The organism is Rhizorhabdus sp. GW822-FHT03C02, from assembly GCF_058801765.1.
In genome coordinates this window covers 115,343-202,060 of record NZ_JBXANN010000009.1, presented here as the reverse complement: position 1 = coordinate 202,060, position 86,718 = coordinate 115,343, and the positions used below count along the sequence as shown (strand labels likewise).

Genomic DNA, 86,718 nt, shown 5'->3' with positions numbered 1-86,718 from the left:
CCGTTGAGCTGGTCGACCATCGTGTTGATCGTGTTCTTCAGCTCGAGGATCTCGCCCTTCACGTCGACCGTGATCTTCTTGGAAAGATCGCCACGCGCCACCGCGGTGGTGACGTCGGCGATGTTGCGGACCTGGCTGGTGAGGTTGGTCGCCATCGCGTTGACGTTGTCGGTCAGATCCTTCCACGTGCCGGCGACGCCCTGGACATTGGCCTGACCGCCGAGCTTGCCCTCGGTGCCGACCTCGCGCGCGACGCGGGTCACTTCGGAGGCGAACGAGCCGAGCTGGGCGACCATCGTGTTGACGACATTGCCGATCCGCAGGAATTCGCCGCGCAGGGGCCGGCCGTCGATCTCGACGGTCATGCTCTGCGACAGGTCGCCCTTGGCGACCGCGCCGATCACGCGCGCGACCTCGGTGGTCGGCTGGACCATGTCCTCGATCAGGTCGTTGACCGCGCGGATCGCGGTTTCCCAGCCGCCGGTCGCCGACGGCACCCGCCCGCGCTGGTTGATCTTGCCTTCCTTGCCGACCACCGTCGACAGCCGCTCGAACTCGCCGGTCAGCTCCTGGTTGAGCCCGACCACCTCGTTGAACAGGCTGGCGATCTCGGCGTCGAAGCCGGGCAGATCCTCGGGCAGGCGCACGCTGAAATCGCCGCGGCGCAGGCTGCGGAGCGCGGAGACGAGTTGACGGCGGTCGATGAAGTCGCGGGACGCGTCGGCATTCACGGTCGGATCTCCAGAATCCTTCCGCCTTTGGTAAAGGCGGCCCCCCGCCCTTGTGCGCTACAGAGCACACAAGCAGCCGGGCGGCAAGATGGTGAAATCGGCGCACACCGGTCGTTACGGCACATGATATTTGCGCACCGCTGCCACCGCGCGAAACCAACGGTCACGGCACGGGTTGAGGCCCTCAGAAAAACGAGAGGGTGCGACGATGAAGCGGCGATATATGGGTGCGGCCATGGTGGCGATCGGCGTGATCGCGGCGCCGGCACAGGCGATCACCCGCGCCGAGATCGCGACGATGATCAAGGGTATCGACGATCATTTCGTCTGCCCCGAGGCGCTCGCCACCGATGCCGAACGCCAGGCCAGCGTCTCCGCCTTCTCGCACCAGCTCGCGGCGCGGCACATCGCCTATGCCCAGGCGAAGACGATCATGGGCTTCATGCTGACCCGCCATGGCTGCCGCACCGTGGTGACCGATCCCGATCCGGTCGTCGCCGAGGCGCCGGCGCAGACCGAGGCGAAACCGGTGACGATCGCCGCCGCCGATCCGCAATAGGCCTTAAATCCTCCCCATCGCAGATGGGGAGGGGGACCGGCGAAGCCGGTGGAGGGGTGGTGCAGGACCTCGCCAATGCCGCTGGCCTCACGGTCGGAAAACCCCTCCACCGCTACGCGGTCCCCCTCCCCATCGCAGATGGGGAGGATAAAGAGCTACCGATCCGCGGTCAGCGTCGCGTGGACCCCGGCGCGGCCGGTATCGAATTCGAGCGACGACTTCAGCGTCGCCGCCATCGCGCCGATCAGCCGCGAACCCAGGCCGGTGCCGCGGACCTCGCCGCCCGGCGGCATGCCGACCCCGTCATCCTCGACCCTCAGCGCGAAGCGGTCCTCACCCTCGGCGCGCAGCACCACCCGCACCTCGCCGCCGCAATCGCCGCCATAGGCATATTTGCAGGCGTTGGTGACGAGTTCGGTGACGATGATCCCGACCGCGACCGCCTTGTCGGTCGACAGGTTGACCGGCTCGGCGATCAGCCGGATGTCGCGCGGGGCGTCGGGGGTCGACCAGGTCGCGCGCACTTCGGCGAGCAGCGAGTCGAGATATTCGGCCATCTCGACATGCTCGACGCTGGCCGAGGTGTAGAGCCTTTTGTGGACCTGGGCGATCGCGCCGATCCGGCGCTGGGTGTCGGCGAGCGCGGCGCGCGCCGCCTCATTCTCGATCGCGCGCGACTGCAGGCTGACGAAGGCCGAAACCAGCTGGAGGCTGTTGGCGACGCGGTGATTGACCTCCTGCAGCAGCATCTGCAGCCGTTCGTTGCTCTCGCGCAGGTCGGCCTCGACCCGTTCCTTGTCGCGCCGCAGCCGGCCGGTGGCGAGCGCCTGCGCGATCGACTGGCCGAGCAGGTGGAAATAATCCTCGTTCACGGTCTTCACGACATAGTCGATCGCGCCGGCCTTGAGCGCCGCGACCGCCAGCCGGCTCTCGTCCGATCCGGTGACGTAGATGACCGGCGGCGGCACCGGCAGCGCGTGGAGCGCCGCCATCGTCTCGAGCCCGTCCTGGCCCGGCATGAAATGGTCGACCGCGACCAGATCGAACGGCTCGGCGGCGGCCAGCGCGATACCCTCGGCGCCGTTTGCGGCAAGCGCGACGCGGTAGCCCTGACGCTCGAGCGCACGGCGCGTCAGTCGCCGCAGGCCCTCGTCATCGTCGATATAGAGGATCGATGGGACCGGTTCGGTCATCAATGCTCGGCGACGTCCGGAACCTGGATCACCGACAGGAACAGGCCGAGCTGGCGGATCGCGTCGGCGAAGCTCTCATAATTCACCGGCTTGGTGATGTAGACGTTGCAGCCCAGATCGTAGCAGCGCTGGATCTCGACCTTGTCGTCGGTGGTGGTCAGCACGACGACCGGGGCGCGCTTGAGCGGGCCGTCGCCCTTGATCTTCGCCAGGATGTCGGTGCCGCTCATGTCGGGCAGGTTGAGGTCGAGCAGGATCAGCGCCGGCCCGTTCTTCGCCGGGCCGGTCGGGTCCTCATAGAGGAAATGCAGCGCCGAGGTGCCGTCGAGGAAATGGTGGATCGGGTTCGAGATGCCCGCCCGGCGGATATTCTTCTCGATCAGCCGGGCATGACCCTCGTCATCCTCGATCATCACGATATTGACGGCCTGTGTGGCGTTCATGCGTCGCTTCCCTCGTCCTTGGTCTTCTCGCCGGCGAAATGCACCGGCAGGTTGACCCGAAATGTGGCACCCTTGTCCAGTTCGGACTCGACACCGATCGTCCCGCCCAGCCGATAGGCCAAAGCGCGGACATGCGCGAGCCCGATCCCCTCGCCCGGCTGGTCCTGCATCCCCGAGCGGCGGAACAGGTCGAACACCCGTTCATGATCGCGCGGTTCGATGCCCCGGCCATTGTCCTTGACCGCGACGATCGCCCGGCCATGGGCGATGCTGCCCGAAATGTCGATCTCGCCCGGGCGGCCGGGTTTGAGATATTTGATCGCATTCTCGACGAGGTTCGACAGGATCTGGTCGATCGCCAGCCGGTCGCTGGTGAGCACCGGCATCGACGGCGCGATCCGCACCACCACCCCGAGCTCGTCGATGCGGTGCTGGAGATTGTCGACCACCCCGCGCGCGACCACCCCCATGTCGAGCCGCTCGGGGGTGATGGTGCGCCGGCCCTCGCGCGACAGCCGCAGGATCGCGTTGATCAGCCGGTCCATCTTCTGGGTCGAGGTGCGGATGAAGCCGATCGATTCGGGCAGATCCTCCTTGACCGCCAGCCGCGCCTCGGCGGTGACGAGGTCGGGCGCCTGCTCGTCGGCCTTCTCGATCAGCGCGGCGAGCGGCTTGATCGAGGCGTCGAGTTCGGCGGTGAAGCCCATCACGTTGACCAGCGGCGAGCGCAGGTCGTGCGAGACGATATAGGCGAAGCGCTGGATCTCGTCATTGGCGCGCTGGAGATCGGTGGTGCGTTCGACCACGGCGAGTTCGAGATTGTCGTTGAGCAGCTGGAGCTGATCGCCCGACGCCTTCAATTCCTGGGTGTAGCGGCGGATCACCCAGACCGATCCGAAGCCGACAAAGGCGACCAATACGCCGCTGATCGCGAGCACGACGAAGAAGATGCGGATGCTCTCGCGCTGGGCCGCGGTGCGGATGTCGAGCAGCCGCACCTCCTCGGCGAGCATGCGGTTGGCGAGCGTCTGGACCTGGCTGGCGGTCGCCTGGCGCTCGCGCTCGGTATCGGCCGACTGGATCGTGCCCGCGAGCAGCGAGGCGGCGAACATCGAATCCACCTTTTTCGCCAGCACGCGCAGCCGTGCGACGTTGCGCTGCTGGAGCGGATTGTCGACGGTCAGCCGGCCGACCTCGTCGATCGCGCGGAAGAAGCGCGCCGAGGCATCGGCATAGGTGGCGCCGCTGTCGCCGGCGATCCGCAGCACCTCGCCGCGCCGCGCGCTGCGCATCTCCTCGAGCGTCAGCCGGATCGCCATCACCTGGCGTTCGACCTGGTGGGTATGATCGACCCATTGCGCCTGGTCCTGCCCGCGCAGCAGCACCGTCGCCGCGAACAGCCCGGCGGCGAGCACCGCCGCGAACCCCAGGGTGATGAGCAGCAGCACCGTCCGCCCGAACTGCCGCTCGCCCCGACGTTCCCGTATCGCTTCATTCGCCATGCGGCGGGGATAGTGGGGCGTGCCGCCGCTGCCAAGTGCACTCGTGGACATCTCCGCCGGCCATATGCGATTCCTATGCGAACGCCCGGCCCCGCGTCTCGAATAGCTATGCCGCGGCCCGTAGATCGTCCGCCGAGGAGGATCGGTCATGTATCAGGATGCGGACGGATTTCGGCGTGCGGACCCGCCGACGCGGCAGGTCCGGGCCAGGCGGCCGATCGTCGCCGATCTGCTGATCCGCCTCACCGGCCTCGCGGCGGTCGCGCTGGCGGCGGCGATCGCCTTCTGGCTCCGGCGCGCGGTGCCGGGCGAAGCCGATCTCGGCCGGTCGCTCGCGGCAGCGATCGCCTTCCTGAGCGCGAGCCTGGGCAGCGGGCTGCTGGTGATGGGCCGCCATCTGCGCGACCCGGTGATGCTGTCGGACCGGTGGCGGCCGCGGGGGTGACGAGCACCGAAACCCGCCGTCGCCGCGGCGGAGGCCGGGGCCGCGCAAGGTGAAAATGTCTCGTGATCCGCAGGCGCCAGCGAAACCGTAGCGTTCCTGCCTTGGGCGGCCCCGGCCTCCGCCGGGGCGACGGGCTATTTCGGCAGAAACCAGGCATCGAAGCGCCAAAACATATGGAAAACATATACGGCCGCCGTCCCGCGCGGCTCGCAAACAAATGCCATCGTCGCCCAATGACGTCGGCCGGGCGCCATGCGCTCCGGCGGTAAGCAGGAGCGTGACGCGGCATGGACATGGGCACGAAGATCGACGGGGCGGCCGATCATGGCCCGCGCGAATCCTTCGGGGCGCTCGCGCTCGGATCGATCGGGGTGGTGTTCGGCGACATCGGCACCTCGCCGCTCTATTCGCTCAAGGAAAGCTTCGTCGGCCATCATCCGCTGACGGTCGATCCGCCGCATATCTTCGGCGTGCTCAGCCTCGTCTTCTGGACGATGATGCTGATCGTCACCCTCAAATATGTGCTGATCGTGCTGCGCGCCGACAATCGCGGCGAAGGCGGCAGCCTGGCGCTGCTGGCGCTGATCTCGCGCCGGACCGAGGGATCGCGCTGGGGGCCGCTGCTGGTGATCATGGGGGTGATCGCGACCGCGCTCTTCTATGGCGATGCGATCATCACCCCCGCCATTTCGGTGCTGTCGGCGGTCGAGGGGCTGAGCGTCGTCAATGACGGTTTCGCCGCCTGGGTGCTGCCGATCGCGGTCGCGATCCTGATCGGGCTGTTCGCGATCCAGTCGCACGGCACCAGCCGGGTCGGGATCGTCTTCGGGCCGGTGATGCTGCTCTATTTCGCGGTGATCGCCGCGATCGGCGCGCTGGCGCTCGCCCGCAATCCGGCGATCCTCGCCGCGCTCAACCCGTGGTGGGCGGTCAATTTCTTCCTGCTCGATCCGCGCACCGCCTTCCTCGCGCTGGGATCGGTGGTGCTCGCGGTGACCGGGGCCGAGGCGCTCTATGCCGATATGGGCCATTTCGGGCGGCGGCCGATCTCGGCGTCCTGGCTCTATCTGGTGTTCCCCTGCCTGATGCTCAACTATCTGGGCCAGGGCGCGCTGCTGCTCGGCGATCCCGCCGCCGCCCAGAACCCATTCTTTCTGATGGTGTCCGAGGGGTGGCGGCTGCCGCTGGTGATCCTGGCGACGCTGGCGACGATCATCGCCAGCCAGGCGGTGATCACCGGCGCCTTTTCGGTCACCCGCCAGGCGGTCCAGCTCGGCTTCCTGCCACGGGTGCGGATCAGCCATACCAGCGCGACCGCGGCGGGGCAGATCTACGTGCCCATCGTCAACTGGGCGCTGCTAATACTGGTGGTGCTGCTGACGCTGGGCTTCCGCAGTTCGAGCAACCTTGCCGCCGCCTATGGCATCGCGGTGACCGGCACGATGTTCATCACCGCCTGCATGGTCGGCGTGCTCGCCTTCTCGGTGTGGCGCTGGAACCCCTGGCTCGCCGGGGCCGCGACCGCTATGTTCCTGGCGGTCGACGGCGCCTATTTCGCGTCGAACATGACCAAGATCCCCGATGGCGGCTGGTTCCCGCTGGTGGTCGCAGGCGTCGCCTTCACCCTGCTCACCACCTGGGCGACCGGCCGCCGGCTGATGCGCGCGCGGCTGCAGGAGGGGACGATGCCGGTCGCGCTGTTCATCGCCTCGACCGCGAAGCTGCAGCGGGTGAGCGGCACCGCGGCGTTCATGTCGGCCTCGGCCGAGGGCGTGCCGCCCGCCCTGCTCCACAATGTGAAGCACAACCGCATCCTCCACGACCGCAACGTCCTGCTGACGATCGCGGTCGCCGACGTGCCGGCGATCGATAACGAGCGCCGCGCCGAGGTCGAGCCGCTCGGGCCCGGCTTCTTCCGGCTGACGCTCCATTATGGCTTCATGGAGGAGATCGACGTCCCGCGCGACCTCGCCGCGGTGACGATGTGCGGCGAGCCGTTCCGCCCCGCCGACACCAGCTTCTTCCTCGGCCGTCAGACGCTGATCGCGACCGCGCGCCCGGGCATGGCGATCTGGCGCGAGAAGCTGTTCGCCTGGATGCTTCGCAATTCGGAATCGGCGATGGAATTCTTCAGGCTGCCGACCAACCGCGTCGTCGAACTCGGCAGCCAGGTCGAGATTTGAGGTCTTTGAGCCGACGGCTTTGATGGCGGCCGGCCTTACCCGATTCCGTCATTCCGGCGGAGGCCGGAATCTCATGAGAATCTGGCGCGCCCTTGCCTCCTGAGATCCCGGCCTCCGCCGGGATGACGGCGACAGCCGAAAAATTCACCGCCCGCCGGGCTTGGGCAGTTCGTCGCGGGTGATGCCGCCGTCGCCATTGACGTCGAGCATCTTGAAGCGCTTCTCGGCGGCCTGCGAGAATTCGAGCTTGCTGACCCCACGGTCCATGTTGGTGTCGGCATAGACGACCGGCTCGGGCAGCGGCAGATAGCCGAACCGCCCTGCCCCCAGCCGGTCGGGATAGGGCGCCGGGGTGACGTTGCCGTCATTGTCGACCTTGACCTTCGACGGCGCGCCATAGGTGTTGGGCGCCTTGACCTCGGGGGCGATCACCTCCTCGTAGCGCTCGATCTCGATCGGGCCGATATCCCCGTCCTTGTCGCTGTCGAGAAAGACGAAGAAGCGGAAGGCGTCGGCCTTGAACTCTTCGAGCGTCAGGCTGCCATTGCCGTCGGCATCGGCCTGCCGGTACCAATGTTCGGCCCCCGACAGATCGTCCTTCGAATGGAAGGGCTCGCCCATCGGGCTGATGAAGTCCTTGCCGCCGGGCAGCGGCTTGGTGTCGACCGGCGTGCGGCCGGTGACGGTGATCTCCTCGGGCGCCGGAGCGGCCGGCGGGGCGGCCGGCTGCGCGGCCAACGGGCTGTGCGCCGGCGTCGTCGATTTCACCCCGGGCAGCGAGATTTGCGGCAGGCCGCCGTTCGCCGTCGTCGGCGCGCGCTGCCCGAGCGCCTGCGCGTCGGCGGCGCCGGTGCCGGCCAGGCCGAGGAGAAGCGCGGCCATTGCCGACGAACGAAGCTGCATCGATGATCCCTTCTGTGTCACCCGACCGATGACGGATGAGCATGAGCGCCGGCTGAACGAAACGAACATGCCCCGCCGCATCGGTCGGGGACGGCCCCGCGTCAAGCCCCGCGCGACGTCCCTGCGACGAGCAGTTCGGCGATCTGCACCGCGTTGAGCGCGGCGCCCTTCAACAGCTGGTCGCCCGAGACGAACAGCGCGATCGAGCGGCCGCTGGGATCGCCGATGTCGCGGCGGATGCGGCCGACCAGCACGTCGTCGGCGCCGCTCGCCTCCGACGGCATCGGAAAATGGTTGGCGGCGCGGTCGTCGACCAGCGTCACCCCCGGCGCGTCGGCGAGCAGGGCGCGCGCTTCCTCGACCGCGACGACCTCGTCGAACTCGACGGTCAGCGCGATCGAATGCGCGCGCAGCACCGGCACCCGCACGCAGGTCATGCCGATCGCCAGATCGGGGGTGCCGAGGATGCGGCGGGTCTCGGCGATCGCCTTCAATTCCTCGCCATTATAGCCGGTCTCGGGATCGACATCGGCATTATGGCTGAACAGGTTGAACGCATAAGGGTGCGGCAGCACCTTGGGTTCGAAGGTGCGGCCCTCGAGCGCGGCGGCGGTCGCCTGGCGCAGTTCCTCCATCGCCGCGGCGCCCGCGCCCGATGCCGACTGGTAGGTCGCGGCCTGGACCCGGCGGATCGGGTGCGCGCGGTGGAGCGGCGCCAGCGCCATCGTCATGATCGCGGCGACGCAATTGGGGTTGGCGACGATGCCGCGATGGCCGGCCAGCGTGTCGCCATTGACCTCGGGCACGACCAGCGGCACGTCGGCGTCCATCCGGAAAGCCGAGCTGTTGTCGACGACCACCGCGCCGGCATCGATCGCGGCCTGGGCGAAGCGGCGCGAGATGGTGGCGCCGGCCGAGAACAGGGCGATGTCGACCCCGGCGAAGCTCGCCTCGGTCAGTTCCTCGACGACCAGATCGCGCCCGTCGAACGCCAGCGTCTGGCCCGCCGAGCGCGCCGACGCGAGCAGCCGGACCTCGCCGACCGCGAAGCCGCGCTTTTCGAGGCAGCGGAGCAGTTCGACCCCGACCGCGCCGGTGGCGCCGACGATCGCGACGGTCGATCCGGTGGCGGCCTGGCCTTGCGCAGATCGTTCGAGTTCGCTGAGCATCAAATATTTCCTTCCTGATGGTTCGGGAAGGCGGGGATGCCTGATCGGTCGGCCCCGTCCGTTCCCGGCGGGGCTCCCTGGTTATGCCGCGGCGATCACCACGCGCACCAGGAAACGCCCGCGCCCGCGGTCGTTTTGGTAATGCGCTTGATAATGATCGTTGCCGACATGAGCGGGCCGATATCAGCGGCGTGCGGACGGGGCAAGGATAGAGATGGTTGAGGCCGACGTAGCGCGGCTTGGCACCTCCCTCCTCACGGACCTTTAGGCATCAGGCTGGCCTTCTTGAACCAGTCGAAGGCGGAAGGCCGCGCACTCCTGCGCCCGTTTCGTGAACTCTCCAGGAAACTTCATCACGGCGGCTTCTATGGTGTAATCAAGAAGACCTAGCTTGTTAAGCTTAGTGAAACCGCTCTGAACATCCCCACTTATAACAAGTCGAGAAATCGCTTCGACAGTACCGTAACGGCTTCGCATTCCGATAAACGCCGTGGGATGGTAAGCCTTCTGAGCGGAAACCTTTATCGTTTCGTCAATAAATGCTTCGAGTTCGGCATTTGCCATATCGCCTCCCATGATTTCCACCATGCATAAGGGAAATCTGGTTTGAATGCGATATATCCGACGGCAAAACTCACGCGAGACTCGTCGATAAGCTCGCGGGCTTTGTGGCCGCGTGATTCCGCCCCGGAACCCTTGCGCCCGCCACCGGTTGGAGCGCGATCAGATAAAGGAGAGGATGTCATGGCCTATACCGAGCAGAGCCCGCCACCCGCCCCATCAAGCACTGGCGCCGATCGCGGCAATACGACGATCATCGAACGCGGATCGAGCAGCGGCACGATCCTGATCGCGGTGGTGCTGCTGATCGCGGTGCTGATCGGCGGCTTCTACCTGTTCTCGCGCCAGTCGTCGCAGAACGCCAAGGACAGTGCAGTCGCGGGAGCGGCCAAGAGTGTCGGCTCGGCCGCCGACAAGGTCGGCGACGCCGCGACCGGCGACACGTCGAAATGATGTGAAGCGCTGATCCTCCCCATCTGCGATGGGGAGGATCAGGAGCCTCAGGCGTCCTGCAGCTTGTCCTGGGTCTTCGTCAGGAAGTCGCTCGCGGCGTGGCGCTCGTGGAGCTGTTCGAACGGCTCGCCGCTGGTGCGGTTGACCATGCGGCCGCGCTGGACGCCGGGCCGGGCGGCGACCGCTTCGGTCCAGCGCTGGAGATGGGCGTAGCTCTGGACGTCGAGAAATTCGCCTGCGGTGCCATAGGTCTTGCCCTGCACGAGCTGGCCATACCAGGGCCAGATCGCGATGTCGGCGATCGAATAGGCGTCGCCCGCGACATATTCATTCTCGGCGAGACGCCGGTCGAGCACGTCGAGCTGGCGCTTGACCTCCATCGCATAGCGATCGATCGCATATTCGATCTTGGTCGGGGCATAGGCATAGAAATGGCCGAAGCCGCCGCCGAGGAACGGCGCGCTGCCCATCTGCCAGAACAGCCAGGACAGGGTCTCGGCCCGCGCCGACGGATCGGTCGGCAGGAAGGCGCCGAACTTCTCGGCGAGGTGGACGAGGATCGCGCCCGATTCGAACACCCGGATCGGCGCCGGACCGCTGCGGTCGAGCAGCGCCGGGATCTTCGAATTGGGGTTCACCCCGACGAAACCGCTGCCGAACTGGTCGCCTTCGCCGATCCGGATCAGCCAGGCGTCATATTCGGCGCCCGTGTGGCCGGCCTCGAGCAGCTCCTCGAACAGGATAGTGACCTTCACCCCGTTGGGGGTGCCCAGCGAATAAAGCTGGAACGGATGATCGCCGACCGGTAGTTCCTTGTCGTGGGTCGCGCCCGAGATCGGCCGGTTGATATTGGCGAAGGTGCCGCCATTGGCCTTGTCCCAAGTCCAGACCTTGGGCGGAACATAATCGGTGGTGTCGGTCATCGGAACGCTCCGGCAGGCAGGTCCCCGGACGGGGACGGGATGGAAGACAGGCGAGATGCCCGCGCCGCGCATTTCGCGAGCGGCCCGACGCTTTTCAAGATGTCGGCCGGACAAGTTTCGCGGGCTTGCCCGCCGCTTGAGATTTACTCATGAGAGCAGTCCCACCCTGTCGAACATGTCCGGATCGAGCCGCCTCACCATGATCACGCTCTTCACCCCCTCGGGGGTCCGCCTGCGCGAGCATTCGACCCGGCCGGGGCCGCTCAACTGGCTGCTGCTGCCCGGCGGCCCCGGTATCGGATCGGAAAGCCTCGCCGGCCTTGCCGATATCTTGGCGGTGCCGGGCACGATCTGGCTGGTCGACCTGCCCGGCGACGGATCGAACCGGGCGCCGCCGGGCGCGGACGAGGATATGTACGCGGCCTGGCCGCAGGTGCTGATCGAGGCCGCGCAGGCGGTGCCCGATGCGGTGTTCGTCGGCCACTCGACCGGCGGCATGTATCTGCTGGCGACCCCGGCGCTCGAAGCCGATGTCCGCGGCATCGCGCTGCTCGACACCGCCCCCGATGCGGACTGGCATCCGCGTTTCGTCGCGATGAGCCAAGCGCATCCGCTGCCCGAGGTCGAGGCGGCGATGGCGGTCTACGAGGCCGACCGGCGCGACGCCAACATCGCCGCGGTCGCGGTGGCCTCGGCCGAATGGAACTTCACCCCCGCCGGGCTGGAGGCCGGGCGCGCGCTGCTCGCGGCGATGCCGTACAACAGCGCGGCGGTCGACTGGTCCGACGCCCATTTCGACCATGTCTATCGGGCAGCGTGGTGGCCGACGGCGATGCCGGTGCTGCGGCTGGCCGGCGCCGACGACCGTATCGTCTGGCAGGGCGGCTGGGACGACGCCCGCTTCGCCACCCCGAACCGGATCGACGCGATCATCCCGGCGGCGGGGCATTTCCCGTGGATCGAGAATCCCCAGGCGGTCGCGGCGGCCTTTACGGCGCTCGCGGACGCGATCGGTTAGAGCTTGTCTGGAATGCGCCTATCGGCGCATGCCGCCTCTAAAATGCGCTCTTCCGCGCATTTTCAGAAAAGCCGGTTACAACTTGTGACATGATATGATCGCTCGCGCGGCGTTCGGCCCTTGCGCGCATGCGCGACCGACATATGCTAAAGCGATGTTCAGTCACGCCGTCCGCTATCTGTCGCCGCTTGCCATCGCCGCGACGCGCCTGCCGGGGCTGGCCGGTCCTGCCCTGATGCTGCCCGCCATGGTCCTCGGCACCGCGAGCGCCCAGGCGCAGGCGGTCGATCCGCCCTATCGCTACACCGTCCGGCCCGGCGACACGCTGATCACGCTGGCGCGGGTCTATATGAACGCTCCGTCGGACTATCTGACGGTGCAGAAGCTCAACCAGGTCCGCGATCCGCGTTCGCTGCCGACCGGCAGCACCCTGCTGATCCCGATCGCCCTGCTCAAGGCCGAACCGATCACCGGCGAGATCGCCTCGTTCCGCGGCGCGGTGACGGTGGACGACAAGCCGGCCGCGGTCGGCATGAAGGTCGGCCAGGGCCAGCGGGTCGGCACCGGCGCCAATGCTTTCGTCACCCTGCGCCTGCCCGACGCCAGCACGATCTCGCTGCCGTCGCAGAGCCGCATCCTCGTCGACAAGCTGCGCCGCATCCTGCTGTCGGGCGGCCTCGACCGCAATTTCCGGCTCGAGGCGGGCCGTTCGCGCTCGAGCGTCACGCCGATGAAGGATCCGGCGAGCACCTTCCGGGTGACCACCCCGCTGTCGGTGTCGGCGGTGCGCGGCACCGATTTCCGGGTCGCGCTCGATCCGGCCGGCGACAAGGCGATGACCGAGGTCGTCGGCGGCACCGTCGCGGTCGCCCCCGACATGGTGAAACCCGAGACGTCGGTCCCGAAGGCGTTCGGCATCATCGGCAGCGCGGAAGGGATCGGCAAGCCGATCGCGCTGCTGACGCCGCCGCAGCTCGAGAAGATCGAAAAGACCGCGACCGGGGCGGCGATCAGCATGAAGCCGGTCGACGGCGCCAAGAGCTATCGCACCCAGCTCGCCAGCGACGTCAACTTCACCGACATTTTCGACGAGACCGTCACCGACACCCCGGCGACCAGCTTCACCTTGCCCGACGGCGCGAAATTCTTCGTCCGCCTGACCGCAATCGCGACCTCGGGGCTCGAAGGCCTGCCCGCGACCTATGCCCCGGGCGCCCCGCCGATCCCGGCGAGCACGCCGTCGACGCTGACCCCGCCGGCGCCGCCATCGGTGTCCTCGGCGGCGGGGTGACCCGGGAGCGGTGAAGGCGCGATGACCAAAGCCGGTTCATGGCTGGCGGCGCCGCTGCTGGCCATCGTCGCAAGCGCGCAGGCCGCCGCCGCGGACTGCCCGCCCTTCCCGCCGCCCGCCGCCGACCTGCCCGGCGGTGCCTTCGCATCGACGATGATGGGGCGCCTCCGGCAACATGCCCCGCCGCGCCGGCATCAGCCGATCCCCGACGGGCCGCGCGATACGGTGGTGATCTCGCTCGAACGCGGGCAATGCTTTGGCACCTGCCCCGCCTATAAGGTCGAGCTGCGCGGCAATGGCGATGTCCGCTTTCATGGCGGCGCCCATGTCACCGTCCCCGGCGATCACCGGCGCAAGATCGGCCCCGATGCGATAGCCTGTCTTCTGGACGATTTCCGGTCGGCCGATTTCTGGTCGCTCGATCCCGAATATGCCGCCCCGGTCACCGATCTGCCCGTTTATCGGGTGACCCTGTCGATCGGCGGCCAGACCCGGTCGATCATCGACTATGCCGGGCAGATGGTCGGGATGCCGGCGGCGATCACCGCGCTCGAAGCGGCGATCGACCACACCGCCGGCAGCGATCTGTGGGTCCGTGGCAATGCGGAGACGATCGCCGCGCTGGACGCCGAGCATTTCAACTTCAGTGGCAAGGAGGCCGGCGCGGTGCTGGCCGGAGCGATCGAACGGGCGCCCGAGCAACTCGCGCTGGCACTGATCGCCCGGCATGTCCCGCTCGACGGGCCACCCGCCGACGGCGGCCCCGATGAGGGCATCGCGGCCGGCCTGTCGCCGACCGAGCTTGCCGCCGGGCTGGGCCATATGGCGACGCTGCGGGCGCTGATCGATGCCGGAACCTTCGCGCGGGGCGGCACCGCCCTCGTCTCCGCCGCGCTGCGCGCCTCGGTCGGTTCGCAGCAAGCCGCCATGGTCGCCGAAATCCTCAAATATCATCCCGACGTGAACGCCCGGGATCGCGGCGGCAACACCGCGCTGCTGCTGATCATCACCGGTGCCCATCCGCATTATGGCGAAAAGGATGCCCCCGACGAGGATCTCGCGATCATCGACCTGCTGATCAAGGCGGGCGCCGATCCCGATATCGCCGATCGTCGAGGACAGACCGTCCTGCACCAGGTGAACGATCCCGCCATGGCGCGCGCCTTCATCGCGCATGGCGCGAAGCTCAAGGTGCGCGACGCCGACGGCAATACGCCGTTGCTCGCGACCTTCAGCGAGGATGTCGCGATCGCCCTGCTGGAAGCCGGCGCCGATCCGACGGCGCGCAACAACGGTGGGCATGATTTCGCCGCTTTCGCCCGGACGAAGCGCTGGCCCAGGGCGCTGGCGGCAGCGAAGGCGCGCCGTCAATAGATCGGATCGGTGCCGTCGCCGAGATGGAGCTGTCCCGCCCGGACCGTGAACCAGCGTGCCCGCCCGCCGCGTCGATCGACGACATGCCATTGCGGCTGCCCGTCGGTGGTCGAAAAGGACAGCAGGCGCGCATCGGGATCGACCTGGAATTCGAGTTCGGGAAGATGGCCGAACAGCCGGCACCGGGCGATGCGCCCCTCGCGCAGGCGATCGAAACCGGCCTCCCAAAGCGCCTCCTCGGACCAGCTCCCGCACAGGATCGCCTGCGCGTCCTCGATCCGCCAGCTCCCGCCGACGCCGACCGAGACTTCGCCTTCGGGATGCCCGGGCGACCCGTCGCGCTTCGCCCGCGGGGCGAGCGATCCGATTTCGATGAAGAGCGCCGATCCGTGACCGCGCCAAATATGGGACACGGCCATGCCGACAAGGCTGGCCGCGAGCGCCTCGAAGGCGGCCGATCCCATCGGCGTCATGCGTCGGACGTGATCAGGCAGACCAGATTTCGCACCGCGATCTCGAGTTCCTCCTCGTTGCACCAATATTTTCCGATCTCGCCATAGGTCGCATAGGGCGAAATGTTGAAGCCGTCCTCGATATCATTGTACCACATCACCCACCGGCCGAGAAGCCGCCGCCCTCGTCGCCCCAGGGTGTCAGCGTCCATTTTTCGGGCGGGATCGCGGCCCTTTTCCACAGACGCCGCTCGCTCTCGCGCATCGACGGCTGTGCCGTTTCGATCATGGCGAGTATCCCGTCCAGGGTTTCGGGCTTCCACATCATCGGGTCGGTTCCTCAGCCGAACATGTCCCGGCTTCATGCGACGATAAGCCCGGGCGGCAAAGGGACATTTCGGCGATGCCAGGCGCCGCGGACGACCGAGAATGGCAGGCCGATACCCCTATCCTACCCCGCTGCCGGTTTCGGCGGATCGGGCATGATCATCGGATCGCGTTTCCGCTCATGTTCCGGAATGTCCTGGCGGGGGACGAGGTTGGTCACCCACATCGGATGACCCTGCGCGGTCAGGACGATGTCGACGACGCGCAAGGGGTCGTCGCCGGTTTCGACCCAGCCGGCGCCGAGGCAGCGGTCGCAGATCTCGCGCACGCAGCGGAAGCTGACCAGATCGATCTCGCGGTTCCACTGGCCATGGCCGCTGCAGACCGGACAGCGCGCGTCGAGGCTGCCGTTGCGGGCGAGCAGCGGCACCAGGTCGAAGGCGTGCGGGCTGTCGGGCCCCGCGCAGGTGACGATATTGCTGGCGTGGCCCATGCTGTCTCCTCGAACGCCCAACGTGCGGACGCCATAACGGGTCCCGGCCGGTCGACGATGGCATAATAGGATCGCGGCGCGATCATAGCCCTCGACATGATTGACCCACCGGGTTCGACGTCCCATCTCCGTGCCGACGGCATGACGGAGACGGGACGATGGTGAGCGGACGCGAATTGCGATCGACGGTCGGCGAGGACGGAACGCTGCGGCTCACCCTCGAACAGGTCGCGCTCGAACCGCCCGCCGCCGACGAGATCATCGTCCGGGTCGAGGCAGCGCCGATCAACCCGAGCGACCTCGGCCTGCTGCTCGGCCCCGCCGATATCGGCTCGCTACAGGCAGGCGGCACCGCCGAGCGGCCGGCGCTCAGCTTCGCCGTGCCTGCGCAGCGGCTCGCCGGGGTGCGGGCGCGGATCGGCCAGTCGCTCGCGGTCGGCAATGAGGGCGCGGGCACGGTGATCGCCGCCGGCGCCGACGCCAGGGCGCTCGAAGGCAAGCGGGTCGGGATGATCGGCGGCGCGATGTTCGCCGATTATCGCAAGGCCCGCGCCCGCGAGGTCGTCGAACTGCCCGAGGGCGCGAGCGCCGCCGACGGCGCGTCGATGTTCGTCAATCCGCTGACCGCGCTCGGCTTCGTCGAGACGATGCGCCGCGAAGGCCACAAGGCGATCGTCCACACCGCCGCCGCGTCGAACCTCGGCCAGATGCTCCAGAAGCTCTGCCTCGCCGATGGCGTCGCGCTGGTGAACATCGTCCGATCGCCCGAACAGGCAGCGCTGCTGCGCGGGATCGGCGCGACCCATGTCCTCGACAGCAGCGAGGCCGATTTCCACGAGCGGCTGACCGACGCGATCGCCGAGACCGGCGCGACCATCGCCTTCGATGCGATCGGCGGCGGGACGATCGGCGGCGACATCCTCGCGGCGATGGAGCGCGCCGCGAGCCGCAGCATGGCGGCCTATAGCCGCTACGGATCGGACAGCTTCAAGCAGCTCTACATCTACGGTGCGCTCGACACCGCGCCGACCGTCCTCGATCGCAACGCGCTGGGGTTCCAGTGGAGCGCCTCGGGCTGGCTGGTCATGCCGTTCCTGCAGAAGGCCGGGCTGGAGGTCGGCCTGCGGCTGCGCCAGCGCGTGCTCGACGAGCTGACGACGACCTTCGCCTCGCGCTATACCCGCACGATCGGCCTCGCCGAGGCGCTCGATCCGGATGTGCTTCGCGCCTATCAGCGCAAGGCGACGGGGGAGAAATATCTGATCGACCCGACGCGGGGGTGATGTTCCGAAAGCCCATCGATCGGGTTTGACACCGGGGGCCTCTCAATTCCGTCATGCTGAACTTGTTTCAGCATCCACCGTGCCACAAGGGGCCGTTCCCGAGCGGAAGAGTGGATGCTGAAACAAGTTCAGCATGACGCAGAAAAGGTTGCGGCCTCGTTTTCCGTGCCCTCCCCGTCACGGCCCCTCGACGAACGGGTCGCTGCCCACCGGCAGCGGATCGTCGGCCGGGGCCGCGGCGAAGGCCGAGGCGGCGTGGTCGCCGAGCGCGGCGCGGACCATCGCCTGCCAGATGTCGGGATCGCCGGCGGCGGCCATCGCCGCGTCGGGTTCGCGCAACGTGCGCAGCACCGCGACCGCATCCCCCTGATAATCGGGCCAGGCGGCGTCGATCGCGGCCGAGGCCGAGCGGCTGTCGCCATGGGCGTTGGCGCTCAGCCGCTGCCCGGCGAGCACCCGCGCGATCCGTTCGACGGCGTTGCTATGAGAAATCGTCATGGCCGCTATCCTCCTCGCCTTTTCGCCCCGTCTTCTTCGCCCGCGTCTTCGCGTTACGCACTGATACTGGCTTGCGCCGCAGGCGCATCGCCTCAACGCCGTGGAGGCCCGGAAAGTTGCGGGATCGCAACAAATATGAGGGCGCGAGACGGCTCGGCTTAGTGTAAACAATTGTTAATTTGCACTTCGTCACACTCGGACTGGGGGCAGCTATGGTTAAAGCGTGGCGGGCAAGTTCAACGATATCGGGGGGAAAACGGGCTATGGGCGCGACCCAGCACGAAAGGGAGGACGGCGCGACGTCGTGCCGTCGGGTCTTCAATTGAACGCCCCCACCAGCTATCCCGTCAGTCCTATGCGTATAGCCGTACTCGACGATGACCCCGAAACCCTGAACTTCGTCGCCACGACGCTCCGCGATGCGGGGCACCATGTCTACGACTTCTCCACCGCGCGGGCGCTGTCCACGCGGCTGCGGCAGGACACGTTCGACCTGCTGGTGCTCGACTGGAACATGCCCGACAAGAGCGGGGTCGAAGTGCTGACGTGGATGAAGACCAATATGGAGCTTCCCGTCCCCTCGCTGATGCTCACCAACCGCAACAGCGACGAGGATATCGTCACCGGGCTCGATGCCGGCGCCGACGATTATGTGATCAAGCCGGCGACCGCGTCGGTGCTGCTGGCCCGGATCAACGCGATCCGCCGCCGCACCGCGCCGCGCGAACCCGGCGGCGGCAGCGAGACCTATGGTCCGTTCACCCTGCATCCCGCGCGCCAGATGGTGTCGGTCGAGGATGAGGAGATCACCCTGACCGCCAAGGAGTTCGAGCTGGCGGCGACGCTGTTCCGCAACCTCCACCGCCCGCTGTCGCGCAGCTATCTGCTCGAGGTGGTGTGGGGCCGCAATCCAGACCTGCCGACCCGCACCCTCGACGCGCATATCTCGCGGGTCCGCGCCAAGATCGGGCTGCGTCCCGAGCGCGGGTTCCGGCTGGTGCCGGTGTACAGCTATGGCTACCGGCTCGAAGTGCTCGAGCCGCTCGAGGGCGGCGCCGCCTGACCCCCAGGGTCGCCGTCTCATTGGCCGGCTCCGTGCGAGCCAGCAGCCTTCTTGGCCGGCTCCACAGGAGCCTTAAGGGCAGATGATGGAGCGGCTGGCGCGCAGGGCGACGGGAGGCGAAACGGGCGCGAACGGCCGCGGCCTGGTGCCGGTCGCGCCGGGCCGGCTCTATGCCGAATGGCTCGCGGTCGCGCTGGTCGCGACGCTGATGGTCACCCTATTCGTGACCGGAAGCTTCACCGCGCGGATCGACAATATCTTCTACGACCAGGTGCTGCGCGCCAATGCCCGGCCGACCCCCGACGACATCCTGATCGTCGCGATCGACGAGCGCAGCCTGCAGGCGATCGGCCGCTGGCCCTGGCCGCGCCGGGTCCATGCCCAGGCGATCGCGCACATGGCCGCCGCGCGCCCGCGCGCGATCGGTTACGACGTGCTGTTCACCGAGCATAACGCCGACGATACGGCGCTGGCCGCGGCGATCGCGCGCACCCCGACCTATCTGCCGCTGTCGATCGACGTCCCCGGCACGGATGGCGCGCCGTTCGACGCGGTGCTGCCGACCCCCGAGCTGGCGCGGGCGGCGGCGGGCATCGGCCATGTCAATATCGGCTTCGACGGCGACCGGGTGATCCGCCAGATCAGCCTCGAGGAGGGCGGCGGCGGCCGGCGCTGGATGCAGCTCGCCGCGCTGATGGGGGGCACGCGCTTCGGCACCGACATCTATGCCGACGATCCCGGGCTGTGGCAGGCGCGGCCGGTCCTGGTCCCCTATGGCGGCGCGGCGGGCCATATCCGCACCATGTCGTTCGTCGACATCTATGACGGGCGGGTGCCGCCCGAGCTGCTGCGCGGCCGCTATATCTTCGTCGGCGCCACCGCGACCGGCCTGGGCGACAGCTATCCGACCCCGACCTCGGGCCCGACCGGCCAGATGGCGGGGGTCGAGATCCAGGCGCATCTGCTCGACGGGTTGCTGCGCGGGATCCGGATCGCGCCGGCGACCGCGACCGCGCAGCTCGGGGTCGCGCTCACCGGGTTGTGGCTGCTGCTGGTGTCCTTCCTGTGGCTGAGCCCGCGCGCCACCGGCTATCTGGCGATCGCGCTGGTCGTGGTGGTGCTGCTGCTGACCGCGCTGCTGATGCGGTTCGGCCATGTCTGGCTGCCGCCGACCCCGGCGCTGCTCGGCATCGCCTTCGTCTATCCTTTGTGGGGCTGGCGCCGGCTCCAGGCGATCAGCGTCTATATGGTCGACGAGCTGAGCGCGCTCGGCCGCGAGCGCGACGATTTCCCCCAGGCGGTGCTGCCCTATGCCGCGCCGAGCGAGGTGACGCTGCAGGCGTCGCTGCTCCACCAGTCGATCGACCGGCTGCGCGATCTGCGGCGTTTCCTGTCGGATTCGATCGGCAAGCTGCCCGACGCGCTGTTCGTCACCGACACGATGGGGCGGATCCTGCTCGCCAATGCCCAGGCGAAGCGGCTCGCCGACCGGCTGGCGGTCGAGGCCGGCTTCGATGCCGATCTGCGTCCGCTGCTGGCGCTGCTCAAACGCCGCAACGGCACCGCCCTGCCCTCGCCCTTCGACGGCGAAGAGGGCGATGGCGCAAGCGAGATCGGCGAGACCGGCCGCGCCGAGGTGACGACCGCCGATGGCGACATGTTCGACCTGCGCTATGTCGCGCAGCGCGACGCCAGCGACCGTCATGTCGGCTGGCTGCTGCGGATCGTCGACATCACCCGGCTGCGCCGCGCCGAGCGCCAGCGCGAGGAAGCGCTGCAGTTCCTCAGCCACGACATGCGCGCGCCGCAATCGGCGATCCTGACGATGCTGCAGACCAGCAAGGACGTGCCGCGCGCGCTCGCCGCGCGGATCGAGGCGCAGGCGCGCCGTACCCTCGACCTCGCCGAGGATTTCGTCCAGCTCGCCCGCGCCGAGGCCAAGCCGGTCGAGATGGAGGAGGTCGACCTGTGCGACGTGCTGATCGATGCCGCCGACATCTTCTGGGCGCAGGCCAGGGAGCGCAATGTCCGCATCGTCACCCAGGAATGCGACGAGCCCGAACTGGTCCGCGGCAGCCGCGCGCTGCTGACCCGCGCGGTGATGAACCTGATCAGCAACGCGATCAAATATAGCGACGCCGGCGGCGAGGTCCGCTGCGGGCTGACGATCGACGGCGACCGGGTGCGGATCGAGATCGCCGACCGCGGCGTCGGCATGACCGCCGAGCAGCGCGCCGGTCTGTTCGACCGCTTCCGCAGCGGCCCGCGCGAAGGGATCGGCCTGGGCCTAGCGCTGGTCGACACGGTGGTGCGCCGCCATGGCGGGACGGTCGAGTGCGACAGCGAACAGGGCGTGGGGACGCGCTTCGCGATCGTACTGCCGCGGATTCCCGCCGGCGACTGATCCGCCCGCCTGTCGGATCGCGCCCTCCTCATCCGTCCTGTGACGACAGCAAAGGAGATATGCGATGCGCAAGCTGAGGGTCGGGACCTTCCTGTCGGTCGACGGGGTCATGCAGGCGCCGGGCGCGCCCGACGAGGATCGCAGCGGCGGTTTCGATCGCGGCGGCTGGGTGGTCCCCTATTTCGACGCGGCCGTCGACCGGGCGGTGGGCGAGCAGTTCGCGCGGCCCTATGCGCTGCTGCTCGGCCGCCGCACCTATGACATCTTCGCCGCGCATTGGCCGCGCGCCGAGGATGGCCCCGACGCGGCGCTGGCGCGGCAGTTCAACGCGACGACCAAATATGTCGCGACCCGATCGACGGCGCCGCTCGCCTGGCAGGGATCGATCGCGCTGCGCGATCCGGTCGCCGATGTCGCCCGGCTGAAGCAGGAGGATGGTCCCGACCTGCTGATCCAGGGCAGCGGCGTGCTGGTCCGCAGCCTGCTCGCCGCCGGGCTGGTCGACGAACTCACCCTGTTGACCTTCCCGGTGCTGCTGGGGCCGGGCAAGCGGCTGTTCGACGGTGAGGCGATGCCCTCGGCGCTGACGCTGGTCGGTTCGACGACCTCGCCGTCGGGGGTGGTGAGCGCCACCTACAGGCGCGGCGGCGCGGTCGAGACGGGATCCTTCGCGCTGTAATTGGCGCTGCAACGGGCCGCCATTTCGCCCATTCGCCCTTTCGCGAAGCTCTTGTCGCGCCCGCGAGCCGTGCCCGGCAGGACGATACGGGACAAGAGGCAAGCGAGTCGGGGCTTCGACGACGGCCATGGCGGCCGGCTTCGGCAGCGCCGCGCCGACAGCGAACCTCCCCTTCCCATCGAGCGGGGCGCACCGATCGACATCGGGGCGATGCCGGCCCGAAGGGCGCCCCGGGCGACCGCGACCTCGCCCGGGGTGTCCGCCATCGGCGGAGGGCAGGCAACGGGGTACGGACGAAGGAGGGTTTCGAATGACATGGCGTTTCGCGACGATGCTGCCGATCCTGGCGGCGCTCGGCGGATGCGGTGGCGGGGGAAGCGGCGTCGAGACCGGCGCGTCGACGCCGCCGCCGCCCAGCTACACCGCATTGGCCAATGCGACCGCCTCGACGCCGCTCGCAACCGGCGCGGCACGCTATGAATCGGTCCGGCTGAACAATGCCGCGACCCCGACCATCACCGGACAAGCCGCCAGCATCGAGATCAGCTATGACGCAGCGAGCCGGGTCTATCAGGTGCGCGGCGCACCGGCGAGCGGATCGACCGCGACGATCACCCAGAGTTTCGGGCCGGCCGACGTCTCGGCCAGCGTACCGGGAACCTATGAGCGGATCACCACAGCCAATGGCCGGACCGAGGTCGCGCGGCTGGTGACGGGTCCGGCGACCGGCTTCACCTATGCCAGCTATGGCGCATGGACGACGGGGGCGACCGAGGCTTCGGGCGACCAGCGTTTCGATACGCTCTATTTCAGCTATGGCATCCGCACCCAGGCGGCGGACATGCCGAAGACCGGATCGGCGAGCTACGCCCTGCAGCTCAGCGGCGACGGCGGCGGCGCGGCGGTGAGCGGCACCGGCAGCATCACCGCGAATTTCGCCGCCGGCACGATCGGGGCCACGCTGGCACCGACCTATATCTACGGCCCCAACCGCATCAGCAACTTCGCCAATCTGAGCGGCACCGGCACGATCGATTCGGCCAACAGCGCGTTCGCCGCCACGGTGGCGGGCGATGGCTATAGCGGCAGCCTCGGCGGCATCTTCTACGGCCCGCAGGCCGCCGAAGTCGGCGGCTCCTTCGTCCTGACCGCACCCAATGGCAGCGTGGCGGCGGTCGGCGCGCTGCTCGGCCGCAGGAACTGAGGCCAGGGACCGGCAAAGCGCTGCAATGCGGTTCGCCTGTCGCCTCGCCGCGCCGATCATGGCGCTGTTCGCCGGCGCGGTCGGCGCCGCCGAACCGCCGCCGCAGGCGCTGTCGTCGTCCGACCTGCTGCGGCTCGGCGAACAGGCGCGAAGCGGCGGCCGGGCGCAGGACGCCGAGGCGATCTATCGCGCGCTCATCGCCGATCCCGACCCCGACATGCGCGCCGAGGCGCGTTTCCGGCTCGGCATGATGCTGGCCGCCGCGCAGCGTTATCGCGAGGCGGCCACGCTGTTCCGCGCGCTGCTCGACGAGAAGCCGGACGCGAACCGGGTGCGTCTCGAACTCGCGCGGGTGCTGGCGCTGATGGGCGAGGAGGATCTTGCGCGCCGGCAGCTGCGGCAGGCCCAGGCCGCCGGACTGCCGGCCGACGTCGCGATCGTCGTCGGCCGCTTCTCCGATGCGTTGCGGTCGCAGCGCCGGTTCGGCGGCTCCGCCGAGATCGCGCTGGTGCCCGACAGCAACATCAACCGCGCCACCCGCGCCGCGACCCTCGATACCGTGATCGCGCCGCTGGTCCTCGACAGGGACGCGCGCGCCCGGACCGGCATCGGCCTGAAGCTCGGCGGCGAAGCCTATGGCCGGGTGCCGCTCGGCCTCGGTACGGCGCTGCTCGTGCGCGGCTATGGCAGCGGCCTGTTCTACGGACGGGATGGCTATGACGATCTGGCGGGATCGGTGCTGGTCGGGCCCGAATTCCGGCACGGCGGCGATCGCATCCGCCCCGCGGCGGGGCTCGGCCGGCGCTGGTATGGCGGCCGTCTCTATGCCCGCACCCGATCGGCGACCGTCAACTGGCTGCACCCGACCGGCCGCCGCAGCCAGATCGTCGCCGACCTTTCGGCCACCGGTGCCGGCTATGCGCGCAACCGCCTCCAGGACGGTTCGAACTACGACCTGTCGGTCGCGGTCGAACAGGGGTTCAGGCCGCGCACCGGCGGCAGCGTCACCCTGTCGGCGAGCCGCCAGACCGCGCGCGATCGGGGCTATGCGACGACATCGGCCGGTGCCGCGCTGCTGCTGTGGCAGGATCTGGGCCGGGCGACGCTCTACGCGTCGGCCGCCTACCGGCACCTCGGATCGGACGCGCGGCTGCTGCTCTACCCGCGGGCGCGCACCGACGATTATGTGCGGGTGGGCGGCGGCATCGCCTGGCGACGGCTGTCGCTGCTCGGCCTCGCGCCGGTCGTGCGCGTCGCCTATGAGCGCAACCGCTCGACGGTGGGGATCTACGACTATCGGCGGGTGGCGATGGATGTCGGGGTCGTGAGCGCGTTTTAGCCTGTTCTCCGGCCTCGCCTTTCCAGAGCTGGAGTCGTTCAGCGCCTGGCGGCAACCCAGCCCTGGTGCGATACTGGATACCAAACCCCCAATGTCGAACGCTCGAGAAACACGGTGTACAAGACCTGCTTGCGCAACATCGGTGGGTCCATTTCAGACGTACCGGTGAGGCAGATCGTCATCGGCGTCGTCGCCCGCCCCTTATCGAGATGAAGCGGCGTCGCTTTCCAGCAGGCGAGTTGATAACCCACCAATCCTTCGGGATGCCAATTGAAAGCATCGCTGATTACGCGAACCGTTCCAACAACATCCGATCGTTCGATCAACTCGGCCGGCGACAATCTCAAAATCACATTCGCTGCTGCCGACATGGGAAAGGCGGCGGCGATCATGATCGCGATATCCGAACACCTCCGCATTTCCCGAACGAACGACGATGAAGATCTCGCAACGCCCGCCTCGCCTGCGCCACATCGTGCCGCCCGACAGTTCATTCCCAGGAAAAAACCGTGCGCAGATTGCAGTTCAGCGGGGTTTGCCCTTCTTCGAATAGCGCTACCCGATCAATCGCTTTCAATTGAGACACGGTAAACGGTTTTGGCGACGTGAAGTATGCGGCAGCGTGTGCACCGTTCCAGAGCGCTATGCGGTAGCGACCATCGGCCTGTTTTTGCGCGAACCGTGCGGGACCGCTGGCCGAATAGGCTTTGACGACGCGGCCTTTCGGACGACTGGCCCAGCCGATCCCATAGACGTCAAGCGTGCCGAAAGAGCCCTCCCAGCGAAAGCTGCCGCCATGGATTCCACCGTCCGATGTCGTCACTTCTTCTCCCGGCAACAAGTCGATGATCGGAGAATAGCCGCAGAACCTCGCAGGCCCGGTGAGATCGCTGGCTTCGGCGGGCGCGAGCGACGACAGGGCAATCCCCAACAATCCCGCGATCATCACCCTCATGCTGATCCTCCATCATTCGGATGGGAAAGGGGCACTATTTTCGGCCGTGATCCCACTTAATCGCGGGGATCATGACGGCGTTCACGAACAGCCATGTCTCGACCAAAAAATCGATGTCGTGCAATCGACCGTCGCGTAGCCAAATCCACAGAACAGCGAACAGCCACAGCAAGGTTGTCAGAAGCAACGAAAACAATGCGGCATAGCGCCAGTTCGCCAGGACAGGCATCTCTTCCGCGTCGTTTCTGAGCTTGTCCCTGCGCATGCAACGAATTTTGCCACCGACCCCGAATGTCCGCAACGGGTGGCAAGCGGACATCAGGTAGCGCGATATCGACACCACTTCACCGCATCGCCCGGCAGGCCGCTCCAATTCAAGAAGACCTCGATGGTTTCCCGATCGTCGACTGTGTCTTCCATTGCGATGAGCGTGAAGTTTCCCGTAGGGATGTTGTCGTATAGCTGAAGCGCTAAAGGCACCCCGTTCGCGATGAAAATCGCCGCGGAGAACGCGTCGAGGTCATCTCGATCCTTCTGGAAGTTCAGCCGCGTTCGAAGATGTTCCGCCACCGCAACCGGGTCGATCGTCGCGACCTCGCGGCACAGTCCTTTTGGCCAAGCTGAGAGCGGAACCTGCACGTCCATCGCCTACGAGGATCGCGCCGTGCCCGCAACGGGTCGGTTTCCGACGATCTATCCGACCAACGAAACGGCTGACCAAGGCGGTCAGCGGATCTGGGCGCGCCCTTGATGCAAGAACGCTCGCATCTCGTGGAAGGCATCAGGCGCATCCTCCCAAAAGCCTGAAGCTTTAGTTGAAAACCGCTCTTGCATATCGGCCAGAACCGGCGCGGCGTCCGGTTCGGCCAAACGCGGAAGCCAGCGGTCCAACGGCAACCCGGCCCGCGCTGCGCCACACAATATACTCTCGGCATCCCCGCCGATCCAGCCTTCATCCGCCTCCGCCAGATCGCTCGAGAGCGCCTGTTCGAACCATGCGTCGATGAAGGCTTCGATCACCAGTCGTTCAGCTGCCGGCCATAAGCGCCACTCCGCGAGCGAGAGCTTGCCCAGCACGATTTCAGGATCGTTGGCGTTCCCAGGATCGGATACCGACACATCCAGAATACGTGGCAGCAGATATCGAAAGTCCTGCCTGTCGCCGACCGTCAGGAATGCTCCGGACACATAGCGCCAGAGTGCCTGTCCGGTGATTTGCCGCAATGGCGTGGTGAGCAGGACATCTGCGCCGCGGGTCTTGATGCAGCATGGACATCCTTCGATCGCCGAAGGCGGCCGCATCTCGAACGCGCGATAGACCGCTTCCAGCGCTTCGATCGTACGGCCCGTGGGATGATCTGAGAAAACGTCGTTCACTGAAGCAGATTGACCAAAAACCGTCGCACGCTCAATCGACCACCGCAGCTGAACCGGTCGGAAATTCGACCCCTGCAAATTCGGGATAGGCTTCGCGCAACATCGCGATCTGCTCGATGCTGTCGATGCGGACGAGATACCATTGACCGCCCTCCTTCATGGCGAGCGTCGTGTTCTTGCTCAGATATTTTCCCATCCCCGGCAATTCGACCACGGTCCGGGTCGGGATCAGCATGTAGTTTCGGCTCTTGTCGGGGGTGGTGCCGATCACGCCGGCTTTCACATCCATGCCGAACGACAGGAATTTCACGTCTTTGGCCGCCCTGGCCATTTGCGCCCCGAGGGAGGACCTGAGGTCGCCTTCGGGTACGCCCACCTTCCTGGCGATGGCGCTGACCAGATGCGGCGGGATGAAATCGAAACTGTCGCCGACACGGCCCTCTTTCATCATCGTATCGAACGCGGCGACCCTGGCTTCGATGTCGGCCCTTTCGACCTGCGAGATTTCCTGCGCGGCCAGATGAGCCGGAGCCATGGTCGCTACAGCGAGCAGGATCGATACAGCCAGGCGGAGCTTCAGCATGATGTTTTTCCCGATCGAGGTTTCGGTGGATTATGGTGCCAATTGGCTCAAATACCTAGACGCGCCTCGGAAGGCCGTCGATTGCACCAGCATTTTACGGATCCAGTATTTGGCACCGCAATTACCGGCCGCGCAGCGCACCCGGGTACTACGTTTCATTACGTCCAGGTCGATTTTGCAAAGGCTATCGCCGCGTTCGGGAAAACCTCACCACTCGGCACGTGCCAGCAAAACCGGATGGACAACGCGCGTCCATATGATCTCGACAAAGCAGATCCCCAAACAGGCGTTTGCGCCGATTTTCAGGATTTCGTTCGACTGGACGATGCCGACCCAACTCAGCCCATATGCAAACAACCACATAGCCATGCCGAAATTCGCAAAACGCCACAGCGTGTGAATCTTGTTTGAAGGTTGCTGCACACCATCAGGATAGGGCCTCTCGCATTGGTAGCAATTGGTCGATCGCCCCGCGAATTGACGATCATCGCCTCCGGAGATTTGCCCGCTCGGCCCCGAATATTGGCGCTGGCGTGCCGCGGACAGATGATCGTGGGAATGCAGCCACGATCTCAAAATCACGCTCGACAAGCTGATACCGGTGGCCGAACTTCCGACCGAAATCGAACGGGGTACACGCATGATGAATCGACGATGGGCAATGCTGGGGACCGCATTGGCGGCGCTGTTGACGATGCCCGTTCATGCTGCCGATCCCCTGACCGACGTCGCCCGCTATCGCGCCGGCCATGAGAAGGCGATCGTCGGACAGCTCGACGCGCTGGCGCGGGTCGAGAGCGTCGCCGCCAATCCGCAGGCGCTGGTCGCGCAGGCCGACATGCTCGCCGGCTTGCTCGAGGCGCGCGGCTTCACCACCCGCAAGCTGAGCGCCGACGGGTCGCCGCCGATCGTGCTCGGCGAGCTGCGCGCGCCGGGCGCGAAGCGGACGGTGATCTTCTACGCCCATTATGACGGCCAGCCGGTGACGCCGAGCCAATGGGCGACCCCGCCCTTCGCCCCCATGATGCGCGGCGGTACGCTGCAGGCGAAGGCGCCGCCGGTCGACTGGCAGGCGGCGGCGGCGCTCGATCCCGAATGGCGGCTCTATGGGCGCGCGGTCAGCGACGACAAGGCGTCGATCGCCGCCTTCCTCGCCGCCTATGACGCGCTCAAGGCGACCGGGCACAAGCCGAAGATCAACATCAAGGTCGTCTGGGAGGGCGAGGAGGAGCGCGGATCGCCGCATCTCGAAGCGATCCTCGCCGCGAACAAGGCGCTGTTCGCGAGCGACCTATGGCTGATCGGCGACGGGCCGGTCCACCAGTCGCGCAAGCCCACCCTCTATTTCGGCGCGCGCGGGACGATGGGGCTCGAGCTCAGCGTCTACGGCCCGCTGCGGGCGCTCCATGACGGCCATTATGGCAATTGGGTGCCCAATCCGGCGATGATGGCGGCCGAGCTGGTGACCTCGCTGCGCGCGCCCGACGGCAGCATCCGCATCCCCGGCTTCGCCGACGATGTCCGCCCGCTGAACCCGACCGAACAGGCGGCGATCGCCGCCCTGCCGCCGGTCGAGGCGGGCCTGGCGCAGGAGTTCGGGATCGGCGCGCCCGAGACGAAGGACGGGCTGACCGCGGCGACGATGCGGCCGTCGATCAACATCCGCGGGATCGCCGCGGGACAGGTTGGCGAGGCGGCCGCCAATGCGATCCCGGTCGAGGCGAAGGTGTCGATCGATTTCCGGCTGGTCCCCGGCCAGACCCCCGAGCGGGTCCGCGCCAAGGTCGAGGCCTATCTCGCCGCGCAGGGCTGGACGCTGGTCGATGCCGTCCCCGATCTCGCCACCCGGCTGGCGCATCCGCGGATCGTGCGGGCGGAGTGGGAGGGCGGCTATCGGGCGCTGCGTACCGACATGACCACCCCGGTCGCGCGCGCGGTGGTCAAGGCCGCCGGCGACGGCATCGCGGTGCTGCCGATGATGGGCGGCAGCGTGCCGATCACCCTGTTCGACGAGATCTTCCATGTGCCGGTGATCGGGCTGCCGATCGCCAACCACGACAACAGCCAGCATGCCGCCAACGAGAATCTGCGGCTGCAGAATCTGTGGGATGGGGTGGCGCTCTATGCGGCGATGATGACGCGGCTGGAGTGGTGACAGGGACGGGAGGCGCCCCTTCTTTTATTCGTCATGCTGAACTTGTTTCAGCATCCACCGTGCGACAAGGGAACGTGCCCGAGTATCGGAGTGGATGCTGAAACAAGTTCAGCATGACGGCTATGTAAAGTTAGCGAAATTCCCGCCTCTTCTTCTCCGCTCGTGTCGAGCGTAGTCGAGACACGTCGCGCTGGCGGCACGTGTCTCGACTACGCTCGACACGAACGGGTTAAAAGTTTCGGCCGTTGGTATAAGGCCTCCGGAATTAAGCGCCCCCCTACCCCCGCATCGCGGCGGTCAGCGCGCTGACGCTGTCGGCGAGTTCGGCCTGGCGGAAGGGTTTCGCGAGGCGCGGCAGGTCGGGGGCGACCTCGGCCATTTCGGCATAGCCCGAGACCAGCAGGATCGGCAGGTCGGGGCGACGGCGGCGGACGATGCGGGCGAGTTCGGCGCCGCTCATCCCCGGCATCAGATGGTCGGTGATCAGGATATCGATCGCCTCGCCGCGGACGATCCGTTCGAGCCCGGCTTCGGCGGACGCCGCCTCGACCACCGCATAGCCGAGTTCGATCAGCATGTCGGCGGTGACCGCGCGGACGATCTCCTCGTCGTCGACGAGCAGCGCGACGCCGAGCTTGCTGATCTGCGGCATCGCCCGGTCGGGGCCGGCCTCGGCGCGCGCCGAACTGCCGCTGGGGGTCAGCCACAGGTCGATCCGGGTGCCGGCGCCCGGCGCGCTGTCGATCGCGAGACCGCCGCCGAGCTGTGCGGCGAGGCCATGGACCATCGACAGGCCGAGGCCGGTGCCCTTGCCGACCCCCTTGGTCGAATAGAAGGGCTCGATCGCGCGGGCGCGGGTCTCCTCGTCCATGCCGGTGCCGGTGTCGCGCACCGACAGGCGGACATAGTCGCCCGGCGGCAGGTTCGACACATGGTCCGGCCCGATCGCCTCGGCCGCCACCGACAGGGTCAGGGTGCCGCCGTCGGGCATCGCGTCGCGGGCGTTGACCGCCATGTTGAGGATCGCCATTTCGAGCTGGCCGGGATCGGCACGCGCCGCGGGCACCGCCGCGTCGGCCTCGACTTCGACCCGGATCGTCGGGCCCAGCGTCCGGCGGATCAGCTCGACCATGCCATGAACGAGCTGCGGCAGATCGACCGGGCTCGATTTGAGCGGCTGGCGGCGGGCGAAGGCGAGCAGCCGCTGGACCAGCGTCCGCGCGCGGTCCGCGGCCTGCAAGCCGCCCTCGATCAGCCGGCGCTCGCGCTCGCCGCCGATCGCGCGGCGCTGGAGCAGGTCGAGCGTGCCGATGATCGGGGTGAGCAGATTGTTGAAGTCGTGCGCGACCCCGCCGGTGAGCTGCCCCATCGCCTCGAGCTTCTGCGACTGGCGCAGCGCCTCCTCGACCCGGCGCCGTTCGGTGGTCTCGATCGCCTCTGCGACCAGCGCGCCGATCGTCCCGTCGGCGTTGCGGATCGGCCGCATCGCGAAATCGAACCAGCGCCAGCCGCCGACCGGCAGGTCGACCATGATCTCGTGGCGCACCACCTCGCCGCCCGCGACCAGCAGCACCGTCTCGCGGACCTTGTCGACCATGCCGGGGGTCGCGGCGAACCAGGGGGTCTCCCAGAACAGCCGGCCGACCACCGCCTCGATCGGCCGGCCGATCGCCTCGAGCGAGGTCGCATTGGCGTCGGTCAGCACCCCCGCCTTGGTGAGCAGCACGAGAAAGCCGAAGCTGGTCTCGAACATGCTGCGCAGCCGGGCGCGGCTCTCGGTCAGTTCCTTGGTCTGTTCGGCGACGCGGTGCGCGAGGGTGCGGCGTTCGGCCTCGACATGGAGCCGGTCGCTGATGTCGACGGCATGGTGGAAGGCGGCGAACACCCGGCCGGTCTCGTCGCGCAGCGGGGTGTAGCTGATTTCCCAATAGGGGTGCCCCAGCACCGGATTGCCGAAATCCTCGACCACGGTGAACGCCTCGCCGGCGAGCGCCCGCGCCATCTGCGCGCGCATCACCGGCCCCTGTTCGGGCACGAACAGATCGGGGAAGACATCGCCGATCTTGGTATAATAGCCGTTTACCCGGAAGAATTCGTCATTATGCGCCTGGTTGAAGGCGATCAGGCGAAATTCGGCGTCGAACACGCAGATCGCCCCGCTGGTCGACTGGACGATATTCTCCCAAAGGCCGATCGCCGGTTCTGACAATGCGGGCTCCCCTGACGCATCCGCGGTGGATCGGATGGTTCGATCTGCCTAGCCTATCGGCGGCGGCCCCCGCCAGCACGGATTTGTCCCGACGGCGGCGATGCCCGATCATACGAAGATATGAGCCGCTTCATACCCATGGACAGGCGCTTCCCGCCCCCCGTTGGATAGCCGGGCGGCCGCAAATCGGCGATCGATAGGGGGCGAGCAGGGCCGGACCGCATCGATCGCCCCGGCCGATGATCGCGCACCGATTCGAAAGGGCTGCCATGAGCATGACAGAGAGCGACCACCCGGTCCGATCGGGCGACCCCGCCCGGCGGGACATCCTCATCGGCCTGTCGGCGACCGCCCTGGCGATCGCCGGCGGTCCCGCCGTCGGCCAGACGATATCACCGACCACCCGCACAGGAGAAACCCGCATGGGCACGATCAACACCAAGGACGGCACCGAGATCTTCTACAAGGACTGGGGCCCCAAGACCGCCCAGCCGATCGTCTTCCACCATGGCTGGCCGCTGTCGGCCGACGACTGGGACAACCAGATGCTGTTCTTCCTGGCGAACGGCTACCGCGTGATCGCGCACGACCGGCGCGGCCATGGCCGGTCGACCCAGACCGACACCGGCAACGAGATGGACAGCTATGCCGCCGACGTCGCCGCGCTGGCCGCCGCGCTCGACCTGCGAAACGCGGTCCATATCGGCCATTCGACCGGCGGCGGCGAGGTCGCCCGCTATGTCGCGCGCCACGGCAAGGGCCGCGTCGCCAAGGCGGTGCTGGTCAGTGCGGTGCCGCCGGTGATGGTCAAGTCGGCGAGCAACCCGGGCGGGCTGCCGATCGAGGTGTTCGACGGCTTCCGCACCGCGCTGGCCGCCAACCGGGCGCAATTCTACCTCGATGTCGCCAGCGGCCCCTTTTACGGCTTCAACCGGCCGGGCGCGAAGATCAGCCAGGGGGTGATCGAGAATTGGTGGCGGCAGGGAATGATGGGCGGCGCCAAGGCCCATTATGACTGCATCAAGGCCTTTTCGGAAACCGACTTCACCGAGGATCTCAAGGCGATCGACGTGCCGGTGCTGGTGCTGCACGGCGACGACGACCAGATCGTCCCGATCGCGGATTCGGCGCTGCTGTCGTCGAAGCTGCTCAAGAAGGGCCAATTGAAGGTCTACAAGGGGCTGCCCCACGGCATGCTGACGATGAACGCCGACACGCTCAATCCCGATCTGCTGGCGTTCGTCAAAGCCTGATCGGCGATCGCAGGAGCAGGCCATCCGGTCGCACCGGACGGCCTGCTCCCTCGATTTAGCCTGCTCCCTCGATTTAGAAAGTGACGCCGACGCCCGCGCTCGCGGTCTGGCCGCTGTCGCTGCCGGTGAAGGCACCGGCGCGATTGTCGGTGTGCCACTGGATCAGGTTGAACTGCAGGCGGATGTTGCTGTCGAGGAACCAGTTGACGCCCGCGGTCGCCGCCCGGCCCTGGCCGAGGGTCGGCAGGCCCGAATAATCGACATTCTCATAGCGGGCGAGAAGCTCGATCGCGCCGGGGCCGCCATCGAACACCGGCCGCAGCACCTTCGGCTGAGCGAAGGTGCCGAGGCGCGGGTTGTAGGGAGGCAGGTCGCCGGTGAGGAACCAGCCGCCCGACACGCTCCACGCCTTGCTTTCGAAATCGGGGCGTCCCGCGTCCAGCCGGGCCTCGCGCCGGCCCGCCTCGCCCATCACCCAGAACGGCCCGGTATAGCCGCCGAGTTCGACGCCATAGCCGGTCGTGCCGGTGCCGCCGGTCAGGGTGCCGGTCGATACGCGCAGGCTGCTGTTGAAGCGGCCGCCGATGACGGTGTTGCGGGTGAGCGTGCCGGGGCCCTTGGCCAGCTTCTCGTCGAAGCCCCACAGGCCGAGATGGACGAGCGAGCGTTCGGTCTTGAACGGGTTCCAGTGGACCCGGCCCAGCACCGTCCGGCTGTCGGACACCGCCTGGCTGGCATCGACCGCATCGCCGCTGAGCGTGATCGAGGCATGGCCGCTGTTCCAGAACAGCCGCGACATCAGCGCGATGCCGTAGAAGCCGCGCTGCGGGATGATCGACGTCGCGACGACGTTGCGCTCGAGGAACGGCGGCGCATCGGATCCGCCCGATCCTTCGAAGCTGCGGTCGTTGAACATGTTGCCGAAGCGCAGATCGTAGGAGACCCCGGAATTCTTGATGTCGTTGCGCCAGCCGACGAACATCGTCCCGACATCGGAGGTGTTGTCGGCGAAGTCGTTTTCGAACTGATAGAAGAAATGCGGGCCGACGGCGCCTTCGATGCCGATGCGCAGCGCCCGCGCGCCGGTCGTCGTGACGTTGCGCGCGTCATAGTCGGACCCGAAGGTGGTGCTGACATGGTTGATGATGCGGCCGCGCATCTTGAACAGATATTTGCCGTCGTCCGAACGGAAGATCGGCAATCCGCCGCGCCATTCGGTCTTGACCCCCGCCGGGTTGCGGGCGGCGGCGCGGGCCTGCTCGACCGTCTGTTCGGTGAGTTCGGCCGGTGCGAGCTGCGGTGCGAAGGATGCCGCGACACTATCGTCGTTCGCGGTCGACAGCAGACGTCCCACCGGTGCCGCCTGCGCCTGCCATGCGGGCGCCGGCACCGCTTCGCGGGCCACAGGTGCGGGCCGGCCGCTTTCGATGGTGTCGATCCGGGCGCGCAGCGCGGCGATCTCGCCGGCCTGCGCGCGGATGAGCGCGATCAGTTCGGCCTGGTCGGGCGATGCGCTCTGGGCGAGCGTCGGCGTGGCGAAGACAAGCGCGGACAGCCCCGCGCCTGCGAGAAATATGGATTTCATAAATTGGCCCCCAATCATTCCGGCCATCCGCGCCATTAAGATAGCGCTAACATATTGCTATGTTCGTTCGGAGATCATGCATCCCGACGGACGTCTGGAATATATCGATGAATTAATGTGTGAAGCGCCGGAATATTTTCTCGACGGGCGCCTATCTATTGGGGATGTGGTTAAAGAATGTTTAATCGGTTACGGTATCGATTTACGCATCGAACCGCCGCTCCGCGACATGTGCGGGGTGACGGAGAAGGCAGCGGAGGGCCTCCGCACCCCATGCCCATGGTGGATGCCGATACGCGCGATCGCGATCTGACGCCCTCGATAGGGGGGTGACCGGTAGCGAAGCGCGATCGGCGGTCGCCGGGACGGCACACGCCGCCCCGCTCAGGCGAGAAATAGTTACTTGGCCGAACCGTTTCGTGATGCCCGTCACAGGCGGCGACCGCCACGCCATGCTCCGTTCGGCAGGTAGCGTCGCGTGACTTGCCCCTCATCAGCGGAGACATTTCATGGCCAAGTCCTCATCTGCCAAAAGCTCTTCCGAAGCGCCCCCTGCCCGCGCATCGCGCACGCTCGATGCGCTGCCCGACACGATCGACTTTCGCGACGCCGTCTTCGTGCCGACGCTGATCCGCGTCCCGCCGCAATCGGATATCGCCCGATATCGCGGTTACGGGATTCCCGTGCTCGATCAGGGAAGCGAGGGCGCCTGCACCGGTTTCGGCCTCGCGACCGTCGCCAATTATCTGATCCGCGCGCGCGGCGAAAATCCGACCGCCAACGAGGTCAGCGCGTGGATGCTCTACACGATGGCCAAGCGTTACGACGAGTGGCCCGGCGAGGATTATGACGGCTCCAGCGCGCGCGGCGCGATGAAGGGCTGGTTCAAGCACGGCCTGTGCGCACTGTCGCTGTGGAAGCAGCTCAACCCCGACCCGACGCGCGAGGAAGAATGGGCCGCCGACGCGATCGCACGACCGCTCGGCGCCTATTTCCGCGTCAATCACAAGGATCTGGTCGCCATGCATTCGGCGATCAACGAGGTCGGCATCCTCTATGCGACCGCCAGCGTCCACCAGGGATGGCAGGACGTCCGCAAGGGCGACACCGACATCGTCTACAAGAACGGGATCATCGGCGGCCATGCTTTCGCGATCGTCGGCTATGACCATCATGGCTTCTGGATACAGAATAGCTGGGGACCGAATTGGGGATCGGGCGGACTGGCGCGGATTTCCTATCCCGACTGGCTCGCCAACGGTACCGACGTCTGGGTCGCGGCACTCGGCGCGCCGGTCGACCTGGGGGTCGGCGGCGGTACCGCGTCGATGCGGGCCGGCGCGCCGCGCAGCTACGAAGCCCAGATATTCGCCGACCTGCGTCCGCATATCATCACATCGAAAAATGACGGCATCCTCGACGACAAGGGCACCTATGGGCTGACCCCGGAGGCGCTGAAGACGCTGATCACCACCAGGATGCCCGCGACGATGGCGTCATGGCCGAAAAAGCGCGTCCTGCTCTATGCGCATGGCGGGCTGGTCGGCGAGGCCGGCGCGGTCCAGACGGTGGCGCGCAATGTCGGTCCGCTGATCGCGGGGCAGGTCTATCCGCTGTCGTTCATCTGGCGGTCCGACGCCTGGAGCACGATCCGCAACATCCTGCGCGACGCCGTCGGCCGCCGCAGCGAGGAAGGGCTGATCGACAGGACCAAGGATTTCATGTGGGATCGGCTCGACGATACGCTCGAGGTCGTCGCGCGGCCGCTCGGCGGCAAGGCGTTGTGGAGCGAGATGAAGGAGAATGCCGAGCGCGCCTCGAGCCAGGCCAAGGGTTCGGCCCGGCTGGCCGCCGACCATCTGATCGCGCTCCACAAGGCCGGGACGATCGACGAGATCCACCTGGTCGGCCATAGCGCCGGATCGATCTTCCATGCCGGCATCGCAAAACGGCTTGCCGACGCGAACGTCCCCATACGCAGCCTGAGCCTGTGGGCGCCGGCCTGCACCATGGCCTTGTTCGAGAGCGTCTACCGCCCGCTGATCGACGGCGGAAAGATCGAACAGTTCGACCTCTACACGATGGACGACGCAACCGAGCGCGACGATAATTGCGCCGACATCTACCATAAATCGCTGCTCTACCTCGTCAGCCATGCGCTCGAGGACAAGGCGCGCATCCCGCTGATCCGCGACGGCGGTACGCCGATCCTCGGGCTGCAGCGCGACGCCAGGGCAATCGACAAGGCGTTCTGGAAGGAGGGCGACCGGCACTGGTATCTGGCCCCCGGCCGGGTGAGCGACGCCCGCGCCCATGGCGCGTTCGACGACGACCAGAAGACCCTGCTCAATACGCTCGCCCGAATCCGGGGCACGCCTTCGACCGACGCGATCACGCTGGCCGGCAAGCCCCCCGCCCGATCGCGCAATGCCCGCATCATCGCCCGGCAGAAGTTCAACCAGGCGCTCAAACGCTGAAGGCCTTCGGTGCGGGATGGCGTCGGCCATCCCGCACCCCCTTCACCTTCCCCGCAGCAGGCTGTCCTTGAGCGTCAGTTGCAGCAGCACCGAGCGCGGCGGACTGGCGGTGCCGAGCACATCGCCGGTCACCACCGTATTGGTGCCGGTGCCGCGTGCGGTCGATCCAACCACCGATCCGGCGACGACGATCAGCTTGTTGGTGAGGTTGCGGCCGATCAGCGCGACCTCCCACGGCTTGTCGCGACCGCCGTTGAGCGCGATCGTGCCGTTGAACTGCCAATAGGCGCTCTGGCGGTTGAGCGGATTGGCCTCGGTCTGGGTGATGTACGCGCTGCTGTAATTGGTGTCGAAGGCGATCGATCCGCCGAGCGCGTCGCGGAATTCATGGTCATAGGCGAAGCCCGCGGTCAGCGCGAGTTTGGGCGCGCGGAACAGCCGCTGCCCGGTCTGGTCCTGGTTCTGATAGGGGTTGGCGGCGGTGCCGAAGGTCGACGCCGCCAGCGCCGGATTGGTCGGATTGAGATTGCACCCCGCCGCCACCGACTGGCCTGCATAGCAGCCGCCGATGAAGTTGGTGTAGCGCGAGTGGTTATAGGCGATCGCCGTGTTGAGCGAGAGCCCGCGCAAACCGTCGGGCCGGAAGCTCAGGCTCGCCTCGACGCCCTTGATCCGCGCACCGCCGGCATTCTGGGTCAGCTGGGTGAACGAGGCATTGTCGTAGCGCGAGAGCTGCAGCCCGCTATATTTATAGTTGTAGGCGACCACGTCGTAGAGCAGCTGGCGCCCGGCAAGATAGCCCTTGATGCCGACCTCCCCGCCCTGGGCGGTCATCTGGTTATAGGACAGGTCGACCCGCCGTGGGGTCTGGTTCGCGGTCGACCGCAGGGTGGTCGGCACGGTGTTGAAGCCGCCCGAGGTAAAGCCCTCGCGATAGGCGCCATAGACGGTGAGGTCGGTGGTCGGCCGGTATGTCAGCGTCACTTCGGGCGAGAAGTCGTGATATTTCTTCTTCGGCGACAGCACGTCGATCGGGCTGCCGAACGAGGTGCCGGTCAGCGACTTGCGCTCCCACGAATAGCGCCCGCCCGCCGCCAGCTCGAGCGCGTCGACGATCTTGTAGCGCGCCTGGCCGAACGCCGATGTGGCGCGGGTGTGGACGTCATAATAGGTCGACCCGACCAGGAAGGGCGCGCCGAAATCGACCCCGAACGCCTGGCGGATACGGAAATGCGCATCCTGATAGAAGCCGCCGGCGAGGAAGTTGAGCGGCCCGTCGAAATCAGTGGCGAGCCGCAGTTCTTCGCTGACTCCCTTGGCGACGAGGTCGTTCGACGCGGCGAAATAGGGAACGTTCGAGAAGGTGAAGGGATCGACCGACTTTTCGGCGAGCCGGTAATAGCCGGTCACTGACGACAGCGTCAGCGTGTCGCCAATATCCTGGTCGGCCGACAGCGAGGTCAGGAACTGGGTCGACTTCACATAGGGCACCCCGTCCTCGAGGGTCGGGTCGAGCGCGGTGACCCGCGACGGGATGATCACGCTGTAGAAATTGCGGTTGAGCTTGCAATCGGTCGCGCCGAACCGGCTGGTGCCGCCCGGGCAGAACACGATCTGCGATCCACCGGTCGGACCGACCCCGTCGCGGGTGCGGCGGCCATAGTTGATCTTGGCCTTCAGCCGGGTGGCGCCGCCGGCGGGATCGTAGGTCAGGGTGCCGCGCACGAACACGTCCTCGGCGTTGAGGCTGTCGGCGGCCGGCCCCGGGGTGACGTTGGCGATCGGCACCGCGACGTTGCGGAACCAGCCATCCTCCTTCGAATAATAGCCGACGATGCGCGCGCCGATCTCGTCGGTGAGCGGCCCCGAGACGCTCGCCTCGGCGAAACGCTGCTTGGCATAGGCTTCATAGCCGGTGCGCAGCTTCGCCTCGAAATCCTTGCCCGGATCCTGCGAGACCAGCGAGATGATGCCGCCGGGGCTGTTCTTGCCGTAGAACAAGGCCTGTGGCCCCTTGAGCACCTCGACCCGGCCGAGATCGATCTGGCCGAGCCGGATCGCATTGCCATAGCTGATCGGCACGCCGTCGAGATTGAGGGTGACCGCGGTCTCGGTCGACGGGTTGGAGATGCCGGCGCCGATCCCGCGCAGGTTGATCGATCCGCCGACCTGGTTCTGCGACTCCGAAATGACGAGCTGCGGCACCTGGGTGCTGATCGCGGTCAGGGTGATCGTCGAATAACGCTGAAGCTGCGCCTGCGACAGCGCCGACACCGCGACCGGCACGTCGAGCAGCCGCTCGTCGCGCTTGCGCGCGGTGACGATGATCTCGCCGGCGGCGTCGGCCTGGTCGGCGGATCCGGCCTGCGGGGCGGTGGCCTGGGGTGCGGCGGCCTGGGCCAGCAGCGGCGCGGGCAACAACGCCATCGTCGAAAGCAACAGGGCGCGGCGGCCCCCACGGCGTGCGATCATATCGGTCCTCTCCTGCATCGTTCTTCGTTCATGCCGGGCGTCTGATGCGACCCGTACGGTTCGAAAAGCCTAGGGATGTCGCGAATCGCTCGCAACATGGTGCGCGAGATATCGCCACGGCGGGCTTTCCGGACTGCCAGTATAGATAAGGATGCGGCCGGGGTCGATGGGATGATCTTCCCTGCGTCGTGCCAGCGAAGGCTGGCATCCATGTCTCTTTCCATGGGCAGTGGCACCGACTGACGCACCAGACATAGGCCCCAGCCTTCGCTGGGGCGACGGCGCTGGGACGAAAATCCCTATGCGAAACATATGCGGATGCCGCGCCCCGCGTCTCGCATCCCAATGCGCCCGGCCCCTAATGGCAGGTTTCCCCCGACGATCCCCAAAGGACCGCCGCATGACAAGGACATGCCATGGAAGACCTGATCTTCGTCGCCGCGATGTGCGGCCTGCTGGCCGTGACGCTGGGCTATCTGCGCCTGTGCGAACACGCGTGAGGGCCCGGATATGACCCTCGACCTCTGGCTCGCCGCGATCACCGCGGGCGGGCTTCTCCTCTATCTCGTGGCCGCGCTCGTCCGGCCCGAGCGTTTCTGATCGGACCGACGCCATGACCATGCAGGGCTGGGCCCTCATCATAGCCTTCGTCGCCATATTGATCGCGCTGACCAAGCCGATCGGGCTGTGGCTGTTCGCGCTCTACGAAGGGCGCCGCACCCCGCTCCACGCCGTGCTCGGACCGGTCGAGGCGGGCTTCTACAGGCTCGCCGGGATCGATCCCAACGCCGAACAGAGCTGGCGCCGCTACGCCGCGCATATGCTGATCTTCAACGCGGTGCTGATGCTCTTCACCTATGCGGTGCTGCGGCTGCAGGCGCTGCTGCCGCTCAATCCGCTGGGGTTCGCCGGCAATAGCGGCCATCTCGCGTTCGACACCGCGGTCAGCTTCACCACCAACACCAACTGGCAGAGCTATGCCGGCGAATCGACGATGTCGAACCTGTCGCAGATGCTCGGGCTGACGATCCACAATTTCCTGTCGGCGGCGACCGGCATCGCCCTCGCCTTCGCGCTGTTCCGCGGTTTCGCGCGGCGTCAGGCGAACAGCATCGGCAATTTCTGGGCCGATGCGACCCGGATCACCCTCTATCTGCTGCTGCCGCTGTGCCTGGTCTATGCGATCGCGCTGATCGCCGGCGGGGTGCCGCAGACGCTGGCCGGATCGGTCGACATATCGACGCTCGAAGGCGCCAGGCAGACGCTGGCGCTCGGGCCGGTCGCCTCGCAGGAGGCGATCAAGATGCTCGGCACCAATGGCGGCGGCTTCTTCAACGCCAATTCGGCGCATCCGTTCGAAAATCCCAATAGCTGGACCAACCTGCTCCAGATGCTGTCGATCTTCGCGATCGGCTTCGGGATGACCTGGTGCTTCGGCAAGGCGGTCGGCAACACGCGGCAAGGCTGGGCGATCCTCTCGGCGATGCTCGTGCTGTTCCTGGCGGGCGTCACCGTCACCTATTGGCAGGAGTCCGCCGGCAATCCGGTGCTCCACAGCCTCGGCGTCGCCGGCGGCAATATGGAAGGCAAGGAGGTCCGCTTCGGCATCGCCGCCTCCGCGCTGTTCTCGGTGGTGACCACCGCGGCGTCGTGCGGCGCGGTCAACGCGATGCACGACAGCTTCACCGCCCTGGGCGGCATGATCCCGCTGTTCAACATCCAGCTCGGCGAGGTCGTCGTCGGCGGCGTCGGCGCAGGGATCTACGGCTTCCTGCTGTTCGCGATCCTGGCGGTGTTCGTCGCCGGGCTGATGGTCGGGCGCACCCCCGAATATGTCGGCAAGAAGATCGAAGCCCGCGAGGTCAAGCTGGCGGTGCTGGCGATCGCGGTGCTGCCGCTGATCATCCTGGGCTTTTCGGCGATCAGTTCGGTGCTGCCCGCCGGGCTGGCCGGGCCGCTCAACAAGGGGCCGCACGGCTTCACCGAGATCCTCTACGCCTTCACCAGCGCGGTCGGGAACAACGGATCGGCCTTTGCCGGGCTCACCGCGAACACGCCCTATTACAACGTGATGCTCGGCATCGCGATGTGGATCGGCCGCTTCTTCATCATCGTGCCGATGCTGGCGATCGCCGGTAGCCTCGCGGCGAAGAAATATACCCCCGAGACCGCCGGTTCCTTCCCGACCACCGGCGGGCTGTGGGTCGGGCTGCTGGTCGGCATCGTCCTGATCGTCGGCGGGCTGACCTTCCTGCCGGGCCTCGCGCTCGGGCCGATCGCCGATCATCTGGCGATGGTGAAGGGGGTGACGTTCTGATGGGCCACCATCCCGCCACCACCCCATATCGTCATCCCGGCGGAGGCCGGGATCTCAGGAGGCCAACGCGCGCCCTTGCCGCACGAGATCCCGGCCTCCGCCGGGATGACGAGGAGGGCGTCATCGCCTTCCGCCATCCAATTTCCACCGGAGCGCCGAAATGAGCCGCACCCCTTCCTTGTTCACCGCCGACCTGCTGCTGCCAGCCGTCGGCGACGCCTTTCGCAAGCTCGATCCGCGGCAGCTGATCCGCAACCCGGTGATGTTCACCACCGCGGTGGTGGCGTTGCTGCTGACCGTGCTGCTGGTCGTCGGCCATGACGGCCTGACCACCGGCTTCAAGCTCCAGCTGGTGATCTGGCTCTGGCTGACGGTGCTGTTCGGCACCTTTGCCGAAGCCATCGCCGAGGGCCGCGGCAAGGCGCAGGCGGCGTCGCTGCGCGCGACCAAGGCCGATCTGATCGCGACCCGCGACAGCGGCGAGAAGGTCGCCGCCAACAGCTTGCGCGCCGGCGACATCGTCGTCGTCCAGACCGGCGAGCTGATCCCGGCCGACGGCGAGGTGATCGAGGGCGTCGCCAGCGTCAACGAAGCGGCGATCACCGGCGAGAGCGCGCCGGTGATCCGCGAGGCCGGCGGCGACCGGTCGGCGGTGACCGCGGGCACCCGCGTCCTCTCCGATCATATCCGCGTCCGCGTCACCGCCGAGCCCGGCCAGGGCTTTCTCGACCGGATGATCGCGCTGGTCGAAGGCGCCGAGCGCCAGAAGACCCCGAACGAGATTGCGCTGACGATCCTGCTGGTCGGCCTCACGATCATCTTCCTGATCGCGGTCGGCACCATCCCCGGCTTCGCCAGCTACGCCGGCGGCTCCATCCCGGTGGCGATCCTCGCCGCGCTGCTGATCACCCTGATCCCGACGACGATCGCGGCCCTGCTGTCGGCGATCGGCATCGCCGGCATGGACCGGCTGGTGCGCTTCAACGTGCTCGCCAAGTCGGGCCGCGCGGTCGAGGCGGCGGGCGACATCGACGTGCTGCTGCTCGACAAGACCGGGACGATCACCGTCGGCGACCGCCAGGCGACCGAGTTCAAGCCGGTCGGCGGGGTCACTATCGCCGAGCTCGCCGAGGCGGCGTCGCTCGCGAGCCTCGCCGACGAGACCCCCGAAGGCCGATCGATCGTCGTCCTCGCCCGCGAGAAATTCGCGGTGAAGACCAGCAGCCTGCCGCAGGATGCCCAGATCATCGGCTTCACCGCGCAGACCCGGATCTCGGGCGTCACCGCGCAAGGATCGACGATCATCAAGGGCGCGGTCGATTCGGTGTTCCGCGCCAATCCGGGATCGGGCGAGGGCCCGGCCGCGGCCGAGCTGCGCCGCGCGACCGACGAGATCGCCCGCGCCGGCGGCACCCCGCTGGCGGTGGCGAAGGACGGCCGGCTGCTCGGGGCGATCTTCCTCAAGGACATCGTCAAGGCCGGCATCCGCGAACGGTTCGGCGAGCTGCGCCGGATGGGGATCCGCACGGTGATGATCACCGGCGACAACCCGCTGACCGCCGCCTCGATCGCCGCGGAGGCCGGGGTCGACGATTTCCTCGCCCAGGCGACGCCGGAGGACAAGCTGGCGCTGATCCGCAAGGAGCAGGAAGGCGGCCGGCTGGTGGCGATGTGCGGCGACGGCACCAACGACGCCCCCGCGCTCGCCCAGGCCGATGTCGGGGTGGCGATGAACACCGGCACCCAGGCGGCGCGCGAGGCCGGCAACATGGTCGACCTCGACAGCGATCCGACCAAGCTGATCGAGGTGGTCGGGCTCGGCAAGCAGCTGCTGATGACCCGCGGCGCGCTCACCACATTCTCGGTCGCCAACGACGTCGCCAAATATTTCGCGATCATCCCGGCGATGTTCGTCGTGCTCTATCCGGGGCTCGCGGTGCTCAACGTGATGGGGCTGGCGACCCCGCAATCGGCGATCCTGTCGGCGATCATCTTCAACGCGCTGATCATCCCGCTGCTGGTGCCGCTGGCGCTGAAGGGGGTGGCGTACAAGCCGATCGGCGCCGGGCCGCTGCTGGCCCGCAACCTGGCGATCTATGGCCTCGGCGGCCTGATCGCGCCGTTCGTCGGAATCAAGCTGATCGACCTCGCGGTCGTCGGGGTGGGGCTGGCGTGATGGGCGTAGCCGCAATCGTCGCCCCGGCGGAGGGCGGGGCCGCCCAAGATCGAGCGCAGCGGCTGCCGCAGAAGATCACACCCCATTTTGAACACGCCCGCGACTCTTGGGCGGCTCCGGCCTCCGCCGGAGCGACGGGAAAAGGACAACCCCAATGACCAAAGACCTCACCTCCGCGCTGCGCCCCGCGATCGTCATGACGATCCTGTTCGCGCTGCTGCTCGGCCTCGCTTACCCGCTGATCGTGCTAGGCATCGGCCAGACGATCTTCCCGCATCAGGCCAATGGCAGCCTGGTCGAGGAGAAGGGCCGGATCGTCGGGTCGACCGTGATCGGCCAGGCCTTCACCACCGACCGCTATTTCCAGACGAGGCCGTCGGCGGCGGGCAAGGGCTATGACGGGCTCGCCTCGTCGGGCTCCAACTATGGCCCGACCAGCCAGGCGCTGGTCGACCGGGTCAAGGCCGATGTCGCCAAAGCGCGCGACGCCGGGGTGGCCGGGCCGGTTCCCGCCGATCTGGTGACCGCTTCCGGATCGGGGCTCGACCCCGATCTGTCGCCCGAGGCCGCGCTCGCACAGGTCGCGCGCGTCGCCAAGGCCCGCGACCTGCCCGCCGCGAAGCTGCATGCCCTCGTCGAAGCCGCGGTCGAACGGCCGATCCTCGGCGAAGCGCACGTCAATGTCTTCGCGCTCAATCGACAGCTCGATGCGCTTGGCGCTAAACCCGCCCGGTGAACGAGCGCTCCGACGACCGACCCAGACCCGAGGCCTTTCTGCGCCAGGCGGCGCAGGAGGGCCGCGGCCGTCTGAAGATCTTCCTCGGCGCCGCCCCCGGGGTCGGCAAGACCTATGAGATGCTCGGCGAGGGCCTGCAGCGCCGCAAGGCAGGGATCGACGTCGTGGTCGGGGTGGTCGAGACCCATGGTCGCGCCGAGACCGAAGCGATGACCCGCGGCCATGAGATCGTGCCGCGGATCGAAATCCCCTGGCAGGGGCGGACGCTCGGCGAGATGGACATCGACGCCATCCTCGCCCGCGCCCCCGCGCTGGTGCTGGTCGACGAGCTCGCGCACAGCAATGCACCCGGATCGCGCCACCCCAAGCGCTACCAGGATGTCGAGGAGCTGCTGGCGGCGGGGATCCATGTCTATTCGACGATCAACGTCCAGCATATCGAGAGCCTCAACGACGTCGTCGCCTCCTTCACCAAGGTGCGGGTGCGCGAGACGGTGCCCGACCATATGCTGGAGAATGCCGAGATCGAGGTCGTCGACATCCCCCCCGACGAGCTGATCGAGCGGCTCAAGGAGGGGAAGGTCTATATCCCCGACGAGGCGAGCCGGGCGCTCGGCCATTTCTTCTCCAAGTCGAACCTGTCGGCGCTGCGCGAGCTGGCGCTGCGCCGCGCCGCCCAGGCGGTCGACGCGCAGATGCTCGACTATGTCCGCGCCCATGCGCTGGCGGGCAGCTTCGCGGCGGGCGAGCGGGTGATCGTCGCGGTCAGCGAGCAGGCGCACGCCCCCGGGCTGATCCGCGCCGCCAAGCGGATGGCGGATGCGCTGCGCGCGCCGTGGACCGCGCTCCATATCGAGACCCCGCGCAGCGCGACGCTGGGCGAGGCCGATCGTCGCCAGCTCGCCCAGGCGATGGCGCTCGCCGCCCGGCTCGGCGCCGCCAGCGCGACCATCCCCGCGCAGAATGTCGTCGACGGGCTGCTGAGCTATGCCAAGGAGGCGCGCGCGACCCAGATCGTCGTCGGCAAATCGTCGCGCCCCTGGTGGTTCGAGCTGCGCCACGGATCGGTGGTCGACCGGCTGGTCCGCAACCTGACCGACGTCGCGGTCCATGTCCTGCCCGCCGACGCCGGCCCCGCCCCTGCCCCCCAGCGCGGACGCCAGGCGCCGGCCGGGAGCCCCGAAAAGCCCGCCGACTATCTGCTGGCGCTGCTCATGGTCGCCGGGGTCACCGGCTTCGGCCTCGCGCTCGGCGCGGTGCTCGACATCGACAATATCGCGCTGCTCTATCTGCTGCCGGTGATGATGGCGGCGAGCCGGTTCGGCCTGCGCGCCGGGCTGTTCGCGAGCATCGCATCGAGCCTCGCCTATAATTTCGCCTTCCTGCCGCCGACCGGCACGCTGACCGTCAGCAACCCCGCCAATGTCGTGACGATCCTGGTGCTGCTGACGGTGGCGCTGGTCACCAGCCAGCTCGCCGGGCGGATGCGCGCGCAGGCCGATCTGGCGACGTCGAGCGCGCGGCTGAACGCCGCGCTCGCCGGCTTCTCGCGCCAGTTGACGACGATCGCCAGCGACGACGAGCTGATGCAGGCGATCTGCGCCGAACTCGCCCGGCTGTTCGACGCGCGCGCCTGCGTGCTGACCCCGTCGGGCGACGGCCCGCAGCTGCGCGCCGCCTGGCCGCCCGAGGACCGGCTCGACCATATCGAGCGCGCCGCCGCGCAATGGGCGATCGACAAGGCGGTGCCGACCGGGCGCGGATCGGACACGCTGACCGGATCGGACTGGCGCTTCTACCCGATGACCACCGCGCGCGGGGTGCTCGGGGTGGTCGGCCTGGCCCGCGACGATGGCGGCGACCCGGTGCCCGCCGACAAGGTCGCGCTGATGCTGAGCCTGACCGACCAGGCGGCTTTGGTGCTCGAGCGGATGCAGCTCGCCGAGGAGATGCGCGACGTCGCCGAGCTCAAGGAGCGCGACCGGCTGCGCGCCGCCCTGCTCTCCTCGGTCAGCCATGATCTGCGCACCCCGCTCACCGCGATCCTCGGCGCCGCCGCCGAACTGCGCCAAGGCGCGACCCCGCAGCTGATCGACGCGATCGAGGGCGAGGCGCAGCGGCTCAACCGCTTCGTCGCCAATCTGCTCGACATGGCGCGGGTCGAGGCCGGGGTGATGCGGCTCAACATCGAGGCGACCGACCTGACCGACGCGATCGCCAGCGCGGTCCACGACACCCGCGCGGTGCTGGCGGGGCACGACATCGCGCTCGACGTCGCCCCGGGGCTGCCGCTGGTGCGGGTCGATCCGCAACTGTTCCACCATGTGCTGATCAACCTGCTCGACAATGCCGGCCGCTATGCCGACCCCGGCACCCCGATCGCGATCGTCGCGGTGCGGCGGCCGGGCGAGCTGATCCTGTCGGTGCTCGACCAGGGCCCCGGCCTGCCGCCGGGGCGCGAGGCGGCGATATTCGAGACCTTCGCCCGCTTCGAGGGATCCGACCGCGCCAAGGGCGGCACGGGGCTCGGCCTCGCGATCGTCAAGGGCTTCGCCGACGCGATGGGGCTCGGCATCGCCGCCGCCAGCCGCGACGACGGCACCGCCGGCGCGCGCTTCGACATCGTCTTCACCGACGCGCTGCTGGTGCGCGAACCCGACCCGGAGTCCCTGTCATGATCCGCGCCAAGATCCTCGTCGTTGACGACGAGGCCCCGATCCGCCGGCTGCTGCGATCGACCCTCGAACGCAGCGGCTACGACATCGTCGAGGCCGCCGACGCCCGCCAGGCGATCGCCGCGCTCGCCGAGGCGCCCGACCTGATCCTGCTCGACCTGGGGCTGCCCGACCGCGACGGGATCGAACTGATCCCGCTGATCCGCAAACAGTCGAAGGCGACGCTGCTGGTGGTGTCGGCGCGCGACGCGACCGACGAGAAGGTCGCCGCCCTCGATCTGGGCGCCGACGACTATGTCACCAAACCGTTCGACAGCGAGGAACTGCTCGCCCGGATGCGCGCGGCGCTGCGCAACCGGCTGCGCGCCGAGGGGGCCCAGCCGCTGGTCAGGGCGCACGACCTGACCCTCGACCTGGTCCTGCGCCGCGTTCACAAGGGGGAGGACGACGTCCATCTGACCCCGAAGGAATATGCGGTGCTCGCCGAACTCGCCCGCTTCCCCGGCCGGGTGATCACCCACGACACGTTGCTCAAGAGCGTCTGGCCTAACGACTATGACCGCCATGTCGAATATCTGCGCGTGGTGATCCGCAACCTGCGCCAGAAGATCGAGGACGACGCGACGCGGCCGGCGATCATCGTCAACGAGCTGGGGGTGGGGTACCGGCTGATGGGCAGCGAGGGGTAGCGTATTTCAGATCCTCCCCATCGCAGATGGGGAGGGGGACCACCGAAGGTGGCGGAGGGGTGATGTGGGACATCCACCGCAGGCGCTTGCTTCACCGTCGGAAAACCCCTCCACCATCCTGCGGATGGTCCCCCTCCCCATCTGCGATGGAGAGGATCCCAAAACTCACCCGATCTCGAACACCGCCACGCCTTCCGCCAACTCCGCCACCCGCGCGACGACCTCGCCGTCGGGCCGCACGATCGCGGTGCACCCGAAGCTGATCCGCCCGCCCCGTTCGCCGCAGACATCGGCCGCCATCACCCAGCACCCGGTCTGCCGCGCCCGCGCCTGGAGATTCTCGAGGCTCTTGCTCCGCCACTTCTCGGCCACCGCGGGCCGCAGCAGATTGGCGAGCGGATAGCAGAGCAGCCCGGCGCCGCGATCGGCGAGCGCCTGGGCCGGCGCGGCGAAATTGGCATCGTTGCAGATCGCGATCCCGAATGCCCGCCCCGCGGCCTCGAACAGCGGCGCGTCGTCGATCGCGGCGGTGACGCCGTCCTCGTTGGGGTGGGATTTGGAGGCGGTGCCGAGCGCCCGGCCGTCGCGGGTTACCAGCGCGCTGTTGTAGAGCGCCGCCCCGCGCCGCTCGAACAGGCCGGCGATCGCGGTCACCTGCCCGACCGCGAGCGCGGCGACCAGCGCCGCGACCTCGGGGCCGTCGATCGCCAGCGCCCGCCGATCGATCGTCGGCCGGTCATAGGCGTGGCCGTGGAGATGGCATTCGGGAAACAGCGCGAGATCGACGCCCTCGTCCCGCGCCCATGAAAGGTCGCGGCGCATCGCCGCGGTCGCCGCGGCGGGATCGTCGAGGATCGGAAAACGCTGGAAGGCCGCGATGCGCATGGCCGTCTCTCGCAGCCGGCGCGGCCATCGGCAAGCACGGCCCGGCAGGTCTTTCGGAAAAGCCGCAAAGGCCGCTCCAGCCGGGGTTGACGCCGCTTTTTCGGAGGATCATCTGGGGGCCGGCTCCGCCAAGGAGTCGCTCCGCAACTTCCTCTTCGAGGGACCCATGTCTGACAACGACCATAGTCGAAAGACCGTCCCGCTGAGGGAGTCGGCGAACTGAACTGACATTCGGCTCCCCGGCACCGCCCAGGCGGCGCGGTCGTGCGAGGTGAGTGATGAATGCAGCAATTCGTTTCCTGGCCGGACCCTTCCGGCGGGTTCCCCAGGTCCGCAATCCCAACGAGCTGTTCGACGCGCGTTCGACGTTCGGCGAGCGGCTGGCCGATCGCGTCGCCGCGATCGGCGGTTCATGGACCTTCATCATTGGGTTCGGCGTCTTTCTCGGCGCCTGGGCGGTCCTGAACACGGTCGTGCTCGTGCGGCACGCGTTCGACCCTTTCCCGTTCATTTTCCTGAACCTGATGCTGTCGATGCTGGCGGCGCTGCAGGCCCCGATCATCATGATGAGCCAGAACCGGCAGGCCGCGAAGGACCGGCTCGACGCCCGGATGGACTATGAGACCAATTTGCGGTCGGAGGCGCAGATCGCCAGCCTTCACGACAAGGTCGACCTGTTGCTGGCGATGGCCGGTGACCAGCAGGCGCTGCTGGCGCAGCCGGACCGAGGCGGCCGCGGCCCGAGCGAGCCCGCCTGATGCGGTGGGCGGGAGCCCTGTGGCTGCCGTGCGCGCTGCTGTCCGCAAGCCCGGCGCTTGCGGCCGGCGGCGCGCATGTCGTCGACGACGCCGCGGTCGAGACGCCGGGAGGCTGCCATCTCGAAAACTGGGTGTCCGCGATCAGCGGCGGCAGTCTCGTCAATATTGCGCCCGCCTGCACCCCGAAGGCCTTGTCCGATCTCGAAATCGGCGGCTTCGTCGCGCGGAGCCGGTCGGCCGGCGCCACCGCGACGACGATCGGCCTGGCGCCGAAGCTCGCGCTGCGATCCGAAGCGCGCGGCCTCGGCATCGGCCTGTCGGCGAGCGTCGGATATGGCACCGATCGCGGCCGGTTCGAGACCGCGTCCCTGGTGGTGCCGCTGACGATCCCGGCGGGCAAGGTCCTGCGGTTCAACCTCAACGCCGGATGGCAATGGTCGCGGGCGGATCATGCCCACGATCTTTTCCTGGGCGGACAGGTCGAGGCGACGATCAGCCGCCGGCTTGCGCTGATGGCGGAGGCGTTCGGCAGAGACCGGGGAAAGGTCGGAGGACAGGCCGGTCTGCGCTGGACCACAGCGGATGGCCGGGCCGACGTCGATCTGCTGGCGGGACGCTATCTCGACGGCGCGACCCGCCATGCGATCACCCTGGGCGTGACCTTGCGGCGATAGGCGCCGGGCGATCGGCGATGGCCCGTCCTGCCACCAACCGCCATCCCGGACTTGATCCGGATATCGGGAGTGCGTGGCATCAGGCCCGCCATAAACGCCGCTTTCCCGCAGCGCAGCAATCGGCCATCATCCCCCGGTCCAAAGGGGGAAACCGACCGATGATCCGATTGTGCCTGGCCCTGTTGCTGCTCGCTTTGCCCACCGTGTCGCGTGCGGCCGCGCCCGACGCGGCGGCGCTGGCCGAGGTCGACCGGATCTTCGCGCAGTGGCGGCTCGACGCGCATGTGCCGGGGATGGTCTATGGCGTCGTCGTCGACGGCAAGCTGGTCCATGTGAAGGGGCTCGGCGTCCAGGATCTCGACGCGAACAAGCCGGTCACCGCCGACAGCCGCTTCCGGATCGCGTCGATGAGCAAGGCGTTCACCGCGCTGGCGATCCTCAAGCTGCGCGACGAAGGCAAGATTGCGCTCGAGGCGCCGGCCGAAACCTATGTCCCCGAGATGCGCGGCTGGAAATACCCGACCAGCGACGCCCGCAAGATCCGGGTGCGCGACCTGCTCAACCATGTCGCGGGCTTCGTCGACGACAATCCCTGGGGCGACCGCCAGCAGGTCCTGCCCGAGGCCGAGTTCACGAAGATGCTCAAGGCCGGGGTCCCCTTCTCGCGCCCCGCCGGCATGGCGATGGAATATTCGAACTTCGGCTATGCGACGCTCGGCCGGATCATCTCCAACGTCTCGGGCCAGCGCTACCAGGATTATATCCGCGATAATTTCATGGTGCCGCTGGGCATGGGTTCGACCGGCTACGACATCTTCAAGTCGCCCCCAGGCAGCCGCGCGATCGGCTATCGCTGGCAGGATGGCCAATGGCTGCGCGAGCCCGACATGGCCGATGGCGCCTTCGGGGCGATGGGCGGGGTCGAGACCACCGCCAGCGACTATGCCCATTGGGTGAGCTTCCTGCTGTCGGCCTGGCCGGCGCGCGACGGCGCCGATGGCGGCCCGGTGCCGCGCGCGACGGTGCGCGAGATCGTCGAGGGATCGAACTTCGCCAGCGGATCGATGCGCGCCGCCGCGATCGGCGGCGCCCCGTGCCGGACCGCGGGCGCCTATGCGATGGCGTGGCGGGTGCTCGACGATTGCGACCTCGGCCGGGTCGCGACCCACACCGGCGGCTATCCGGGCTATGGATCGGTGGTGCTGCTGATGCCCGACAAGGGGGTCGGCATCTTCGCCTTTGCCAGCCGCACCTATGGCGCGCCGTCGATCCCGGCGTTCAAGGCGGCGCTGGCGCTGAAGAATGCCGGTGCGATCCCCGACCGGACGCTGCCGGCCAGCGCCGGGGTCACCGCCGGCTATGCCGCGGCGCGCGCGATCTGGGCGGCGGGCGACGTGGCGGTCGAAAAGGACAAGCTGGCGATGAACTTCCTGATGGATCGCGACGTCGCCCACTGGAAGGACGCGCTCGCCGCGCTCAAGACCGAGGTCGGCGCCTGCGCCGCGAACGAACCGATCGTCGCGACCACCGCGATGGCGGGCAAGTTCGTGTGGAGCTGCGACCATGGCCGGATCGAGGGCAGCTTCCTGCTCGGGCCGACCCCGACGGTGACGCTGCAGGAGTTGAAACTGGCGGTGGCGGTGCCGTGAGGTAAATCGCTTGCCTCCTCACGCCGTTCGTATCGAGCGAAGTCGAGATACGTGCCACCTGCGCAACGTATCTCGACTTCGCTCGATACGAACGGAAATAGAGGCGTAATTGCTGGAACCTAACCCCGCCCCCGCATCGCCATCGCCACCATGTTCGCCAGCGACGCCACCAGTTCCACGCGGTCGTCCGGCCCGGGATAGAGGTTGAGCACCGAGACGGTGGCGAGGCGTTCGAGCGCGGTGATCAGCACCGTCGCCATCGAGCGCGGGCTGCTCGCGAAGCCGCCGGGGACCGGGCGCATCTTGGCCGACAAGACCCGTGACAGTTCGTCGGCCGAATACATGCGCAGTTCGATGAAGCGCTGGTCGCCCTGGTCGGCGAGCCGGTTGCGCGCGCGCAGCAGCGAGGCATTGGCCGACCAATAAGCGAAATAGGCCTCGACGAAGATTTTGGCGCGATCGAACAGCGCATCTTCGGGCCAGTCCTCGTCGAGCAGATCGACCACCGGGCGGAAACGGTCGCCGAGCTGGCCGACCAGCGCCAGCACCGCCTCGCCGATATCGCCGAAATAGAGATAGAAGGCCGGCGCCGAGATCCCCGCCGCGCGCGCCACCGCCGCCGCGCTCGGCTCGACACCGCGCGAATCGGCGAGCAGTTTCTCGAGCGCCTCGAGCGCCCGCACGCGGGTGTCCGCACCTTTGCGGCCGAGCACCTGCCCGGATTTGTTGAGCTTCTGCCTGGTCTCCATCCGCCTTCCCTATCGCAATCCGTCGCGGAAATCCCTTTGCACGACGCTTGGCACGTGATAAGAACTGAATGGTATTAAGTTTTAAACGCCATGCCCGACACTTCGTCCCCAACGGGGGTGCGGGCTCATGAGGAGGATGACGAGATGGTCGACAAGCATGAGGAAATCGAACACGCCGCCAAGACCTATTGGGCCGACGAGGGCTGGACCCCGGGCGGCATCCTGCGCGAGGTCGACTATGCGTCGCAGTCGACCGGGCTCGACCCGTCGCTCGCCGGCATCAAGATCGTCGACTGCGACACGCATGTCACCGAGGCGCCCGACCTGTTCACCTCGCGCGCGCCGGCCAAGTACAAGGGCAAGGTGCCCGAGGTGCGCCGCGTCGATGGGGTCGACCGCTGGTTCATCGGCGACCGCAATTTCGGATCATTGGGCGGCAACGTCATCCGCGCCGACAACAACAAGCTGCTCGGCCGCCTCGCCTTCCCGACGATCGACGAGGGCCATCAGGGCTCCTATCTGGTCAAGCCGCGGCTCCAGGCGATGGACGACATGGGGGTCTGGGCACAGATCTGCTACCATAATTCGGGCGTGACCCAGGCGGGATCGCTGATGGCGTTGGGCGACAACGGCCTGGCGGTCGCGATCATCAAGATGTTCAACGACGCCGCCGCCGAACGCCAGGAGGAATCGGGGCAGCGGCTGTTCACGATGGCGCATCTGCCGATCTGGGACAAAGCCGAGATGGAGGCCGAGGCGGTGCGCTGCCTCGACATGGGCCTGAAAGGCTTCGTGCTGCCCGACACCCCCGAGCGGCTGGGCGTCCCCTCCTATCTCCACGATTACTGGACCCCGTTCCTCGAGCTGTGCGAGGATCGCGGCGCGCCGCTCAATTTCCACCTCAACGCCGCGATCAACCCCAACGACCTCACCTGGCAGGGCTTCGCCTTCGAACAGGCGCTGTCGGTGGTCGCGACGATGTTCTCGATCGGCAACGCCGCGACGCTGGGCAACTGGATGGTCAGCGGCCGGCTCGACCGCCACCCCAAGCTCAAGATCGGCCTGATCGAAAGCGGCATGGGCTGGGTCCCGTTCGCGGTCGAGGCGCTCGAGCATCAGTTCAACGAGATGCTCGCCGGCAAGACCAGCATCCTCAAGAAGCGGCCCTGGGATTATTTCCGCGACCATTTCTACTGCACCTTCTGGTTCGAGAAGATCGGACCGACGATGCTGCTCGAGACGATCGGCGTCGACAATGTCCTGTTCGAAACCGACTTCCCGCACCCGACCTCGCTCTATCCGGGGGTCCAGGCGCACATCGTCGATACGCTGGGCGGCTATGATTATGAGGTCCGCAAGAAGGTGCTGCAGAGCAATGCGGCGCGCTTGTACAATCTCCCGTTCTGAAGATCCGGGAACGATGCAGGGGCTGCGGCGTCGAGGCGCCGCGGCCCCCTTTTCGCGGGAGTGACGACATGAGCGACGACAAGACCCCCGACGCCAGCGCCGCCGATATCCGCGCGATCGCCGACAGCGTGATCGAGATGGAGGAAGAACTCGAAGTCTCGGGCAATGTCGCGATCGAGGACGCGGTGCTGCGCCGGGCCAAGGCCAAGCTGCATGTGTGGATCGACGAGGCGGTCGGGGTGGTGATGACCCCGGCGCTCGGGCGGACCACGATAATCCACGCCAATGGCCGCCGCTCGACGATTTCGTCGCCCGACCTGGCGATGCTGCTCAGCCTGCCGGATTGAGCGCGCGCCGGACCGACGATCTGCGCGTGCGGGCGCATTGCCATCCGAGATGTTGACCGCTTCGCGGCGGCACGCAACAATCGCGCATGTTGTCAGCCCGACCCCCGACCAGCGGCTATCATGCGTTCACGACCAAGTTCGACCATGTTGTCGCGGCTCGCGATTTGGACTTGGTTCTTGGCGTCCCGCTTGGTCGCGATCGGGATTCCCTCGATGCTGCATGGAGCGAGCTTCAGACAGGACTGCTGGCGTGGAGAACCCGTCTCCACATCGCCTGTGCCCAAGCTTCTACTCTTGTCAGAGAGCATCTGACTGACGAGGTTCGCCGCGACACGGTGGTATCTCTGCTCTTCGACCAATCGGGATCGATGCGGGGACAGAAGATGCTGTTTGCCGCAGCGACTGCAGATGTCACCCAGGAGTTTCTCCGATCGCTGCACATTTCCTGCGAGGTGCTTGGGTTTACAACGTCCGCTTGGCGAGGCGGCCGTTCACGTAACAGATGGAACTGGCGCTTCAGGCCCCGCAACCCAGGTCGACTGAACGACCTGCTCCATATCGTTTATAAAACTGCCGACGACCAACGGGCGAGCACGGGCGATTGGGCGTTTCGCCACATGCTGCGACCCGACCTTCCCAAGGAGAATATCGACGGAGAAGCGATCCTGTGGGCGGCCAATCGGCTCGACCGCCTCGACCGAGCACGAAAGATTTTGATCATTCTGTCCGATGGAGCCCCCGTGGACGATTCAACCCTGAAAGAAAACGGCCCAACCTATCTTTCGGACCATCTGCAGCACGTCGTCGAAGAGCTGAACAGGGCGTCCGACATCGAACTTTGCGCGTTTGGGATCGGGTTCGACACACATCACTTTTACACCACGCGAGACCATGTCGAAGCCCCGTCGGATCTCGGACATGGTCTGATAAACCTGATTACGAACAAGTTGGTCGACAATCGTCGAAACGGCGGGTGATCACTTGTCTGCGCGGGCTTCCCGTGGCAGCAGATCGTCGCGATCGCCCTCATAGCATGCCCGTGACGACGACGCTGCCGTCCGACGCCGAACTCAAATTGCAGACCTACTCCGCCGGTTAGCAGGGCCGATGACCGTCGCCGGCCTCCGGCGCTTCGGCCGCCGCAGCGATCATGTCGCGATAGACCAGATCGGCGACGACCCGCGGCCGGGCGTGGATCTCGTCGCCATACCAGGCCGCCTCGGCCCCCTTCGCGATCATCGGCGCGTCGGGACGTTCGAGCGCCGCCAGCACCGCATCGACGATCCGGCCGATGTCATGCTCGCCCAGATCGCGCTTCGTCTCGCGGATTGCCCTCGCCAGTTTCTCGCGCATCGTCCTGCTCCATCGCGGTGATGCGGCAAAGGATGCGGAGCGCCGCGGCGGGCCGCAAGCGAGGCGGGGGTGCGGAGGATCAAGCCGATCGCCGCCAGATCCTCCCTAAAGCGCAGCTTTGGGGAGGGGGACCACGAAGTGGTGGAGGGGTCCTCCAACCGTGAATGCATGAGATCGGCCAGCTTCTGCCCAACCCCTCCGTCGCCTTCGGCGCCACCTCCCCACGCTACGCGCAGGGAGGATCTCAGGCCCGCGCGGTCCTCAGCGGCATGCCCAGCGCGCCGAAGCCGACCGCCAGCGCGATCATCACCGCCATCGCCGCGATCGTCCACAGCGCCGCGGCGGTGCCGCCGGTCATCGCGATCGGTTCGAGGATGAACTGGGTGAGGAACGGGCTGCCATAGAGCGCGCCCTTGACCAGCCCGACCGCGCGGCCGCGCGACTGGGCCGGCGACACCATCAGCGCGAAGGTGGTGAGATTGGGGGTCATCATGCCGACCGCGAGTCCCTCGACGGTCAGGCCGAGCAGGATCGCCATCGGACTCGCCGCGAACGCGATCGCGGTCAGCCCGACCGCCGACAGCAGCGCGCCGGCGACGAACATCTGGGTGACCGACAGATAGCGGCGGATCAGCCCGTAGCCGATCGCGGCGCCCCCCGACATCAGCACGTTGGGCAGGCCGTAAATCGCGATGTCGCGCGCGGATTCGACCCCGACCTCGCGCAGCCGGAACGGCCAGTAGAGCGCGGTCCCCATCGACAGCGTCCCCATGAACACCGCGAGCAGCAGCGCGCGCCACGGCACCTCGTCGAAGCGCGGCATCAGCCGCCCCTGCTCGGCGACCGGCAGCGACCGGCCGCGGCCGGCGGGGATGCCCCAGGCGATGGTCAGCGCGACCGGCACCGCCAGCGCATAGACGGTGAAGCCATAGCGCCAGCCGAGATCGAACAGCGCGCCGACCAGCGGGCTCAGGAACAGGATGAAGAAGGTCGCGAAGCCGGCGTTGAAGCCGAGCCAGCGGCTCTGCTGGTTGCCGCTATAATGGTCGCCGACCACCGCGGCGGTGCCGACCCCGAGCGCGCCGCTGGCAAGCCCGATCACGAAGCGCGCGGCGATGATCTGCCACAGCTCGGACATCAGCATGATGCCGCAGCCGACCAGCCCGAAGACGATCGCGGCGGCGAGCAGCACCGGTCGCCGGCCGAGCCGGTCGACGAGGAAACCGCTCAAGGGGGCGCCGATCATCATGCCGAGCCCGACCGCGGTCGCGACCGATTTGATCTCCAGCCCGTTGCTGCCGTCGCCGAACGCATCGCTGATCGCCGGCAGCATCACCGACACGGTGCCCGCGGCGATCGCCGGCAGGATGCCGGTGCCGAGGATCGCGAGCCGGCCCGCGACCGGCAGTCCGGTGAAGGGCGCTTCGGAGGCTGGAGGTGGCGTGTCGGTCGCTTGCGTCATCTCGTCCCTTTGTCCCGTCAGAATCGTACCTCGCGAAGGGGCTGGCTCAGCGCGCCATCAGCCCGTCATTGCCCGCCATCATCGGCGAGCGCACCGAATTCTGGAGGAAAGCGACCCCCATATATTGGCCGACCAGCATCGGCAGTTCGATCAGCGCCTTGTCGTCCATCCGCGCCGCGAGCGCCGCCCAGGTTTCGTCGGTGATCATCGCGTCGTCGAACATCTCCTCGACCGCGCGCAGCACCGCCCGGTCCGCGTCGGTCCATTCGGGCGCCGACGACCCGATCGTCACCCGATCGATCTCGACGCTGTCGAGGCATTTGAGCCGCTTGCTCATATTGACATGCTCGCCCCATTCGAACGGCGCCTGGCACAGCCAGCCGGTACGCAGGATCGCCAGCTCGCGGTCGCGCGCCGACAGCGCCCCGCCCGCCATCAGCACCAGCGCGAAATCGATATTGGGACGATAGAGCTTGGGGTGGCGCAGCGCGATCGCGATGAACTCGGGCACCTCGCCCTCCGGCGGCAGGCCGGCGGCGATCTTGAGTTCGCGGGTGATCTGCAGCACCTCTTCACTATACTCCTCGGGCTTGAGCGGCGCGATCCGCGGCGGCTTGCCGATGATGTCCGCCTCGCGCGCGCGGCTCCGCGCGGCGACGGTTTCCGGGTCTGCGATCGGGTCCGACATGCCTGCTCCTGACGTTTCTTCGCCCGCGGGTTTGCAGGTCGCGATGCGGCACCGCAAGCTTTGTCGGGCCTGGCGGCCCCCCAACGGGGTTAAGACCGTGCGGGCGATGCCGACGCCCCATAATCATGGTGGCATCCGGGTTCCACCTTATCGCCCTGTTAACCATATTGCGCTTTATGGGCCGACAAGGGTTGCCGTCACGGGCGACCGCAGGGAGCCCAAGACGTTGCGTAGAGCCATCATCACCCTCGGCCTGTTGTCCACCCCGGCGCTGGCGCATGCCGAAGACGGCAAGTTCACCATCACCGGCAGCGCGCGCGCGCGGGTCGAGGCGCTCGACGGGCAGCCCCGCGCCAACCTGCCCGACAGCGAGGCGGCCTTGTTCCTGCGCACCCGCATCGCCGCGCGCTACGACCAGGGCATCTTCTCGATCGGCGGCGAACTGGTCGACTCCCGCGCCTATTTCGAAAATCACCGCACCCCCGTCGGCCCCAACGAGGTCGACGCGTTCGAGCCGGTCCAGGCCTATGTCGCGCTCAAGACCGGCACCCGCAGTGCGATCACCGCGGGCCGCTTCGTGATGAACCTCGGATCGATGCGGCTGTCGGCCGACGAGAATTTCCGCAACACCACCAACGGCTTCACCGGGGTCCGCTTCGACTGGGCCGACAAGGGCGGGGACAAGGCCACCGCCTTCTGGACGATGCCGCAGCAGCATCTCGCCGACGATGCCGAGGCGATCCGCAACGCCGAATTCGAGCTCGACCGCGAGCGTATCGGCTATCAATTCTACGGCGCGACCTTCACCAAGGCCAAGGTGCTCGGCGGCACCCTCGAAGGCTATAGCTACCGCCTGACCGAAAAGGATTCGCGCAAGGTCGCGACCCGCAACCGGCGGTTATGGACATCGGGCGTGCGGCTGTTCGCCAAGCCCGCCGCGCACAAGCTCGATTATGAGATCGAGGCGATCATGCAGGAGGGCAAGGCGCGCGCGACCACCGCGGTGACCGACGTCCGCGACCGCGACGTCTCGGCCTGGATGGCGCATGGCGCGATCGGCACGACCCTGCCCGGCGCGTGGAAGCCGCATCTGAAGTTCAGCGCCGACTATGTCACCGGCGAGGGCCCCGGCGCCGGCATCAGCCGCTTCGACACGCTGTTCGGGTCGCGATCATGGGAATTCGGGCCGACCGGGCTCTACGGCGCGATCTCGCGCGCCAATCTGGTCAGCGTCGAGGCGCGAATCGAGGTCGAGCCGAGCAAGGACTGGGACGGTTATCTGGCGGTGCGCCCGGCCTGGCTCGAAAACGCCACCGACAGTTTCGGGGTCACCGGCGTGCGCGACAGCAGCGGGAATTCGGGCCGCTTCGCCGGCGTCCAGATCGAAGGCCGCGCCCGCCGCTGGCTGATCCGCGACCGTCTCCGCCTGACCGCCGCCGCCGCCTATCTCGCCAAGGGCGACTTCCTCAAGGACGCGCCGAACGCGCCGAGCACGGGCAATACCAAATATGGCTATGTCGAGTTGATGGCGTCGTTCTGATCCCAAGCCTGCCTTCTGAAGCCTTCTCCCGCCTGCGGGAGAAGGCTTCAGAAGAAGGACGCCCGCTCAGCGCCGTAGCCGCCCGCCCAGCCACCAGCAGAACCCGGCGACGATCGCCAGCATCGCCGCGAGCACGCCCGCGAAGAACGGGATATAGCCGTCCATCTCGTCATAGGCGTGCATGCCCTCCGCGGTGAACAGGCCCCAATAGCAGAAGATCGCGAGCGGGATCGCCGCTACGCCGAAGGTCGCCGCGATGAGGCGAAGTGCCGTGGCCATGATCATGCGACTTTCATCATCGGTGGTCCTTCATGGTAGCACGGCATGACGATGGCTGACGCTGGATGGACATATATCCGGCGGCAAAGGTCGAGCCGACGCGGCTGCTATTCTTCGGCAGTCGCCAATTTATACTGCTCCAAGATCATGTCACCACGCTCATGACACGCGACATGCACAATGAGGATGTGATCGATTTCTACAGTCGGATGTTCCGCGCAGCTTCCGACAAACCACAACGCTTCCGAGAGCGTATCCTTCGCGTGCCACGTCGTCATAACGAACTTGTCGCCAGGGATTGTCGCTCCCTCGAACGCACCGATATTGGCATCGTCCATGCTGTCATGCCACGCTTCGCAAGCCTCTCCCCACGCACAAAAATAAAGGCAACCATGGCGGACAAGCCATTCATTGATCTCGCCGCGCCATTCACTGGCTGCCACATCTTCAAGCACGACAATGGCCTTGAATGGCGGAAGCGACAGCACAGGCGGTGAGTCACCACTCCTCAAGTGGACATAGCTGATCGCATTCATCGAGAGATCATATCCTAGCCCCCGCGGCTGTCCATCAAGGACCCATTTCCAGCCAACTGGCTTGCAGGAAACAACAGGCCTCCCCTACCCGCCCGCCATCCCATCCGCGCGCAGCCGCTCCGCCAGATAATCGACGAACGCCCGCGCCGCGATCCGGGTGGTGCGGCCCATCGGGAAATAGGCGTGGACCGGCAGCGCCGCGGTCTGCCAGTCGGGGAGCAGTTCGACCAGCCGGCCATCGGCCAGTTCGCGCGCCGCGCCCCAGGACGTCGTCGAGGTGATGCCGAGCCCGCCCGCCGCCGCCGCGATCGCCCCCGACGTGTCGTTGGTCGAGACATGGGGTTCGAGCGCGACCGCGACCGTCTCGCCGGCGCGTTCGAACGTCCAGGAGGTCGACTGCGCCGCGGCCGGGCCGCCGATGATGCGGTGCGTCTTGAGGTCCGCCGGCACGCATGGGGTGCCCGCGCGGTCGAGATAGGCGGGCGCGGCGACGATCACCCGCCGCATCGTCCCGATCAGCTTCGAGGTGCCCGCGGCATCGGGCAACACCCCGACCCTTATCCCGACATCGACCGCCTCGCGCACCATGTCCTGCCAGCGATCCTCGAGCAGCAACTGGACATGGAGCCGCGGATGGCGATCGGCGAAACCCGCCAGCCGCGGGAACACCACCCGCGTCCCCATCGTCACCGGCATGCCGATCCGCAGCATGCCGCGCAGTTCGCCGCCGTCGCGCACGCTGTTCTCGGCATCGTCGAGGGCGGCGAGGATCGGATCGATCCGGATCAGGAATTCGGCCCCCGCCTCGGTCGGCACCACCGCGCGGGTGGTCCGCGACAGCAATCTGGTGCCGAGCCCCGCCTCGAGATCGGCGATCATCCGCGACGCCTGCGACTGCGCCAGCCCGCATTCGCGCGCCGCCGCCGAGAAGCTGCCGAGCCGGGCGACGCGGCTGTAGAGGCGCAGGGACGCGATATCCTTCATCGGCATGGATATAGCCCGGAAAGGCCTGCTCGGCACGCGATTAATGCTGGATCGGCATAAGTCATAGCCCGAACCGACGGCTACCGCGCCCGGCGGCGGCGGTTCATACCCCGGTCATCGGCAAGGAAGCCCGGCTCCCGGATCCGACAAACGGAACTTCGAAATTCATCGCGGCGGGATTCGCCGAACGGCTTTTTGCGCCCTTTTTCAACCAGCTCATCACGGAGTCAGCATCATGGCAAAGAAGATTCTCATCACCGGCGCCACCGGCGACACCGGCCGCGCTACGGTCCGCGAAGCGATCGCGCTCGGCCTCGACGTCCGGGCGATGGTCCGCGGCATCGACGCCCGTTCGGACGCGCTCGCGGCGCAGGGTGCCGAGATCGTCGTCGGCGACCTGCTCGACATCGACATGATCCGCGCGGCGATGGAGGGCGTCGACGCCGCCTATTTCGTCTGGCCGGTCCAGCCCGGGCTGATCGCGGCGACGGTCAATTTCGCCCAGGCCGCCAAGGAGGCCGGGGTCAAGACGGTGATCAACCTGTCGCAGCGCTCGGCCGATCGATACTCGACCAGCGACTCCTGCCGCGACAGCTTCATCGCCGAGCGGGTGTTCGACTGGTCGGGGCTCGACGTCATCCATCTGCGCCCGACCTATTTCCTCGAATGGCTGCTCTACCCCTGGCAGCTCCCTTATCTGCAGCAGGGCGTGCTGCGGATGCCGGTCGGCAAGGGCCGCCATTCGCCGATCGCCGCCGACGATCAGGGCCGCGCGATCGCCGCCCTGCTCAAGGCCCCCGAAGCCTATATCGGCCAGACGATCGCCCTGTCGGGGCCGGTCGAGATGGACCATGAACAGATGGCCGCCGAACTCAGCGAAGCGCTCGGCCGCCCGATCGTCTTTCAGGACCTGCCGATCGACGATTATTGCGCCTCGATCGCGGCGATGGGGGTGCCGTCCTACATCGTCGAGCATCTGCGCGGCGCGATGGCCGATTATCAGAACGGCCATATGGCCGGCGCCGACGACAATATCGAGCGGATCACCGGACGCCGTTCGATGACGGTCGGCGAATTCGCCCGGCTCCACGCCGACACGCTCAACGCCACCGCGCAATAACCCTCACGCCTTCGAACCGATGGAGACCGACATGACCCTTCTCGACACCCTCACCCAGCGCAACGCCGCCTTCGCCGCGCAGGATTTCACCCCCGAACTCAAGATGCTGCCGTCGCTGAAGACGCTGATCATCGGCTGCGTCGACCCGCGGGTCGATCCGATGGACATCTTCCAGCTCCAGCCCGGCGAGGCGGTGGTGATCCGCAATGTCGGCGGGCGGGTCAGCAACGACCTGCTCGACACGCTCGAACTGCTCCGCACGGTCTCGAGTGCCGCCGGCAAGCCGATCGGCGAAGGCTGGAACCTGATCGTCCTCCACCACACCGATTGCGGGATCATCGGCTGTTCGCACCATGCCCCCGATCTGCTCGCCCATCATCTCGACGTCACCCTCGAAGGGCTCGACGATCTCGCGATCAGCGACCCGCACGAGGCGGTCGCCCACGACGTCGCCGCGCTCAAGGCCGATCCGCGGCTGCCCGCCGCGCTGACGATCTCGGGCCTCGTCTACGACGTCGCCACCGGACAGATCGACACGATCGTGCCGCCGAGCCTGGCGCGGGCGAAGTGATATCCTCCCCATCGTAGATGGGGAGGGGGACCACCGAAGGTGGTGGAGGGGTGGTGCAGAACCTTGCCAGAGACGCTGATTTCAAGGTCGGAAAACCCCTCCACCGCTACGCGGTCCCCCTCCCCGCGCTTCGCGCAGGGAGGATCAAAAGTCCCGGGCCAATGCGCCCCTCACCGCTTCCCCACCAGACTGACGAGCTGCAACCCCGCGGCGACCGCCGCCAGCGCCACGCCGAGCACCGCCACCGCGCCCCAGCCGCCGATCCGCCAGGCCTGGGTCGCGGCGGCCGATCCGGCGGCGCCGCCGAGGAACATCGTCCCCATGAAGATCGTGTTGAGCCGGGCGCGCGCTTCGGGGCGCAGCGCGTAGACGATGTGCTGGTTCGACACGAGCGCGCCCTGCACCGCGAAGTCGAGCAGGACGACGCCCGCCACCAGCCCGGCGATCGAGGTCCAAAGTCCGAAGATCGCCCATGACGCGAGCGTCAGCAGCGCGCCGAGCGCGATCACCCGGTGCGGGCCGCGCCGGTCGGCGATCCGCCCGGCGATCGGCGCGGCGAGAATCCCGACCGCACCGACGATCCCGAACAGCCCGGCAACCTCGGCGCCGAGGCCGAAGCGCGGCTGTTCGAGCCGGAAGGCGAGGATCGTCCAGAAGGCGGTGAAGGCGGCGAACAGCAGCGCCTGGGTGACCGCCGCGAGCCGGAGCGCCGGAAATTCGCGCCACAGCCCGGCAAGCGATCCGATCAGCGCGCGGTACGACAGGTCGCTGTCGGGATGGCTGCGCGGCAGCGCCGCCGCCATCCAGCCGCCGAGCGCGAGCGCCATCGGCACGCCGAGCCAGAACATCTCGCGCCAGCCGGCATGCGCGGCGACGAAGCCCGCCAATGTCCGGCTGAGCAATATCCCGCACAGCAGCCCCGACATCACCATGCCGACGACCGCGCCGCGCCGTTCGGGTGGGGCGAGGTGGGCTGCGAACGGCACCACCTGCTGCGCGACGGTCGCGGCGACCCCGACCAGCAGCGAGGTCGCGATCAGCAGCAGCGCGCTCGGCGCCATTGCGGTCGCGACCAGCGCGAGCCCGAGCAGCCCGAACTGGCCGATGATCAGCCGCTTGCGCTCGACGATGTCGCCGAGCGGCACCAGCAGGAACAGGCCCGCGGCATAGCCGAGCTGGGTCGCGGTCGGCACCAGCCCGGTCATGGCCCCCGGCAGGTCGCGCTCGATAACGCCGAGCATCGGCTGGTTATAATAGATGTTCGCGACCGCGACCCCGGCCGCCACCGCCATCGCGATGGTGAGCGCGGGGCCGATCGCGGGCGCGGCGGCGCTGGTCTGGGTCTGGGTCGTGGCGGTCATGACGATGCTCCGGGCGGAGCGTCCGCCCCTGGGGAAATGTGGCTTGTCGAAACGTAGAGCTTCGATCGACCGCCGTCTTAGCGTGCCCCTGCCGGTCGGCTCATCATATTTGAGTATATATGATCGAACCGAACACCGGGCGATTCCGGCGCGCCGCGATCTCGACCTGCCGCCGCTCAGCCCTGGTCGGCGAACATCGCCATGGTCTCGGCGGCGGTCAGCCGGGGATGGTCGCCCGCGAGCGCATAGCTGCCGGGCTTGGCATCGACGAACAGCTCGCTTTCGAGCGCGAAGCGCGACGGATCGTCGAACGCCTGGATCGAGGCGATGGTGACGCCGCCCGCCTTCAGCCGCCAGAACAGGGTCGATCCGCACCGACCGCAAAAGCCGCGCTCGGCCCAGTCGGACGAGGCGTAGAAGCGGACGTCGCCGCTTATCTCGATCGTGTCGCCGCAATCGACGCCGATCCACGCGCCGCCCGAACTGCGGCGGCAAAAGTCGCAGTGGCAGACATGCATCGCGCGCGCCGGTTCGGCGGTGAAGGTCACGTCCCCGCACAGGCAGCGGCCCGGCATCGCCAGCAGCCGGTCGGTACCATCCATCGTCAATATCCTCCTTCTTCGAAGAGCGTCGCCGCGGTTCCTAGAAATCCAGCTCCGCCCGCCAGCCAACGACATCGACGCTATAGTCGCGCCGCGCGCCCGCGGCGATCGCCGCATCCTGATAGGCGAGATGGCCGTAATTGAGGTTGAAGCGCAGAAACTCGATCGGGGTCCAGATGATCGCCGCGATCGCCGCGTCCTGTTTGCCGCCGACGATGCCGCGGTCGTCGAGGTCGAGATGGTCGTAGCGCAAAGTGACCTGCACCGATCCCATGCCGCCGCCGCCCATCGGCCGTTTGGGCTTGGTGCTGGCGAAGATGCCGTTCTTGTAGGCGCGGGTCTCCCCGGTCAGGAAATACCCCACCTCGGCATAGCCGCCGAAGAAGGTCGGATCGGCAAGGCCCGGCCGCCGGACGCGTAGCCAATGGGTCTCCCCCGCCCAGTGGAACGGACCATAGGTGCCGGCGAGTTCGAGGCCATAATGGGTCTCGCCGATCGCCGACAGCGCCGGGGTGGCGAGGTAACGGCTGTTGACGCTGTGGAGATAGGGGCGCTGGCGATAGCGTTGCGGGGTCTCGGCCAACCGGTTGAAATCGCGCCTATGGGCCGAGCCACCGACATGGAGCTGGGCGCCCCCGAGCTTCGGCGCGAGGACGATGCGGCCATCGACGCCATAGCTGTCATTCTCGTCGCCGCCATTGGGGCCGTCGGCCGAATTGAGCAGCGAGTCCGCGCTGTCGGAGAACAGCCCGGCCTGGGCGAGCAGCACGCCTTTGCGATATTGCAGCGACAGCCCGAGCCGCCGTTCGAAGCCGAAGGCGTCGGTGAACGCCGCGCGCTCCATCACCGATCCGGTGGTGTCGCCGATCAGCTCGTCGAGCGACTGGAACTGGTTCTGGTTGCCGAGCGCGAGCTGCACCCGGCCTTTTTCATAGGTGATGAAGGTGTCGACCAGGTCGACGCCATTGTCCGACAGTTCGGTTTCGAGCTTGTAGCCGAAGCCGCCGCCGAGCACGCCTTCGCCGCCCAGCCGCAGCCGGCGCAGCTCGTTCGAATAGCCCTTCGCCTTGTCGTCGATGCTGGCCGGCGCCAGCAGCACCCCGGCGTCATATTGGATGCGGCCCTTGACCTTGAAGCTCGCCGATCCGTTGCTGAAGACCGGGCTGCCCTTCCAGCTGATGCTGGTTTCGGGGACGGATTTGGCGGGCGCCGTCGCGGCGATCGCGGCAGCCTTGTCGGCGGCCGGCGGCGGCGGCGCCATGCCGAGCCGCGCCTCGATCCGCGCCATCTGCGCCTTGAGCGCGCGCAGCTCGCTGCGCAGTTCCTCGGCCTCGGCCGCGCCGAGTTCGGCCTCCGCCATAGCCGGCGCCGGCGCGAAGACCAGCGCCGCCACCGCGCCCATCGCCATCCTGCTCTTCATCGTCTCGCCTCCGTTGCGGAAGCGCGGCGATTATGACGGTCACATTGCTGGTTGGCGCGATTATGATGACGGTTTCGTGACATCTGCATTTGCTCCCGCCGGGTTCGACCCGGGAGCAGTGGCAGTGGATTGTTGCGGTGTCGGGGAGGTGCTGAGACAATCAGCAACAATGGCGCGGAATCAGACCGACGAAATGACCGTCAATGCTCGTGGCGATGATGCAGATCGGGATAATGCGGATGGCTATGGACCAGCCGGGCATGGCGATGGGCATGGACATGCGGTTCGCCGGGCCGATCGTCGGACGTCGTCTCGCCGGGGCCATGATCATGCTGGTGGTGCGCGTCGTGGACATGGGCATGGCTATGCTCGAGCGGGGTATGTTCATGCTCATGGGCGTGGCGTTCGGCGAGGTGGAGCCACAGGCCGATCGCCATCAGCACACCGGCGACGACCAGCCGCGCCGTCACCGGCTCGCCGAACAGGCCGAGCGCGATGACCGCGCCGATGAACGGCGCCATCGAGAAATAGGCGCCGGTGCGGGCGGTGCCGAGATGGCGCAGCGCCAGCACGAACAGCACCAGGCTGGCGCCATAGCCGAGAAAGCCGACCAGCGCCGCGCCGGCGAGGACCGGCAGGCCCGGAAGGGTCGCCCCGAGCGCCGCGGCGAGCGCGAGGTTGACGATGCCCGCGGCGAGCCCCTTGATCGTCGCGATCTGCAGCGGGTCCGCGCCGCTGACCTTGCGGGTCAGATTATTGTCGATCCCCCAGGCGAGGCAGGCGCCGGCGATCGCCGGCACCCCCGCCCCCATCGCGCCGCCCGCGCCCGGCCCGAACCCCTGCCATGACAGGAGCAGCGCACCGGCCAGGATCGCGAACGCGCCGACCAGCAGCCGGCGGTCGACATTCTCGCGGAACACCGCCCAGGCGATCGCCATCGTCGCGAGCCCTTCGAGGTTGAGCAGCAGCGCCGCCGACGAGGCCGGCGTGGTGGCGAGCCCGATCATCAGCAGCACCGGCCCGGCGACCCCGCCGCTCATCACGATCAGCGCCATCCAGCCCCAGTCGGCGCCGGCGAGCGGCGCCTCGCGCCGCGATCCGCCGAAGAGCCTGCGCCCGGCGGCGATCGCCGCAAGCCCCAGCCCCGATCCCAGATAGAGGATCGCCGCGAGCAGCCAGGGCGAGAATCCGCCGCCGAGCAGCGCCTTGGCGAGCGGGGTGCTCGCCCCGAACAGCGCCGCGGAAGCCAGCGCCAGCGCCGCCCCCGGCCAGGCCGTCCATGCTCCTATCGCCATTCCCCGCTCCTGATACCAAATCTCGGTGAGCCTGAATCACCGAGATTTGGTATCAGCCCGTGCGGCGCTTGAGCAAATCGATCGAGGATGCGTCAGCATCTTCGAGATCGCATATCATGCCGCGCCGCCGACCGGCGATCCGTCGGTGGCATGGCGCAGGCATGGGGAAATGCAAGAGGAAGACCCACGACGACGATCGCGTCGCGGGTCGCCGATCAGTACCTCAGAACTGCGCCTTCACGCCGATGTAGAAGGACCGCCCGACCATGTCGTAGGTGCCGACATCGGTGTTGTTCTGCGAGCTCGCCACCACCGGCAGGCCGCGGTCGAACAGGTTGGTGACGCCGGCGCGCAGTTCGAAGTCCTTGGTGATCTTCATCGTCCCGAACAGGTCGAACAGATTATAGGTCTTCACCCCGATCGACGGGTTGGTCGGGGTCGTCACCGCGGTGATGTCGTCCATCGGCCCCTGATAACGCCAGCGCAGGCCGAAGCCGACCACGTCCGAACCATAGCCGAAGGTGGTCAGCGCCTTCCAGCGCGGCAGGGTCCGGCCGAGCGTGCTGGTGCGGGCGAAATCCTGCACCGCCGACCCCGGCAGGGTCTGCACCTTGTAATGGTTGAGCCAGCCGATCCCCGAATTGACATAGACCCGGCCGCTGCCGTCGCCGATGCCGACGTCGGACAGATGGACGCCCCAGTTGAACTGGATCTCGACGCCGTCGGTCTCGAGCGCGCCGAGGTTGAGGAACGGCAGCGCGATGTTCGAGAGCTGCCCCTGCGCGTCGCGGGTGAGCAGCTGGCAGAAGCTGTTGGCATTCGAATAGGTCGGGTTGGTGCCGTCGAGATTATAGCATTTCGACAAGGTGGTGAGCCCCGGCACGCCCGAGATCACATTCTTGATCTTGATGTTGTAATAGTCGACCGACAGCGAGAAATCGCGCAGCCAGGGCGAGGCGAAGCGCGGGTTGAGGATGAAGCCCAGATTATAGGTGGTCGCCTTTTCGGGGGTCAGCCCGAGATTGCCCGAGATCGTGCCGAGCGTCGCCGTCGTCGGGAAGGTATAGCTGTCGATCACCGCCGCCGGTACGCCCTGCGCGAGGCACAGCGCGCGGACCTGGGCGCCGCCCGATCCGGTGCGCGCGACCGAGCGGACGTCGCACGGATCGCCGACCGCGCCCGGCGGGGTGCCGAACTGGACCTGCGATCCGGTCGGCGGCGAGAACAGCTCGCCGATATTGGGGGCGCGAACCGCGCGCTGATAGCTGCCGCGGAACAATATCTGTTCGACCGGGCGCCAGCGCAGATCGGCCTCATAGCTCTCGACGCTGCCCGAGGTGGTATAGTCCGAATAGCGGAAGGCGCCGCCGACCGCGAGTTCCTGGAAGAAAGCGCGGTCCTTGAGCAGGGGCACGTCGATCTGCGCGGCGAGCTCCTTGACCGCGATCCGGCCCTTGGCGTCGGCCGAGGCGGCGACCGCCTCGATGTTCGACGATCCGGGCAGGAAGCTGCCGGGCTTGAGGTCGCTGTCGGCGAGATAATTATAGGTGTTGCGGCGATAGCTGGCGAGCAAGGCGAGCTGGACCGGCCCCGCGGGCAGCTCGAACACCGAGCCCGTCAGCTGCGCCTGCGCCTGGGTCTGGGTCAGATTCTCGCGGCTGAACGCGGTCTTGGTCAGATAGGTCTTGCAGGCTGTCGAAATGCTGGTGGCATTGGCGATGCCGAACGGATTGAACCCGCCCGCGCACAGCGAATTGCCGCCGTCGGCGGCGTTGAGCAGCGCCTGCACCCGGCTCTTGAGCACCGCATTGTTGAGTTCCTGCTCGTGACGCGACTTGTCCCAGGAGGCGTAGATATCCCATTTCCAGCTGCCGACCAGATCGCCCTTCAGGCCGCCGGCGAATTGCGAGACGGTGTAATTCTCCTCGAAGCTCTTGTCGCCGATCCCAACATAGCGGCCATTCCAGGTGAACGGCGCATTGGGGTTGGGCCGCGACGCCAGGATCGCGCGCAGATCGGCGGGGATGAACGGGTTGGTGACCGGAATGGTGGTGAGCGCGCCGACCTGGGTCAGGCTGCCGCCGCTGGCGGTGGTGACCGTCGAGTCGACATACATGACCTGGCCGTAGAAGGTGATCGCCTCGGTCACGTCATAGTCGAACTTGCCGAACAGCGCCTTGCGCTTGAGCGCGTTGAGCGCCTGAATCTGCTGGCCGACCGGCATCCGGACATTGCCGCCGATGATACGATAGGCGCCGGTGGTCGGCCCCTGATAATTGGTCGCCCCGGTCTGGGTGAACAGCGAACCATTGTTGTTGAAGCCGAGGTTGATCGTGCGGCTGACCGGGGTGGTCACGCCATAGCGGGCGAACACCGTGTTGATCGACGCCTGGGTCGGCAGGTTGAGCGCATCGGGCACATAAGTGCCGGTGCCGATGAACGACGACGGGGTCACCAAGTCGAAGAATTTGCGCTTGCTGCCGAGCAGACCCTGGCGGTCGGTGTAGCTGGCGGCGACCACGACATGGCCGCGATCCTCGGCGAAGCGCGCGCCATAAGCGACCGAGGCGTTGAACTTGCGATAATCGCCGCGTTCGGAATCGCCGATCTGGATGTCGGTGCGGATGCCGTCGAACGGCGCCACCGTCTTGAAATTGACCACGCCCGAGATCGCGTCCGACCCGTAGATCGCCGAGGCGCCGCCGGTGATCACGTCGACCCCGCCGATGATCGCCTCGGGCAGGATGTTGATGTCGACATTGCCGTTGGCGTCGGAGATCGGCAGGCGCTTGCCGTCGAGCAGGACGAGGTTGCGGTTCGATCCCAGGCCGTGGAGGTTGACGGTGGCGCGGCCGCCGGTGCCCTGCCCACCGGTGCCGGCGCCGCCTGCGGGGGTGAAGCCCGGCAGCTGGTTGAGCGAGGCCTCGAGGTCGACGGTGCCGCTCTGCTTGAGCGCCTCGGGCGACACCGACACGATCGGGCTGACCGCGACATTGTTCGGCCGCGCGATCAGCGATCCGGTGACGACGATCTCGGCGACATCCTCGGCGGCGATCGGTTCGGCCGGCGCGGCAGGCGCCGCCGCCTGGGCGAAGGCGCCGGTCGATATGCAGGCGCACAGCAGCGCCGTCGCGATCGCACCGGTCGATGCCGTCCAGCGCGTTTCATTTCCCATTGTCATGATCATCCCCTCTTGTTGTCGGGCCGTTTCCCTGCGGCCCGTGCTTTTCACGCGATTTACCCAAGTCCTTATTTCGTGCGGCCCTCTGCCGTCCTGGCATCCCCGATCCGCGCATCGATGAAGTCGATCGCCTCGCCCAGCGCCTGGCGGCTCGCCTGCGCGGTCGCCTCGGGGGTGGTGCCGATCCAGCTATGATCGACCCCCGGGATGATGATCGTGCGCACCGGCACCCCGGCCTTGCGCAGCGCCGCGTCGAACGCCCGGGTCTGCGCGACCGGCACGGTGCGGTCGGCCTCGCCATGCATCAGCAGCATCGGCGGATCCGATTTGTCGACATAGGTGATCGGCGACGCCGCCTGCGCCAGGGCGGTGCAGTCATCCTTGCCGCAGCCGATGAAGCGGTCGGCGACCGACGCCGCGCCCTGCGGCCCCGGCGCCGCGCGCAGCGCGACGAAATCATAGATGCCGAACCACGACACCACCGCCTGGACGCAGTCCGACGCGGCGTCGGCGCCGGCGGCGGTCGAAGCGACGGTCTCGACATTGGCGTTCCTCGGCTCGGTCCGGCCGCCGGGTTCGAGTGCTGCGACCCCGCAGCTCGTCCCCGCCAGCGCGGCGAGCTGTCCGCCGGCCGACTGGCCCCAGATCGCGGCGCGCTTGGGGTCGATGCCATATTGGCCGGCATTGGCGCGCAGCCAGCGGATCGCCGACTTCACGTCCTGGATCGCGGCGGGCGACGGCGCCTCGCCCGAGAAGCGATATGCGGCCGAGGCGACGACATAGCCGCGCGCCGCCATCGTCGCGAGCACCGCGGGCCAGTCCTGATAGGCGGCGCTGCGGCGTGGCCCCCCGCCCATCCAGCCGCCGCCATGGACATAGACGATCAGCGGGCGCGGCCCGGCAAAGCTCTTGGGCGGCAGGAACAGGTCGAGCTTGAGCGGGCGATAGCCGGGCAGCGTCGCATAGACGGTATCGGGATAGCCGGTGACGCCGCCGGGGAAATCGACCTTGAGCCCGGCGAAGGAGTCGGCGCCGACCGCCTGGACCGCCGCACCGATCTTCACCGCATCGGCGATCTGCGAACCGGGGCTCGCCTGCGCGCCGCTCGCCAGGGTGGCGGCGACGCCGAGCAACATCAGGCGGGCAGGCAAATGCACCTTCATATCTCTCTCCCGTTCGGCCGGTCCCTCTTTGGGGGCCGGCTGCGGTGGAGCATTAAACTGCCCCTTTCCGCGCCATGGAGTTTCATGTACGAAACAGTCCGTGCAATGTCAATTGACGTAAAAATACGAAAGAGCGGACATGAGTGGGATGGGGATGGAACGTCAGGAAATCGCTCGGCGCAGCGCCGACAAACCGGCCTTTCTGACCGGGCTGATCGGCATGGACATCGCCGCGTCGCGGTCCCCCGCGATGCATATGGACGAAGCCGATTCGCAGGGGCTGCGACTCGTCTACCGGCTGTTCGACCTCGCCGCCGCCGGCCGATCGGCCGACGATCTCGCCCGGGTGATCGACGCGGTCGAGCTGGCGGGCTTCGCCGGGGTCAACATCACCCACCCGTTCAAGCAGCGGGTGATCCCGCTGCTGCACGAACTCGACGACGAGGCGCGGGCGATCGGCGCGGTCAACACCCTGCTGTTCCGCGACGGCCGGCGGATCGGCCACAACACCGACTGGTCGGGCTTCGCCGAAAGCTTCGACCGGCAGCTGGGCGGCGCGGCCTTGGGCAAGGTCGTCCAGATCGGCGCCGGCGGCGCGGGGGCGGCGACCGCGATGGCGATGCTCGAACGCGGCGCGCGCGAACTGGTGATCGTCGACCCGCAGGGAGACCGCGCGCAGGCGCTCGCCGCGCGCTTCGCCGGCCACCGCGCGGGGGCGACGGTGCGCGCCGGTACCGACGCCGCGGCCGAGCTGGCCGACGCCGACGGCATCATCAACGCGACCCCGATCGGGATGGAGGGGCATGACGGGGTGCCGGTCGACACCGCGCGGCTGCGGCCGGCGATGTGGGTCGCCGACGTCGTCTATTTCCCGCTCGAGACCCGCCTGCTGCGCGAGGCCCGCGCGATCGGCTGCCGCACCGCCCATGGCGGCGAGATGGCGATCTTCCAGGCCGCCCGCGCCTTCGACCTGTTCACCGGCCGCACCGCCGACCGCGAGCGGATGATCGCCAATTTCTGATAGGACCTGTCGCGCAGGCGCCGTCGAAGAGCGCCAACGCGGGAATGAGGATATGAGATGACCAACCTGATCATGCGCGCACAGAGGCGCCCTTCCCGATCCTCCCTGAAGCGCAGCTTTGGGGAGGGGGACCATCCGCAGGATGGTGGAGGGGTGGGGCAGAACCTCCACGCCCCTGATGTCTTCGCGGTCGGAGAACCCCTCCACCGCCTTCGGCGGTCCCCCTCCCCATCTGCGATGGGGAGGATCTAAGTGCAGCACACCCGCCCCCAAGCCCCCACCCGCGCCCGCTTCGGCATGCTCGCGCTGATCGCCACCGGCACGCTGGTCAATTATCTCGACCGCACGATCCTCGGCATCGCCGCCCCCGCCCTCACCAAGGATCTCGCGATCGACGCGGCGGTGATGGGGGTGGTGTTCTCGGCCTTCTCGTGGAGCTATGCCGCCTCGCAGATTCCCGGCGGGCTGTTCCTCGACCGCTTCGGCACGCGGCTGACCTATGCGCTGTCGGTCGGCTTCTGGTCGCTGTTCACTTTGCTCCACACCATCGCCGGCGGGCTCGCCTCGCTGCTCGGGCTGCGGCTCGCGCTCGGCATCGCCGAATCGCCCTGCTTTCCCGCCAACAGCCGGGTGGTCGCGACCTGGTTCCCGCGCTCCGAACGCGCCTTCGCGACCGGGGTCTACACCGTCGGCGAATATATCGGCCTCGCCTTTCTCAGCCCGCTGCTGTTCTGGATGCTTGCCGCCCATGGCTGGCGGTCGCTGTTCCTGGTCTGCGGGCTGATCGGCCTCGCCTTCACCGGCCTGTGGCTGCTGCGCTACCGCGAGCCCGCCCAGCACGGCCGCGTCAACCAGGCCGAGCTCGACCTGATCGCCGAGGGCGGCGGCATGGTCGGCGCCAGCGCCAAGGGCGCGCCGATCGACTGGAGCAAGGCGGGCAAGTTGCTGCGCTTCCGCCAGATGTGGGGGATCTGCATCGGTCAGTTCGCCGGCAATTCGACCTTGGTGTTCTTCCTCACCTGGTTCCCGACCTATCTGGCCACCGAACGCCATATGGACTTTCTCAAGATCGGCCTCTTCGCGATCCTGCCGTTCGCGGCCGCCTCGGTCGGGGTATTGTTCGGCGGCTGGTGGTCCGACGGGATGCTGCGGCGCGGGCGATCGGCCAATGTCGCGCGCAAGCTGCCGATCATCACCGGGCTGCTGCTCGCCTCGACGATCATCAGTGCCAATTTCGTCGAGTCCGACGCGGTGGTGATCGCGATCCTGTCGGTCGCCTTCTTCGCGCAGGGCATGGCCGCGCTGGGCTGGACCCTGGTCTCCGACATCGCCCCCGAGGGGATGCTCGGGCTGACCGGCGGCATCTTCAACCTCGCCGCCAATCTCGCCGGGATCCTGACCCCGCTGGTGATCGGCGCGATCGTCGCGGCGACCGGGTCCTTCTTCTTCGCGCTGGCCTATGTCGGCTGCCTCGCGCTGCTCGGCGCGCTCGCCTATATCTTCATCCTCGGCGACGTGCAGCGGATCGAACTATGATCGCGCTCGCCGCGCTGCTCGCGGCGGCGGCGGGGCCGCTACCCCCCGCCCCCTGCCCGCCGGGCACGGCGCTCGCCTATGTCTGCGGCGCCGAAAAGCCCGAGGACCTGATGGCGATCCCCGACACGCCCTGGCTGATCGCCAGCGGCTTCGCGCCGGGGGCGGGGCTCAAGCTGGTCGACACGCGCGCCCGCACCGCGACGCCCTGGTTCACCGGCGCCGCCGACCAGGTCGATCCCGATCCGGCCGCTTTTCCGCACTGCTCCGACCCGCCCGAACCGGCGCTGTTCGACACCCGCGGCCTGAGCCTGCGCGCGACCGGTCCTGGCCGCTTCGCGCTCCATGTCGTCAACCATGGCGGGCGCGAGTCGATCGAGCGCTTCGATGTCGAACTGCCAAAGGGCGTTGGCGTTGGCGCACCGCAACTGCGCTGGCGCGGCTGCCTGCCGATGCCGGCTGGCCAGGTCGCCAACAGTGTCGCGACCTTCGCCGACATGACCGTGATCGCCACGGTGCTGACCCGGCCGGGCACGACCATCGCCGATTTCGTACAAGGGAAGATCACCGGCGCGGTCTGGCAATCGCGCCCCGGCGACGGCCGGTTCACGATGATCGAGGGCACCGAATTGCCCGGCAATAACGGGCTCGAGATCGATCCCGACGATCGGCACTTCTACGTGGTCGCGTTCGGCTGGCACGCGGTGCTGGTCTATGAGCGCGGCCGCCGCCGGCCGGTGCGCCGGATCGACATGCCCGATTTCATGCCCGACAATATCCACTGGTCCGGCGGCCGCCTGCTCGCCGCCGGCATGCGCCTCGACGAGCCCGCCTGCGGCGGCCTGCGCCGGATCGTCAACGGCGAGGCCGACAAGATGCTCTGCCATCGCGGCTATGGCGTCGCCGAAATCGACTCCGCCACCGGCACCGTCCGCAGCTTCGCCTATGGCACGCCCGAAGCCGCCTTCAACGGCGTCTCGGCGGCGGCTGTGGTCGGCGACGAATTGTGGCTGGGATCGTATCAGGCCGACCGGATCGCGGTGCGGAAATTGCCCTGACGCAAATCGATTGCGCGTGCGTCGGCGTCCTCGAGATCGCCCATCACGCCGCCCGCGTGTCGAATTCCACGCGATCGATCACATCGCTCCAGTCGCATCCCGACGACAGACGATGAAGGGTGATGTTCGGATACCAGTAGCTTTTGTCGCCCTCGGCACCCCAACGCCAATTCGGCAGTTGCGGGATGAAGGCGTGGGTGGTGGTGCCGATGGCGCCGGCAAAATGCGCGACCGAATTGTCGATGCTCAGCACGATGTCGCACTCCGCGATCAAGGCAAACACCGCCTCGATATCGTCCAGGCAGTCGAAATCGCTCATGCAATCGAAACCGCGCTCGCGCAGCTTGGCGATATCCTCCGGTCGTGCGGAATATTGCAGGATCGCGATGGCGTGCCTGGCGGGGTCGAGGTTGCGCGCCAGCGCTTCGACCGGGATCGACCGCAACTCGCCATGTTCGGAACTCGCACTGAACCAACTCAGCCCGACCAGATCGCGGCCGCGCCTCACCCGTGCCGCGGCCATTCGAACATCGCTCCGCGGCACGGGAAGCAGGCTCGGCCGCGGCAGCGCGCCGTCGAGCAGGCCCCGGTGAAACAGGCCGAGCAGATCCCCCATCGCGATATGATAGTCGATCGCGTGAACCCCATGCGGTCCCTCGCGCGCGACGAACTCCAGATGCGGAAAGGTCGATCGCAAGAGCGAGAGAAGCCGCCGATCGCATTCGACGACAAAGGCGAAGTCCAGCGCTTGAACCAGATGGAGAAGTTGCAGGAACATCACCTCGTCGCCGATCCCCTGCTCGGCCCAGATATAGACACGCCCCGGCCGCGCCGTGGGCGTCCAGCGCCTTGTCGCAGAGAAGCGATCGACCTGCGCCGGCGACAGCCGGGCCGGATAGAGGCGCGTACCTCGCATGAGATCGCCCAAGGTCAGATAGGCGAGCGACAGATAGAATTTCGCCTTCGCATTCTGCGGGTCCAGCCGCAGGCATTTCTTGTAGAATTCGATGCTTTTCGAGAATTCACGCTTTTCATCGAGCACGCGTGCCTTGATGAAATAGCTTAGGAAATCCTTGCGACAGGCGAGCGCGGTCTCGACCGCGCCGATCGCCCCGTCGACATCCCCCTGGAGCATCAGGAACAGCGCCAGCCCCTGAAAGACGCGCGGCTCCCTGGGCCAATGCCGGGCAAGTTCATGATAGTGCGAAATGACCTGGAACGGCGCCATCTGGCCTTCCAGTTCGCGAACGCGCGCGAATTCGCTGTCGAACGTCATACCCTATCCTGCCGTCGTGGTGCCTTGCCACCTCGCTGTATCGCCGCCGGAGGCGGCGGGCCAGCCGTAACCCGTTGCCTCGAAAGGCAATGTTGCCGGATGGCATCGTCGATATCCGGTGCGGCCCGATCAGACGCGATTCGATCGGGTCCTGTCCCGGTCGCCCGATCTTGGATTACAGGTCGATGGGGGAAATAGGATTCTGGCACGCTGGCGGACATGTCTCCGGCAAGATTTGCCGAAAGGAATAGGGAGGAAGCGGCTTTCCAGAGCATTTTCAAGTCAGGTGGAATCACCTGACGGCTCGGAAAATGCGGAAAACAAAGGCAATCCAGAGCATGTCCTGATCAATCCGATCAGGGCATGCTCTAGATGATGATCCGAACGCGATCCGCCTGAAGCAGGCGTTCGGCATCACGCCGACATTCGGCCGCGAAATTCAACAAGCTCGATATGGCGGCGCCATCGGTCAGGTTCCGGCTGATCCGCTCACAGCGCTCAGCCTCGACGCACAGATTGTGGATGTCTCGGGCCATTGTCGTCGTATTCCGTGATGTCTCTCGATATCGCGCCCCTACGCGACCGGATTTGCATCGTTATGTCGGTTTGTTTCAACAAAGCAGCATCACGGCGGCGATGCCGGCGTGACGCCGGCATCACCGCGGGACCATGGCCCGGAACACCGATATCGGCGAACCGCGCCGTGCTTCGGAGTTTCCGCAGGCCGCTCAGCCCTCGATCATCTCCGTGCCCTTGATCGTCGTCCGATGCATCACCCGGCCCGACGCCTTGTCATACGGGGTGGAGCGGTGGAGCAGGCCGGGATTGTTGAACATCACCATGTCGCCGGTGCGCCATTTGTGGCGATAGACGAACTGCTCGGTGGTGCAGAAGTCGACCAGTTCCTCGAGGAAGGCGGCGCCTTCCTCATGCTCCATGCCGACGACGTCGAGCGCGGTGACGCCGATCAGCAGCGAGGTGCGGCCGTCCTTCTGGTGCCACACAAGCGGATGCTCGGTCGGCGGGAACACCGCGTCCCAGCGGGCGAAATCCTCGGGCTGCGGATCGTCGTAGAAGCGCGGGCCGACCGCGCGGAAGCAATGGACGACGCGCAGCGTCTCGAGCTTGTCCTTCATCGCCTGCGGCATCGCCTCCCAGGCGGCGAACAGATCGGCGAATTCGGTGTCGCCGCCCGCGCTCGGCGGCACCTCGCACTTCAGCAGCGTGCTCTTCCCCGGCACATTGTAGGACGTGCCGTCCATGTGCCACCAGTCGTTGCCGCGGATATAGTCGAGATGGGTCTTGTCGTCCTTGTCCTTGGTGACGCGGTAGATGCCCTTGTCGCTCGACGCGGTGCCGTCATAGGCCTTGTCGAGCGCATGCTGGTCGCCCAGCGCCGAACTGAAGGTGCTGAACTGGTCGTCGGTCAGCCCGATCTGCGGGAAGACGAGCACGCCATAGCGGCTGAGCGCGGCCATGACCTGCTCGGTCACGCCGGGGTTCATCACATCATCGGCTGCGATCCGCACATAGGCGCCCATCGGGGCATCGATCGGTTCGATTTCGACCTTGGTCAATACGCTCGCCATCAGCTTACCTGTCCTCGAGTTTATGTCTCTGCTCGAACCGGCCGGTCGCCCGGCCGCTTCTTCGATTGCTGAATGGCTATCATTTTCTCGTCCGATTCTCAAGATCAATAAGTATGCTTAGTATTCCCGCGACGGACGATCGGTGCTCCCCGGGATGCGAACTCCGCAGGGGCGGGTCGGATTCACGGCTCGCGGCTCTAGAGCATGTCCTGATCAGATTGATCAGGACATGCTCTAAATTGTCTTTGTTTTCCGCATTTTCCGAGCCGTCAGGTGATTCCACCTGACTTGAAAATGCTCTAGCCGGGATGCCACCGGAAATGGCAGACATCCGATCAGATGCGAGGAGACGTCCGATTCCGCAGAAAAAATTGGTGACGCTCGCCCAGATGGGCGCGGTGGGCGAGCTGTTCAGCGTCCACCTCAATCAACTCGACCATCTTGTCCGCAAGGCCACCGCGGAGGCGTGGGACAACCGGGAATTGCGAACGGGCACGATCGGGGCGCTCTCGCTGATCGCCGCCAATCCGGGATTTTCCCAGAACGACATCGTCGAGAACACGCTGTTCGACAAATCCGCCGTCAACGCCATCGTCAACGGCCTGGAGGAAATCGGCTGGGCCTATCGCCGCGCATCGACGACCGATCGCCGGCGGTACGAACTCTATGCCACCGAAGAGGGCCAGGCCGCTCTCAAGCGAATCGTCGCCCGTATAAAGGCCATTGAATCACGCATGCTGGCCGGCCTTGCCGACGAGGAACACGCCCTCCTGCTCGACCTTCTCGACCGCCTTCATGCCTCAGTCATTGCAGCAAATATCTGAGATAAATTGCTAATTCTCATTTTTTAGACGCTCGAAAGAAGGTTTGCATTTGCCTAGCTTCCTGTTAGTTGTTGTTAACAACTAAAAACGGATTCTGGAGGTTGAGGGCAGGTCGAAATCGACCATCTGAAGGCACAGCGATCACGACGTCAGGCTGAACCGGCACGCATGCGCATTCCGCCAAGCAGGTTCGTCGCTTTCATTCGATCACAAGCCTCCTGTTCGTTGAGCTTGTCTGTGATTTAAACGACAGATTCCGATTGAGGACGCTATCTCGATAGACCGTCCTTGGTATTCGCGTATAAAATTCGAATTCTACAACGATAATCAAAATAATCATAACTGCGATGCCGATAATAATCGCAACAGGGAGAGAGTGATGAAAAGAGTATCCGGAATAAAGTTCCGTAAACTGGCGATGGGCGTGGCGGTGGCCGCGCTCTTTCCGGGCGTGGCGTTGGCGCAGAGCGAAGCGGCCGGCCAGGCGCCGGCTTCGCCGCAGGACGACGTCCAGTCGCTGCCTGCCTCCGGCCAGGCCGCGAAACCCAATGCATCCCGCCCGCGCATCGACGATACCGAAATCGTCGTCACCGGCACGCTGATCCGCGGCATCGCCCCGGCCGGCAACAATGTCCTCAACATCACCCCCGGCCAGGTCACCGCCACCGGCGGCACGACGAGTAACCAGGTCCTCGCCAGCCTGCCGCAGGTCGCCAACTTCTTCAACGCGATGCCGGTCGGCGTCTCGCCGGTCGCGGGCTCCAACGCCAGCAACCCGATCAGCCGGCCGAACCTGCGCAACCTGCCCGCCGCCAACACCAGCGGCGGCGCCCAGACCCTCGTCTTGATGGACGGGCATCGCATCGTCGGCGCCGGCACCCAGCAGGTCGCGGTCGATCCCGACATGATCGCCCCCGGGGTGATCGAACGCGTCGAAGCGCTCACCGACGGCGGCTCGGCCGTCTATGGTTCGGACGCGCTCGGCGGCGTGCTCAACTTCATCACCCGCCGCCGTTTCGACGGCGTCCAGGCAAGCGCGCGCTACGGCTTCGGCGACGATTACCGCACGGTCGACGGCAGCGCGATGGTCGGCAAGGACTGGGGCAGCGGCGGCTTCTACGTCGCTTATGGCTATAGCCATCATGACGCGATCCTCGGTTCGGACCGCGACTTCGTCCGCAACATCAACTACACCACCGGCGTGCCGGTCGGCCGCAATTGCGCCAACCCCAATGTCACCGTCGGCGGCGCGAGCTATGTCGTCTCGGGGGCGACCCTGGCCGCCGGCGGCCCGAACACGTGCGACGTGTCGGACAATTTCGGCATCTACCCGAGCTCGACGCTGCACAATGCCTATGCGCGCCTCGTCCAGGATCTGAGCGAGAACATCCATTTCGACTTCTCGGCGCTCTACGCCAACCGCGCGACGCGGGGCTATGGCGGTACGCTCGGCCAGGGCAATCTCGGCGGCGGCGCGACCGGCACGGTGACGCTCCAGCCGACCAACCCCAATTACCGCCCGGTCCCCGGCGCGACCACCGCGCTGCCCGAGACCGTCCAGTTCAACTATGGACCGCTGCTCGGCGACCTCTCCGGCGTTCTGCGGACCAATCTGAAGACGTTCAGCCTCGCGCCGCAACTGGCCGCCGATATCGGGGCCGGCTGGCAGGCGCGGGCGTTGATGAGCTACGGCCGCTCGACCGTCGATTACAAGAACAGCCAGGTCAGCGCCGCCGCGCAGACCACCGCGATCGCCAACGGCACCCTCAACCCGTTCAACGTCGCCGCGACCAGCCCGACCACGGTCGCGGCGCTGACCGGCTTCGACCGCGGCCTGGGCCGCAACGAGCTGTACGACTATCGCGCAATCGTCGACGGGCCGCTGTTCGCACTGCCGGGCGGCGACATCCATGTCGCGCTGGGCGCCGAGCATATGCAGGATAATTTCCGGCGCCGGATCAGCAGCGCCGCGCTCGTCCTCCAGCCGCCGGCCGATTATACCCAGAAGGTGGATTCGCTGTTCGGCGAGCTTCAACTGCCGGTGGTCAGCAAGGACAATGCCCGGCCGCTGCTCCACGAGTTCACGATCTCGGCGTCGGCGCGCTACGACAAGTACAACGACTTCGGCGACACCTTCAATCCGAAGGTCGGCGTGACCTATCGGCCGATTTCCTGGGTCGCGCTGCGCGGCAACTGGGGCAAGTCGTTCAACGCGCCGAGCCCCACCGACCAGCTCGGCACCGCGACCTCGACCGCCAGCCCGGTGCCCGCCGCCTTCCTGATGGCGCCACCGGGGGTGACCTTCGCAGCGAACGAGACCGGCGTGTTCCTCGGCAGCGGCACCGCCGCCGGGCTCACCCCGCAAAAGGCCACCAACTGGTCGTTCGGCGCCGAACTGACCCCGCCCTTCGCCGAAGGGCTGACGCTGAACGCCTCTTATTATCATATCAAGCTCAAGGGGACGATCGGCCGGCCGGTCACCGGGCCCAGCCTCGCGCCATTTTTCGCGAGCTTCCCGAACCTGTTCATCACCCGTCCCTCGGGCCAGCAGCTCACCCAGTTCCTGAGCACGCTCAAGCCGTCGAACATCAACTTCACCGTGGTCAATCCGACCTCGACGGCGCAGGCGATGATCAGCAGCGGCGGCAACGTCCAGCCGGTTGGCCTGGTGCTCGACACGCTGGTGCGCAATCTCGGCGAAACCTCGCTGAGCGGGCTCGACTTCGCGGCGAACTATCTGCGCCCGACCGGGTTCGGCTCGCTCGATATCAGCGTCGCCGGCAACTACCGCCTGACCCAGAAGACCCAGATCAGCGCCGCGGCCCCGATCATCGACGATCTCCACACCGAAATCCCGCATATGGTGATCTCGTCGACGCTCGGCGCCAATATCGACAATCTGCGGGCGCAGGTGACGTGGAACCACACCGCCGGCTATCTGCGCGGCGACGCCGGCCAAGCGGCGGCCTTCGGCCAGGTTCGGGTGAAGGCGTTCGACGCGATCAACCTGTTCTTCCGCTGGGATGTGCCCGAGAAGCTGCTGGGCAAGGACCTGCAGCTCACCGCCAACGTCCAGAATCTGTTCGACAAGGCACCGCCGCTTTACAAGAGCGCGAGCGCCAATGGCTATGACGCCGCCGGCGGCCATGCCTTCACGATCGGACGGATCATCCAGTTCGGCCTCAACAAGCGGTTCTGACCTCGAGGGGGCATCGGCGGTTGCTGCCGGCGATGCCCCCTCGCCCTATCTGATGAGAAAGTCCGAGATGACGCGCCGTTCCGCCTGGGCAATTGCTGTCGCGCTGGCCGCTGGTCCGACGCCGATCGCGGCCGCCCCGCAGTCGCCGGCCGATGCGTCGCAAGCCGCCGACCCGCTGTTCGCCCAGCCCTATGTCGATATCGACGAGTGGCGCGAAGCGCCGGTCCGGCACCGCTATGTCCATGGCGGCTTCAGGGGCACCGACCTCAAATTCTCTTATTATTTTCCCGCGAAAGCCGATTATCGCGGCCATTTCTTCCAATATCTGACCCCGGTCCCCGACAGCGAGACCTCGTCGCAACAGGCGCAGGGCGGCGAGAACATGATCGCTTTCGCGATCGCCTCGGGCGCCTATTTCGTCGAGACCAATGGCGGCGGCGCCTCGGCCAATGCCGGCCCGGCCTTCCGCGCCGACCCGACGATCGGCGCCTATCGCGCCAACGCCGCCGCCGCGCTTTACTCGCGCGTCATCGCCGCCCAGGCCTACGGACCGCGCCGCCCGTTCGGCTATATCTTCGGCGGCAGCGGCGGCGCCTATCGCACGCTCGGCGGCATCGAGAACACGCACGGCGTGTGGGACGGCGCGGTCCCCTTCGTGCTCGGCTCGCCGATGGCGTCGCCCAGCAACTTTACGATCCGGATGCACGCGATGCGGGTGCTCCACGACAAATTCCCCGCTATCGTCGACGCGCTCGAGCCCGGCGGCAGCGGCAACCCTTATGCCGGCCTGAACGCGGAAGAGGCCGGCGCGCTGCGCGAAGCGACCCGGATGGGCTTTCCGCCGCAGAGCTGGTTCGGCTGGAAGACGATGGGCGTGCACGCCTTCACCGCGATCTATGGCGGGGTGCTCGCCGCCGACCCGCGCTATTTCGACGATTTCTGGACGAAGCCCGGCTATCTGGGGTTCGCTCCGCCGGAATCGCTGAAGAAGGCGCGGCTGCAATATCGCACGACCGTGCGCGCACTGCTGTCCGCCGACGAGGCCGAGGCGCATGGCATGGGATCGGTCCGGATTCCCGGCACCGCGCGCGGCACCGCCGATCTCGCCTGGGAATCGCAGATCCATGACGGATCGAAACGGCCGGTCGCGATCCAGCTGGCGGGATCGCCGCCGGATGTCGGCTTCCTCGGCGGCGACCTGCTGATCCTGTCGGGCGCCGCCAAAGGCAAGCGCCTCGCGCTGCGCGAGATCGTCGGCGATGCGACGAGTCTCGGCGTCGTCGATCTCGCCACCCTCGCGGCGCTCAAGCCGGGCGACGAGGTCCAGGTCGACAACAGCAATTTCCTCGCGGCGCAGACCTATCATCGCCACCAGGTGCCGGGGCCCGATTATCCGGTCTGGAACCAGTTTGTGGGGCCCGACGGCAAGCCGCTCTATCCGCAGCGGCCGATGCTGCTCGGTCCGATGTTCACCAAGGGCGCGGCCGGTAGCGTGCCGACCGGGGCGTTCGCGGGGAAGATGATCCTGGTCGAATCGCTGTGGGACCGCGAGGCCTTTCCCTGGCAGGCCGACTGGTATCGCCGGCAGGTGCAGGCGCATCTGGGTGCCGCGACCGACGATCATTTCCGGGTGTGGATGACCGACCATGCGCTTCATGGCGGGGTCGAGGATCCCACCCGCATCGTCAGCTACATACCGGTGCTGCAGCAGGCGCTGCGCGACCTCTCGGCCTGGGTCGAACAGGGCACCGCCCCGCCGGCCAGCACGGTCTACACGGTCGATGACGGCCAGGTCTCGGTTCCCGCCGATGCCGTCGCGCGCAAGGGCGTCCAGCCGGTGGTCGGCCTGACGATCGCCGGCGGCGGCAAGCGCATCGAGATCGCCGGCGGGCAGACGGTCACGTTCGCCGGAACGATCGCGGTACCACCGAAAACCGGCAGCCTGGTCGCCGCCGAATGGGATTTCGACGGCAGCGGCAGCTTCGCGACGAGCTCGAAGGTGGCAGCCGGCGCCGCATCGGCGAGGGTCGCGACATCGCACCGCTTCGACACGCCGGGGACCTATTTCGTGGTGCTGCGCGCGACCTCGCAACGGCAGGGCGATCCCAAGACCCCGTTCGCACGGATCGAGAATCTCGATCGGGTGCGGGTGGTCGTGCGCGCGCGATGATATCCAGTTCAGCCCCTCCCCTTCCCGGGAGACTGACACCTTGGCGGCCGGTCGGATCACCGACCGGCCGCACTTTATCCGCAGCCGAACCACGCCGGGCATCGAAGCGTCGCACGTGATGGCGGCATAACCGGGGAAGACCGGCGATGCATGAACCGGGCAGCAGCAAGCGGCCGGACCGGCAGCTCGCGGTGGTCATCGGCGCCGGGGGCCCTCCCGCGGCTCACCCGACCCCGATATCGCCGTCGCCTCCCGGAGGTGCGGCAACCGTCCTGTCCGGCCATTCGGGATAGTCGCCGAGGCTGAAGATCAGCAGGCCGCTTATCAGGCAGGCGCCGATCCCCGCGTAGAGCATCGGCGTATAGTTGCCATAGGCGTCATAGACGAGTCCGCCGAACAGCGGCCCCAGCCCCGATCCGAGCGCGATCGCGCTCGCCATGAAACCGAAGATCGAACCGAAATTGCGCAGTCCGGCATAGCGGGTCGTCAGATAGCCGCAGACCTGCAATTTCGTGCCCGCGGCATAGCCGTTGATGAACATCGCGATGGCAATCAGCAGCGGCGTCCTGAACGGCTCGAGCAGCAGGATGAAGGTGAGCGACGAGAAACTCAGCGTGAGCCCCGCCACCCACCGGCCATGCCATCGGTCCATGAGCCAGCCGGTCAGCAGCTTTCCCAATATGCCGGCGGCGCCGGACATCGCCGCAAGCCAGGCGGCATTCTGGCGCGAGACGCCGACCTCGGTCAGCAGCGGAAATTGATGGACGAGGATCGCCATCGTCATCGTCATGATGATCAAGGTCGAGATCGCGATCTTCCACAAGGATATGTCGCGCCAGGCCTGGCCGATCGTCAGACCGGGCAGATCGACGGCGACCGGTTTCGCAGCACTGGCGGGCAGCCTGCGCACGCGGTCGCGCGCATCGAACAGGAAGAAGGCGCAGGCAATGAACGCTACCCCGCCCCAGCCGAGGCCGATCCCGACAAAGGCGGTTCTCCAGCCATAGCTCTCGATGAGGAAATTCGTCGCCACCGGGGTGATGATCTGGGCGACCGCCGCCCCGGCCATGGTGAGGCCGAGCGCGAATCCCCGCGCGGCGCTGAACATGCTCGAAACCGCCGCCGCCCAGACGGTCGATTTGACCATCAGCGCGACCAGGCCATAGACCAGCCACAGGCCCACCCATTGGCAGATCGAACCATTGGCCAGGCTGAAGCCGGCCACCGTCAGCGCCGAGAAGATCAGGCCGGGCAGCGCGATGCGTCTCGACCCCCATTTGTCGATCAGCGCGCCGAAGAACGGCGACAGGCTGGCGGTGAGGATCGCCGAGACGGTGACCCCGATCGAGGTCTGCGCGCGGCTCCAGCCGAATTCGTCGCCGAGCGGCTGCATGAACAGCCCGGTCGCCGCGCTCATCACCGAATTGAACGAAAAGCCGATCATCGCCGCGAGGACGAGTTTCCAGCCGAGCCGCCATTCCTGCCGTGCGAGCATCAGGGTCGCGGGTGCCTGTGCCTGTGCCGGCCCCACCTCAAAGGCCGAACTTGGCGCGGTCGACCTGCGGCCGGCCGGTGTCGCCCTGCGCATAGGCATCGATCTTCGCGCGGATGAAGTCATCGGGCGACGCCGCCAGTTCGCGCAGCGTGTCCAACCCCTCCTCATGGGTGGGGATGAGGATCCGCCCCGCCTCCATCGCATCCGCCAGCAGACCGGCGACCTCGGCCTGCGACTTGAGCCAGAGATGAGCGCCGGGCCCACGCATCACGACGTCTTCGCCCCATGTCTTCATCCCGTCGACCGAGGTCGTCATCACCGGCCCCGGACACAGGCAACTGACCGCGATCCCCTTGGGCGCCAGATAGATGGCGAGATTT

At 67.2% G+C, this 86,718-nt stretch carries 80 protein-coding genes (1 of these 80 running past the window's edge); 39 read left to right on the top strand and 41 right to left on the bottom strand.

Translation table 11 applies throughout. The annotated features are described in order from the left end of the window. Nucleotides 1-731: HAMP domain-containing protein (locus tag AC1RM6_RS21290; protein WP_493104895.1), on the bottom strand; the 731-nt coding region annotated here is incomplete at its 3' end. A 208-nt stretch (nucleotides 732-939) separates the two neighbouring features. On the opposite strand from AC1RM6_RS21290, the gene AC1RM6_RS21285 reads away from it, so the two are divergent. Beyond that, a complete protein-coding gene (locus tag AC1RM6_RS21285; protein ID WP_493104894.1) occupies nucleotides 940-1,290 on the top strand; it encodes a hypothetical protein in 351 nt (116 codons plus the stop codon). Between the two features lie 155 nt (nucleotides 1,291-1,445). On the opposite strand, the gene AC1RM6_RS21280 is transcribed toward AC1RM6_RS21285, so the two are convergent. The 3 genes from AC1RM6_RS21280 to AC1RM6_RS21270 are packed head-to-tail and all read right to left on the bottom strand — an operon-like array spanning nucleotide 1,446 to nucleotide 4,428. Then, a complete protein-coding gene (locus AC1RM6_RS21280) occupies nucleotides 1,446-2,483 on the bottom strand; it encodes a sensor histidine kinase (protein WP_493104892.1) in 1,038 nt (345 codons plus the stop codon). Next, complete coding sequence (locus tag AC1RM6_RS21275; protein ID WP_493104891.1) at nucleotides 2,483-2,926, bottom strand: response regulator; 444 nt, start codon at nucleotides 2,924-2,926, stop codon at nucleotides 2,483-2,485. Before AC1RM6_RS21275 ends, AC1RM6_RS21280 begins: the two co-directional genes overlap by 1 nt. Continuing rightward, nucleotides 2,923-4,428 carry a sensor histidine kinase gene (locus AC1RM6_RS21270; RefSeq protein WP_493104889.1) on the bottom strand — a complete coding sequence of 502 codons (1,506 nt, stop codon included), beginning with the start codon at nucleotides 4,426-4,428 and terminating at the stop codon, nucleotides 2,923-2,925. Before AC1RM6_RS21270 ends, AC1RM6_RS21275 begins: the two co-directional genes overlap by 4 nt. Before the next feature lie 148 nt (nucleotides 4,429-4,576). Here AC1RM6_RS21270 and AC1RM6_RS21265 point away from each other — a divergent pair, with 148 nt between their 5' ends. Then, on the top strand, nucleotides 4,577-4,873 hold the full coding sequence (locus AC1RM6_RS21265) for a hypothetical protein (protein ID WP_493104887.1): 297 nt from the start codon (nucleotides 4,577-4,579) through the stop codon (nucleotides 4,871-4,873). Nucleotides 4,874-5,166: 293 nt separating this feature from the next. Further along, the gene (locus tag AC1RM6_RS21260) at nucleotides 5,167-7,056 is read left to right on the top strand and encodes a potassium transporter Kup (protein WP_493104981.1); all 1,890 of its coding nucleotides are present in this window, start codon (nucleotides 5,167-5,169) and stop codon (nucleotides 7,054-7,056) included. A 144-nt stretch (nucleotides 7,057-7,200) separates the two neighbouring features. Here AC1RM6_RS21260 and AC1RM6_RS21255 read toward each other — a convergent pair whose 3' ends face one another. The 3 genes from AC1RM6_RS21255 to AC1RM6_RS21245 all read right to left on the bottom strand — a co-directional run bounded on the left by AC1RM6_RS21255 (nucleotide 7,201) and on the right by AC1RM6_RS21245 (nucleotide 9,692). Further along, complete coding sequence (locus AC1RM6_RS21255; RefSeq protein WP_493104885.1) at nucleotides 7,201-7,959, bottom strand: EF-hand domain-containing protein; 759 nt, start codon at nucleotides 7,957-7,959, stop codon at nucleotides 7,201-7,203. 101 nt (nucleotides 7,960-8,060) lie between these two features. Continuing rightward, the gene (locus tag AC1RM6_RS21250) at nucleotides 8,061-9,128 is read right to left on the bottom strand and encodes an aspartate-semialdehyde dehydrogenase (RefSeq protein WP_493104883.1); all 1,068 of its coding nucleotides are present in this window, start codon (nucleotides 9,126-9,128) and stop codon (nucleotides 8,061-8,063) included. A gap of 264 nt (nucleotides 9,129-9,392) precedes the next feature. After that, nucleotides 9,393-9,692: a hypothetical protein gene (locus tag AC1RM6_RS21245; protein WP_493104881.1), complete on the bottom strand. Its 300-nt coding sequence runs from the start codon at nucleotides 9,690-9,692 to the stop codon at nucleotides 9,393-9,395. Between the two features lie 180 nt (nucleotides 9,693-9,872). Between AC1RM6_RS21245 and AC1RM6_RS21240 the strand changes: the two genes are divergently transcribed. Beyond that, nucleotides 9,873-10,142, top strand: coding sequence for a hypothetical protein (locus tag AC1RM6_RS21240; RefSeq protein WP_493104880.1), 270 nt, complete (start codon nucleotides 9,873-9,875; stop codon nucleotides 10,140-10,142). 47 nt (nucleotides 10,143-10,189) lie between these two features. On the opposite strand, the gene yghU is transcribed toward AC1RM6_RS21240, so the two are convergent. Further along, nucleotides 10,190-11,065, bottom strand: coding sequence for a glutathione-dependent disulfide-bond oxidoreductase (yghU, locus tag AC1RM6_RS21235; RefSeq protein ID WP_493104878.1), 876 nt, complete (start codon nucleotides 11,063-11,065; stop codon nucleotides 10,190-10,192). Nucleotides 11,066-11,264: 199 nt separating this feature from the next. On the opposite strand from yghU, the gene AC1RM6_RS21230 reads away from it, so the two are divergent. The 3 genes from AC1RM6_RS21230 (at nucleotide 11,265) to AC1RM6_RS21220 (ending at nucleotide 14,748) form a co-directional block, all read left to right on the top strand. Then, nucleotides 11,265-12,083 (top strand): alpha/beta fold hydrolase, encoded by an 819-nt coding sequence (locus AC1RM6_RS21230; protein ID WP_493104876.1) that lies wholly within the window; start codon nucleotides 11,265-11,267, stop codon nucleotides 12,081-12,083. A 154-nt stretch (nucleotides 12,084-12,237) separates the two neighbouring features. Continuing rightward, a complete protein-coding gene (locus tag AC1RM6_RS21225) occupies nucleotides 12,238-13,374 on the top strand; it encodes a FecR family protein (protein WP_493104874.1) in 1,137 nt (378 codons plus the stop codon). A gap of 21 nt (nucleotides 13,375-13,395) precedes the next feature. Further along, nucleotides 13,396-14,748 (top strand): DUF6438 domain-containing protein, encoded by a 1,353-nt coding sequence (locus AC1RM6_RS21220; RefSeq protein ID WP_493104872.1) that lies wholly within the window; start codon nucleotides 13,396-13,398, stop codon nucleotides 14,746-14,748. Here the strand turns inward: AC1RM6_RS21220 and AC1RM6_RS21215 are convergent. The 4 genes from AC1RM6_RS21215 to AC1RM6_RS21200 form a co-directional block, all read right to left on the bottom strand. Continuing rightward, on the bottom strand, nucleotides 14,742-15,221 hold the full coding sequence (locus AC1RM6_RS21215) for a hypothetical protein (RefSeq protein WP_493104870.1): 480 nt from the start codon (nucleotides 15,219-15,221) through the stop codon (nucleotides 14,742-14,744). The two genes, AC1RM6_RS21220 and AC1RM6_RS21215, sit on opposite strands and share 7 nt — an antisense overlap. Further along, complete coding sequence (locus tag AC1RM6_RS21210) at nucleotides 15,218-15,358, bottom strand: hypothetical protein (RefSeq protein WP_493104869.1); 141 nt, start codon at nucleotides 15,356-15,358, stop codon at nucleotides 15,218-15,220. The genes AC1RM6_RS21215 and AC1RM6_RS21210 overlap by 4 nt, the downstream gene beginning before the upstream one ends. Next, nucleotides 15,358-15,489 carry a hypothetical protein gene (locus tag AC1RM6_RS21205; RefSeq protein ID WP_493104867.1) on the bottom strand — a complete coding sequence of 44 codons (132 nt, stop codon included), beginning with the start codon at nucleotides 15,487-15,489 and terminating at the stop codon, nucleotides 15,358-15,360. Before AC1RM6_RS21205 ends, AC1RM6_RS21210 begins: the two co-directional genes overlap by 1 nt. A 162-nt stretch (nucleotides 15,490-15,651) precedes the next feature. After that, nucleotides 15,652-16,020 (bottom strand): hypothetical protein, encoded by a 369-nt coding sequence (locus tag AC1RM6_RS21200; RefSeq protein ID WP_493104866.1) that lies wholly within the window; start codon nucleotides 16,018-16,020, stop codon nucleotides 15,652-15,654. 158 nt (nucleotides 16,021-16,178) lie between these two features. Here AC1RM6_RS21200 and AC1RM6_RS21195 point away from each other — a divergent pair, with 158 nt between their 5' ends. Beyond that, the gene (locus AC1RM6_RS21195) at nucleotides 16,179-17,303 is read left to right on the top strand and encodes a zinc-binding dehydrogenase (protein ID WP_493104864.1); all 1,125 of its coding nucleotides are present in this window, start codon (nucleotides 16,179-16,181) and stop codon (nucleotides 17,301-17,303) included. A gap of 177 nt (nucleotides 17,304-17,480) precedes the next feature. On the opposite strand, the gene AC1RM6_RS21190 is transcribed toward AC1RM6_RS21195, so the two are convergent. Then, entirely contained in the window at nucleotides 17,481-17,801 is a 321-nt protein-coding gene (locus AC1RM6_RS21190; RefSeq protein WP_493104863.1) for a hypothetical protein, read from the bottom strand. A 355-nt stretch (nucleotides 17,802-18,156) separates the two neighbouring features. Between AC1RM6_RS21190 and AC1RM6_RS21185 the strand changes: the two genes are divergently transcribed. The 5 genes from AC1RM6_RS21185 (at nucleotide 18,157) to AC1RM6_RS21165 (ending at nucleotide 24,490) form a co-directional block, all read left to right on the top strand. Next, complete coding sequence (locus AC1RM6_RS21185; RefSeq protein ID WP_493104861.1) at nucleotides 18,157-18,864, top strand: response regulator transcription factor; 708 nt, start codon at nucleotides 18,157-18,159, stop codon at nucleotides 18,862-18,864. Nucleotides 18,865-18,946: 82 nt separating this feature from the next. Next, nucleotides 18,947-21,268 carry a CHASE2 domain-containing protein gene (locus tag AC1RM6_RS21180; protein ID WP_493104859.1) on the top strand — a complete coding sequence of 774 codons (2,322 nt, stop codon included), beginning with the start codon at nucleotides 18,947-18,949 and terminating at the stop codon, nucleotides 21,266-21,268. 64 nt (nucleotides 21,269-21,332) lie between these two features. Then, nucleotides 21,333-21,947, top strand: coding sequence for a dihydrofolate reductase family protein (locus AC1RM6_RS21175; RefSeq protein ID WP_493104857.1), 615 nt, complete (start codon nucleotides 21,333-21,335; stop codon nucleotides 21,945-21,947). 310 nt (nucleotides 21,948-22,257) lie between these two features. Further along, entirely contained in the window at nucleotides 22,258-23,151 is an 894-nt protein-coding gene (locus tag AC1RM6_RS21170; protein WP_493104855.1) for a transferrin-binding protein-like solute binding protein, read from the top strand. Between the two features lie 25 nt (nucleotides 23,152-23,176). After that, entirely contained in the window at nucleotides 23,177-24,490 is a 1,314-nt protein-coding gene (locus AC1RM6_RS21165) for a surface lipoprotein assembly modifier (RefSeq protein ID WP_493104854.1), read from the top strand. A gap of 38 nt (nucleotides 24,491-24,528) precedes the next feature. On the opposite strand, the gene AC1RM6_RS21160 is transcribed toward AC1RM6_RS21165, so the two are convergent. The 6 genes from AC1RM6_RS21160 to AC1RM6_RS21135 all read right to left on the bottom strand — a co-directional run bounded on the left by AC1RM6_RS21160 (nucleotide 24,529) and on the right by AC1RM6_RS21135 (nucleotide 27,405). Further along, entirely contained in the window at nucleotides 24,529-24,882 is a 354-nt protein-coding gene (locus AC1RM6_RS21160) for a hypothetical protein (RefSeq protein WP_493104852.1), read from the bottom strand. A 98-nt stretch (nucleotides 24,883-24,980) separates the two neighbouring features. Continuing rightward, a complete protein-coding gene (locus AC1RM6_RS21155; RefSeq protein ID WP_493104851.1) occupies nucleotides 24,981-25,445 on the bottom strand; it encodes a hypothetical protein in 465 nt (154 codons plus the stop codon). A gap of 34 nt (nucleotides 25,446-25,479) precedes the next feature. Further along, nucleotides 25,480-25,710, bottom strand: coding sequence for a hypothetical protein (locus AC1RM6_RS21150; RefSeq protein WP_493104849.1), 231 nt, complete (start codon nucleotides 25,708-25,710; stop codon nucleotides 25,480-25,482). A 53-nt stretch (nucleotides 25,711-25,763) separates the two neighbouring features. Continuing rightward, complete coding sequence (locus AC1RM6_RS21145) at nucleotides 25,764-26,084, bottom strand: hypothetical protein (protein ID WP_493104847.1); 321 nt, start codon at nucleotides 26,082-26,084, stop codon at nucleotides 25,764-25,766. Nucleotides 26,085-26,171: 87 nt separating this feature from the next. Continuing rightward, nucleotides 26,172-26,822, bottom strand: coding sequence for a hypothetical protein (locus AC1RM6_RS21140; protein ID WP_493104846.1), 651 nt, complete (start codon nucleotides 26,820-26,822; stop codon nucleotides 26,172-26,174). A gap of 31 nt (nucleotides 26,823-26,853) precedes the next feature. Then, the gene (locus AC1RM6_RS21135; RefSeq protein WP_493104845.1) at nucleotides 26,854-27,405 is read right to left on the bottom strand and encodes a hypothetical protein; all 552 of its coding nucleotides are present in this window, start codon (nucleotides 27,403-27,405) and stop codon (nucleotides 26,854-26,856) included. Here AC1RM6_RS21135 and AC1RM6_RS21130 point away from each other — a divergent pair. Together AC1RM6_RS21130 and AC1RM6_RS21125 are read left to right on the top strand one after the other, a co-directional pair. After that, entirely contained in the window at nucleotides 27,404-27,805 is a 402-nt protein-coding gene (locus AC1RM6_RS21130) for a hypothetical protein (RefSeq protein WP_493104843.1), read from the top strand. The genes AC1RM6_RS21135 and AC1RM6_RS21130 overlap by 2 nt on opposite strands. Nucleotides 27,806-28,045: 240 nt before the next feature. After that, entirely contained in the window at nucleotides 28,046-29,560 is a 1,515-nt protein-coding gene (locus AC1RM6_RS21125; protein WP_493104842.1) for a M20/M25/M40 family metallo-hydrolase, read from the top strand. A gap of 277 nt (nucleotides 29,561-29,837) precedes the next feature. Here the strand turns inward: AC1RM6_RS21125 and AC1RM6_RS21120 are convergent, their stop codons facing one another. Next, on the bottom strand, nucleotides 29,838-31,769 hold the full coding sequence (locus AC1RM6_RS21120) for a hybrid sensor histidine kinase/response regulator (protein ID WP_493104840.1): 1,932 nt from the start codon (nucleotides 31,767-31,769) through the stop codon (nucleotides 29,838-29,840). 422 nt (nucleotides 31,770-32,191) lie between these two features. Between AC1RM6_RS21120 and AC1RM6_RS21115 the strand changes: the two genes are divergently transcribed. Continuing rightward, the gene (locus AC1RM6_RS21115; RefSeq protein ID WP_493104979.1) at nucleotides 32,192-33,022 is read left to right on the top strand and encodes an alpha/beta fold hydrolase; all 831 of its coding nucleotides are present in this window, start codon (nucleotides 32,192-32,194) and stop codon (nucleotides 33,020-33,022) included. Nucleotides 33,023-33,095: 73 nt separating this feature from the next. Here the strand turns inward: AC1RM6_RS21115 and AC1RM6_RS21110 are convergent, their stop codons facing one another. After that, nucleotides 33,096-34,607: an OprO/OprP family phosphate-selective porin gene (locus AC1RM6_RS21110; protein ID WP_493104838.1), complete on the bottom strand. Its 1,512-nt coding sequence runs from the start codon at nucleotides 34,605-34,607 to the stop codon at nucleotides 33,096-33,098. Between AC1RM6_RS21110 and AC1RM6_RS21105 the strand changes: the two genes are divergently transcribed. Continuing rightward, nucleotides 34,597-34,920 carry a hypothetical protein gene (locus AC1RM6_RS21105; RefSeq protein WP_493104836.1) on the top strand — a complete coding sequence of 108 codons (324 nt, stop codon included), beginning with the start codon at nucleotides 34,597-34,599 and terminating at the stop codon, nucleotides 34,918-34,920. The two genes, AC1RM6_RS21110 and AC1RM6_RS21105, sit on opposite strands and share 11 nt — an antisense overlap. A gap of 196 nt (nucleotides 34,921-35,116) precedes the next feature. Then, entirely contained in the window at nucleotides 35,117-37,084 is a 1,968-nt protein-coding gene (locus tag AC1RM6_RS21100; protein ID WP_493104835.1) for a C1 family peptidase, read from the top strand. A gap of 42 nt (nucleotides 37,085-37,126) precedes the next feature. On the opposite strand, the gene AC1RM6_RS21095 is transcribed toward AC1RM6_RS21100, so the two are convergent. Continuing rightward, the gene (locus AC1RM6_RS21095; RefSeq protein WP_493104833.1) at nucleotides 37,127-39,556 is read right to left on the bottom strand and encodes a TonB-dependent receptor; all 2,430 of its coding nucleotides are present in this window, start codon (nucleotides 39,554-39,556) and stop codon (nucleotides 37,127-37,129) included. A gap of 510 nt (nucleotides 39,557-40,066) precedes the next feature. On the opposite strand from AC1RM6_RS21095, the gene kdpF reads away from it, so the two are divergent. The 6 genes from kdpF (at nucleotide 40,067) to AC1RM6_RS21065 (ending at nucleotide 48,149) form a co-directional block, all read left to right on the top strand. Next, entirely contained in the window at nucleotides 40,067-40,156 is a 90-nt protein-coding gene (gene kdpF, locus AC1RM6_RS21090) for a K(+)-transporting ATPase subunit F (RefSeq protein WP_493104831.1), read from the top strand. Between the two features lie 13 nt (nucleotides 40,157-40,169). Continuing rightward, entirely contained in the window at nucleotides 40,170-41,873 is a 1,704-nt protein-coding gene (gene kdpA, locus AC1RM6_RS21085; protein WP_493104830.1) for a potassium-transporting ATPase subunit KdpA, read from the top strand. 160 nt (nucleotides 41,874-42,033) lie between these two features. Continuing rightward, on the top strand, nucleotides 42,034-44,049 hold the full coding sequence (gene kdpB / locus AC1RM6_RS21080) for a potassium-transporting ATPase subunit KdpB (RefSeq protein ID WP_493104828.1): 2,016 nt from the start codon (nucleotides 42,034-42,036) through the stop codon (nucleotides 44,047-44,049). Between the two features lie 154 nt (nucleotides 44,050-44,203). Continuing rightward, the gene (kdpC, locus tag AC1RM6_RS21075; protein WP_493104826.1) at nucleotides 44,204-44,785 is read left to right on the top strand and encodes a potassium-transporting ATPase subunit KdpC; all 582 of its coding nucleotides are present in this window, start codon (nucleotides 44,204-44,206) and stop codon (nucleotides 44,783-44,785) included. Then, a complete protein-coding gene (locus tag AC1RM6_RS21070) occupies nucleotides 44,782-47,463 on the top strand; it encodes a DUF4118 domain-containing protein (RefSeq protein ID WP_493104824.1) in 2,682 nt (893 codons plus the stop codon). Before kdpC ends, AC1RM6_RS21070 begins: the two co-directional genes overlap by 4 nt. Next, entirely contained in the window at nucleotides 47,460-48,149 is a 690-nt protein-coding gene (locus tag AC1RM6_RS21065) for a response regulator (RefSeq protein WP_493104823.1), read from the top strand. Before AC1RM6_RS21070 ends, AC1RM6_RS21065 begins: the two co-directional genes overlap by 4 nt. Nucleotides 48,150-48,314: 165 nt before the next feature. On the opposite strand, the gene AC1RM6_RS21060 is transcribed toward AC1RM6_RS21065, so the two are convergent. After that, nucleotides 48,315-49,034, bottom strand: coding sequence for a carbon-nitrogen hydrolase family protein (locus AC1RM6_RS21060; protein WP_493104821.1), 720 nt, complete (start codon nucleotides 49,032-49,034; stop codon nucleotides 48,315-48,317). Between the two features lie 278 nt (nucleotides 49,035-49,312). On the opposite strand from AC1RM6_RS21060, the gene AC1RM6_RS21055 reads away from it, so the two are divergent. From AC1RM6_RS21055 to AC1RM6_RS21045, 3 genes are all read left to right on the top strand, one after another. After that, nucleotides 49,313-49,792: a DUF1003 domain-containing protein gene (locus tag AC1RM6_RS21055; RefSeq protein WP_493104819.1), complete on the top strand. Its 480-nt coding sequence runs from the start codon at nucleotides 49,313-49,315 to the stop codon at nucleotides 49,790-49,792. After that, nucleotides 49,792-50,466, top strand: a complete 675-nt coding sequence (locus AC1RM6_RS21050; RefSeq protein WP_493104817.1) for a PA4824 family protein — start codon at nucleotides 49,792-49,794, stop codon at nucleotides 50,464-50,466. The genes AC1RM6_RS21055 and AC1RM6_RS21050 overlap by 1 nt, the downstream gene beginning before the upstream one ends. 158 nt (nucleotides 50,467-50,624) lie before the next feature. Further along, nucleotides 50,625-52,115, top strand: coding sequence for a serine hydrolase domain-containing protein (locus AC1RM6_RS21045; RefSeq protein ID WP_493104815.1), 1,491 nt, complete (start codon nucleotides 50,625-50,627; stop codon nucleotides 52,113-52,115). A 119-nt stretch (nucleotides 52,116-52,234) separates the two neighbouring features. Here the strand turns inward: AC1RM6_RS21045 and AC1RM6_RS21040 are convergent, their stop codons facing one another. Next, complete coding sequence (locus tag AC1RM6_RS21040; RefSeq protein ID WP_493104813.1) at nucleotides 52,235-52,864, bottom strand: TetR/AcrR family transcriptional regulator; 630 nt, start codon at nucleotides 52,862-52,864, stop codon at nucleotides 52,235-52,237. Nucleotides 52,865-53,008: 144 nt separating this feature from the next. Between AC1RM6_RS21040 and AC1RM6_RS21035 the strand changes: the two genes are divergently transcribed. The 3 genes from AC1RM6_RS21035 to AC1RM6_RS21025 all read left to right on the top strand — a co-directional run bounded on the left by AC1RM6_RS21035 (nucleotide 53,009) and on the right by AC1RM6_RS21025 (nucleotide 55,595). Continuing rightward, complete coding sequence (locus AC1RM6_RS21035; protein WP_493104811.1) at nucleotides 53,009-54,271, top strand: amidohydrolase family protein; 1,263 nt, start codon at nucleotides 53,009-53,011, stop codon at nucleotides 54,269-54,271. A gap of 68 nt (nucleotides 54,272-54,339) precedes the next feature. After that, entirely contained in the window at nucleotides 54,340-54,618 is a 279-nt protein-coding gene (locus AC1RM6_RS21030; RefSeq protein WP_493104809.1) for a hypothetical protein, read from the top strand. Nucleotides 54,619-54,704: 86 nt separating this feature from the next. Next, nucleotides 54,705-55,595 (top strand): cobaltochelatase CobT-related protein, encoded by an 891-nt coding sequence (locus tag AC1RM6_RS21025; protein ID WP_493104808.1) that lies wholly within the window; start codon nucleotides 54,705-54,707, stop codon nucleotides 55,593-55,595. A gap of 118 nt (nucleotides 55,596-55,713) precedes the next feature. Here AC1RM6_RS21025 and AC1RM6_RS21020 read toward each other — a convergent pair whose 3' ends face one another. The 3 genes from AC1RM6_RS21020 to AC1RM6_RS21010 all read right to left on the bottom strand — a co-directional run bounded on the left by AC1RM6_RS21020 (nucleotide 55,714) and on the right by AC1RM6_RS21010 (nucleotide 58,121). After that, nucleotides 55,714-55,971: a hypothetical protein gene (locus tag AC1RM6_RS21020; protein WP_493104806.1), complete on the bottom strand. Its 258-nt coding sequence runs from the start codon at nucleotides 55,969-55,971 to the stop codon at nucleotides 55,714-55,716. Nucleotides 55,972-56,215: 244 nt separating this feature from the next. Further along, nucleotides 56,216-57,433 (bottom strand): MFS transporter, encoded by a 1,218-nt coding sequence (locus AC1RM6_RS21015; protein ID WP_493104804.1) that lies wholly within the window; start codon nucleotides 57,431-57,433, stop codon nucleotides 56,216-56,218. Nucleotides 57,434-57,479: 46 nt separating this feature from the next. Beyond that, nucleotides 57,480-58,121: a carboxymuconolactone decarboxylase family protein gene (locus AC1RM6_RS21010; protein ID WP_493104803.1), complete on the bottom strand. Its 642-nt coding sequence runs from the start codon at nucleotides 58,119-58,121 to the stop codon at nucleotides 57,480-57,482. Nucleotides 58,122-58,347: 226 nt separating this feature from the next. On the opposite strand from AC1RM6_RS21010, the gene AC1RM6_RS21005 reads away from it, so the two are divergent. Continuing rightward, nucleotides 58,348-59,661 carry an alginate export family protein gene (locus AC1RM6_RS21005; protein WP_493104801.1) on the top strand — a complete coding sequence of 438 codons (1,314 nt, stop codon included), beginning with the start codon at nucleotides 58,348-58,350 and terminating at the stop codon, nucleotides 59,659-59,661. 66 nt (nucleotides 59,662-59,727) lie between these two features. Here the strand turns inward: AC1RM6_RS21005 and AC1RM6_RS21000 are convergent, their stop codons facing one another. From AC1RM6_RS21000 to AC1RM6_RS20990, 3 genes are all read right to left on the bottom strand, one after another. After that, on the bottom strand, nucleotides 59,728-59,946 hold the full coding sequence (locus AC1RM6_RS21000) for a hypothetical protein (RefSeq protein WP_493104799.1): 219 nt from the start codon (nucleotides 59,944-59,946) through the stop codon (nucleotides 59,728-59,730). Nucleotides 59,947-60,047: 101 nt separating this feature from the next. Further along, a complete protein-coding gene (locus AC1RM6_RS20995) occupies nucleotides 60,048-60,476 on the bottom strand; it encodes a DUF7684 family protein (RefSeq protein WP_493104798.1) in 429 nt (142 codons plus the stop codon). An 84-nt stretch (nucleotides 60,477-60,560) separates the two neighbouring features. Beyond that, nucleotides 60,561-61,466: a LysR family transcriptional regulator gene (locus tag AC1RM6_RS20990; protein WP_493104796.1), complete on the bottom strand. Its 906-nt coding sequence runs from the start codon at nucleotides 61,464-61,466 to the stop codon at nucleotides 60,561-60,563. A gap of 229 nt (nucleotides 61,467-61,695) precedes the next feature. Between AC1RM6_RS20990 and AC1RM6_RS20985 the strand changes: the two genes are divergently transcribed. Both AC1RM6_RS20985 and AC1RM6_RS20980 read left to right on the top strand, forming a co-directional pair. Next, entirely contained in the window at nucleotides 61,696-62,580 is an 885-nt protein-coding gene (locus AC1RM6_RS20985; RefSeq protein ID WP_493104794.1) for an NmrA family NAD(P)-binding protein, read from the top strand. A 31-nt stretch (nucleotides 62,581-62,611) separates the two neighbouring features. Further along, nucleotides 62,612-63,151 carry a carbonic anhydrase gene (locus AC1RM6_RS20980; protein ID WP_493104792.1) on the top strand — a complete coding sequence of 180 codons (540 nt, stop codon included), beginning with the start codon at nucleotides 62,612-62,614 and terminating at the stop codon, nucleotides 63,149-63,151. Nucleotides 63,152-63,321: 170 nt separating this feature from the next. Here the strand turns inward: AC1RM6_RS20980 and AC1RM6_RS20975 are convergent, their stop codons facing one another. From AC1RM6_RS20975 to AC1RM6_RS20950, 6 genes are all read right to left on the bottom strand, one after another. Then, complete coding sequence (locus AC1RM6_RS20975; RefSeq protein ID WP_493104790.1) at nucleotides 63,322-64,512, bottom strand: MFS transporter; 1,191 nt, start codon at nucleotides 64,510-64,512, stop codon at nucleotides 63,322-63,324. Between the two features lie 176 nt (nucleotides 64,513-64,688). After that, nucleotides 64,689-65,114 (bottom strand): GFA family protein, encoded by a 426-nt coding sequence (locus tag AC1RM6_RS20970; RefSeq protein ID WP_493104789.1) that lies wholly within the window; start codon nucleotides 65,112-65,114, stop codon nucleotides 64,689-64,691. A 40-nt stretch (nucleotides 65,115-65,154) separates the two neighbouring features. Beyond that, entirely contained in the window at nucleotides 65,155-66,534 is a 1,380-nt protein-coding gene (locus tag AC1RM6_RS20965) for an OprO/OprP family phosphate-selective porin (protein ID WP_493104788.1), read from the bottom strand. 200 nt (nucleotides 66,535-66,734) lie between these two features. Next, the gene (locus tag AC1RM6_RS20960) at nucleotides 66,735-67,829 is read right to left on the bottom strand and encodes a DMT family transporter (RefSeq protein ID WP_493104786.1); all 1,095 of its coding nucleotides are present in this window, start codon (nucleotides 67,827-67,829) and stop codon (nucleotides 66,735-66,737) included. A 223-nt stretch (nucleotides 67,830-68,052) separates the two neighbouring features. Further along, nucleotides 68,053-71,010: a TonB-dependent receptor domain-containing protein gene (locus tag AC1RM6_RS20955; RefSeq protein ID WP_493104785.1), complete on the bottom strand. Its 2,958-nt coding sequence runs from the start codon at nucleotides 71,008-71,010 to the stop codon at nucleotides 68,053-68,055. 68 nt (nucleotides 71,011-71,078) lie between these two features. Beyond that, a complete protein-coding gene (locus AC1RM6_RS20950; RefSeq protein WP_493104783.1) occupies nucleotides 71,079-72,173 on the bottom strand; it encodes an alpha/beta fold hydrolase in 1,095 nt (364 codons plus the stop codon). A 154-nt stretch (nucleotides 72,174-72,327) separates the two neighbouring features. Between AC1RM6_RS20950 and AC1RM6_RS20945 the strand changes: the two genes are divergently transcribed. The 3 genes from AC1RM6_RS20945 to AC1RM6_RS20935 all read left to right on the top strand — a co-directional run bounded on the left by AC1RM6_RS20945 (nucleotide 72,328) and on the right by AC1RM6_RS20935 (nucleotide 75,785). Continuing rightward, nucleotides 72,328-73,194, top strand: coding sequence for a shikimate dehydrogenase (locus AC1RM6_RS20945; RefSeq protein ID WP_493104781.1), 867 nt, complete (start codon nucleotides 72,328-72,330; stop codon nucleotides 73,192-73,194). Nucleotides 73,195-73,446: 252 nt separating this feature from the next. Then, nucleotides 73,447-74,730, top strand: a complete 1,284-nt coding sequence (locus AC1RM6_RS20940; protein WP_493104779.1) for an MFS transporter — start codon at nucleotides 73,447-73,449, stop codon at nucleotides 74,728-74,730. Next, nucleotides 74,727-75,785 carry a hypothetical protein gene (locus AC1RM6_RS20935; protein WP_493104778.1) on the top strand — a complete coding sequence of 353 codons (1,059 nt, stop codon included), beginning with the start codon at nucleotides 74,727-74,729 and terminating at the stop codon, nucleotides 75,783-75,785. The genes AC1RM6_RS20940 and AC1RM6_RS20935 overlap by 4 nt, the downstream gene beginning before the upstream one ends. Before the next feature lie 43 nt (nucleotides 75,786-75,828). Here AC1RM6_RS20935 and AC1RM6_RS20930 read toward each other — a convergent pair whose 3' ends face one another. The 3 genes from AC1RM6_RS20930 to AC1RM6_RS20920 all read right to left on the bottom strand — a co-directional run bounded on the left by AC1RM6_RS20930 (nucleotide 75,829) and on the right by AC1RM6_RS20920 (nucleotide 78,650). Then, complete coding sequence (locus tag AC1RM6_RS20930; RefSeq protein WP_493104776.1) at nucleotides 75,829-77,061, bottom strand: hypothetical protein; 1,233 nt, start codon at nucleotides 77,059-77,061, stop codon at nucleotides 75,829-75,831. 368 nt (nucleotides 77,062-77,429) lie between these two features. Further along, nucleotides 77,430-77,597 carry a hypothetical protein gene (locus tag AC1RM6_RS20925; RefSeq protein ID WP_493104774.1) on the bottom strand — a complete coding sequence of 56 codons (168 nt, stop codon included), beginning with the start codon at nucleotides 77,595-77,597 and terminating at the stop codon, nucleotides 77,430-77,432. A gap of 192 nt (nucleotides 77,598-77,789) precedes the next feature. Then, a complete protein-coding gene (locus AC1RM6_RS20920) occupies nucleotides 77,790-78,650 on the bottom strand; it encodes a TauD/TfdA dioxygenase family protein (RefSeq protein ID WP_493104772.1) in 861 nt (286 codons plus the stop codon). A gap of 374 nt (nucleotides 78,651-79,024) precedes the next feature. Here AC1RM6_RS20920 and AC1RM6_RS20915 point away from each other — a divergent pair, with 374 nt between their 5' ends. The 3 genes from AC1RM6_RS20915 to AC1RM6_RS20905 all read left to right on the top strand — a co-directional run bounded on the left by AC1RM6_RS20915 (nucleotide 79,025) and on the right by AC1RM6_RS20905 (nucleotide 84,843). Further along, complete coding sequence (locus tag AC1RM6_RS20915) at nucleotides 79,025-79,474, top strand: MarR family winged helix-turn-helix transcriptional regulator (protein WP_493104770.1); 450 nt, start codon at nucleotides 79,025-79,027, stop codon at nucleotides 79,472-79,474. Between the two features lie 379 nt (nucleotides 79,475-79,853). Beyond that, nucleotides 79,854-82,673 (top strand): TonB-dependent receptor domain-containing protein, encoded by a 2,820-nt coding sequence (locus AC1RM6_RS20910; RefSeq protein ID WP_493104768.1) that lies wholly within the window; start codon nucleotides 79,854-79,856, stop codon nucleotides 82,671-82,673. A 67-nt stretch (nucleotides 82,674-82,740) separates the two neighbouring features. Continuing rightward, on the top strand, nucleotides 82,741-84,843 hold the full coding sequence (locus AC1RM6_RS20905; protein WP_493104766.1) for a PKD domain-containing protein: 2,103 nt from the start codon (nucleotides 82,741-82,743) through the stop codon (nucleotides 84,841-84,843). A gap of 223 nt (nucleotides 84,844-85,066) precedes the next feature. Here the strand turns inward: AC1RM6_RS20905 and AC1RM6_RS20900 are convergent, their stop codons facing one another. Together AC1RM6_RS20900 and AC1RM6_RS20895 are read right to left on the bottom strand one after the other, a co-directional pair. Beyond that, complete coding sequence (locus AC1RM6_RS20900; protein ID WP_493104765.1) at nucleotides 85,067-86,338, bottom strand: MFS transporter; 1,272 nt, start codon at nucleotides 86,336-86,338, stop codon at nucleotides 85,067-85,069. A 37-nt stretch (nucleotides 86,339-86,375) separates the two neighbouring features. Further along, a protein-coding gene (locus AC1RM6_RS20895) for an SDR family NAD(P)-dependent oxidoreductase (RefSeq protein WP_493104763.1) crosses the window boundary here: on the bottom strand, nucleotides 86,376-86,718 show its final stretch. The gene runs 515 nt beyond the window's last position; the window shows 343 of its 858 coding nt (coding positions 516-858); the start codon falls outside the window, past its right edge; the stop codon is at nucleotides 86,376-86,378.

Coding starts and splice junctions, on each gene's coding strand:
- AC1RM6_RS21285 (WP_493104894.1), top strand. CDS start 940: ATGAAGCGGCGATATATGGGTGCGGCCATGGTGGCGATCGGCGTGATC.
- AC1RM6_RS21280 (WP_493104892.1), bottom strand. CDS start 2,483: ATGACCGAACCGGTCCCATCGATCCTCTATATCGACGATGACGAGGGC.
- AC1RM6_RS21275 (WP_493104891.1), bottom strand. CDS start 2,926: ATGAACGCCACACAGGCCGTCAATATCGTGATGATCGAGGATGACGAG.
- AC1RM6_RS21270 (WP_493104889.1), bottom strand. CDS start 4,428: ATGGCGAATGAAGCGATACGGGAACGTCGGGGCGAGCGGCAGTTCGGG.
- AC1RM6_RS21265 (WP_493104887.1), top strand. CDS start 4,577: ATGTATCAGGATGCGGACGGATTTCGGCGTGCGGACCCGCCGACGCGG.
- AC1RM6_RS21260 (WP_493104981.1), top strand. CDS start 5,167: ATGGGCACGAAGATCGACGGGGCGGCCGATCATGGCCCGCGCGAATCC.
- AC1RM6_RS21255 (WP_493104885.1), bottom strand. CDS start 7,959: ATGCAGCTTCGTTCGTCGGCAATGGCCGCGCTTCTCCTCGGCCTGGCC.
- AC1RM6_RS21250 (WP_493104883.1), bottom strand. CDS start 9,128: ATGCTCAGCGAACTCGAACGATCTGCGCAAGGCCAGGCCGCCACCGGA.
- AC1RM6_RS21245 (WP_493104881.1), bottom strand. CDS start 9,692: ATGGCAAATGCCGAACTCGAAGCATTTATTGACGAAACGATAAAGGTT.
- AC1RM6_RS21240 (WP_493104880.1), top strand. CDS start 9,873: ATGGCCTATACCGAGCAGAGCCCGCCACCCGCCCCATCAAGCACTGGC.
- yghU (WP_493104878.1), bottom strand. CDS start 11,065: ATGACCGACACCACCGATTATGTTCCGCCCAAGGTCTGGACTTGGGAC.
- AC1RM6_RS21230 (WP_493104876.1), top strand. CDS start 11,265: ATGATCACGCTCTTCACCCCCTCGGGGGTCCGCCTGCGCGAGCATTCG.
- AC1RM6_RS21225 (WP_493104874.1), top strand. CDS start 12,238: ATGTTCAGTCACGCCGTCCGCTATCTGTCGCCGCTTGCCATCGCCGCG.
- AC1RM6_RS21220 (WP_493104872.1), top strand. CDS start 13,396: ATGACCAAAGCCGGTTCATGGCTGGCGGCGCCGCTGCTGGCCATCGTC.
- AC1RM6_RS21215 (WP_493104870.1), bottom strand. CDS start 15,221: ATGACGCCGATGGGATCGGCCGCCTTCGAGGCGCTCGCGGCCAGCCTT.
- AC1RM6_RS21210 (WP_493104869.1), bottom strand. CDS start 15,358: ATGTGGTACAATGATATCGAGGACGGCTTCAACATTTCGCCCTATGCG.
- AC1RM6_RS21205 (WP_493104867.1), bottom strand. CDS start 15,489: ATGATCGAAACGGCACAGCCGTCGATGCGCGAGAGCGAGCGGCGTCTG.
- AC1RM6_RS21200 (WP_493104866.1), bottom strand. CDS start 16,020: ATGGGCCACGCCAGCAATATCGTCACCTGCGCGGGGCCCGACAGCCCG.
- AC1RM6_RS21195 (WP_493104864.1), top strand. CDS start 16,179: ATGGTGAGCGGACGCGAATTGCGATCGACGGTCGGCGAGGACGGAACG.
- AC1RM6_RS21190 (WP_493104863.1), bottom strand. CDS start 17,801: ATGACGATTTCTCATAGCAACGCCGTCGAACGGATCGCGCGGGTGCTC.
- AC1RM6_RS21185 (WP_493104861.1), top strand. CDS start 18,157: ATGCGTATAGCCGTACTCGACGATGACCCCGAAACCCTGAACTTCGTC.
- AC1RM6_RS21180 (WP_493104859.1), top strand. CDS start 18,947: ATGATGGAGCGGCTGGCGCGCAGGGCGACGGGAGGCGAAACGGGCGCG.
- AC1RM6_RS21175 (WP_493104857.1), top strand. CDS start 21,333: ATGCGCAAGCTGAGGGTCGGGACCTTCCTGTCGGTCGACGGGGTCATG.
- AC1RM6_RS21170 (WP_493104855.1), top strand. CDS start 22,258: ATGACATGGCGTTTCGCGACGATGCTGCCGATCCTGGCGGCGCTCGGC.
- AC1RM6_RS21165 (WP_493104854.1), top strand. CDS start 23,177: ATGCGGTTCGCCTGTCGCCTCGCCGCGCCGATCATGGCGCTGTTCGCC.
- AC1RM6_RS21160 (WP_493104852.1), bottom strand. CDS start 24,882: ATGATCGCCGCCGCCTTTCCCATGTCGGCAGCAGCGAATGTGATTTTG.
- AC1RM6_RS21155 (WP_493104851.1), bottom strand. CDS start 25,445: ATGAGGGTGATGATCGCGGGATTGTTGGGGATTGCCCTGTCGTCGCTC.
- AC1RM6_RS21150 (WP_493104849.1), bottom strand. CDS start 25,710: ATGCGCAGGGACAAGCTCAGAAACGACGCGGAAGAGATGCCTGTCCTG.
- AC1RM6_RS21130 (WP_493104843.1), top strand. CDS start 27,404: ATGATGTTTTTCCCGATCGAGGTTTCGGTGGATTATGGTGCCAATTGG.
- AC1RM6_RS21135 (WP_493104845.1), bottom strand. CDS start 27,405: ATGCTGAAGCTCCGCCTGGCTGTATCGATCCTGCTCGCTGTAGCGACC.
- AC1RM6_RS21125 (WP_493104842.1), top strand. CDS start 28,046: ATGATGAATCGACGATGGGCAATGCTGGGGACCGCATTGGCGGCGCTG.
- AC1RM6_RS21115 (WP_493104979.1), top strand. CDS start 32,192: ATGGGCACGATCAACACCAAGGACGGCACCGAGATCTTCTACAAGGAC.
- AC1RM6_RS21105 (WP_493104836.1), top strand. CDS start 34,597: ATGGATTTCATAAATTGGCCCCCAATCATTCCGGCCATCCGCGCCATT.
- AC1RM6_RS21110 (WP_493104838.1), bottom strand. CDS start 34,607: ATGAAATCCATATTTCTCGCAGGCGCGGGGCTGTCCGCGCTTGTCTTC.
- AC1RM6_RS21100 (WP_493104835.1), top strand. CDS start 35,117: ATGGCCAAGTCCTCATCTGCCAAAAGCTCTTCCGAAGCGCCCCCTGCC.
- AC1RM6_RS21095 (WP_493104833.1), bottom strand. CDS start 39,556: ATGATCGCACGCCGTGGGGGCCGCCGCGCCCTGTTGCTTTCGACGATG.
- kdpF (WP_493104831.1), top strand. CDS start 40,067: ATGACCCTCGACCTCTGGCTCGCCGCGATCACCGCGGGCGGGCTTCTC.
- kdpA (WP_493104830.1), top strand. CDS start 40,170: ATGACCATGCAGGGCTGGGCCCTCATCATAGCCTTCGTCGCCATATTG.
- kdpB (WP_493104828.1), top strand. CDS start 42,034: ATGAGCCGCACCCCTTCCTTGTTCACCGCCGACCTGCTGCTGCCAGCC.
- kdpC (WP_493104826.1), top strand. CDS start 44,204: ATGACCAAAGACCTCACCTCCGCGCTGCGCCCCGCGATCGTCATGACG.
- AC1RM6_RS21065 (WP_493104823.1), top strand. CDS start 47,460: ATGATCCGCGCCAAGATCCTCGTCGTTGACGACGAGGCCCCGATCCGC.
- AC1RM6_RS21060 (WP_493104821.1), bottom strand. CDS start 49,034: ATGCGCATCGCGGCCTTCCAGCGTTTTCCGATCCTCGACGATCCCGCC.
- AC1RM6_RS21055 (WP_493104819.1), top strand. CDS start 49,313: ATGAATGCAGCAATTCGTTTCCTGGCCGGACCCTTCCGGCGGGTTCCC.
- AC1RM6_RS21050 (WP_493104817.1), top strand. CDS start 49,792: ATGCGGTGGGCGGGAGCCCTGTGGCTGCCGTGCGCGCTGCTGTCCGCA.
- AC1RM6_RS21045 (WP_493104815.1), top strand. CDS start 50,625: ATGATCCGATTGTGCCTGGCCCTGTTGCTGCTCGCTTTGCCCACCGTG.
- AC1RM6_RS21040 (WP_493104813.1), bottom strand. CDS start 52,864: ATGGAGACCAGGCAGAAGCTCAACAAATCCGGGCAGGTGCTCGGCCGC.
- AC1RM6_RS21035 (WP_493104811.1), top strand. CDS start 53,009: ATGGTCGACAAGCATGAGGAAATCGAACACGCCGCCAAGACCTATTGG.
- AC1RM6_RS21030 (WP_493104809.1), top strand. CDS start 54,340: ATGAGCGACGACAAGACCCCCGACGCCAGCGCCGCCGATATCCGCGCG.
- AC1RM6_RS21025 (WP_493104808.1), top strand. CDS start 54,705: ATGTTGTCAGCCCGACCCCCGACCAGCGGCTATCATGCGTTCACGACC.
- AC1RM6_RS21020 (WP_493104806.1), bottom strand. CDS start 55,971: ATGCGCGAGAAACTGGCGAGGGCAATCCGCGAGACGAAGCGCGATCTG.
- AC1RM6_RS21015 (WP_493104804.1), bottom strand. CDS start 57,433: ATGACGCAAGCGACCGACACGCCACCTCCAGCCTCCGAAGCGCCCTTC.
- AC1RM6_RS21010 (WP_493104803.1), bottom strand. CDS start 58,121: ATGTCGGACCCGATCGCAGACCCGGAAACCGTCGCCGCGCGGAGCCGC.
- AC1RM6_RS21000 (WP_493104799.1), bottom strand. CDS start 59,946: ATGATCATGGCCACGGCACTTCGCCTCATCGCGGCGACCTTCGGCGTA.
- AC1RM6_RS20995 (WP_493104798.1), bottom strand. CDS start 60,476: ATGAATGCGATCAGCTATGTCCACTTGAGGAGTGGTGACTCACCGCCT.
- AC1RM6_RS20990 (WP_493104796.1), bottom strand. CDS start 61,466: ATGCCGATGAAGGATATCGCGTCCCTGCGCCTCTACAGCCGCGTCGCC.
- AC1RM6_RS20985 (WP_493104794.1), top strand. CDS start 61,696: ATGGCAAAGAAGATTCTCATCACCGGCGCCACCGGCGACACCGGCCGC.
- AC1RM6_RS20980 (WP_493104792.1), top strand. CDS start 62,612: ATGACCCTTCTCGACACCCTCACCCAGCGCAACGCCGCCTTCGCCGCG.
- AC1RM6_RS20975 (WP_493104790.1), bottom strand. CDS start 64,512: ATGACCGCCACGACCCAGACCCAGACCAGCGCCGCCGCGCCCGCGATC.
- AC1RM6_RS20970 (WP_493104789.1), bottom strand. CDS start 65,114: ATGGATGGTACCGACCGGCTGCTGGCGATGCCGGGCCGCTGCCTGTGC.
- AC1RM6_RS20965 (WP_493104788.1), bottom strand. CDS start 66,534: ATGAAGAGCAGGATGGCGATGGGCGCGGTGGCGGCGCTGGTCTTCGCG.
- AC1RM6_RS20960 (WP_493104786.1), bottom strand. CDS start 67,829: ATGGCGATAGGAGCATGGACGGCCTGGCCGGGGGCGGCGCTGGCGCTG.
- AC1RM6_RS20955 (WP_493104785.1), bottom strand. CDS start 71,010: ATGACAATGGGAAATGAAACGCGCTGGACGGCATCGACCGGTGCGATC.
- AC1RM6_RS20950 (WP_493104783.1), bottom strand. CDS start 72,173: ATGAAGGTGCATTTGCCTGCCCGCCTGATGTTGCTCGGCGTCGCCGCC.
- AC1RM6_RS20945 (WP_493104781.1), top strand. CDS start 72,328: ATGGAACGTCAGGAAATCGCTCGGCGCAGCGCCGACAAACCGGCCTTT.
- AC1RM6_RS20935 (WP_493104778.1), top strand. CDS start 74,727: ATGATCGCGCTCGCCGCGCTGCTCGCGGCGGCGGCGGGGCCGCTACCC.
- AC1RM6_RS20930 (WP_493104776.1), bottom strand. CDS start 77,061: ATGACGTTCGACAGCGAATTCGCGCGCGTTCGCGAACTGGAAGGCCAG.
- AC1RM6_RS20925 (WP_493104774.1), bottom strand. CDS start 77,597: ATGGCCCGAGACATCCACAATCTGTGCGTCGAGGCTGAGCGCTGTGAG.
- AC1RM6_RS20920 (WP_493104772.1), bottom strand. CDS start 78,650: ATGGCGAGCGTATTGACCAAGGTCGAAATCGAACCGATCGATGCCCCG.
- AC1RM6_RS20910 (WP_493104768.1), top strand. CDS start 79,854: ATGAAAAGAGTATCCGGAATAAAGTTCCGTAAACTGGCGATGGGCGTG.
- AC1RM6_RS20905 (WP_493104766.1), top strand. CDS start 82,741: ATGACGCGCCGTTCCGCCTGGGCAATTGCTGTCGCGCTGGCCGCTGGT.
- AC1RM6_RS20900 (WP_493104765.1), bottom strand. CDS start 86,338: ATGCTCGCACGGCAGGAATGGCGGCTCGGCTGGAAACTCGTCCTCGCG.